Annotated in this window: 102 protein-coding genes and 1 riboswitch (2 of these 103 cut by a window edge); of the genes, 35 read left to right on the top strand and 67 right to left on the bottom strand. The window is 69.2% G+C overall.

The window, feature by feature from the left end:
• The 4 genes in view from hisH to hisD are tightly spaced (at most 5 nt apart) and all read right to left on the bottom strand, a layout consistent with a single transcriptional unit that may run on beyond the window.
• Positions 1-205 carry the 5' end (the start) of an imidazole glycerol phosphate synthase subunit HisH gene (gene hisH / locus MSZK_RS26400; RefSeq protein WP_099251484.1) on the bottom strand. Its footprint begins 416 nt before the window's first position, so only the first 205 of its 621 coding nucleotides appear in the window; the start codon lies at positions 203-205; its stop codon lies off the left edge, out of view.
• Positions 202-810, bottom strand: coding sequence for an imidazoleglycerol-phosphate dehydratase HisB (gene hisB / locus MSZK_RS26395; RefSeq protein WP_099251483.1), 609 nt, complete (start codon positions 808-810; stop codon positions 202-204). The genes hisH and hisB overlap by 4 nt, the downstream gene beginning before the upstream one ends.
• The gene (locus MSZK_RS26390) at positions 807-1,910 is read right to left on the bottom strand and encodes a histidinol-phosphate transaminase (RefSeq protein WP_233211525.1); all 1,104 of its coding nucleotides are present in this window, start codon (positions 1,908-1,910) and stop codon (positions 807-809) included. The genes hisB and MSZK_RS26390 overlap by 4 nt, the downstream gene beginning before the upstream one ends.
• Before the next feature lie 5 nt (positions 1,911-1,915).
• Positions 1,916-3,244, bottom strand: a complete 1,329-nt coding sequence (hisD, locus tag MSZK_RS26385; protein WP_099251482.1) for a histidinol dehydrogenase — start codon at positions 3,242-3,244, stop codon at positions 1,916-1,918.
• A 78-nt stretch (positions 3,245-3,322) separates the two neighbouring features.
• Between hisD and MSZK_RS26380 the strand changes: the two genes are divergently transcribed.
• Positions 3,323-3,958: a LysE family transporter gene (locus MSZK_RS26380; RefSeq protein WP_099251481.1), complete on the top strand. Its 636-nt coding sequence runs from the start codon at positions 3,323-3,325 to the stop codon at positions 3,956-3,958.
• 10 nt (positions 3,959-3,968) lie between these two features.
• A complete protein-coding gene (locus MSZK_RS26375) occupies positions 3,969-4,382 on the top strand; it encodes a nitroreductase family deazaflavin-dependent oxidoreductase (protein ID WP_099251480.1) in 414 nt (137 codons plus the stop codon).
• Positions 4,383-4,386: 4 nt separating this feature from the next.
• Here the strand turns inward: MSZK_RS26375 and nadC are convergent, their stop codons facing one another.
• From nadC to nadA, 3 genes are read right to left on the bottom strand one after another with little or no spacing between them, the layout of a single operon-like run.
• Positions 4,387-5,244, bottom strand: coding sequence for a carboxylating nicotinate-nucleotide diphosphorylase (gene nadC / locus MSZK_RS26370; RefSeq protein ID WP_099251479.1), 858 nt, complete (start codon positions 5,242-5,244; stop codon positions 4,387-4,389).
• Positions 5,241-6,806: an L-aspartate oxidase gene (locus MSZK_RS26365; protein WP_099251478.1), complete on the bottom strand. Its 1,566-nt coding sequence runs from the start codon at positions 6,804-6,806 to the stop codon at positions 5,241-5,243. The genes nadC and MSZK_RS26365 overlap by 4 nt, the downstream gene beginning before the upstream one ends.
• A complete protein-coding gene (gene nadA, locus MSZK_RS26360; RefSeq protein ID WP_099251477.1) occupies positions 6,803-7,828 on the bottom strand; it encodes a quinolinate synthase NadA in 1,026 nt (341 codons plus the stop codon). The genes MSZK_RS26365 and nadA overlap by 4 nt, the downstream gene beginning before the upstream one ends.
• A 48-nt stretch (positions 7,829-7,876) precedes the next feature.
• On the opposite strand from nadA, the gene MSZK_RS26355 reads away from it, so the two are divergent.
• Complete coding sequence (locus MSZK_RS26355) at positions 7,877-8,569, top strand: NUDIX domain-containing protein (RefSeq protein ID WP_099251476.1); 693 nt, start codon at positions 7,877-7,879, stop codon at positions 8,567-8,569.
• Between the two features lie 43 nt (positions 8,570-8,612).
• On the top strand, positions 8,613-9,947 hold the full coding sequence (locus MSZK_RS26350; RefSeq protein WP_099251475.1) for a lipase family protein: 1,335 nt from the start codon (positions 8,613-8,615) through the stop codon (positions 9,945-9,947).
• Here MSZK_RS26350 and MSZK_RS26345 read toward each other — a convergent pair.
• From MSZK_RS26345 to bioB, 3 genes are read right to left on the bottom strand one after another with little or no spacing between them, the layout of a single operon-like run.
• Entirely contained in the window at positions 9,944-10,495 is a 552-nt protein-coding gene (locus MSZK_RS26345; RefSeq protein ID WP_099251474.1) for a DUF2567 domain-containing protein, read from the bottom strand. The genes MSZK_RS26350 and MSZK_RS26345 overlap by 4 nt on opposite strands.
• Positions 10,492-10,719 (bottom strand): hypothetical protein, encoded by a 228-nt coding sequence (locus MSZK_RS26340; protein WP_199203504.1) that lies wholly within the window; start codon positions 10,717-10,719, stop codon positions 10,492-10,494. The genes MSZK_RS26345 and MSZK_RS26340 overlap by 4 nt, the downstream gene beginning before the upstream one ends.
• 5 nt (positions 10,720-10,724) lie before the next feature.
• Positions 10,725-11,732 (bottom strand): biotin synthase BioB, encoded by a 1,008-nt coding sequence (gene bioB, locus MSZK_RS26335; RefSeq protein ID WP_099251472.1) that lies wholly within the window; start codon positions 11,730-11,732, stop codon positions 10,725-10,727.
• Between the two features lie 56 nt (positions 11,733-11,788).
• Between bioB and MSZK_RS26330 the strand changes: the two genes are divergently transcribed.
• On the top strand, positions 11,789-12,367 hold the full coding sequence (locus MSZK_RS26330) for a TetR/AcrR family transcriptional regulator (protein ID WP_099251471.1): 579 nt from the start codon (positions 11,789-11,791) through the stop codon (positions 12,365-12,367).
• Positions 12,364-12,699 carry an MmcQ/YjbR family DNA-binding protein gene (locus MSZK_RS26325; protein WP_099251470.1) on the top strand — a complete coding sequence of 112 codons (336 nt, stop codon included), beginning with the start codon at positions 12,364-12,366 and terminating at the stop codon, positions 12,697-12,699. The genes MSZK_RS26330 and MSZK_RS26325 overlap by 4 nt, the downstream gene beginning before the upstream one ends.
• On the opposite strand, the gene MSZK_RS26320 is transcribed toward MSZK_RS26325, so the two are convergent.
• From MSZK_RS26320 to MSZK_RS26305, 4 genes are all read right to left on the bottom strand, one after another.
• Positions 12,692-13,213: a 2'-5' RNA ligase family protein gene (locus tag MSZK_RS26320; RefSeq protein WP_099251469.1), complete on the bottom strand. Its 522-nt coding sequence runs from the start codon at positions 13,211-13,213 to the stop codon at positions 12,692-12,694. The genes MSZK_RS26325 and MSZK_RS26320 overlap by 8 nt on opposite strands.
• 2 nt (positions 13,214-13,215) lie before the next feature.
• Positions 13,216-13,893 (bottom strand): dethiobiotin synthase, encoded by a 678-nt coding sequence (bioD, locus tag MSZK_RS26315; protein WP_099251468.1) that lies wholly within the window; start codon positions 13,891-13,893, stop codon positions 13,216-13,218.
• Entirely contained in the window at positions 13,890-15,035 is a 1,146-nt protein-coding gene (locus tag MSZK_RS26310; RefSeq protein ID WP_099251515.1) for an 8-amino-7-oxononanoate synthase, read from the bottom strand. The genes bioD and MSZK_RS26310 overlap by 4 nt, the downstream gene beginning before the upstream one ends.
• Positions 15,036-15,221: 186 nt before the next feature.
• Positions 15,222-16,514, bottom strand: coding sequence for an adenosylmethionine--8-amino-7-oxononanoate transaminase (locus tag MSZK_RS26305; RefSeq protein WP_099251467.1), 1,293 nt, complete (start codon positions 16,512-16,514; stop codon positions 15,222-15,224).
• Positions 16,515-16,641: 127 nt separating this feature from the next.
• Between MSZK_RS26305 and MSZK_RS26300 the strand changes: the two genes are divergently transcribed.
• The 4 genes from MSZK_RS26300 to treZ are packed head-to-tail and all read left to right on the top strand — an operon-like array spanning position 16,642 to position 25,034.
• Complete coding sequence (locus tag MSZK_RS26300) at positions 16,642-18,819, top strand: acyltransferase family protein (RefSeq protein WP_199203498.1); 2,178 nt, start codon at positions 16,642-16,644, stop codon at positions 18,817-18,819.
• A 41-nt stretch (positions 18,820-18,860) separates the two neighbouring features.
• On the top strand, positions 18,861-21,005 hold the full coding sequence (gene glgX / locus MSZK_RS26295) for a glycogen debranching protein GlgX (RefSeq protein WP_099251466.1): 2,145 nt from the start codon (positions 18,861-18,863) through the stop codon (positions 21,003-21,005).
• A 17-nt stretch (positions 21,006-21,022) separates the two neighbouring features.
• Positions 21,023-23,320: a malto-oligosyltrehalose synthase gene (treY, locus tag MSZK_RS26290; protein WP_099251465.1), complete on the top strand. Its 2,298-nt coding sequence runs from the start codon at positions 21,023-21,025 to the stop codon at positions 23,318-23,320.
• Positions 23,313-25,034, top strand: coding sequence for a malto-oligosyltrehalose trehalohydrolase (gene treZ, locus MSZK_RS26285; protein ID WP_099251464.1), 1,722 nt, complete (start codon positions 23,313-23,315; stop codon positions 25,032-25,034). The genes treY and treZ overlap by 8 nt, the downstream gene beginning before the upstream one ends.
• Here the strand turns inward: treZ and ilvA are convergent.
• The 8 genes from ilvA to MSZK_RS26245 all read right to left on the bottom strand — a co-directional run bounded on the left by ilvA (position 25,031) and on the right by MSZK_RS26245 (position 37,138).
• A complete protein-coding gene (gene ilvA / locus MSZK_RS26280; RefSeq protein WP_099251463.1) occupies positions 25,031-26,311 on the bottom strand; it encodes a threonine ammonia-lyase IlvA in 1,281 nt (426 codons plus the stop codon). The two genes, treZ and ilvA, sit on opposite strands and share 4 nt — an antisense overlap.
• Positions 26,259-26,993: a sirohydrochlorin chelatase gene (locus tag MSZK_RS26275; protein WP_099251462.1), complete on the bottom strand. Its 735-nt coding sequence runs from the start codon at positions 26,991-26,993 to the stop codon at positions 26,259-26,261. Before MSZK_RS26275 ends, ilvA begins: the two co-directional genes overlap by 53 nt.
• A complete protein-coding gene (locus MSZK_RS26270; protein WP_099251461.1) occupies positions 26,990-28,135 on the bottom strand; it encodes a uroporphyrinogen-III synthase in 1,146 nt (381 codons plus the stop codon). The genes MSZK_RS26275 and MSZK_RS26270 overlap by 4 nt, the downstream gene beginning before the upstream one ends.
• Complete coding sequence (nirD, locus tag MSZK_RS26265) at positions 28,107-28,472, bottom strand: nitrite reductase small subunit NirD (protein ID WP_099251460.1); 366 nt, start codon at positions 28,470-28,472, stop codon at positions 28,107-28,109. Before nirD ends, MSZK_RS26270 begins: the two co-directional genes overlap by 29 nt.
• A 49-nt stretch (positions 28,473-28,521) precedes the next feature.
• The gene (gene nirB / locus MSZK_RS26260; protein WP_099251459.1) at positions 28,522-31,044 is read right to left on the bottom strand and encodes a nitrite reductase large subunit NirB; all 2,523 of its coding nucleotides are present in this window, start codon (positions 31,042-31,044) and stop codon (positions 28,522-28,524) included.
• Positions 31,041-32,495 carry a NarK/NasA family nitrate transporter gene (locus MSZK_RS26255; protein ID WP_099251458.1) on the bottom strand — a complete coding sequence of 485 codons (1,455 nt, stop codon included), beginning with the start codon at positions 32,493-32,495 and terminating at the stop codon, positions 31,041-31,043. The genes nirB and MSZK_RS26255 overlap by 4 nt, the downstream gene beginning before the upstream one ends.
• A gap of 94 nt (positions 32,496-32,589) precedes the next feature.
• Positions 32,590-36,357: a bifunctional nitrate reductase/sulfite reductase flavoprotein subunit alpha gene (locus MSZK_RS33635; RefSeq protein ID WP_099251457.1), complete on the bottom strand. Its 3,768-nt coding sequence runs from the start codon at positions 36,355-36,357 to the stop codon at positions 32,590-32,592.
• A gap of 103 nt (positions 36,358-36,460) precedes the next feature.
• The gene (locus MSZK_RS26245) at positions 36,461-37,138 is read right to left on the bottom strand and encodes an energy-coupling factor ABC transporter permease (protein WP_099251456.1); all 678 of its coding nucleotides are present in this window, start codon (positions 37,136-37,138) and stop codon (positions 36,461-36,463) included.
• Positions 37,139-37,178: 40 nt separating this feature from the next.
• Positions 37,179-37,324: riboswitch (cobalamin riboswitch) on the bottom strand.
• Positions 37,325-37,330: 6 nt separating this feature from the next.
• Between MSZK_RS26245 and MSZK_RS26240 the strand changes: the two genes are divergently transcribed.
• From MSZK_RS26240 to MSZK_RS26230, 3 genes are all read left to right on the top strand, one after another.
• Positions 37,331-37,921, top strand: coding sequence for a TetR/AcrR family transcriptional regulator (locus tag MSZK_RS26240; protein ID WP_099251455.1), 591 nt, complete (start codon positions 37,331-37,333; stop codon positions 37,919-37,921).
• A 68-nt stretch (positions 37,922-37,989) separates the two neighbouring features.
• Positions 37,990-39,546 carry an MFS transporter gene (locus tag MSZK_RS26235; protein WP_099251454.1) on the top strand — a complete coding sequence of 519 codons (1,557 nt, stop codon included), beginning with the start codon at positions 37,990-37,992 and terminating at the stop codon, positions 39,544-39,546.
• 41 nt (positions 39,547-39,587) lie between these two features.
• Positions 39,588-39,776: a hypothetical protein gene (locus MSZK_RS26230; RefSeq protein ID WP_099251453.1), complete on the top strand. Its 189-nt coding sequence runs from the start codon at positions 39,588-39,590 to the stop codon at positions 39,774-39,776.
• Here MSZK_RS26230 and MSZK_RS26225 read toward each other — a convergent pair.
• Complete coding sequence (locus MSZK_RS26225; RefSeq protein WP_099251513.1) at positions 39,773-40,183, bottom strand: SRPBCC family protein; 411 nt, start codon at positions 40,181-40,183, stop codon at positions 39,773-39,775. The genes MSZK_RS26230 and MSZK_RS26225 overlap by 4 nt on opposite strands.
• Before the next feature lie 54 nt (positions 40,184-40,237).
• Between MSZK_RS26225 and MSZK_RS26220 the strand changes: the two genes are divergently transcribed.
• Positions 40,238-41,512 carry an MFS transporter gene (locus MSZK_RS26220; RefSeq protein WP_371411393.1) on the top strand — a complete coding sequence of 425 codons (1,275 nt, stop codon included), beginning with the start codon at positions 40,238-40,240 and terminating at the stop codon, positions 41,510-41,512.
• Here the strand turns inward: MSZK_RS26220 and MSZK_RS26215 are convergent.
• On the bottom strand, positions 41,509-41,898 hold the full coding sequence (locus MSZK_RS26215; RefSeq protein ID WP_099251452.1) for a MerR family transcriptional regulator: 390 nt from the start codon (positions 41,896-41,898) through the stop codon (positions 41,509-41,511). The genes MSZK_RS26220 and MSZK_RS26215 overlap by 4 nt on opposite strands.
• A 57-nt stretch (positions 41,899-41,955) precedes the next feature.
• Here MSZK_RS26215 and MSZK_RS26210 point away from each other — a divergent pair, with 57 nt between their 5' ends.
• Complete coding sequence (locus tag MSZK_RS26210) at positions 41,956-42,390, top strand: PPOX class F420-dependent oxidoreductase (RefSeq protein ID WP_099251451.1); 435 nt, start codon at positions 41,956-41,958, stop codon at positions 42,388-42,390.
• On the opposite strand, the gene dnaE is transcribed toward MSZK_RS26210, so the two are convergent.
• On the bottom strand, positions 42,379-45,936 hold the full coding sequence (dnaE, locus tag MSZK_RS26205; protein WP_099251450.1) for a DNA polymerase III subunit alpha: 3,558 nt from the start codon (positions 45,934-45,936) through the stop codon (positions 42,379-42,381). The genes MSZK_RS26210 and dnaE overlap by 12 nt on opposite strands.
• 118 nt (positions 45,937-46,054) lie before the next feature.
• Between dnaE and MSZK_RS26200 the strand changes: the two genes are divergently transcribed.
• On the top strand, positions 46,055-46,417 hold the full coding sequence (locus MSZK_RS26200) for a YidH family protein (RefSeq protein WP_233211518.1): 363 nt from the start codon (positions 46,055-46,057) through the stop codon (positions 46,415-46,417).
• A gap of 4 nt (positions 46,418-46,421) precedes the next feature.
• Positions 46,422-46,763 carry a DUF202 domain-containing protein gene (locus MSZK_RS26195; RefSeq protein ID WP_099251448.1) on the top strand — a complete coding sequence of 114 codons (342 nt, stop codon included), beginning with the start codon at positions 46,422-46,424 and terminating at the stop codon, positions 46,761-46,763.
• On the opposite strand, the gene MSZK_RS26190 is transcribed toward MSZK_RS26195, so the two are convergent.
• On the bottom strand, positions 46,760-47,359 hold the full coding sequence (locus MSZK_RS26190) for a hypothetical protein (RefSeq protein ID WP_099251447.1): 600 nt from the start codon (positions 47,357-47,359) through the stop codon (positions 46,760-46,762). The two genes, MSZK_RS26195 and MSZK_RS26190, sit on opposite strands and share 4 nt — an antisense overlap.
• 27 nt (positions 47,360-47,386) lie before the next feature.
• The gene (locus MSZK_RS26185) at positions 47,387-48,622 is read right to left on the bottom strand and encodes a hypothetical protein (protein WP_099251446.1); all 1,236 of its coding nucleotides are present in this window, start codon (positions 48,620-48,622) and stop codon (positions 47,387-47,389) included.
• Between the two features lie 24 nt (positions 48,623-48,646).
• On the opposite strand from MSZK_RS26185, the gene MSZK_RS26180 reads away from it, so the two are divergent.
• Positions 48,647-49,681: a polysaccharide pyruvyl transferase family protein gene (locus MSZK_RS26180; RefSeq protein WP_099251445.1), complete on the top strand. Its 1,035-nt coding sequence runs from the start codon at positions 48,647-48,649 to the stop codon at positions 49,679-49,681.
• On the opposite strand, the gene rarD is transcribed toward MSZK_RS26180, so the two are convergent.
• The 3 genes from rarD to lspA are packed head-to-tail and all read right to left on the bottom strand — an operon-like array spanning position 49,657 to position 52,078.
• Positions 49,657-50,562 carry an EamA family transporter RarD gene (rarD, locus tag MSZK_RS26175; RefSeq protein ID WP_371411392.1) on the bottom strand — a complete coding sequence of 302 codons (906 nt, stop codon included), beginning with the start codon at positions 50,560-50,562 and terminating at the stop codon, positions 49,657-49,659. The genes MSZK_RS26180 and rarD overlap by 25 nt on opposite strands.
• Positions 50,556-51,482, bottom strand: a complete 927-nt coding sequence (locus MSZK_RS26170; RefSeq protein ID WP_099251443.1) for an RluA family pseudouridine synthase — start codon at positions 51,480-51,482, stop codon at positions 50,556-50,558. Before MSZK_RS26170 ends, rarD begins: the two co-directional genes overlap by 7 nt.
• Positions 51,482-52,078: a signal peptidase II gene (gene lspA, locus MSZK_RS26165; RefSeq protein ID WP_233211517.1), complete on the bottom strand. Its 597-nt coding sequence runs from the start codon at positions 52,076-52,078 to the stop codon at positions 51,482-51,484. The genes MSZK_RS26170 and lspA overlap by 1 nt, the downstream gene beginning before the upstream one ends.
• Between lspA and MSZK_RS26160 the strand changes: the two genes are divergently transcribed.
• Positions 52,077-52,994: an asparaginase gene (locus MSZK_RS26160; protein ID WP_099251441.1), complete on the top strand. Its 918-nt coding sequence runs from the start codon at positions 52,077-52,079 to the stop codon at positions 52,992-52,994. The genes lspA and MSZK_RS26160 overlap by 2 nt on opposite strands.
• Here MSZK_RS26160 and MSZK_RS26155 read toward each other — a convergent pair.
• The 3 genes from MSZK_RS26155 to MSZK_RS26140 form a co-directional block, all read right to left on the bottom strand.
• Positions 52,959-54,311 (bottom strand): DNA polymerase IV, encoded by a 1,353-nt coding sequence (locus MSZK_RS26155; protein WP_233211523.1) that lies wholly within the window; start codon positions 54,309-54,311, stop codon positions 52,959-52,961. The two genes, MSZK_RS26160 and MSZK_RS26155, sit on opposite strands and share 36 nt — an antisense overlap.
• A gap of 53 nt (positions 54,312-54,364) precedes the next feature.
• Positions 54,365-57,481, bottom strand: a complete 3,117-nt coding sequence (gene ileS / locus MSZK_RS26150; protein ID WP_099251440.1) for an isoleucine--tRNA ligase — start codon at positions 57,479-57,481, stop codon at positions 54,365-54,367.
• Positions 57,482-57,712: 231 nt separating this feature from the next.
• Positions 57,713-58,297, bottom strand: a complete 585-nt coding sequence (locus MSZK_RS26140) for a hypothetical protein (protein ID WP_142390011.1) — start codon at positions 58,295-58,297, stop codon at positions 57,713-57,715.
• Between the two features lie 135 nt (positions 58,298-58,432).
• Here MSZK_RS26140 and MSZK_RS26135 point away from each other — a divergent pair, with 135 nt between their 5' ends.
• From MSZK_RS26135 to MSZK_RS26120, 4 genes are read left to right on the top strand one after another with little or no spacing between them, the layout of a single operon-like run.
• Positions 58,433-58,789, top strand: coding sequence for a transcriptional regulator (locus MSZK_RS26135; protein WP_099251437.1), 357 nt, complete (start codon positions 58,433-58,435; stop codon positions 58,787-58,789).
• 40 nt (positions 58,790-58,829) lie between these two features.
• The gene (locus MSZK_RS26130; protein ID WP_099251436.1) at positions 58,830-59,564 is read left to right on the top strand and encodes a hypothetical protein; all 735 of its coding nucleotides are present in this window, start codon (positions 58,830-58,832) and stop codon (positions 59,562-59,564) included.
• A gap of 40 nt (positions 59,565-59,604) precedes the next feature.
• The gene (locus MSZK_RS26125) at positions 59,605-60,873 is read left to right on the top strand and encodes a glycosyltransferase (protein ID WP_099251435.1); all 1,269 of its coding nucleotides are present in this window, start codon (positions 59,605-59,607) and stop codon (positions 60,871-60,873) included.
• Positions 60,874-60,927: 54 nt separating this feature from the next.
• Complete coding sequence (locus MSZK_RS26120; protein WP_199203496.1) at positions 60,928-61,650, top strand: GAP family protein; 723 nt, start codon at positions 60,928-60,930, stop codon at positions 61,648-61,650.
• Between the two features lie 6 nt (positions 61,651-61,656).
• Here MSZK_RS26120 and MSZK_RS26115 read toward each other — a convergent pair whose 3' ends face one another.
• From MSZK_RS26115 to pks2, 4 genes are read right to left on the bottom strand one after another with little or no spacing between them, the layout of a single operon-like run.
• A complete protein-coding gene (locus MSZK_RS26115; protein ID WP_099251433.1) occupies positions 61,657-63,015 on the bottom strand; it encodes a hypothetical protein in 1,359 nt (452 codons plus the stop codon).
• Positions 63,016-63,027: 12 nt separating this feature from the next.
• Complete coding sequence (locus tag MSZK_RS26110; RefSeq protein ID WP_233211516.1) at positions 63,028-64,389, bottom strand: hypothetical protein; 1,362 nt, start codon at positions 64,387-64,389, stop codon at positions 63,028-63,030.
• 5 nt (positions 64,390-64,394) lie between these two features.
• Positions 64,395-65,837 (bottom strand): condensation domain-containing protein, encoded by a 1,443-nt coding sequence (locus MSZK_RS26105; protein ID WP_099251432.1) that lies wholly within the window; start codon positions 65,835-65,837, stop codon positions 64,395-64,397.
• A gap of 29 nt (positions 65,838-65,866) precedes the next feature.
• On the bottom strand, positions 65,867-72,154 hold the full coding sequence (pks2, locus tag MSZK_RS26100; RefSeq protein ID WP_099251431.1) for a type I polyketide synthase: 6,288 nt from the start codon (positions 72,152-72,154) through the stop codon (positions 65,867-65,869).
• A gap of 368 nt (positions 72,155-72,522) precedes the next feature.
• On the opposite strand from pks2, the gene MSZK_RS32160 reads away from it, so the two are divergent.
• A complete protein-coding gene (locus tag MSZK_RS32160) occupies positions 72,523-72,702 on the top strand; it encodes a hypothetical protein (protein WP_142390010.1) in 180 nt (59 codons plus the stop codon).
• A 465-nt stretch (positions 72,703-73,167) separates the two neighbouring features.
• On the opposite strand, the gene MSZK_RS26095 is transcribed toward MSZK_RS32160, so the two are convergent.
• The 4 genes from MSZK_RS26095 to mutA form a co-directional block, all read right to left on the bottom strand.
• Positions 73,168-74,436, bottom strand: coding sequence for a serine hydrolase domain-containing protein (locus MSZK_RS26095; protein ID WP_199203495.1), 1,269 nt, complete (start codon positions 74,434-74,436; stop codon positions 73,168-73,170).
• A gap of 73 nt (positions 74,437-74,509) precedes the next feature.
• Positions 74,510-75,493, bottom strand: coding sequence for a methylmalonyl Co-A mutase-associated GTPase MeaB (gene meaB, locus MSZK_RS26090; protein WP_099251429.1), 984 nt, complete (start codon positions 75,491-75,493; stop codon positions 74,510-74,512).
• The gene (scpA, locus tag MSZK_RS26085) at positions 75,493-77,748 is read right to left on the bottom strand and encodes a methylmalonyl-CoA mutase (RefSeq protein WP_099251428.1); all 2,256 of its coding nucleotides are present in this window, start codon (positions 77,746-77,748) and stop codon (positions 75,493-75,495) included. The genes meaB and scpA overlap by 1 nt, the downstream gene beginning before the upstream one ends.
• A 1-nt stretch (position 77,749) precedes the next feature.
• Entirely contained in the window at positions 77,750-79,645 is a 1,896-nt protein-coding gene (gene mutA, locus MSZK_RS26080) for a methylmalonyl-CoA mutase small subunit (protein WP_099251427.1), read from the bottom strand.
• A gap of 144 nt (positions 79,646-79,789) precedes the next feature.
• On the opposite strand from mutA, the gene MSZK_RS26075 reads away from it, so the two are divergent.
• Positions 79,790-80,500: a TVP38/TMEM64 family protein gene (locus MSZK_RS26075; protein WP_199203494.1), complete on the top strand. Its 711-nt coding sequence runs from the start codon at positions 79,790-79,792 to the stop codon at positions 80,498-80,500.
• Here the strand turns inward: MSZK_RS26075 and MSZK_RS26070 are convergent.
• Positions 80,497-81,675 (bottom strand): SPFH domain-containing protein, encoded by a 1,179-nt coding sequence (locus MSZK_RS26070; protein ID WP_099251425.1) that lies wholly within the window; start codon positions 81,673-81,675, stop codon positions 80,497-80,499. The genes MSZK_RS26075 and MSZK_RS26070 overlap by 4 nt on opposite strands.
• Positions 81,676-81,687: 12 nt before the next feature.
• The gene (locus tag MSZK_RS26065) at positions 81,688-82,122 is read right to left on the bottom strand and encodes an NfeD family protein (protein ID WP_099251424.1); all 435 of its coding nucleotides are present in this window, start codon (positions 82,120-82,122) and stop codon (positions 81,688-81,690) included.
• A gap of 77 nt (positions 82,123-82,199) precedes the next feature.
• On the opposite strand from MSZK_RS26065, the gene MSZK_RS26060 reads away from it, so the two are divergent.
• The gene (locus MSZK_RS26060; RefSeq protein WP_099251423.1) at positions 82,200-83,060 is read left to right on the top strand and encodes a hypothetical protein; all 861 of its coding nucleotides are present in this window, start codon (positions 82,200-82,202) and stop codon (positions 83,058-83,060) included.
• On the opposite strand, the gene MSZK_RS26055 is transcribed toward MSZK_RS26060, so the two are convergent.
• The 9 genes from MSZK_RS26055 to MSZK_RS26015 form a co-directional block, all read right to left on the bottom strand.
• Entirely contained in the window at positions 83,029-84,093 is a 1,065-nt protein-coding gene (locus tag MSZK_RS26055; protein WP_099251422.1) for a ferrochelatase, read from the bottom strand. The genes MSZK_RS26060 and MSZK_RS26055 overlap by 32 nt on opposite strands.
• A 4-nt stretch (positions 84,094-84,097) precedes the next feature.
• On the bottom strand, positions 84,098-84,904 hold the full coding sequence (gene inhA, locus MSZK_RS26050; protein ID WP_099251421.1) for an NADH-dependent enoyl-ACP reductase InhA: 807 nt from the start codon (positions 84,902-84,904) through the stop codon (positions 84,098-84,100).
• A 35-nt stretch (positions 84,905-84,939) separates the two neighbouring features.
• Positions 84,940-85,680: a 3-oxoacyl-ACP reductase FabG1 gene (fabG1, locus tag MSZK_RS26045; RefSeq protein ID WP_099251420.1), complete on the bottom strand. Its 741-nt coding sequence runs from the start codon at positions 85,678-85,680 to the stop codon at positions 84,940-84,942.
• A gap of 65 nt (positions 85,681-85,745) precedes the next feature.
• Positions 85,746-86,753 carry a VWA domain-containing protein gene (locus MSZK_RS26040; RefSeq protein ID WP_099251419.1) on the bottom strand — a complete coding sequence of 336 codons (1,008 nt, stop codon included), beginning with the start codon at positions 86,751-86,753 and terminating at the stop codon, positions 85,746-85,748.
• Positions 86,750-87,694: a DUF58 domain-containing protein gene (locus MSZK_RS26035; RefSeq protein ID WP_099251418.1), complete on the bottom strand. Its 945-nt coding sequence runs from the start codon at positions 87,692-87,694 to the stop codon at positions 86,750-86,752. Before MSZK_RS26035 ends, MSZK_RS26040 begins: the two co-directional genes overlap by 4 nt.
• Positions 87,691-88,809, bottom strand: coding sequence for a MoxR family ATPase (locus tag MSZK_RS26030; RefSeq protein ID WP_099251417.1), 1,119 nt, complete (start codon positions 88,807-88,809; stop codon positions 87,691-87,693). The genes MSZK_RS26035 and MSZK_RS26030 overlap by 4 nt, the downstream gene beginning before the upstream one ends.
• Before the next feature lie 130 nt (positions 88,810-88,939).
• Positions 88,940-89,629, bottom strand: coding sequence for an NlpC/P60 family peptidoglycan endopeptidase RipB (ripB, locus tag MSZK_RS26025; RefSeq protein ID WP_099251416.1), 690 nt, complete (start codon positions 89,627-89,629; stop codon positions 88,940-88,942).
• Positions 89,630-89,655: 26 nt separating this feature from the next.
• Complete coding sequence (ripA, locus tag MSZK_RS26020; protein WP_099251415.1) at positions 89,656-91,122, bottom strand: NlpC/P60 family peptidoglycan endopeptidase RipA; 1,467 nt, start codon at positions 91,120-91,122, stop codon at positions 89,656-89,658.
• A 190-nt stretch (positions 91,123-91,312) separates the two neighbouring features.
• Positions 91,313-91,876, bottom strand: coding sequence for a DUF6676 family protein (locus MSZK_RS26015; protein ID WP_099251414.1), 564 nt, complete (start codon positions 91,874-91,876; stop codon positions 91,313-91,315).
• Positions 91,877-92,046: 170 nt separating this feature from the next.
• Between MSZK_RS26015 and MSZK_RS26010 the strand changes: the two genes are divergently transcribed.
• Positions 92,047-94,878 carry an aconitate hydratase gene (locus MSZK_RS26010; protein ID WP_099251413.1) on the top strand — a complete coding sequence of 944 codons (2,832 nt, stop codon included), beginning with the start codon at positions 92,047-92,049 and terminating at the stop codon, positions 94,876-94,878.
• 6 nt (positions 94,879-94,884) lie between these two features.
• Entirely contained in the window at positions 94,885-95,454 is a 570-nt protein-coding gene (locus MSZK_RS26005; RefSeq protein ID WP_099251412.1) for a TetR/AcrR family transcriptional regulator, read from the top strand.
• On the opposite strand, the gene MSZK_RS26000 is transcribed toward MSZK_RS26005, so the two are convergent.
• From MSZK_RS26000 to MSZK_RS25945, 12 genes are all read right to left on the bottom strand, one after another.
• Positions 95,441-95,629, bottom strand: a complete 189-nt coding sequence (locus tag MSZK_RS26000) for a helix-turn-helix domain-containing protein (RefSeq protein ID WP_099251509.1) — start codon at positions 95,627-95,629, stop codon at positions 95,441-95,443. The genes MSZK_RS26005 and MSZK_RS26000 overlap by 14 nt on opposite strands.
• Positions 95,630-95,719: 90 nt before the next feature.
• A complete protein-coding gene (locus MSZK_RS25995; protein ID WP_099251411.1) occupies positions 95,720-97,348 on the bottom strand; it encodes an ABC-F family ATP-binding cassette domain-containing protein in 1,629 nt (542 codons plus the stop codon).
• Positions 97,349-97,375: 27 nt separating this feature from the next.
• On the bottom strand, positions 97,376-98,197 hold the full coding sequence (locus tag MSZK_RS25990; protein WP_099251410.1) for an enoyl-CoA hydratase: 822 nt from the start codon (positions 98,195-98,197) through the stop codon (positions 97,376-97,378).
• Between the two features lie 25 nt (positions 98,198-98,222).
• Positions 98,223-98,582 carry a thioredoxin gene (gene trxA / locus MSZK_RS25985; RefSeq protein ID WP_099251409.1) on the bottom strand — a complete coding sequence of 120 codons (360 nt, stop codon included), beginning with the start codon at positions 98,580-98,582 and terminating at the stop codon, positions 98,223-98,225.
• Positions 98,583-98,627: 45 nt separating this feature from the next.
• Positions 98,628-99,728 (bottom strand): 12-oxophytodienoate reductase, encoded by a 1,101-nt coding sequence (locus MSZK_RS25980; protein WP_099251408.1) that lies wholly within the window; start codon positions 99,726-99,728, stop codon positions 98,628-98,630.
• 46 nt (positions 99,729-99,774) lie between these two features.
• Positions 99,775-100,116, bottom strand: a complete 342-nt coding sequence (locus MSZK_RS25975) for a metal-sulfur cluster assembly factor (protein ID WP_099251407.1) — start codon at positions 100,114-100,116, stop codon at positions 99,775-99,777.
• The gene (gene sufU, locus MSZK_RS25970; RefSeq protein WP_199203501.1) at positions 100,113-100,562 is read right to left on the bottom strand and encodes a Fe-S cluster assembly sulfur transfer protein SufU; all 450 of its coding nucleotides are present in this window, start codon (positions 100,560-100,562) and stop codon (positions 100,113-100,115) included. Before sufU ends, MSZK_RS25975 begins: the two co-directional genes overlap by 4 nt.
• 11 nt (positions 100,563-100,573) lie before the next feature.
• Entirely contained in the window at positions 100,574-101,818 is a 1,245-nt protein-coding gene (locus tag MSZK_RS25965) for a cysteine desulfurase (protein WP_099251405.1), read from the bottom strand.
• 1 nt (position 101,819) lies between these two features.
• Positions 101,820-102,587: a Fe-S cluster assembly ATPase SufC gene (gene sufC, locus MSZK_RS25960; RefSeq protein WP_099251404.1), complete on the bottom strand. Its 768-nt coding sequence runs from the start codon at positions 102,585-102,587 to the stop codon at positions 101,820-101,822.
• The gene (sufD, locus tag MSZK_RS25955; RefSeq protein WP_099251403.1) at positions 102,584-103,774 is read right to left on the bottom strand and encodes a Fe-S cluster assembly protein SufD; all 1,191 of its coding nucleotides are present in this window, start codon (positions 103,772-103,774) and stop codon (positions 102,584-102,586) included. Before sufD ends, sufC begins: the two co-directional genes overlap by 4 nt.
• On the bottom strand, positions 103,775-105,217 hold the full coding sequence (gene sufB, locus MSZK_RS25950; protein ID WP_099251402.1) for a Fe-S cluster assembly protein SufB: 1,443 nt from the start codon (positions 105,215-105,217) through the stop codon (positions 103,775-103,777).
• An 18-nt stretch (positions 105,218-105,235) separates the two neighbouring features.
• Positions 105,236-105,982, bottom strand: coding sequence for a metalloregulator ArsR/SmtB family transcription factor (locus tag MSZK_RS25945; RefSeq protein ID WP_099251508.1), 747 nt, complete (start codon positions 105,980-105,982; stop codon positions 105,236-105,238).
• Positions 105,983-106,018: 36 nt separating this feature from the next.
• Between MSZK_RS25945 and mptB the strand changes: the two genes are divergently transcribed.
• Genes mptB through MSZK_RS25930 form a run of 3 tightly spaced genes read left to right on the top strand, consistent with a single transcriptional unit; the run spans position 106,019 to position 109,424 of the window.
• Entirely contained in the window at positions 106,019-107,725 is a 1,707-nt protein-coding gene (gene mptB, locus MSZK_RS25940) for a polyprenol phosphomannose-dependent alpha 1,6 mannosyltransferase MptB (protein ID WP_199203493.1), read from the top strand.
• The gene (locus MSZK_RS25935; RefSeq protein ID WP_099251400.1) at positions 107,722-108,654 is read left to right on the top strand and encodes an ABC transporter ATP-binding protein; all 933 of its coding nucleotides are present in this window, start codon (positions 107,722-107,724) and stop codon (positions 108,652-108,654) included. The genes mptB and MSZK_RS25935 overlap by 4 nt, the downstream gene beginning before the upstream one ends.
• On the top strand, positions 108,651-109,424 hold the full coding sequence (locus MSZK_RS25930; RefSeq protein WP_099251399.1) for an ABC transporter permease: 774 nt from the start codon (positions 108,651-108,653) through the stop codon (positions 109,422-109,424). The genes MSZK_RS25935 and MSZK_RS25930 overlap by 4 nt, the downstream gene beginning before the upstream one ends.
• On the opposite strand, the gene MSZK_RS25925 is transcribed toward MSZK_RS25930, so the two are convergent.
• Positions 109,417-110,034, bottom strand: a complete 618-nt coding sequence (locus tag MSZK_RS25925) for a hypothetical protein (protein ID WP_233211515.1) — start codon at positions 110,032-110,034, stop codon at positions 109,417-109,419. The two genes, MSZK_RS25930 and MSZK_RS25925, sit on opposite strands and share 8 nt — an antisense overlap.
• 90 nt (positions 110,035-110,124) lie before the next feature.
• On the opposite strand from MSZK_RS25925, the gene MSZK_RS25920 reads away from it, so the two are divergent.
• Positions 110,125-110,691, top strand: a complete 567-nt coding sequence (locus MSZK_RS25920) for a TetR/AcrR family transcriptional regulator (protein ID WP_099251398.1) — start codon at positions 110,125-110,127, stop codon at positions 110,689-110,691.
• A gap of 69 nt (positions 110,692-110,760) precedes the next feature.
• A complete protein-coding gene (locus MSZK_RS25915) occupies positions 110,761-111,690 on the top strand; it encodes a heme A synthase (RefSeq protein WP_199203500.1) in 930 nt (309 codons plus the stop codon).
• On the opposite strand, the gene MSZK_RS25910 is transcribed toward MSZK_RS25915, so the two are convergent.
• Positions 111,640-112,590, bottom strand: a complete 951-nt coding sequence (locus MSZK_RS25910; protein WP_099251396.1) for a RimK family alpha-L-glutamate ligase — start codon at positions 112,588-112,590, stop codon at positions 111,640-111,642. The genes MSZK_RS25915 and MSZK_RS25910 overlap by 51 nt on opposite strands.
• Before the next feature lie 18 nt (positions 112,591-112,608).
• Between MSZK_RS25910 and MSZK_RS25905 the strand changes: the two genes are divergently transcribed.
• Positions 112,609-113,583 (top strand): quinone oxidoreductase, encoded by a 975-nt coding sequence (locus tag MSZK_RS25905; RefSeq protein WP_199203492.1) that lies wholly within the window; start codon positions 112,609-112,611, stop codon positions 113,581-113,583.
• On the opposite strand, the gene MSZK_RS25900 is transcribed toward MSZK_RS25905, so the two are convergent.
• A complete protein-coding gene (locus MSZK_RS25900; protein WP_099251394.1) occupies positions 113,580-114,506 on the bottom strand; it encodes a heme o synthase in 927 nt (308 codons plus the stop codon). The two genes, MSZK_RS25905 and MSZK_RS25900, sit on opposite strands and share 4 nt — an antisense overlap.
• A gap of 240 nt (positions 114,507-114,746) precedes the next feature.
• Between MSZK_RS25900 and tkt the strand changes: the two genes are divergently transcribed.
• Positions 114,747-115,343, top strand: partial view of a transketolase gene (gene tkt, locus MSZK_RS25895; RefSeq protein WP_099251393.1) — the 5' end (the start) only. It continues 1,497 nt past the right edge of the window; the window shows 597 of its 2,094 coding nt (coding positions 1-597); the start codon lies at positions 114,747-114,749; the stop codon falls past the right edge of the window.

Raw genomic sequence — 115,343 nt, 5'->3', positions numbered from 1 at the left:
TGATCCGCTCGCCGCCGATCCCCCGCAGCCCGGTCATGCAGGCCTCGAACGCGCCGACGCCGGGAACCACCAGGCCGTCGGCGTTCAGCGCCCGCTGCGGATCGGCGGTCACCTCGACATCGGCCCCGACCCGCTCCAACGCCCGCTGCGCCGAACGCAGGTTGCCCGAGCCGTAGTCCAGGACCACCACGGATCTAGCTGTCACAGCGAGCCTTTGGTGGACGGCACGCCCGAGACCCGGGGGTCGGGTTCGACGGCCTGACGGAGCGCACGGGCCACCGCCTTGTACTGCGCCTCGGTGATGTGATGCGGGTCGCGGCCGTAGAGGGTGCGCACATGCAGGGAGATGCGGGCGTTGAACGCCAGCGACTCGAACACGTGCCGATTGACCACCGTGTGGTACGGCACGCTGGAGCCGGCGATGGTGAAGTCCACCATGTAGTCGGGTTCGCCGGTGTGCACGAAGTACGGGCGGCCCGAGACGTCGACGGCGGCGTGCGCCAGGGTCTCGTCCATCGGGATGAAGGCGTCACCGAACCGGCGGATGCCCTTCTTGTCCCCGAGGGCCTGGCCCAGCGCGGTGCCGAGCACGATCGCGGTGTCCTCGATGGTGTGGTGGCCCTCGATGTCGACATCGCCCTGCGCCGAGATCGCCAGGTCGAAGCTGGCATGGGTGCCCAGCGAGGTGAGCATGTGGTCGAAAAACGGCACCCCGGTACGGACACTGACGTCACCGGTGCCGTCGAGATCGAGCTCGACGACGATGTCGGACTCGCGGGTCTTGCGCTCCACCTTCGCGGTGCGGCTCATTGTGCTCCTATTTTTGCGCTGGCGGCCAGGAAGGCGTCGTTCTCCTGCGCCAACCCGATGGTGGTGCGCAGGTATCCCTTGATACCGACGTCGCGGATCAGGATGCCGTCGTCGAGATAGCGCTGCCAGGCCGCCCCGGCATCGGCGAACTCACCGAACAGGACGAAATTGGCGTCACTGGGGATCACCCGGAACCCGAGTTCGGACAACGCGGAGCTGACCCGCTCCCGCTCGGCGATCAGGGTCGCGACGCTGGCCAGGGTGTCGTCGGCGTGGCGCAGCGCGGCGCGGGCGGCAGCCTGAGTGACCACCGACAGGTGGTAGGGCAACCGGACCAGCAGCACCGCGTCGACGATCGCCGGCGCGGCGACCAGATAGCCCAAACGGCCGCCGGCGAACGCGAAGGCCTTGCTCATCGTGCGGCTGACGATCAGCCGGGTCGGATACTCGTCGATCAGCGCGATCGCACTGGGCTGGCTGGAGAACTCGCCGTAGGCCTCGTCGACGATCAGGATGCCGTGCCCCATCGCATCGAGCAGCCGGCGCAGATCATCCAACGCGATGCTCTGTCCCGATGGATTGTTCGGGCTGGCGACGAACACGACGTCGGGATCACGGGCGGCGATCACGGTGGCCGCGGTGTCCGCGTCGAGGCTGAAGTCGGCCGCCCGCACCGACTCGATCCACTCGGTCTGAGTGCCGTTCGAGATGATCGGGTGCATCGAGTACGACGGCACGAAACCGATCGCGCTGCGACCCGGCCCACCGAACGCCTGCAGCAGCTGCTGCAGGATCTCGTTGGATCCGTTTGCCGCCCAGACGTTCTCGGTAGCGACCGAGACACCGGTCTGGGCCGTGAGGTAGGCAGCCAGGTCGCGGCGCAGCTCGACGGCATCCCGGTCGGGATAGCGGTGCAGATCGGCGGCGGCAGCCTGTACCGAGCGGGCCACGTCCTCGACCAGCGCCGCACTCGGCGGGTGCGGGTTCTCGTTGGTGTTCAGCCGCACCGGCACCTCGAGTTGCGGTGCACCGTAAGGAGATTTGCCGCGCAGATCGTCGCGCAACGGCAGATCCGCCAGGGTGACCCCGGCGCCCAGGATATCGCTCACCGTTCGAACCTCCGCCGGACCGCCTCGCCGTGAGCGGGCAGGTCTTCGGCCTTGGCCAGCGTGATCACATGGCCGGACACGTCTTTCAGCGCCGCCTCGGTGTAGTCGACGACGTGGATTCCGCGCAGGAAGGTCTGCACCGACAGGCCGCTGGAATGACGCGCGCAGCCTGCGGTGGGCAGCACATGGTTGGAGCCAGCGCAGTAGTCGCCGAGGCTGACCGGTGACCAGGGGCCGACGAAGATCGCCCCGGCCGCCCGGATGCGCCCGGCGACCTCGTTGGCATCGGCGGTCTGGATCTCCAGATGTTCTGCGGCATAAGCGTTGACCACCCGCACCCCGGTGTCGACATCGTCGACCAGGACGATGCCCGACTGCCGCCCGCGCAACGCCTCGGTGACCCGCTCGCGATGCTTGGTCGTGGTCAGCTGAACGGCCAGTTCGGTCTCGGTGGCCTGCGCCAGCTCCACGCTGTCGGTCACCAGCACGCTGGCCGCCATCACATCGTGCTCGGCCTGGCTGATCAGATCGGCCGCGACATGCACCGGGTCGGCGGTGTGGTCGGCGAGGATCGCGATCTCGGTAGGACCGGCCTCGGCGTCGATACCCACCTGCGAACGGCAGATCCGTTTGGCGGCGGTGACGTAGATGTTGCCCGGGCCGGTGATCATGTCGACCGGGGCCAGCTCGGCGCCGTCGGTGTCGGTGCCGCCGTAGGCGAGCAAAGCCACCGACTGCGCACCGCCGACCGCCCAGACCTCGTCGACGCCGAGCAAGGCGGCGGCCGCCAGGATGGTCGGATGCGGCAGGCCGCCAAAGGCGGCCTGCGGTGGGCTGGCGACCACCAGCGAGTCGACGCCGGCCGCCTGGGCGGGCACCACATTCATCACGACGCTCGACGGGTAGACCGCGTTGCCGCCCGGCACGTACAGGCCGACCCGCTCCACGGGCACCCAGCGTTCGGTCACCGAGGCACCGGAGTCGAACAGCGTGGTGATGTCGCTGCGCCGCTGATCGGCGTGCACCGCCCGGGTGCGATCGATCGCCACCTCCAGCGCGGCGCGGACGTCCGGATCGAGTTCGGCCAGCGCGTCGGCCAGGGCAGCGGCCGGCACCCGCACGGCGGCAGGCCGCACCCCGTCGAATTTCTCCCCGTACTCCAGCGCGGCCACCGCACCGCGGGCGGCCACGTCGTCGACGATCGGGCGGACCGTGGGCACCACGGCGTCGACGTCCACGCCGCCGCGCGGGAGCGCCGTGCGCAACTGGGCGGCGGTCAGCGTGCGGCCACGCAGGTCGATCCGGTTCATGGCGAAGCTGGTCATCGGTTCAATTGTCCCCGATCGGTGCACCCGAATAAAAATCGATTGAGCGCGGGCCGCGGCGGCCCGGATACTGCAGATATGCAATGGGAGCTCTGGCTGGCCTTCGTCGGCGCCGCGATCGCCATCAGCGTGTCGCCCGGCGCTGGTGCGATCCAGTCCATGGCGACCGGGTTGGCGTACGGTCTGCGCCGCGGATATTGGAGCATCACCGGGCTGGAGATCGGCCTGATGTTGCAGCTCGCGGCGGTGGCAGTCGGTCTGGGAGCCGCGGTTGCCCAGTCGGTGGTGGCGTTCACCGTGATCAAGTGGATCGGCGTCGTCTACCTCATCTATCTGGCCGTCCGGCAGTGGCGCAGCGCGCCGTTTGACCTCGACGAACAGGTCAGCGTGGACACCGGCGGCGGGCGGTGGTCCCTGCTGGTGCGCGGCACCCTGGTCAACGTGACCAACCCCAAGGGGCTCGTCTTCCTGCTGGCGGTGCTGCCGCAGTTCGTCGTGCCGACCGCCCCGCTGCTCCCCCAGTACCTGGCCATCGGGGCCACGATGGTCGTCGTCGACCTCGTGGTGATGGGTGCCTACACCGGGCTGGCGGCCCGGCTGCTGGGCTGGCTGCGCACCCCGCGCCAGCAGCGGGCGATGAACCGGACCTTCTCGGGTCTGTTCGCCACCGCAGCGGTGGTCCTCTCGCTGGTGCGCCGCGGTGCCGCGGCCTAATCTGGGCGCCATGGCCACCAAGGATCACCCGAACAACGCGCCCGGCGTGCCGATGAAGTTCCCGGTCTGGTTCGAGAACTTCCAGATCAAGTACTTCAACCCGGCGGTGAAGCCGCTGGCCAAGTTCATGCCGGGAATGTCGGTCATCTGCCACCGGGGCCGCACCTCGGGCAAGCAGTACGAAACCGTGGTCTCGGCCTTCCGCAAGGGTGACACCCTGGCGGTCATGCTCGGCCACGGAAAGACCAACTGGGTCAAGAACATCCTGGCCGCCGGCGAGGCCGACATTCGGCACGGTCGCCAGACCCTGCACCTGGTCAACCCGCGGGTGGTGCCGGCAGGCACTGACGATCCGTCCCTGCCGGGCGTCGCGCGCCGGGGCGTCAAGCGCGGCGTCGGCGCGTTCGTCGCCGACATCGCCTGACGCGCTACAGATCCAGGCCGACGTCGAGGACCCGCACCGAGTGGGTCAGCGCACCGACGGCCAGATAATCCACTCCGGTGCCGGCGTAGTCGGCCGCGCTGTCCAGGCTCAAGCCACCCGACGACTCCAGGAGCACGCCGGGGGCGTTGGCGTCGCGTCGCTGCACTGCGATCTGGGTCTGCCACACCGGGAAGTTGTCCAGCAGGATCAGCTGCACGTCCTCGGCGAGCACCTCGTCGAGCTGTTCGAGGGTGTCCACCTCGACCTCGCACGGCAGGTCGGGCGCGGCGGCCCGGACGGCCCGCAGCGCCGCCACCACCGAGCCGGCGGCCGCGACGTGGTTGTCCTTGATCAGCGCGGCGTCGCCCAGGCCCATTCGGTGGTTGACGCCGCCACCGAGCCGCACGGCGTACTTCTGCAGCGCGCGTAGCCCCGGCAGGGTCTTGCGGGTGTCCCGTATCCGGGCCTTGGTGCCCTCGACGGCGTCGACCCAGGCGGCGGTGGCGGTGGCGATTCCGGACAGGTGGCAGACCAGGTTGAGCAGGGTCCGTTCGGCGGTGAGCAGCCCACGGGTCGGGGCCTGCACCCGCAGCAGGGCCGCACCGGCGTCGAGGCGGGTGCCGTCGGCGACGCGGTCGACGACCTGGTAACCGTCCGCGCCGAGGACCTCGTCGAGCACCAGCAGCGCCACGTCGATGCCGGCGGCCACCCCCGGCTCGCGGGTGACCAGGCCCGCGACCGTGCGGGCGTCGGCGGGCACGGTGGCCAGCGTGGTGATGTCAGGGCCGTAGCGCAGGTCTTCCTCGAGGCCGCGCGCGATCGTGAGGTGAGCCTGTGCCAGCTCGTCGTCGGTGAGGGTCATCGCAGGCAGACCGCCGCGTGGTCGGCGTGCAGGGTGCGACTGAAGGCCTGCGCCGGATCGGTCTCCGGGTGGTCGCCGCGGTGGTGGCAACCCCGGGATTCGGTGCGGGCCAGCGCCGCGGCGGCCACCGCGCGGGCCGTCGCGGTGAGCGCGACGTCCTCGGCAGCCGCGCGGGTGGTCATCCGGGTGGGCGTGGCCGTCGCGAGCGTGTCGGCCAGCCGCTGCAGGCCTGCGGCGTCGCGGACCACCGAGGCGCCCTCGGTCATCGCGGCCTGCAGGACCCGGCGATCGAGCGCACTGTGTTGGCGCTCTTGCGCTTTCGCCATCGGGGCTGCGGCGGCACGGGCGTGCTCGGCGGCGCCGCGGCCGGCCCGGCCGCCGACGACGAGGCCCTCCAGCAGGCTGTTGGAGGCCAGCCGGTTGGCGCCGTGCATGCCGGTGCGGGCCACCTCGCCCGCGGCGAACAGCCCGGGCAGGTCGGTGCGGCCGCATACGTCGGTGGTGACGCCGCCACAGCTGTAGTGCGCGCCGGGGACGACGGGGATCGGTTGGCGGGCGGGATCGATGCCGGCGGCGCGGCAGGCCGCCGTGACCGTCGGGAAGCGCTCGGCGACGCGGTCGACCGCACGGGCATCGAGGAATACACACTCATCGCCGGTGGCGCGCAGCCGGGCCTCGATCGCCGCGGCGACCACGTCGCGCGGGGCGAGATCGCCCAACGGGTGCACCCCAACGGTCACCGAGTCGCCGCGGGCGTCGCGCAGCACGGCACCCTCGCCGCGCAACGCCTCGGTGATCAGCGGGCGACGGCCGGAACCGTTGCGCTCGAACAGCATCGTGGGGTGGAACTGCACGAATTCCAGATCGGTGACACCGACCCCGGCCCACAGCGCCAGGGCGATGCCGTCGCCGGTGGAACCGTCCGGGTTGGTGGTGGCGCGGTACAGGTGGCCCAGCCCGCCGGTGGCCAGGATGACCGACGGCGTGTGCACGATGCCGATGCCGTCGGCGTTGCGGACCAGCACCCCGGTGACCGCCGAGCCGTCGTGCAGGATCTGCAACGCCACGTGATTGCGACGGATGTCCAGGGTGGCCGCGGCGTGATCGAGGGCGCGCTGCACCTCGGCGCCGGTGGCGTCACCGCCGGCGTGGATGATGCGGCGCCGCGAATGTCCGCCTTCCCGGGTCAGTGCCCACTGCCCGGGGGCGCTCTCGTCGAACCGGGCGCCGTCGTCGACCAGATCGGCCACCGCGCGGTAGCCGTCGGCGACGATCGAGCGCACCGCGTCCGGGTCACACAGGCCGGCGCCGGCCGCGACGGTGTCCCGGACGTGGGCGTCCACCGAGTCGTCGGTGTGCGGCAACACCACTGCGATGCCGCCCTGGGCGTAGAACGTCGCGGTGTCCGGCGCCTTGCTCAACACGACCGTGCGGCTGCCGTGTCGGTGCGCGGCGAGCGCGGCGGCCAATCCGGCCACTCCGGTGCCGATCACCACGACGTCGGCACGCTGTTGCCAGTCCACGCCCGCGCTGTTGGCACCGCAGGCCGCGGCGCGGGTCATTCCCCGCCGCCGGGCTGACCGATCTCGATCATCCGCTGCACGCTGGCGCGGGCCAGTCGGGCGGTCTCGGGGTCGACGTCGACCTCGTCGGCGCCCTCGAGCAAGCAGCGCAGCAGCGCGGCGGGCGTGATCATCTTCATGTACTTGCACGAGGCGCGGTCATTGACGGCCAGGAAGTCGATACCCGGTGCGGCACGGCGCAATTGGTGCAGCATGCCAACCTCGGTGGCGACCAGCACCTGCTTGGCGCGTGAGGCCTTCGCGGCGTCCAGCATGCCGCCGGTGGACAGGATCTTGACCCGGTCCGCGGGCACGGCGCCCTCGCCGGCGAGGTACAACGCCGATGTGGCGCAACCACATTCGGGATGCACGAACAGCTCGGCGTCAGGATGACTGCGAGCCTGGTCGGCCAGCTCGTCGCCGTTGATGCCGGCGTGCACGTGGCACTCTCCGGCCCACACGTGCAGGTTGGTCCGGCCGGTCATCCGCCGCACGTGCGCCCCGAGGAACTGGTCGGGGCAGAACAGCACCTCGCGGTCGGCGGGGATGGAGGCCACCACTTCGACGGCGTTGGACGAGGTGCAGCAGATGTCGGTGAGCGCCTTCACCGCGGCGGTGGTGTTGACGTAGGACACGACGACGGCGTCCGGGTGCTCGTCTTTCCAGGCCCGCAGTTCGTCGGCGGTGATCGAGTCGGCCAGCGAGCAGCCGGCCCGCTGATCGGGGATCAGCACGGTCTTGCCGGGGCTGAGGATCTTGGCGGTCTCGGCCATGAAGTGCACGCCGCAGAACACGATGGTGCCCTCGGCGGCTTCGGCCGCGATCCGGGACAGCGCCAGCGAGTCGCCGACGTGGTCGGCCACATCCTGGATCGCCGGCAGCTGGTAGTTGTGCGCCAGGATGGTCGCATTGCGCAGGCCGGCCAGGCGGCGCACCTCGGCCGCCCATTCCGCGTCGCCGTCGACTCCGGTGTAGCCACCGGGGCCGTCGGTGATGCGGTCTCCCAGATCCAGGACGGTCATGTCCCACTCCTGTCTTGCCTTCGAGGTTTTCGACTTATAATCGAAAACATGGCTCATACTAGCACTGAACATGAAGTGCTCGCCGTCGTATTCCAGGTTGGTGACGTCAGCTCCCGGAAACCCAGCCTTAACGTGCTGTTATGGCAGCGCGCACTGGAGCCCGAACGGGGCAAGTGGTCACTGCCGGGCGGCCGGCTGCGGGCCGACGAGGACCTGACCAGTTCGGTCCGCCGCCAGCTCGCCGAGAAGGTCGACGTGCGTGAGATCGCCCACCTTGAGCAACTCGCCGTCTTCTCCGACCCGGGCCGGGTACCGGGCGTGCGCACGATCGCCTCGACCTTCCTCGGCCTGGTGCCGTCGGTTGCCACCCCAGAACTGCCACCCGACACCCGCTGGCATCCGGTCAGCGCACTACCGGAGATGGCCTTCGACCACGCCCCGATGGTGGAATACGCCAGAACCCGGCTGGTTGCCAAGTTGTCCTACACCAACATCGGATTTGCCTTGGCGCCAACCGAATTCGCGCTCTCGACGCTGCGCGACATCTACGGCGCCGCGCTGGGATACCAGGTCGACGCCACGAATCTGCAGCGGGTGCTGGCCCGCCGCGGGGTCATCACGCCGACTGGAACGACCGCCCATCCGGGCCGCACCGGGGGCCGACCGGCCGCCCTCTACCGCTTCACCGATTCGCAGATCCGGGTGACCGACGAGTTTGCCGCGTTGCGCCCGCCCGGGTGAGTCGACTGGATTCTTAGACCCTTCTTAAGGTAAGAAGGTCAGGATGTATCCGGTTGGTGCCGGGGCCCCGAGCCCCGAATGGACCGGCCGCGCCCCGCACGAGGAGCTCGAGCGCGGCGCGCATCCCCTGCTGCCGACCGAGGACCCGTTCTATCACCCGCCCCAGGGCTTCGAGCATGCCGAACCGGGCACCGTGCTGCGTTCGCGCGACGTCGAGCTGGGCTTTCTCGGGCTGATCCCGCAACGGGTGCGCGCCACCCAGCTGCTGTACCGCACCACCGACCACGACGGACTGCCCCAGGCCACCGTCACCACGGTGCTCGTCCCCACCGGCCACACCCCCGACCAGGTCCGCAACGTGGTGTCCTACCAATGCGCGATCGACGCGGTGGCCTCGCGATGCTTCCCGTCCTACGCGATGCGCCGGCGCGCCAAGGCCGTCGGATCCCTCCCCCAGCTGGAATACCTGCTGGTCGCGGCCGCGCTGGCCGAGGGCTGGGTGGTGTCGGTGCCCGACCACGAGGGTCCGCGCGGGATCTGGGGCGCCCCCTACGAACCCGGCTATGCCGTGCTCGACGGGTTGCGGGCCGCACTCGGCTTCGAGCGTTTCGGCCTCGCCGCGGACAGCCAGATCGGGCTGTGGGGCTACTCCGGTGGCGGCCTGGCAAGCGCGTGGGCGGCCGAGGTGCACGAGGACTACGCGCCCGAACTCAACATCGTCGGCGCCGTGCTCGGTTCACCGGTCGGCGATCTGGGCCACACGTTCCGCAGGCTCAACGGCTCCTATCTGGCCGCGCTGCCCGCACTGGTGGTGTCCGCGCTGGCCAAGACCTACCCCGACCTCAACCGCGTCATCGAGCAGAACGCCACCGAGGACGGCTTGGCCCTGCTGCGCCGGCTCGAGAGCATGACGACGGCCGAAGCGGTCATCCGGATGTTCCGCACCGACATGGACGACCTGGTACACCCGCCGCTGGAGGAGATCCTGGCCTCCGCCGAGGTGCAGTACGTCTTCGACAACATCAAGCTCGGCAAGGCGGTGCCCGACCTGCCGGTGCTGATCGTGCAGGCGGTGCACGACTCCGTGATCGCCGTCGACGACATCGACGATCTGGTGCACACGTACTCGGCGGGCGGGGCGCAGGTGACCTACCACCGCGACATGTTCAGTGAGCACATGCTGCTGCACCCGATGTCGGCGCCGATGACGTTGCGGTGGCTGACCGATCGCTTCAACGGCCGCCCGATCGACGAGCACATCGTGCGCACGAAGTGGCCGACGCTGCTCAATCCGATGACCTACGCCGGCATGTGGCGCCTCGGCGGAATCGTCGCCCGGGTGATGTCCGGCGGCCGGGTGCCGTTCCGGCCGCTCTAGGCCGTCGCGGCCGTCACACCGAGATCGTCACGCGGTGTGGCCACCGCCATCAGCGCGTAAGTCAGCGCGGCGACCGCGGCCGGGAACAACAACGTGGTCGCCACCTGCCAGGTGCCGTGGGCGAAGAACACCGGCGGCGCCTCGGAGTAATAGAAGACCCGGTTCTCCGGGGTCACCGGCGCCGTGTCGAACGGCACCGGACCGTAATGCCAACTCACCAGTGCCGCACCGACTCCCGCCGCCGCGGCGGTGGCGGCCACCAGACCCACCCACAGCGCGGTCGCCATCAGCGGTCCACGGCGCGACCGCCACTGCCACACCAGCACGGCCGCCACGATCGCCATCGACGTGAGCAACCCGATCAGCATCGCCGCCGCCACGAACAGGTGGTCGGACTCGCTACCGAGGTAGGTCTGTACCCGCTGGCCGGACCGGGTCAGTGCGATCACCCCGTGCGCGGGCGGCGCAATCCACGACCACAGCACGCCGACCAGCGCACCCGCCAGCGTGAGGCCGACGACCACCACGGCCGCCGGGCGTGCGCTCATCGCTGCGCCTCGAGGTCGTGGGAGTCCACCCGGCCGTGCCGCGCGCATTTGGCCCACCAGCCGTCCGGCCGCACCTGAACCACCATCCGCCGTCCGCATTCGGCGCAGTACCGCGGCGGCTCCAACCCGAGCTGGGCCGCGGTGGGCACCACACTGCCGGCCGGGCCGCCGGTGTAGACGTTGTAGACCCCGGCCCCGACCGGCGCGGGCAGCTGTTCGACCACCACGATTACAGGCTGGCGTTCAGGGCCTTGATCGGCATCTGCAGATCCTCCAGCAGCTCCAGGTCCGCCTCGGCCGGCCGACCCAGCGTGGTCAGGTAGTTGCCGACGATCACGGCGTTGATGCCACCCAGGATGCCCTGCTTGGCGCCCAGGTCGCCGAGAGTGATCTCGCGACCCCCGGCGAACCGCAGCATCGTGCGCGGCAGCGCCAGCCGGAACGCGGCGACGGCCTTGAGCGCCTCGGCGGCCGGCAGCACCTCCAGATCGCCGAACGGCGTGCCCGGCCGCGGGTTCAGGAAGTTCAGCGGCACCTCATGCGGATCGAGTTCGGCCAGGTTGGCGGCGAATTCGGCGCGCTGCTCGAGCGTCTCCCCCATGCCGAGGATGCCGCCACAGCACACCTCCATGCCGGCCTTGCGCACCATCTCCAGCGTTTCCCAACGCTCCTCCCAGGTGTGGGTGGTCACCACGTTCGGGAAGAACGACTGCGCGGTCTCGAGGTTGTGGTTGTAGCGGTGGACGCCCATCTCGGCCAGGCGGTCCACCTGGTCCTGGGTGAGCATGCCCAGCGAGCAGGCGATGTGGATCTCGACCTCGTTGCGGATGGCCTCGATACCGGCGGCCACCTGAGCCAGCAGCCGCTCGTCGGGTCCGCGCACCGCGGCCACGATGCAGAACTCGGTGGCGCCGGACTTGGCGGTCTGCTTGGCCGCCTCGACCAGACTCGGGATGTCCAGCCAGGCGCTGCGTACCGGGGAGGCGAACAGGCCCGACTGCGAGCAGAAGTGGCAATCCTCCGGGCAGCCACCGGTTTTCAGGCTGATGATGCCCTCGACCTCGACCTCGGGACCACACCAGCGCATCCGGACGTCGTGAGCGAGCGCCAGCAGCTCTTCGAGCCGCTCGTCGGGCAGCTGCAGGACTTCGAGCACCTGATCGCGGGACAACCCCTCGCCGCGCTCGAGCACCTGCTCACGCGCCAGTGCCAACACATCCACCGCTGCCTGCGTCACCTGGTTCGTCCTCCTGCGTTCGCCAACTTGAACAGTGTTCAGGCTAGGCTACCGGGGTGCAGCTCCACAAACGGGACGTGGTCGCCAAGGCGGCCGCAATCCTGGACGACCACGGGATCGCCGATCTGACCATGCGCCGGCTGGCCCGCGAGCTCGCCGTCACACCCGGCGCGCTGTACTGGCACTTCGCCAGCAAGCAGGAGCTACTCGGCGCGGTCACCGACCAGATCCTGGCCTCGGTCGGCGACCTGTCCGCCCCGTGGCGGGTGCGCACGGCCACGATCTGCGGACGGCTTCGCGACGCTCTGCTGTCGCACACCGACGGTGCGGAACTGGCGTCGGCCAGTTTCGCCGCCGGTCAGTCCGAGGCGATGGCCCGGATCCTGGACTGGTTGACCGATGCCGCCGCCACCGCGGGGGTCGGCGGCGAACACGCCGCGATCGCGGCGCGCACCGTCCTCTATTACGTGCTGGGCTTCACCGCCGACGAGCAATCCCGGATGCAGTGGGACGCGGCCGGCGCCGAACTGCCCGACGCGCAGTCGGCGCTCGGCGCCGATCCCAGCCGCCGGTTCGACTTCGGGGTCCAGCTGCTGCTGGACGGGATCGCCGCGCAGCAGGCCGCGCCGGTGTGATCACCGTCGAGCAGGTGCGGCCGATCGCGCTGGCGTTGCCGCGGGCTTACGAGACGGTCGTGCGTGACCGCATCACGTTTCGCGCCGGCCGGCTGGTGTTTTTGGCGTTCTCCCGCGACGAGACGGTGATGGGGGTCGGGTTTCCCAAGGAGGAGCGCGACGCGATGGTGGCCGCCGAGCCCGAGAAATTCGCGCTGCCGCGCACATCCGACCTGCGCTACAACTGGATTCATGTCCGCCTGGACGCCGTCGATCTCGACGAAGTCCGCGAATTGGTGATCGACGGCTGGAAGATGTGTGTGCCGAAAAGCGTTGCGGCGCAGATTAACTGATTCGGTACTCGCGCTTGGCGTCACCGTCCCAGCGGCGCAGCCCGACGATGCTCGCCCCGATGTCGGCGGCAAGCCCGTGCACCGATCCGACCGCATCGCCCACCTGGGTCTCGGTGAACCGGCGGCCGAGCGTGACGTGCGGCGTCCAGTGACCGGGCCGGCTGTGCGGGAACAGCCCTGAGACGAACGGTCCGCAGGTCTCGTAAACCCGGCGGTGCAGGGCCAACAGTGCGTCCGACGGGACCACCAGCCTGGCCATTATGAGCCGGGTGCCGCCGAACAGCAGCGGCGCCCCCAGCGTGGCAGGCAGCGGGAAGAGCCCGGCCAACTCCGCGAGGCCGGCGTCCACCTCCTCGGCGATCCGCTCGGCGGCGATCAGTGTGACGTGCGGACGGTTGGTCGCCGAGGCGACGTTCTGTTGGCTCGGCAGACCGGCCTCGGCCAGCGCCTGCCAGAGCTCGCGGACGGCAGTGTCGGCGCGTTCGTCGAGCAGCAACTCGATCGAGTGCGCCATGCTCAGACCAGTCCAGCGACCCAGTCCGGGTCGAACGCGCGAGCACTCAACAAGGCGAAGTCCTTCGGCGACACCGCGGCCACCCCGGTGGGCAGCGCCGCGCGGACCGGGGCCAGCCTGGCCAGCGCGTCGCGGTTGGACTTCTCCGCCGCGCCGGGCTGCGCCGGCCACGACCCGATGACCAGGCCGGCACACGAAAGCCCCTTGGCGGCAAGGCCTTCCAGGGTCAGCGCGGTGTGGTTGAGAGTCCCCAGACCGGGCTCGACGACGACCAGCACGGGCGCGGACAGCTCCACCGCCAGATCGCGCAGCGTCGCTCCCCCGGCGGCCAGTTCCACCAACAGCCCGCCCGCCCCTTCGACCAGGGTGAGCCGGCCGGGCCGGTCCACCGCGCGGATGGCGCTCAGCAGCTCGTCGGCGGTGGGCAGCGGCAGCCCGGCCTGCTCGGCGGCGGCCACCGGCGCCAGCGGCTCGGGGTAGCGGGCCACTCCGACCAGTTCGGTGACCCCCGAGAGCCGGCCGACCTCGGCGAGATCGTCGTCGCCGCCCGCGGTGCCGGTCTGTACCGGTTTGCAGACCGCGACATCACGCTCGGCGACCCTGGCGTGGCAGGCCAGCGCCGCGGTCGCGACGGTCTTTCCGACACCGGTTCCGGTTCCGGTGATGACCAGGACGCTCATCGCCGCGCACCCAGGACCGTGGTCAGCACGCCTCGGGCGGTGTCCATCTCGTCGTCGGTCAGCGACGCCCGCGCGGTCAGCCGCAGCCGGGAAGTGCCCGCGGGCACGGTCGGGGGCCGGAAACAACCCACCCGCACACCGGCGTCCAGGCAGGCGGCCGCGGCGGCCACCGCGATCTCGGGATCGCCGAGGATGACCGACACCACCGCCGATTCCGGCTGTTCGGGAACGTCGCAGATCGCGGCGAGCTGGCGGGCCCGCTCGATGACGGCGCCCGCGCGGCCCGGCTCGGCCGCCAGCACCCGCAGCGCGGCCAGGGCGGCACCGACCGGCGCAGGCGCCAGGCCGGTGTCGAAGATCATCGTGCGGGCGGCGTCGATCAGGTGGTCGCGCACGGCGGCCGGGCCGAGCACCGCACCACCCTGGCTGCCCAGCGACTTGGACATCGTGGTCGTCATGATCACGTCCGGGGCGCCGGCCAGGCCGGCCTCGTGGATCAGGCCACGGCCACCGACGCCGCGCACCCCGAGCCCGTGCGCCTCGTCGACCAGCAGCAGCGCGCCGTGGCGGCGGCACACCTCGTGCAACCGGCGCAGCGGCGCCAGCGCGCCGTCGGTGCTGAACACCGACTCGGTGATCACCAGCGCGCGGTCCTCGGTGCGGTCGGCCAGCGCGGCCTCCACCGCGTCGACGTCGCAGTGCGGCGTCACCACAACGCGGGCCCGCGACAGTCGGCAGGCGTCGACCAGCGAGGCGTGCGAAAGCGCGTCGGAGACCACCAGCGAGCCAGGCCCGGACAGCGCGACCGTCGCGCCGATGTTGGCGGTGTAGCCGGAGGAGAACACCAAAGCGGCGTCGGCGCCGACGAATTCGGCCAGCGCTGTCTCGAATTCCTCGTGCAGTTCGGTGTTGCCGGTGACCAGCCGGGAGCCGGTGGAGCCCGCCCCCCAGGTGCGCAGCGCGGCCACTCCGCCGTCGATGACCGCGGGATGCTGGGACAGGCCCAGGTAGTCGTTGGACGCCAGGTCGAGCTCGGTGGCCACCGCCGGGCGGGTGCGCAGCGAGCGGCGCAGACCGGCCCGCGTGCGCTGCTGCTCGACGGTGTCGAGCCAGGCCAGCGGTGAAAGACCTACCCGGGTCATGCGCTCCTCCTGGTAATTGAACACCGTTCAGGTTAGCGCGACGACGATCCCCGAGGAACGAGGGGTGGCCAGGCGCGCCATCAGCACAGCGCGACGACGATCCCCGAGGAACGAGGGGTGAGGAGTTGCGCCATCAGCACAGCGCGACGACGATCCCCGAGGAACGAGGGGTGAGGAGTCGCGCCATCAGGACAGCGCGTGGGCGACGGCGACCATCGCGGAGGTGATCTGGGCGATCTCCTCGGGCGTGCAGACGAACGGCGGCATCGCATAGATCAGGTTGCGGAACGGCCGCAGCCAGACGCCGTGGTCCAGGGCCACCGGGGTGGCCACCGCCAGGTCGACGGGCTCGTCCATCTCGATCACGCCGATCGCGCCGCACACCCGCACGTCGGCGACGCCGGGCAGCGCCAGCGCCGGCTGCAATCCGCCGGCCAGCCCGGCGCCGATCTCGGCGACCCGGCCGCGCCAGTCCTGCCCGAGCAGCAGTTCCACCGAGGCCACCGACACCGCGCAGGCCAGGGCGTTGGCCATGAAGGTCGGGCCGTGCATGAGCGCGCCGGCGTCGCTGCCGCTGATCGTGCGGGCGATCTCCAGGGTGCACAACGTCGCCGCGAGCGTCACGTAACCGCCGGTCAGCGCCTTGCCCACACACATGATGTCCGGGCTGACCCCGGCGTGGTCGGCGGCGAACAGCTCGCCGGTGCGGCCGAATCCGGTGGCGATCTCGTCGAAGATCAGCAGCACGTCGGCGCGGTCGCACATCGCCCGCAGATCGCTCAGATAGCGCGGGTCGTGGAAGCGCATACCGCCGGCGCCCTGTACCACCGGTTCGACGATCACCGCCGCCAGCTCGTCGGCATGCTCGCGCAGCTGGGCCTCGAACGCCGCCACATAGGCCGGGTCGTAGTGGGTGGGCACAGGCGGCGCGAAGACCTGAGGGAACAGCACGTCGGTCCACAGCGAGTGCATGCCGCCGTCGGGATCGCACACGCTCATCGGGGTGAAGGTGTCGCCGTGATATCCGCCACGCCAGGTCATCAGCCGCCGCTTCCCGAACCGGCCGGTGCTGCGCCAGTACTGCAGCGCCATCTTCGCCGCGACCTCGACGGCCACCGAACCCGAATCCGAGAAGAACACGGTGTCCAGCCCCTGCGGGGTGATGTCGACCAGCAGCTGCGCCAGCCGGGCGGCCGGTTCATGGGTCAGCCCGCCGAACATGACGTGGTTGAGCACCGACAGCTGCCGGTTGATCGCCGCGTCGAGCACCGGGTGTCCGTGCCCGTGCACGGCCGTCCACCAGGACGCCATCGCGTCCAGGGCGCGGACCTGCACGCCGTCCCGGACCAGGGTCAGCCACGCGCCGTCGGCGCCGACCGCGACGACCGGGGGCAGCGCCTCGGCGCCGATGGTGCTGTACGGATGCCAGATGTGCGCGGCGTCGATCGCGCTGATCTGGTCGGGGGTCAACGCCGACACGCTGTGTGAGCCTAGTCTGCGTCGGTACGCGCGCCGGCAGGCATTTGCTCCACACCGACACCTGGTCCGACGCGCGGTTCGCTGGAGATGAGAGACATACCCGGGTTGGGTAGATTGAGCCTCGATCATGTTGACCCTCACCCCGACCCCGGCGCCGGCAGCGACGGACGCGGGTCCCTCCCAGCGCGCGGCGACGGAGTCGCGGAAATCGGCGGCGTATCGCCACGACCTGGACGGTCTGCGTGGTGTCGCGATCGCACTGGTGGCGGTGTTCCACGTGTGGTTCGGCCGGGTCTCGGGTGGCGTCGACGTCTTTCTGGTGCTGTCCGGATTCTTCTTCGGCGGGTCACTGTTGCGGACCGCGCTGAATCCGGCTGCGCCGCTGTCACCCTGGCCAGAGATCACCCGACTGATCCGACGACTGCTGCCTGCCCTCGTCGTGGTGCTTGCCGCCGGCGCTGTACTGACTGTCGTGGTGCAGCCGCAGACCCGCTGGGAGACGTTTGCTGACCAGAGCCTGGCCAGCCTGGGTTACTTCCAGAACTGGGAATTGTCGGCCACCGCCTCGGATTACCTCCGCGCCGGTGAGGCCGTCAGTCCGCTGCAACACATCTGGTCGATGTCCGTTCAGGGCCAGTTTTACCTGGCGTTCCTCATCCTTATCTTCGGGTTTGCCTCGCTGTTCCGGCGGCGGCTGGGCAAGCGGCTGCGTGTGACAATTGTGACTTTGCTGGTCGCGCTCACGATCGCGTCCTTCAGCTTTGCCGCCGCGCTGCACGTGTCCGATCAGACCGCCGCCTACTACAACAGCTTCGCGCGCGCCTGGGAGTTGCTGCTCGGCACCCTGGTGGGCGCGGTGGTGCCCTACGTCCGGTGGCCGATGTGGCTGCGCACGGTCGCCGCCGCGGCCGGGCTGGCGGCGATCCTCACGTGCGGGGCGTTCATCGACGGGGTGCACGAGTTCCCCGGCCCGTGGGCGCTGGTCCCGGTCGGCGCGACCGTGCTGATGATCCTCGCGGCGGCCAACCGCCAGGGGTCGGCGGCCACCCGCGACCGGCTGCCGCTGCCCAACCGGCTGCTGTCGGCCGCGCCGCTGGTGACCCTCGGCGCGATGGCCTACTCGCTGTACCTGTGGCACTGGCCGCTGCTGATCTTCTGGCTGGCCTACACCGACGGAAGCCGGGCCGGCTTCGTCGACGGAGCCGTGATCCTGGCCATCTCGGGTGTGCTGGCGTACGCGACGATGCGGTTCGTCGAAGAGCCGCTGCGCGCCCGGGGCCGGCTGGCCCCGGCGGCGGTGCCCCAGGCAGCCGCCATCCCGTGGCGCATCCGGCTACGCCGGCCGACGATCCTGCTGGGCACCACCGTCGGGCTGCTCGGTGTGGCGCTGACCGCCACCTCGTTCACCTGGCGCGAGCACGTCACCGTGCAGCGAGCCAACGGCAAGGAACTGATGACGCTGTCGACCAGCGGCTATCCGGGGGCACGGGCGCTGACCGAACACGCCCGGGTGCCCAAGCTGCCGATGCGCCCCACCGTGCTGGAGGCCCAGAACGACCTGCCCGAGTCCACCAACGACGGCTGTATCAGCGACTTCGACAACGCCGGGGTGATCAACTGCACCTATGGCGACCTGTCGGCGACCAGGACGATCGCGCTGGCCGGCGGATCGCACGCCGAGCACTGGATCACCGCGCTCGACGCGCTGGGCAAGATGCACCACTTCAAGATCGTCACCTACCTGAAGATGGGTTGCCCGCTGACCACCGAAGAAAAGCCGCTGGTGATGGGCGACAACCGCCCCTATCCCAACTGTCATCTGTGGAACCAGCGGGTGATGGCCAAACTGATCAGCGACCACCCGGATTTCGTGTTCACCACCTCCACCCGGCCGTGGAACATCAAGCCCGGCGACGTGATGCCGGCCACCTACATCGGGATCTGGCAGACGTTGTCGGACAACAAGATTCCGGTCCTGGCGATGCGTGACACGCCCTGGCTGGTCCGCAACGGCGCCCCGTTCTTCCCGGCCGACTGCCTGGCCAAGGGCGGCGATGCGGTGTCCTGCGGAATCAAGCGCTCCGAGGTGCTTTCCGACCGCAACCAGACCCTGGATTTCCTTGGCCAGTTCCCGCTGATGCGGGTCCTCGACATGAGCGACGCGGTGTGCCGCGCCGACGTGTGCCGTGCGGTCGAGGGAAATGTGCTGGTTTACCACGATTCTCATCACATTTCGGCCACCTACATGCGCACGTTGATCCCGGAGCTGGGCAGGCAGATGGGCGCGGCCACCGCGTGGTGGTGACATCCTGCGCATCCTGCGCGCCACGTCGATAAGGTCGAGGGATGTCGTCGAGCGAACCCGCGCTGACCACGGTGTGGCCCGGTACCGCCTACCCGCTGGGCGCCACCTATGACGGCGCGGGCACCAATTTCTCGGTGTTCTCCGAAGTCGCCGACCGTGTCGAGTTGTGCCTGATCGCCAAGGACGGCACCGAGACCAGGATCGAACTCGACGAGGTCGACGGCTTCGTCTGGCACGCCTACCTGCCGACCGTCACACCCGGACAGCGGTACGGCTTCCGGGTGCACGGCCCGTGGGACCCGGCGGCCGGGCACCGCTGCGACCCCAGCAAGCTGCTGCTCGACCCGTACGGCAAGTCGTTCCACGGCGACTTCCAGTTCGGCCAGGCGCTGTACTCCTATGACCTCGGCGCCGACGACCTGGCCTCCGGCGGCACCCCGCCGATGATCGACTCGCTCGGGCACACCATGACCAGCGTGGTGATCAACCCGTTCTTCCACTGGGGCTCCGACCACGCTCCCCGGACGCCCTACCACGAGACGATCATCTACGAGGCACATGTCAAGGGCATGACCCAGAACCATCCGGGCATCCCCGAAGAACTGCGCGGCACCTACGCCGGACTGGGCCACCCGGCGGTGATCGACCACCTCAAGGCCCTCAACGTCACCGCGATCGAACTGATGCCGGTGCACCAGTTCATGCACGACCACCGGCTGCTCGATCTCGGGCTGCGAAACTACTGGGGCTACAACACTTTCGGCTTCCTGGCCCCGCACTACCAGTACGCGGCCACCCAGCATGCCGGTGGCGCGGTGGCCGAATTCAAGACCATGGTGCGCTCGTTCCACGAGGCCGGCATCGAGGTGATCCTCGACGTGGTCTACAACCACACCGCCGAAGGCAACCACCTCGGGCCCACGATCAACTTCCGCGGCATCGACAACGCCGCCTACTACCGGCTGCTCGACGACGACAAGCGCCTCTACAAGGATTTCACCGGCACCGGCAACAGCCTCAACGCCCGCCACCCGCACACGTTGCAGTTGATCATGGATTCGCTGCGCTACTGGGTGCTGGAGATGCACGTCGACGGCTTCCGGTTCGACCTGGCCTCCACCCTGGCCCGGGAGTTCTACGACGTCGACCGATTGAGCGCGTTCTTCGACCTGGTCCAGCAGGATCCGGTGATCAGCCAGGTGAAGCTGATCGCCGAGCCGTGGGACGTCGGCGAGGGCGGCTATCAGGTGGGCAACTTCCCCGGGCTGTGGACCGAGTGGAACGGGAAGTACCGCGACACCGTGCGCGACTACTGGCGCGGCGAGCCCGCCACGCTGGGCGAGTTCGCGTCCCGGCTGACCGGCTCCTCGGATCTGTACGAGGCCACCGGCCGCCGGCCGAGTGCCAGCATCAATTTCGTCACCTGCCACGACGGTTTCACCCTGGCCGACCTGGTGTCCTACAACGAGAAACACAACGAGGCCAACGGCGAGGACAACCGCGACGGCGAGAGCCACAACCGGTCGTGGAACTGCGGCGTCGAGGGCCCGACCGATGACCCGGAGATCCTGGCGCTGCGTCATCAGCAGATGCGCAACATCCTGGCCACCCTGATGCTGTCCCAGGGCACCCCGATGATCGCCCACGGCGACGAGATCGGCCGCACCCAGCAGGGCAACAACAACGTCTACTGCCAGGACTCGCCGCTGTCGTGGATGGACTGGGATCTGCGCGAGACCAACGCCGATCTGCTCGAGTTCACCAAGAAGGTGACCGCACTTCGCAAGGCGCACCCCGTCTTTCGGCGGCGGCGGTTCTTCGACGGGGAACCGATCCGCACCGGCGACCAGGTGCGCGACATCGCCTGGCTGACCCCCGCAGGCCAGGAGATGACCCACGACGGCTGGGGTTCGGGCTTCAAGTTCGTCGGGGTGTTCCTCAACGGTGAGGCCATCCCCGAGCCCAACCTCCGGGGCGAACGCGTGGTCGACGACTCGTTCCTGTTGTGCTTCAACGCCCACAGCAAGCCGGTGGACTTCGTCACACCCGACGGCGAGTACGCCGAACAGTGGACCGCTGTGCTGGACACCTCCGAGGCCACCGGCAGCTCCGACGTGGTGGTGAAGGCGGGCGAGAAAATCACCGTGCCGTCTCGATCGGTTCTGGTGCTTCAAAAGACCGGCTAGCGGGAACAGGCACAGCTATGGCCTACCCGGTGCTGTCCACCTATCGTCTCCAGCTGCGCGGCGCCGCGGCCGGTGACGCGTTCACCTTCGCCGATGCCGAAAAGCTTCTCGACTACCTGGACGGCCTCGGCGTCAGCCACCTCTACCTGTCCCCCATCCTGACCGCGGCGCCGGGCTCCACCCACGGCTACGACGTCATCGATCCCACCACGGTGTCCGAGGAGCTCGGCGGCGCGCAGGGCCTGGCCCGGCTGTCCGAAGCGGCCAAGGCGCGCGGTCTGGGATTGATCGTGGACATCGTGCCCAACCACGTCGGGGTGGAGGCACCCGAGCGCAACGCGTGGTGGTGGGACGTGTTGCGCCACGGCCGCGAATCGCCCTACGCCACCTTCTTCGACATCGACTGGTCGGTCGACCCTGAGGGCCGAATCCTGTTGCCTGTCTTGGGTTCCGACGACGATGTCGCGGATCTGACCGTTGACGGCGACCGATTGCGACTCGGCGACCTCGCGTTCCCGGTGGCACCGGGAACCGGTGCGGGCACCGGCCCGCAGGTCCACGACCGCCAGCACTACAAACTCGTCGGCTGGCGCGGCGGAGTGTGCGGCTATCGACGGTTCTTCTCGATCACCTCGCTGGCCGGCCTGCGCCAGGAGGATCCGGCGGTCTTCGAGACCTCACATGCCGAGGTGGCCCGCTGGTTCACCGAGGGGTTGGTGGACGGGGTGCGCATCGACCACCCGGACGGCCTGACCGACCCGACCGATTACCTGCGGCGGCTGCGCGCGCTGATCGGGCCCGGCGCCTGGATCGTGATCGAGAAGATCCTCAGCGCCGGCGAGCCACTGGATCCCAGCCTGCCGATCGAGGGCACCACCGGTTACGACGTGCTGCGCGAGGTCGGCGGTGTGTTCGTCGATCCCACGGGCGCCGAGGCGCTCACCGAGTTGGTCGATGCGAACGGCTTCGACTACGAGGGCGCGCCGGAGTTGGTGCGCCAGTTGAAGATCGGCACGACCACCAGCACGCTGGCCAGCGAGCTGGCCCGGCTGTGCCGTTCGATCGTGACCGCCACCGGGGCCGACCATCCGCTGTTGGCCGACGCGGTGGCCGCACTGCTGGCAGGCGTCGGGGTGTATCGAAGCGACTACCTGAACCTGTCGGCGTTGCTCTCGGCGGCGATCGCACACACCGTCGCCGAAGCGCCGGCGTTGGCCGCGCCACTGGACCTGGTGTCGGCCGCCCTGGTCCACCCGGAACCGGCCGCCCGGCTGCAGCAACTGTGCGGGGCGATGACCGCGAAGTCGGTCGAGGACTGCTACTTCTACCGCGACGCTCGGCTGGTGTCGCTCAACGAGGTCGGCGGTGAACCCGCACACTTCGGGGTCAGCACCGCCGAATTCCACCGCAGCGCCGACGTGCGCGCACGGCTGTGGCCGCAGTCGATGACCACGCTGACCACCCACGACACCAAGCGCGGCGAGGATGTGCGGGCCCGCATCGGCGTGCTCTCCCAGGTCCCCTCGCTGTGGGCCGAATTCGTGGCCAGCTGGCAGACGACCACCCCGGCACCCGACGCCGCGACCGCACTGTTCTTGCTGCAGAACATCTTCGGAGTGTGGCCGGCCGACGGGCTCATCACCCCGCAGTTGCGCGCGCGCCTGCACGCCTACACCGAGAAGGCGATCCGCGAAGCCGCGTGGCACACCTCGTGGAACGACCCGGACGCCGGGTTCGAGGACGCGATGCACACCTGGCTGGACGCGATTCTCGACGGCCCGGTCGCCGTCGAGCTCACCGGACTGGTGGTTCAGCTCGAACCGCACGCGCACAGCGACGCATTGGGCCAGAAACTGCTGGCTCTCACGGTGCCCGGCATTCCGGATGTCTACCAGGGCACCGAGCTGTGGGAGGACAGTCTCGTCGACCCGGACAACCGCAGGCCGGTCGACTACTCGGTGCGCGCCGCGGAGCTGGAACGCTTGTCGCACGACAAGATTCGGGTGGTCCGCGCGGCATTGCACGCCCGCCGCGACCGCCCGGATACGTTCCTGTCCGGCGACCACCGTCCGGTGCTGGCCACCGGTGTCGCCGCACCGCACGTCGTGGCCTTCCAGCGCGGTGTCGACGTGTTGGTCGCCGTCAGCCGCTGGACCGTGCGGCTGCACCACGACGGCTGGGGTGACACGATGGTGCCGGTGCCCGAAGGAATCTGGACCGATCGACTGACCGGTGCCCGCTTCAGTGGCCCCACACCGGCCGGTGAGCTGTTCGCCGAGTTGCCCGTCATACTCCTGGAGAGATCCGATGCCTGAATTCGCGGTGTGGGCGCCGCTGCCCAAACAGGTGCGCCTCGACGTCGAGGGGCAGCACTACGACATGACGCCCGACGCCGACGGGTGGTGGCGCGCCGAGGTCGACTGCGCGCCGGACGCCCGCTACGGCTTCGTCCTGGACGACGATCCGGCGGTGCTGCCCGATCCGCGGTCGGCCCGGCAGCCCGACGGTGTGCACGAACGGTCCCAGCGCTGGGATGCCTCGGCGGTGCGGTGGTCCGATGACCACTGGGCCGGCCGCTCGATCGAGGGCGCGGTGATCTACGAACTGCACACCGGCACCTTCACCATCGAGGGCACCTTCGACGCCGCCATCGACAAGCTGGACCATCTGGTGGATCTCGGCGTCGACTTCGTCGAACTGATGCCTGTCAACGCGTTCAACGGCACCCACGGCTGGGGTTACGACGGAGTGTTGTGGTACGCCGTGCACGAACCCTACGGCGGCCCGGACGGTTTGGTGCGGCTGGTGGCTGCCTGCCACGCCCGCGGACTCGGCGTGCTGATCGACGCGGTGTTCAACCACCTCGGCCCGTCGGGCAATTACCTGCCCAAGTTCGGGCCCTACCTGTCCTCGGTGAGCAACCCGTGGGGCGAGGGCGTCAACCTGGCCGGCCCCGACGCCGACGAGGTCCGCCGCTACATCATCGAGTGCGCGCTGCGCTGGATGCGCGACTTCCACGTCGACGGACTGCGACTGGACGCCGTGCACGCCCTGGTCGACAACACCGCGATCCACATCCTCGAGGAACTGTCCGCTGAAACCGATGCGCTGTCGGCGGTGGTCGGCCGGCCGCTGTCGCTGATCGCCGAGAGCGACCTCAACGACCCCCGGTTGATCACCCCCCGCGACCGCGGCGGCTACGGCCTGACCGCCCAGTGGGACGACGACATCCACCACGCCATCCACACCGCCGTATCCGGCGAACGGCAGGGCTATTACGCCGATTTCGGCTCGATGGCCACCCTGGCCACCACGCTGCAGAACGGATATTTCCACGCCGGCACCTATTCGTCGTTCCGGCACCGCAGGCACGGCAGGCCGCTGGACCGCTCGCTGATCCCGGCCACCCGGCTGATGGCCTACACCACCACCCACGACCAGGTCGGCAACCGGGCGCTCGGAGACCGGCCGTCGCAAAACCTGGACTTCGGGCAGCTCGCCGTCAAGGCCGCATTGGCGCTCGGATCTCCTTACACGGCCATGCTTTTCATGGGTGAGGAGTGGGGATCGTCACGCCCGTTCCAGTTCTTCAGCTCGCACCCCGAGCCCGAACTGGCCATCGCCACCGCCGAAGGGCGCAAGGCGGAGTTCGCCGACCACGGCTGGGACGCCGACGACGTACCCGACCCGCAGGACCCGCAGACCTTTCTGCGCTCGAAACTGGACTGGGACGAGGTCGGCGACGGTGAGCACGGCCGGCTGCTGGAGTTCTATCGCGGCCTGATCACCCTGCGCGACACCGAACCCGACATGGCCGACCCGTGGCTGACCCACCTGGTGGTCGACTACGACGAGGAGGAGCGCTGGATCGTGTTGCGGCGCGGCAGCATTGCGATCGGCTGCAATCTCGGCGAAGACGAGGTGAGCGTGCCAGTCACCGGCGACGTGCTGCTGGTGTGGGGCGAGCCCGAGGTCGGTGCGCACGGCACGCAGCTGCCGGGGCACTCGGTGGTGGTGACGCGTTCCTAGGTGAGGTAACGGTAGGCCGGTGAGCCCGGCTCCAGCGGCTCGACGTGCAGGCCGGACGCGTCCATCCGCGAGAGCAGCCCGTCGAGGCCGGTGGCCGCGCCGAGTTCCACACCCACCAGAGCGGCACCGGTCTCCCGGTTGTTGCGCTTGACGTATTCGAACAGCGTGATGTCGTCGTTGGGGCCGAGCACCTCGTCGAGGAACCGGCGCAGCGCGCCGGGCTCCTGCGGGAAGTCGACCAGGAAGTAGTGCTTGAGGCCCAGGTGCACCAGCGACCGCTCGAGCACCTCGCCGTAGCGCGAGACGTCGTTGTTGCCGCCGGAGATCAGGCACACCACCGTCGCGCCCGGTTCGACGCCGGCCTCGAGCAGTCCGGCCACCGACAGTGCCCCAGCGGGTTCGGCGATGATCCCCTCGTTCTGGTACAGGTCCAGCATCGCCGTGCACACCGCGCCCTCGTCGACGGTGGTGACCGAGACCATGTCGCCGGCCGCGGCCAGCGCCTGATAGGTCAAGGTGCCGACCTGCTTGACGGCCGCGCCGTCGACGAACTGGTCGACCTGATCCAGTTCGACCGGGCCGCCGGCGGCCAGTGCGGCGATCATCGACGCGGCACCGGCGGGTTCCACCCCGAGCACCGCGGTGTTCGTCGTCCGCTCGGCCAGGTAGGTGGTGATCCCGGCGATACACCCGCCGCCACCGACCGGCACGACCACCAAGTCGGGTTCGCCGTCGAGCTGGTCGAGGATCTCCACCGCGATGGTGCCCTGCCCGGCCATCGTGCGCGGATCGTCAAACGGCGGGACCAAGGTGGCTCCGGTGCGGGCGACGTCCTCGAGCGCGGCGGCGGCGGCCAGGTCGTACGAGGCGCCGCCGACGATCAGCTCGATGAACTCGCCGCCGTGGTAGCGGATGCGGTCACGCTTCTGCTTCGGGGTCTTGCCCGGCACGTAGACCCGGCCGTGCACCCCCATCGAGCGGCAGGCCAGCGCGAACCCCTGCGCGTGGTTGCCGGCCGAGGAGCACACCACCCCGGCCGCCAGCTCGGCGGCGGAGAGCTGCTTGAGCAGGTTGTAGGCGCCGCGCACCTTGTAGGACCGCACGCTCTGCAGGTCCTCCCGCTTGAGGTAGACCTGCGCGCCGGTGGCCTGCGAGAGCCGGTCGCTGTACTGCAGCGGGCTGCGGCTGACCACGCTGGAAATTCGCCGGGCAGCCTCATCGACGTCAGCCGCGGACAGCGGCGCTGACAATCGGTGCTGGCTCAGTTCGGCGGACACCGATCAATGGTGCCACCATCGGGGGCTGATCAGTGAATCGGCGGGCCAGCAGCGCCACCAGGTCGGGGTGGGCGCCCAGCGGTGCGGTGACCGCGTGCGCGCCGCAGCTGCCGAGCTTGGTGTGGAACACCCCTGGTGCCAGCAGGTAGGAGGCGATGAAGACCCGCCGGCCGGACCGGCGCAGCTCGGTGACCACATCGGCGACGGTGGGCGTGCCGGTGGCGACGAATCCGAGCTGGACCTCCCCCACCCGTTCGGCCAGCAGGGCGGCCGCGTGCGCCAGGTCGCGCCGCGCCGCCGGATCCGAGGATCCGGCCGCCGCCATCACCACGGCGTCGCCGGGTGTCCACCCGACGTCGCGCAGGCGACACCGCATGATCTCGGCCAGCACCGGGTCCGGGCCCAGCGCGGCGGTGATCGTGACGTCGGGATGTCCGCTCTCGGCCACCCGGGCCGGCAGGTCGGCGTTGACGTGGTAGCCGGAGGCCAGGAAAGCGGGGACGACGATCGCCGCACGGTCCGAGGCGGCCAGCACTTCGGCCGGGTTGGGCCCCAGCACGTCGACGAACGCGGTGCGCACCGTGCCGACCCGCTCGGCGACGGCCGACGCGATCTCGGTGACGGTGGCCAGCCCGTGCGGATTGCGGGTGCCGTGGGCGACCAGGATCAGTTGACGCGTCATGTCGTGGCGGCGTCGGTTGCCAGCCGGTAACCGCGCTTGACCACGGTCTGGACGATGCGGGGGGCGGCCAGGGCCGCGCGCAGCCGGGCCATCGCGGTTTCGACCGCATGGGTGTCGTCACCGCCGCCGGGCAGCTGCGCCAGCAGCTCTTCCCGCGACACCACCAAGCCGGGGGTCACCAGCAGGCGGCGCAGCAACGCCATCGCGGCCGGGGGCAGCACCTTCAGTTCACCGTCGACCTCGACGCTGGCGCTGCGGACACTGATGTCGTGCCCGCCCGCGCGGTACTGCCTGGCCAGCCCGGGCAGTTCGTCGGTGATCAGCCGCGCCAGCGCGCCCAACCGATAGCGCTGCGGGTAGCGGGCGTCGATGCCGAGCCGGGCCAACGGGGTGGCCGTCACGGGGCCGACGCAGAACACCGCCACGCTGGTGCGCAGCGCACCCACGACACAGTCCAGTGCGCCAACGGCTTTCGCGCGTTCCAGCAGGGCCGCGACGGCGGGGGCGCTGGTGAAGCTGATGGCGTCGATGTCGGCGTCGATGATCGCCGTGATCAGCGCGTCGATGCGCCGGGAGTCCTCGGGCGGCTCCCACCGGTACACCGGCACCTTGACCACGTTGGCACCCGCCCGGGTGAGCGCATCGCAGATGTCGGTGTCGGGCTCCCATTCGCTGGCTGCACCGTGCAACTGGACCGCGATCCGCAGCTGGTCGACGCCCTCGGACAACAGCCGCTCCAGCACCTCGACCGAGGATTCCGACTCCGGGCTCCACTCCTCGCACAGCCCGGCCTGGCGCACCGCGCCACGCGCCTTGGGCCCGCGGGCCAGGATCCTGGTCGACTCCAGGGCGGCGCTCAGCTCGTCGGAGACGTCCCAGCCGTGGGCGGCCTCGATCCAGCCTCGGAAGCCGATCCCGGTGGTCACCACGACCAGATCCGGCGGCTGCTCGATGAGCTGGGTGGTCACCCGGCGCAGCTCGACATCATCGACCAGGGGCACGATCCGGATGGCCGGCGCATGCACGACGGTGGCGCCCCGGCGCTCCAAGAGCGTGATGAGCTCCTCGGCCCGGCGCGCGGCGGTCACCCCGACGGTGAAACCGGCCAGCGGGTCAGCGTTGTCTGATCTCGACGAATCCATCGACCACCCTGACGTCGTAGACCGGCAGTGCGTGTGACTCGTCGTCGAGGCACCGACCGTCGACAAGGGAGAAGACCTGCTTTCCCAGCGGCGAGGCCACGGTCGGCACGCCGCCCCGGTCCCCGACGATGCCGCGCGACATCACCGCGGCCCGCCCGACCGGATCGATGTTGCCGACCGCGGCCAGAGTGCGATCTGCCAGCAGGAACAGCGCGGCCTGTGTGCCGTCGGGCAGCAGCACCGCCACCCCGCGGCCGACGAGCAGCGTGCGCAGCGGGCACGCGGACGTCCAGGTTTCCAGGTCGAGCCCGGCGCGGGTATCCGCGAGAAGTGTCATGGTTTCAAGCCTCCAAAGCCCTTGATAGAGGGGTCGTGTTTCGCAGCTGTTACGGCCGGCTTTCGGTGGCGTTGACGCTGCCCGGCATGCCCAGCAGCAGCGGCACCTTGCGGGGTCCGCTCTCGTCGAACGCCACCGTCGGGTCCGGCTCGTCCGGCGCGTTCACGAACGACACGAAGCGGGCCAGCTTGTCCGGGTTGTCGAGCACACCGGCCCACTCGTCGGCGTAGCCCTCGACGTGGCGCGCCATGGCCTCGTCGAGATCGGCGGCGATGCCCAGCGAGTCCGCGCACACCACGTCCCTGATGTGATCGAGCCCACCTTCGATGGTCTCTTGCCAGACCGCGGTGCGCTGCAACCGGTCGGCGGTGCGGATGTAGAACATCAGGTAGCGGTCGATGTAGCGGACCAGAGTCTCGGTGTCGAGGTCGCCGGCCAATAGTTGCGCGTGTTTGGGGGTGGCGCCGCCGTTGCCGCCTACATAAAGGTTCCAGCCCTTCTCGGTGGCGATCACGCCGACGTCCTTGCCGCGCGCCTCGGCGCATTCACGTTGACAGCCCGACACGCCCATCTTGATCTTGTGCGGGGAACGCAGTCCGCGATAGCGCAATTCGAGGTCGACGGCCATCGCCACCGAGTCCTGCACCCCGTAGCGGCACCAGCTCGAGCCCACGCAGCTCTTCACGGTCCGCAACGACTTGCCGTAGGCGTGGCCGGATTCCATCCCGGCGTCGACCAGTCGCTTCCAGATGAGCGGCAACTGCTCGACGCGGGCGCCGAACAGGTCGATGCGCTGGCCACCAGTGATCTTGGTGTACAGACCGAAATCGCGGGCCACCTCGGCGATCACCATCAGCTTTTCCGGCGTCACTTCACCGCCGGGCAGCCGCGGCACCACCGAATACGTGCCGTTGCGCTGGATATTGGCCAGGAAGTGGTCGTTGGTGTCCTGCAGCCCGGCGGTGTCGTCGTCGAGGATGTGCGCACTTGACGTGGACGCCAGGATCGAAGCGATCGTGGGCTTGCAGATGTCGCAGCCGGCACCGGTGCCGTACTGGCCGATCAGGGCCGAGAAGGTGCGGATGCCGGTGGTCGCGACGATCTGGAACAGTTCGGCGCGAGTCTGCGTGAAGTGCTCGCACAGGGCTTTGGACATCGCCACGCCCTGCGCCTCGAGCAGCCGCTTGAGCATCGGAATGCAACTGCCGCAGGAGGTTCCGGCCGCGGTCGCGCACTTGATCGACGGGACGTCGTGCGCGCCTTGTCCAATAGCCCCGCAGATCGCTGCTTTGGACACCGCGTTACACGAGCAGATCTGCGCCTCGTCGGGCAGGGCGCCCACCCCGACCTCGGCACCGGCCGGCGAGATCAGCGATGCGGGGTCGGCCGGCAGCGGCCGGCCGACCAGGGGACGCAGGGTGGCGTATGCGGTCGCGTCGCCGACCAGGACGCCACCCAGCAGTGTCGACACATCGTCGGAGACAACGAGCTTGGCGTAGGTCTGGTTGACCGCGTCGTTGAGCACGACCTCCAGTGCGCCGGGCGTGCTGGCGTGGGCGTCGCCGAAGCTGGCGACGTCGACGCCGAGCAGCTTGAGCTTGGTGGACTCCTCGGCACCCGGGAACTCTGCGGTGCCGCCGAGCAGCCGGTCGGCCACCACCTCGGCCATCGTGTAGCCCGGCGCGACCAGGCCGTAGCAGCGGCCGTCGATCGCGGCGACCTCGCCGATCGCGAACACCCGAGGATCGGCTGTGGCACAACTGATGTCGGTCAGCACCCCGCCGCGTTCGGCGATCGGTAGGCCGCACTCGCGGGCCAGCTCGTCGCGCGGGCGCACCCCGGCGGAGAACACCAGCACCGCGGCGTCCAGCCGCTCGTCGTTGGACAGCGACACCGTGATGCCCTCACCGGTGTCGGTGATCTCGGTGGACGCCACATCGGTGTGCACGGTGATCCCGAGGTCGGTGATCAGCCGGTTCAGCAGCGCGCCACCGCCGTCGTCGACCTGAATCGGCATCAGCCGCGGCGAGCGTTCCAGCACATGGGGATTCAGACCGAGCAGCCGTAGCGCGTTGGCCGCCTCCAGACCGAGCAGCCCGCCGCCGACGACGATCCCGGCCGAGCCGGCTGGGGCCGCCGCGGCGACTGCCCGGATGGCGTCGAGGTCCTCGAAGGTGCGGTAGACGAAGCAGCGATCCAGATCGCTGCCGGGGATCGGCGGGACGAACGGGTACGAGCCGGTCGCCAGCACCACGGCGTCGTAGCCGATCCGGTCCCCCGTCGATGTGATGACGTGACGACTTTCTCGGTCGATCGCGGCGGCCGGTTCGCCGACCCGCAGTTCGACCAGATCGTCACCGTCGTACTCGTTTCCGGGCAGCGCCAGCGTCGCGCGATCCCACGAGTCGATGTAGGAGGACAGTCCCACCCGGTCGTAGGCGGCGGTCGACTCCTCGCACAGCACCACCACCCGCCAGGAGCCGTCGCGGTCGCGGTCGCGCAGCGCCTCGACGAAGCGGTGACCGACCATCCCGTGGCCGACGACCACGACCGTGCGCGCCGGCGCGGTCATGCGACGGCGGCGGCGCTGTCGACCGCGGGGCTGTCGGCGGCCACGACGGTGGCCGTCTTGGGGGTCCGGACGTAGGCCACCCAGGTGATGACCGCGCAGAGTACGTAGAAGCCGAGGAACACCCAGAAGGCCATGGTGGCCGATTTGGCGGGCGACAGGTAGGAGGCCCGCAGGGCGACGTTGACGCCGACCCCGCCCAGTGCCCCGATCGCGCCGGCGATCCCGATCAGCGCGCCCGACATCCGCAACGACCAGGCGCTACGCTCCGGGGCACTGAGGTGGTCCATGCTCTTGGACTTGGCTTCGAAGATCGACGGGATCATCTTGTAGGTCGAGCCATTTCCCATGCCGGACAACACGAACAGTGCGATGAACCCGGCGATGAAGGCAGCCATGGTGGCACTCGACGCGGGTCCGGCGGCGGCATCGTCGATCTCACCGGCCGCGACCAGCCACGCCGCGGCGGCGATCATCGCGGCGAAGGTGTAGAGGGTGACCTTGCCGCCGCCGAAGCGGTCCGACAGCCAGCCGCCGAGCGGGCGGGACAGCGAGCCGAGCACCGGGCCGAGGAACGCGATCTGGGCGGCATGCAAGGAGGCCTGCGCAGTCATCGCCGCGGTCACGGGTCCACCGTGCGACAGTCCGGCCAGAAAGTTGATCTGCAATACCTGCCCGAAGGCGAAGCCGAACCCGATGAACGAGCCGAACGTGCCGATGTAGAGCAGCGAGATCAGCCACGAATCACGGTGTGCGAGAACCTCGACCAGCGATCGGGCGTCGCTGCGCTGGTTGGTGAGGTTGTTCATGCGCAACGACGCGCCGACAGCGGCCAACGCGATCAGCACCAGGTAGACGGCACAGACCAGGTGCGGCGACCGATTGCCGACGGTCGCGATGACCAGCAGGCCGACCAGCTGGATCACGGCGACGCCGATGTTTCCGCCGCCGGCGTTGAGGCCCAGCGCCCAGCCCTTGTATCGCTGCGGATAGAAGGCATTGATGTTGGTCATCGACGAGGCGAAGTTTCCGCCGCCGAGGCCCGCGAAAGCAGCCACGATCAGGAACGTCGTGTAGGACGTCCCCGGGTGTGCCATGAAGTAGAGCGTCAGCGCGGTCGGGACCAGGAGCGCCAGGGCCGAGAAGATCGTCCAGTTGCGGCCACCGAAGTGGGCGGTGGCGAAGGTGTACGGAATGCGCAACACGGCGCCCACGAGGGTCGGGACGGCGACGAGGAAGAACTTTCCGGCGGCGTCGATGTGGTAGACGTTCTGCGGCATGAACAGCACCATCACCGACCAGATGGACCACACCGAGAAGCCGACGTGCTCGGCGAAGATCGACCAGATCAGGTTGCGGCGTGCGATTTTCGAGCCGCCGTTGTTCCACGCCTCGACGTCTTCGGCATCCCAGTCGTCGATGTCGTAGCCACTGCGAGTGGTTGAAGTCTGCATACGCCCACGGTAGGAATTCTTTGTTGCGCCTTCGCTGCACGCCGTGATCGATGTGTCACAACCTTCTCACTCCGGCGCGAGCGCCGCGGTGAGGTCAATACACGTCGCGCAGATACCGCTTGGTGGCGACCAGTTCGCGCTTGTAGTCGCGGGCGGCTTCGGTACTGAGCCGGCCGTGGGTAGCGATGATCGCGCTCAGCGCGCTGTCGACACCGGCGGCCATCGCCGCGGCGTCGCCGCAGACATACAGGTGCGCGCCGTCCTGTAACCAGCGCCACAGCTGCGCGCCGGCCTCGATCATCTTGTTCTGCACATAGATTCGCTTGGCCTGGTCGCGGGAGAAGGCGAGGTCGAGCCGGTTCAGGAACCCGTCGGTGACCATGTCGGTCAGATCGTCACGGTAGTAGAAGTTCTCGGCACGGTGCCGGTCGCCGAAGAACAGCCAGTTGCGGCCGGTGTGCCCCAGCGCCCGGCGTTCCTGCAGAAAGCCCCGGAACGGCGCGATCCCGGTTCCTGCGCCGATCATCACCACCGGCGCGTCGCGGTCTCGCGGCGGGCGGAAGTGCGGCGAGCGTTGCAGGAAGATCGGGGTGGTCGTCGCGCCGGCCCGGTCGGCCAGGTAGCTCGAACACACTCCCCCGCGCGGTGCGCCGCCCGGCCCCCGATAGCGCACCACCGACACGGTCAGCTGCACCTCGTGCGGGCTGACCAGCGGGCTCGACGAGATCGAATAGAACCGCGGGGTCAGCCGGATCAGTGCGTCCTGCCATTGCTCGAGCTCGGCCCGCACCCCGAAAGCGCGGATCACGTCGATTCCGTTGCGCCCCAACCGCCAGACGTCCAGGTCGGCCAGCGCGGCCCGCAGGTGGCGGGCGGTCGCCTTGTCGGGGGCTGCGTCGGCCAGGAACGTGAGCAGGTTCGGGGTCAGCCGGCAGATGTCGTAGCGGGTGGTCAGAGCTTCGCGCAGCGTGCAGTGCGTGCCGTCGATCTCGACGATCTGCTCTCCGGACAATCCCGTGGCGGACAGCCAGTCGGCGACGTCCGCGGCGCTGTTGGTGGGCAGCACACCCAGCGAGTCGCCGACCGCGTAACCGAGGTCGTGCTCGGAGATGTCGAAGCCGAACTGGCGCACCTCCTTGGCCGCCGAGGCCGGGGTGAGCGCGATGTTGCGGCTGAGCCTGGCGGCGACCGGATTGGCCCGGGTGAACGGTTGAGCCGTGGTGGCCGGCTGGGTACTGATCTGTGCTGCAGCGGGATTGACCAGACGCATGATGCGCTGGATCCAGCCCGCAATGGCGCCGTCGTCGTGGATCTCGCATTCGCCGCGCTCGAGTAGACGGGCACCGCCGAGGTCGGCCAGCCGGGCGTCCAGTGCTTGGGCGTGGCCGCAGAACTGACCGTAGGAGCGGTCACCGATCCCCAGCACCGCGAACCGCAGCCCAGGCAGGGCGGTTGCGTCGGGCGCGCGCAGCCGGTCCCAGAACTCGATGCCGTTGTCCGGCGGCCCACCGTCACCGAACGTGCTGGTCACCACGAGCAGGTGCCCGACATCGGTCAGCGCAGCGGGATCGACGTCGGCCATGGCGGCCAGCTCGGCGTGGATGCCCTGGGCGGCAAAGTGATTCACGATCCCGGTGGCGAGGTCCTCGGCGTTGCCGGTCTGCGATGCCCACAGCACCACCGGCGCGCCCGTCGGCAGCGGCGCCGATCGCCGCGGTGGCCTGGGGGTCGGGACCGGGCCGACGGGCGCCAGCCGCACCGCGCAGACCTTGAGTTCTGGCTGCAGCGAATCCGGATCGACGGCGTCGGTGGTGACCGCGTTGACGGTCACATTCTCCCCGTGCACGTCGTTCCAGTGGAACGGCGCAAAGCAACTGCCCGGCTGGACCCGGTCGGTCACGACTGCGGGCAGGACGGCACGGCCCCGCCGCGACACCAGTTCGACGGCCTGACCGTCGGTGATGGCCAGGGCAGCGGCGTCACCGGGGTGGATTTCGACGAAGGGGTTGCCGGTCAATGCGGTGAGCAGGCCCACCCGGCCGGTCTTGGTCATGGTGTGCCACTGATGCGGCAGCCGGCCGGTGTTCAGCACGAACGGATAGTCGTCGTCGGGCAGTTCCCGCGCCGGCAGGTGGGGGCACGGATGGAACACCGCTCGACCCGAGGGCGTGGGGAACACCAGCCGCGGACCGGGCCCGGGGTTGAGATAGCGGATCGGATGGCGGTTTTCGGTGTCACCGGGCGGACACGGCCACTGCACCGGCGCTCGGCGCAATCGTCGATAGCTGATACCGCGGATGTCGTAGCCGGTGCGGGGGTTCGCGAACCGGCGGATCTCGTCGAAGATCTGCTCGCTGGACTGGTAGTCGAAGTGCTCCCCGAAGCCCATTTCTCGGGCGACACCGCAGATCAGCTGCCAGTCCGGCCGGGCCTGACCCGCGGGCGAAACACACTGGCGGACAAGGGTCATGGTGCGCTCGGAGTTGACCATCACCCCGTCTGCTTCGGCCCACAACGCGGCGGGCAGCACGATGTCGGCGTACCGGTTCGTCGCGGTGTCGGCGTAGGCGTCCTGGGTGACCACAAGTTCGGCGGCCTGCAGACCGGCGACCACGGTGGCCCGGTTGGGCACGCTGGCCACCGGATTGGTGCAGATGATCCAGCAGGCCTTGATGTCGCCGGCAGCCATCTGCTCGAACATGTCGATGGTTCCGCGGTTGGTTTCGCTGCGGATCGTGCCGGGCCTGCGCCCCCACACCGACTCGACGAACGCCCGGTCCTCGGCCGAGGCGACCGAGCGCTGCCCCGGCAGTCCCGGCCCCAGATAACCCATTTCCCGCCCGCCCATCGCGTTGGGTTGACCGGTCAGCGACAGCGGGCCACTGCCGGGCCGGCAGATCGCCCCGGTGGCCAGGTGCAGATTGCACACGGCGCTGGTGTTGTCGGTGCCATGGGCGCTCTGGTTGAGGCCCATGGTCCATAGCGTCATCCACTGGCCCGCAGCGGCGATCATCGTTGCCGCGGCGCGGATATCGGCTTCACGCAGCCCGGTCAGTTCGGCCACCCGGGCCGGCGGATAGTCGGCGAGGAATTCCGGCATCGCGGCCCAGCCCTCGGTGTGCTCGGCGATGAAGTCGGTGTCGATGTCACCGCCCGCCACCAGCAGATGCAGGAGCCCGTTCAGCAGCGCCAGGTCGGTGCCCGGACGGATCTGCAGGAACAGGTCGGCGTCGGCCGCGGTGGCGGTGCGCCGCGGGTCGACGACGATCAGCTTGGCTCCCGCCCGCAGCCGGTCGGCCATCCGCAGGTACAGGATCGGATGGCAGTCGGCCATGTTGGCGCCGATCACGAAAAACAGATCGGCACAGTCGATGTCGGCATAGGAACCGGGCGGCCCGTCGGCCCCCAGCGACCGCTTGTATCCGGTCGCCGCGCTGGCCATGCACAGCCGCGAGTTGGACTCGAGGTTGACCGTGCGCAGGAAGCCCTTGGCCAGCTTGGTGGCCAGGTACTGCGCCTCGATCGACATCTGGCCGGACACGTAGAGCGCGACCGAGTCCGGGCCGTGCCGGTCGGCGATTTCGCGCAGCCGGGAACCGACCGCCGCGACGGCGTCGGCGACCGGCGCCTCGACGAATTCCGCACCGCGGGCGGGCCGGATCAGGGCACTGACGGCGCGCCCCTGCGTGTCACCCATCAACTCGGCATGGGTGGCACCCTTCGTGCACAGCCGGCCCAGGTTGGTCGGGTGAAGCCGGTCACCGACGACACTGGCGATGACCGGACCATCCGGGCCGGGGGTGGTGCGCACGTCGATGCCGCATCCGACACCGCAGTACGAGCACGCGGTACTGATGGCCACGGCGCCAGCGTGCCCTGCCGAGGTTACGGGCGGCGCCCCCGGCGTTAGCGCGACGCTAAACCGCGCTCACATCTGCCGGGGCGCCGGTGTGAGGACGCCGCCGTCAGGCGGGATTGAACAGCCGGCGTTCCAGCAGCAGCGAGTCCTTGGCCCGGTGCAGAGCCTTCGCGGCGGCCAGCACCCCGAGGTCGGCCAGCGGCTCGACGATGATCACCGTCAGATACGCGGCGCCGAAGGTCGCGATGTCGGCGACCGTCTGGCCGGCGAAACCCTCACCGTAGAGCGCCCAGAACGCCACCCAGGACACGATGCCGGCCTGGTAGGTCGTCGAAAGCGCAAGCGCCTGACGGTATTTGAGCTGCACGTAGGGCGTCTGCGGGGCGATCACCCGATGCGCGACGAATTGCAGTGCGAACAACGGCACCAACAGCGTGGTGACGTTCATGCCGTACTGCGGCAGGTCGAACGGGGCGAAGAACAGCCCCTGGAGCAGCAGGCCGCCGGCCAGACCGATCGCGGCCGGCGCCGCGCCGAAGAGCAGGAACAGGGTGGACCCGAGGATCAGGTGCACCTCGGAGATGCCGACCGGGTAGTGCGGGAACACCTGGAAGAACACGAACACCAGCGCGATCGTTGCGACGCTGCGTAACAGGAGGGCGGCGATGCCGCGATCCTTGACCGCCTGCCACGCCGTGTGCAGGCCGTAGAGGCCAGCCCCACCCGCGGTGACGTAACTCAAGATGATCTTGGGACCTTCGACGATCCCGGGTTCGATGTGCATGGCAATTCCCCAATCCACGAGGTGAGCAACCGCCGGGCGCGGCGCACCCGGCACAGTCGGCAGGTACTCGGACTGGCAGGAGGGCCCTGCACACCGTTGCGGGACAGTTCCGGATTCGCACCGGATTCCCCTGTCGACTGCGGGGTGGACATTACCCGGGTGCGGGCCGCCGGTGATGTAACACTTGTCAACATGGCGACCGCGTCCTACCACCACGGCAATCTGCGGCAGGCTCTGCTCGAGCACGCAGTGGGGTTGGCCCGCATCGGCGGCCCCGACGCCGTGGTGTTACGCGATGTCCAGCGGCTGGCCGGGGTGAGCAATTCGGCCGCCTACCGCCATTACGCCGATCGCCATGCGCTGCTGGCCGCGGTGAAAGCCGACGTGATGGGACAGCTCGGTGCGGCGATGCTGGCTGCCGTCGAGGAGGCACCGGACCAGGCGCTGGACCGGTTCCGGGCCACCGGTCAGGCCTACATCGACTTCGCCGTGGCCGAGCCGGGCCTGTTCCGCACCGCGTTCGCCCCGGACGGTCAGCCGGACGAGGCCGCGGTGCCCGCCGACCGCCATCCGTTCCAGATCCTGCGCGGGTGCGTCGACGGGCTGGTCGCCGCCGGGTTGCTGTCCGCCGACCGCAGGGATGGCTTCGACGAGGCAGCCTGGGCGGCGGTGCACGGCGCGGCGACGCTGTTCCTGGACGGTCCGCTGGGGATGGCGGGCACCGCTCGCCGGCAGTTGATCACCGATCGCCTGCTCGACGCCATCGGAGCGGGCCTGCGCTAGATGTTGACAGCGTTAACTTCCATTGGCATGCTCGCGGATGTTAACGCTGTCAACATGGAGGTGCCCCGATGCCCGTCGCCGCGCAACCGCTCACCGCGCCACCGCAGGGCTCCCGCCGCGGCAGGCCCGTCGCCATCCTCGTCGTCGTCCTGGTGGCGGCGCTGGCCATCAACGTCGAGACGACGATCGTCAATGTGGCTCTGCCCACGCTGAATTCGTCGCTGGGCGCCTCCACCCGGGCCTTGCAGTGGATCGTCGACGCCTACAACCTGGCCTTCGCCGCACTGGTCTTGGCCGGCGGCACCGTCGGCGACCGGTTCGGCCGGCGGGGCACCCTGATCGCCGGCCTGACCCTGTTCGCGCTCGGCAGCATCGGAGCCGCCCTGTGCACCTCCACCGGACCGCTGATCGGCATGCGCCTGGTGATGGGTGTCGCCTCGGCGCTGATCTTCCCCACCACGCTGGCGATCATCACCGACACCTTCCGCGACCCCCGCCGGCGGGCTGCGGCGATCGGGGCGTGGGGTGCGGTCACCGGGCTGGGAGTGGCCATCGGCCCCATCCTGGGCGGCGCACTGCTGGAGGTGTTCTGGTGGGGCAGCCTGTTTCTCGCGCTGGCGCCCATCGCGCTGGCCGCGGCGCTGGCCGCCCCGATCGTCATTCCGGCCACCACACGGGCCCCGCACAGCCGCCTCGACGGCGGCGGCATCGTGCTGTCGGTGGCCATGCTGGGGGCACTGGTGTACACGATCATCGAAGCGCCCGAGCGCGGGTGGGCGAGCCCGCCGACGCTGGCCGGGTTCGCCGCCGCGTTGCTGGCCGCGGTGGGCTTCGCCTGGTGGGAACGCCGCCGCAGCGATCCCCTCATCGACGTCAGCCTGTTCGCCAACCTGCGATTCAGCGCCGCCAGCGGCGCGGTGACCGTCGCTTTCTTCGCCCTGTTCGGCTTCATCTTTCTGATCACCCAGTTCATGCAGCTGGTGCAGGGCAACAGCGCGCTGGAAACCGGGGTGCGCATCCTGCCGGTGGCGCTGTCCATCGCCGTCGGCTCGATCGTCGGGACCCGCTTGGCGGTGACCAGGATCGGCACCAAAGTCGTTGTCTTCGTGGGCCTTCTGCTGTTGACCACATCGTTCGGGTGGATCGCGGCCAGCGACCTGGACATCGCCTACCCGACGATGGCCGCGCAGATGGTGCTGCTGGGCGGCGGGCTGGGGCTCACCACGGCACCGGCGACCGACTCGATCATGGGCGTGGTGCGCCCCGAACAGGCCGGCGCCGGCTCCGCCGTCAACGACGCCACCCGGCAGGTCGGCGGGACCCTCGGCGTCGCGGTCATCGGCAGCATCTTCTCCACCCTTTACATCCGCCACCTCGCCGACAGCCCGGTGCTGGCCGCCCTGCCGTCCTCCGCGCAAACCCTCGCCGGTGAGGGCCTGGCCCAGGGCCTGGCGGTGTCGGCCCAGGCGCCCCCGCCGGTCGCAGGGGCGGTGCGCAACGCCGTCGACACCGCGTTCCTGGCCGGCCTGCAGGCCGGATGTCTGACCGCGGCCGCGGTCTGCCTGGCCGGTGCACTGTTCGTGCTGGCGGTGCTGCCCGCACACCCCGCTACACGGATAGCCTGATCCAGGGTTTCGGGCAGCCGAAACCACGGTATAGTCAGACCATGACCAGCATGGATCTGATCCCGATCGCGGGGGTGCCGTGGCCCCGGTACAAGCTGGTCGCGCTGGCCCTGGGGCTGCTCGTGTTCGCCGTGGTCGGCGTTGTCACCTTCGACCCCGCGCCGGCCGTCTTGCTCGGCGCCGCTACCGCCACCGTGGTGTGGCTGGCGTTCGGCCTGCGCCGCCGCTAACGCTCCAGAATGCGTTTGAGGCTGGCCAGATCGGCCGCCACCGCCGCCCCGTCGGCGGCATAGTCCTCATCGGACATCCAGGCCCGCCGTCGCAACGTGAACACCACCTCACACCACTGCTCGCCGGCCGGGACCACCCGCAGCGGATTGAACACCGGCTCACCGGACGGCATCGTGACGACGTGGTCGAGCACGCCGAGGTCGTTGGCGGGGGTGAACTCGATGGTGATCTCCCCCATCGGCGACTGTGCCACCCAGGTGTCACCGACCCGGGTCAGCTCACCGCGCGCCAGGCCGGCCGCCCACTGCGGCAGATGCGCCGGATCAGCGGCATAGCGATACACATCGACCGCCGAGCGGTTGATCCACGCACTGATGTGCCGCGACTCGTTCGAAGTGTCTGTCATGGCTTCATCATCCTCCGGTCGTGGTGGACAAATACCCATCTGCGTCACGAGAATCTGCCGGTGAACACTGGGGAGCCACGCGCGCTGCGCCAGGTCGCGCTCGCGAGCTACGTCGGCTCGGCCATCGAGTTCTACGACTTCTTCATCTACGGCACCGCCGCGGCACTGGTGTTTCCCACCGTCTTCTTCCCACACCTGGGCCACGTCATGGCGACCGTCGCCTCGTTGGGGACGTTTGCGGCGGCGTTCGTCTCTCGCCCGATCGGGGCGGTGGTGTTCGGGCATTTCGGTGACCGGATCGGCCGCCAACGAACCCTGGTCGTCACGCTGCTGCTGATGGGCGTCGCCACCGTGGGCGTGGGGCTCCTGCCGAGCGCCGCGACGATCGGGGTCGCCGCACCGCTGCTGCTGACCGGGCTGCGGATTCTGCAGGGCTTCGCCGTCGGTGGCGAGTGGGCGGGTTCGGCACTACTCAGCGCCGAGCATGCTCCCCCGAACCAGCGGGGCCGCTATGGGATGTTCACCCAGATGGGCTACGGCACAGCGCTGGTCCTGGCGAACTTGGTGTTCCTGATCGTCTACCTCACCTGCGGGCCGACCAGCGCGGCGTTCGTCGAGTGGGCGTGGCGAATTCCGTTCCTGCTCAGCGTGGTCCTGATCGTCACGGCACTCGCGGTGCGGATGAGCGTCGACGAAACTCCGGCATTCGCCGGCGCTACCGCCCACAGCGAGGTTCCGCTGGCCGCGCTCGTCCGCGATCAGGGCCGCCAGCTGCTGCTCGCCGCGGGGGCGGTGATCGGGGTGCTTGCGCTGGTGTACGAGACCGGCACCTTCTTCACCCACTACGCCACCGAACACCTGTCGTACTCCACGGACTTCGTGCTGCTCGTCGGCGTACTCGGCGGGCTGTGCACGGTGGCGTTCGTCATCGCATCGGCCATCCTCAGCGACACTCACGGCAGACGGCTGCCGCTGACGGTCGGCTATCTGCTGGCCGTGCCGTGGTCGCTGATCGTCTTCCCGCTGATCGAAACCCGCAACCACATCCTGTTCGCGGTGGCCATCATCGTCACCTACGCGATCATCGGCATCGTGATGGGACCGCTGGCGTCGTTCGTCCCGGAGACCTTCGCGCTCGCGTACCGCTACACCGGAGCCGGATTGGCACACAACATCGGCGGGATCCTCGGCGGCGGCATCCCCCCGGTCATCTCCGAGTACCTGCTCGACCGTTATGGCAGCTGGTCGATCGCGGCGCTGCTCGCGGGCCTGACCCTGGTCAGCCTGATCAGTGTCCGGATGTTGAAAGAGACTGCCGCACTTCGTTAGTCGGCAGCCCCGATGGGACAGTGAATCCCGCACGTACAGGCGTCGATCGAGGGACAGGTGCACGCCATCGCCCACTCGATGATGCCGCGGGCCCGCGCCAGCGTCGCGATCTGGCGGTCGATGTCGGCCAGTTTGGCCTCGGCCAGAGCTCGGCTGGCCGGCCGACCCGGCGCGTCGTCGTGCAGCAGCACCGAGATCTCGTCGAGCGTGAACCCGGCGGACTTGCACAAGCCGATCACCTCGATACGGGTCAGCACGGCGTCGTCGTAGCGGCGCTGTCCGCCGGTGCGCAACGGCGCCGACAGGAGCCCGATCCTCTCGTAGTACCGCAGCGTGGTGGCGGCGATGTCGGCACGGCGCGCCACCTCGCCGATGGTCAGGGTCATGGTGGCCTTTCGTGCTCGACTTGACTTGGAGTCAACTCTAAGTTCTTGACTGTCCCCATGAACCCCCTGACCGCCAGCCGATACGCCCTGCTGCGCACCTACCGCCGCGACGGCACCGGTGTCGACACCCCGATCTGGTTCCACCTGGACGGCAGCACACTGGTGTTCCGCACCAAACTCGGACCCAAGACCACCCGCATCGGCCGCGACCCGAGAGTGCAGCTGCGGGCCTGCGACCACCGCGGCCGGGTGCCGGACTCCGCGCCGGTGCTCACCGGCGCAGCCGCGCTGATCTCGGGGCCCGAGGCCGAGCAGGCCAACCGGCAGCTGCACGCCAGGTACGGCTGGCAGTACAACCTGGTCCCCCTGCTGCCGCTGCCCGGGATCACCAACGTCGACGCCGCACTGCCGTGGCGGGAGAAGTGGCACCGGATGCGCAACCCGAACCTCTGGCCGGGCAGCGCGATCGTGCGGGTGGAGCTAACCCCCTAGGCAGCCCGGACCCAGCAGCGCCTTCAGGTCCCCCATCAGCGCCGAGGACGGCGTCACCCGCAGCGACTGATCGAGCTCGAGGGTGGTGATCCGATCGCCGCTGATCAACCGCAGGTGCACCTGCGACGTGCCCGGATGGCGGGCCAGCACCTGCTTGAGCGCGGTGACCTTGTCGATGGTGCACTGCCGGGTGGGCAGGCTCACCGCCACCGGCCGGTCCACCTGGGCGTTCGAAAAGTCCGGCACCACAAGCTCGTTGGCGATCAGCGAAATCCGGTCGTCCTGGATGCGGACCTTGCCGCCGACCAGCACCACCGCGTCGTCGGCGATCTCGGCACCGAACAGCGAGTAGGTCTGCGGGAAGAACATCACCTCGATACCGCCGGTGAGATCCTCCAACTGCGCTGAGGCCCAGGGCATCCCGTTCTTGTTGACCCGCCGGTTGACCCCGGCCAGGATCCCGCCGACCCGCACCTGGGTGTCGTTGGCGACATCGCCGCCGAGGATGGCCGGGATCTGGGTGTCGACCTGGGCGTTCAGCAGGTGCGCCACACCGTTGAGCGGGTGCCCGGAAACGTAGAGTCCCAGCATCTCCCGCTCGAGGGCGAGCTTGTGCTTGTCATCCCACTCCTCGTCGGGCACCCGGATGGTGAACGCCGAGTCAGCGCCGTCAGCCTCACCCCCATCGCCGCCACCGAACAGGTCGAACTGACCGATCGCCTCGGCCTTCTTCGTGCCGAGCACCGAGTCGACGGCGTCGGTGTGAATCAGGAACAGGCCCTTGCGGGGATGCTTGAGCGAGTCGAAAGCCCCTGCCTTGATCAGGGATTCGGTGACCTTCTTGTTGCACGCCGCGATGTCGATCTTGTTGAGGTAGTCGGAGAAGTCGGTGAACTTCCCCTTCTCGGCGCGGGTGGTCACCAGCGAGCTCACCACATTGGCGCCGACATTGCGGATGGCGCCCAGGCCGAACCGGATGTCGTCGCCCACCGAGGCGAAGTTCTGCACCGACTCGTTGACGTCGGGCGGCAGCACCGTGATGCCCAGCCGGCGGCAGTCCGCCAAATAGACGGCGGCCTTGTCCTTGTCGTCACCGACCGAGGTAAGCAGCCCGGCCATGTATTCGGCCGGGTAGTTGGCCTTGAGGTAGGCGGTCCAGTAGGACACCAGCCCGTAGCCCGCGGCGTGCGATTTGTTGAACGCGTAACCGGCGAACGGCAGGATCGTATCCCACAGCGCCTTGACCGCCTTCTCGGAGAAACCGTTGGCGGTCATGCCCTCCTTGAAGCCCTGGTATTCGGCTTCGAGGACCTCGAGCTTCTTCTTGCCCATGGCTTTTCGCAGCGCATCGGCCTTACCCATCGAGTAGGAGGCCACCTTCTGCGCGATGAACATGATCTGCTCTTGGTAGACGATCAGGCCATAGGTCTCGGACAAGATCTCCTTGAGCGGCTCCTCCAGCTCCGGGTGGATCGGCTTGATCGCCTGCCGGTTGTTCTTGCGATCGGCGTAGTCGTTGTGCGCGTTCATGCCCATCGGGCCCGGCCGGTACAGCGCCAGCACGGCGACGATGTCGTTGAACTCGGTGGGCTGCATGCGCCGCAGCAGGTCACGCATCGGGCCGCCGTCGAGCTGGAACACGCCCAAGGTGTCCCCGCGGCCCAGCAGCTCGTAGGCCTTGGGGTCGTCGAACGGCAGCGTGTCCAGGTCCAGGTCGATACCCCGGTTGGCCTTGATGTTCTCGATGCAGTCGCCGATGATCGTCAGGTTCCGCAGCCCGAGGAAGTCCATCTTCAGCAGGCCGATGGCCTCACACGACGGGTAATCCCATCCGGTGATGATCGCGCCGTCCTGCGGCCGCTTCCACAGCGGGATGGCCTCGATGAGCGGCTGCGAGCTCATGATCACCGCGCACGCGTGTACCCCGGCGTTGCGGACCAGACCCTCCAGGCCGCGAGCGGTCTCGTAGATGGTGCGCACGTCGGGATCGGTGTCGATCAGGCCGCGCACCTCGGCGGCCTCCTTGTACCGCTCGTGGTTCGGGTCGGTGATGCCCGAGAGCGGGATGTCCTTGGCCATGATCGGCGGCGGCAGCGCCTTGGTGATCCGGTCGGCGATCGCGAAACCCGGCTGGCCGTAGTGGACGCGAGCCGAATCCTTCAGTGCCGCTTTGGTCTTGATGGTGCCAAAGGTGATGACCTGGGCGACCCGATCGCTTCCCCACTTCTCGGCCGCGTAGCGCACCATCTCACCGCGGCGACGGTCGTCGAAGTCGATGTCGATATCGGGTGCCGACGGCCGCTCGGGGTTGAGGAAGCGTTCGAACAGCAGGCCGTGCGGGATCGGGTCGATGTTGGTGATGCCCAGCGCGTAGGCCACCAGCGAGCCGGCCGCCGAGCCGCGGCCGGGCCCGACCCGGATGTCGATGGAGCGCGCGTAGTTGATCAGGTCGGCGACGATCAGGAAGTACGACGGGAAACCCTTGCCGCAGATGACGTCGATCTCGTAGCCGGCACGCTCGGTGTACTCCGGCGGCACGCCGTCCGGAAACCGCCGCCGCAGACCGGCTTCCACCTCATGTCGCAGCCAACTGCCCTGGTCGTAGCCGTCCGGCACCGGGAAGATCGGCATCCGGTCGGTCGGCGTCCACACGTCGGCGTAGGACTGCACCCGCTCGGCGATCAGCAACGTCGAGTCGCAGGCCTCGGGAACTTCCGCGTCCCACAGCGCGCGCATCTCGGCCGCCGACTTCAGGAAGTAGCCGTCACCGTCGAACTTGAACCGATTCGGGTCCGACAGCGTCTTGCCGGTCTGGATGCACAGCAGCGCCTCGTGGTTGTGCGAGGCGTCGCGGGTCACGTAGTGGCAGTCGTTGGTCGCCAGGGCCGGGATGCCCAGCTTGCGGCCGACCTCCAGCAGCCCCTCGCGGACCCGGCGCTCGATCGAGAGCCCGTGGTCCATCAACTCCAGGAAGTAGTTGTCCGGGCCGAAGATCTCTCGCCACTTGGCGGCGGCCTCCAGCGCTTCCTTCTCATGACCCAGCCGCAGCCGGGTCTGCACCTCACCGGACGGGCAGCCGGTGGTGGCGATGATGCCGGCGGCGTGCTCGGCGATGATCTCGGCATCCATCCGCGACCACTTGCCGAGCTGACCCTCGAACGAGGCGAGCGTGGACAGCTTGAACAGGTTGCGCAGTCCGGTGGCGTTCTCGGCGACCATCGTCATGTGCGTGTAGGAGCCGCTACCGGAGACATCGTCGCTCTTCTGGCCCGGATCACCCCACAGGATGCGGCGGGTGTCAAAACGAGAACCGGGCGCGATGTACGCCTCCACCCCGATGATCGGCTTGATGCCGACCTTGGTGGCCGCGTTGTAGAACTCGCTGGCCCCGAACATGTTTCCGTGGTCGGTCATGCCGATCGCGGGCATCTCGAGGCGCTGCGCCTCGGCGAGCATGGGCGTGATCTTCGCGGCGCCGTCGAGCATCGAGTACTCGGTGTGGTTGTGCAGATGCACAAAAGAGCCGGCAGAAGTTCCAGTACCCATAGGCCCGTCAGTCTAGGGCCGCCGACCGACACCTTCGGCGTGTCGGTCGAACGTGTCTGGAGGGCACTGCGAGATTCTTTGTCGAACCCGCCGGCTCGGCTGATAGGCAGGATCCATGATGGCCCGCAAGCCCCCGCTGCGCAGTGTGGGCACCGACCCCGACTATCGGTTCACCCTGGCCAACGAGCGGACCTTTCTGGCCTGGTTGCGCACCGGGCTGGCGCTGCTGGCCGGGGCGGTCGCGCTGGCCAGCCTGGTCCACGACTTCGGGCCCCGACCGTTCCGGATCGTGATCACCGCGATGCTGCTGGCGTTGTCGCTGACCGTCACCCTCGGTGCCTATGTGCGCTGGGATCGCACCGAGCGCGCGCTGCGCGAACAGCGTCCGCTGCCCCAGGACCCGCTGCCCCGGATCATCGTGTCGGGCGTCGCGATCATCGTCGTCGCCGCCGCCGTGCTGGTGTACCTGGCCGAGTTCTGAGCCGATGGACGATCCCGATTCCGGACTCCTGGACGCCCAGGGCGTCGCCGAGCGCACCGCGCTGGCCTGGCAGCGCACCGTCATCGGGGTGCTCGCCGTCGGCGCACTGGTGGTCCGGTGGAGCATCACCGAGCGGTTCCCGCCGTGGCCGGGCGTCGCGCTGACCGCGGTGGCCGCGCTGGCCGCGCTCGTCCTGGTCCGGCAGCGGTATCAGCGGGTGCGCGACACCGTCGGCGCCGGACAGACCCCGCTGTCGCGCTACCTCGTCCCGGGCGCCACGCTGTTCATGGTCGTGGTCGTGGTCGGAATCGGCGCAGGGATGCTGCTCGAGTACAGCCGGCTCTAGGCTTCGTCCTTGAGCATCCGGGCGATCTCGCCGGCCTGCTCGGCCGTGACCTCGCCGGAGAGCTGAAGCACCTCGCCGTCGATCTTCTCGGTGATCTTCGGCGCCCACACCACGACACCGGCCCGCACGAACGCGACCTGCTGGTCGATGTGGGAGGCGGTGTAGTCGGCGAACGCGCGCGCCGATTCCGGGGTCATCGTGACCTGCACGGTCTGCTTGCCGGTCAACGGGTTCAGGAACGAGTCGACGTCGACCAACTGCAGGGTCAGCACCTCCGGCCCCAGGTCGAACACCGCGGATTTGAGAATGTCGCAGATCCGCAGCGGCGCCTCCGGCGGGGTCGGCGGCGGCGGGTCGCAATCCCCTGGCCGCACCACGTAGGCCCCGTTGACCGAACGCAACGCCAGCGGCTTGATGGTCAGCGGCGGCGGCGTCGTGGTGGTCGTGGTGAGTGCGTTGTCGAATTGCTCTTGCTTGTGCTGGTTGAACAGCGGCGAGAGCATCACTCCGAGAACCGGCACCACGATCGCCGCCGCGGCCAGTGCCGCCACGATGGCGATCAGGACCTTACGGTTACGTGGGGAGTAGTCGGGCATGTGCTCCTCGATCTGTTTCTCGTTGCCTCACATCGGGACCGGCGCGCCGAAGCCGGGGATGATGCCGATCGGGATCACCGCCAACAGGATCGCCCCGACCGCGAAGACCACCAGCGTGCGCCGGGTCGGCGGCTGGTCGACCTCGGGCTGGCGCCCGGTGTACAGCAGGAACACGATGCCGAGGTCGAAGGCGATGACGACCCACCACCGAACCCAGTCCACCCCGGTGGCGAACACCGGCAGGATCAGCACCAGCCCGATCGCCACCGCCCACGGCCGCCCGCGCAGGATCGCCCCGAACCGCCGGACCGGCACCCCCGAAACGTGCCCGATCGCCAGCATGCTGACCACCAGCGTCACCACGCCGTAGACGGTCGACCCGGCCAGCGCCACCACCCCGATGCTGCCGACGAAGCGCAACCCCTCGGCGAAACTCATGTCGAACAACGGCAGGAACGCCCGGCAGAACCAGTCGTGATAGTCCACGTAATAGTGGAAGCCGCGCAGCAGCTGGCCGAGGGTGGGTTTGCCGGCCAGCGGATGGTTCATCGGCCCGTGCTGCACCAGCTGGCACAGTTGCGGCGACACCTTCTGCCTGCCGAACAGCGCCAGCGCCACGGCAACGCCGAGGGCGGGGCCCAGCGCGAGCACGACGCCGGCCCGAAACCCTCTGTCGCACAGCCCGTCCGCCAGCACGGTGAGCGCTGCCAGCACACCGAGGCCGAACAGGAACGGGGTGGCTTCGTGGATCAGGGTCAGCACGGCCAGCACCGAACCGTAGACGGCACTGGCAGTCAGGATCGCGCGGGTGGTGGTGACCCTGGTCAGCACCACCGCGAAGGCGGCCAGCGCAGCGCCGCCCAGCAGGTCGGTGCGGGCGGAGAACAGGCCGAACGCGAATCCGAACGGCAGCACCGGAATCAGCATCGCCAGCAGCAGCCTGCGCTGCGAGCGACCCGTCCGGACCGCCACCGACCAGGCCACCGCGGCCAGGCCGAGGACGAACAGGCCCGTCGGGATCCAGCGCAGCACGGCCAGCCCGCCGAAGTAGTGCTGCGGCCCGAACAATCCCAGGATCTCGCCGGCCAGGCCGCGCCGGATGAAGCCCACCGAGTAGTCGATGGCGAAATAGGAATACCAGTACCCGTCCGGGACCACGGTCACCGCGATCGTCAGCAGCACCGCCGCCCACACCGCCAGCAGCACCGTGAACGTGACGAAGAAGCCGCGCCTGCTCCCGGTGTCGACCGCGGTGCTCGGCATCGGATGAGTATAGGGTCGGTTCACGTGAGCCAAGACGCGACGGTCGCCTACTTGGGCTTCCACGAGAAGGACAATCTCGGCGACGACGCGATCTACGACGCGGTCCGCTCACAGCTGCCCGGTGTGGTCTTCCACGACATCCCCCGCCTGCCGCACGAGTTCGTCTTCCCGCCCGCCGCCGCGATCGAACGGGCCCGCCGGCCCAGCACCCTGGTGATGGGCGGCGGAACACTGGTCGGGGTGCGGTACTTCCGGCTGCTGGCCAGGATCGGCCTGGCGGTCACCAAGAACAACGGCAAATACGCGATCGGCGTCGGGGTCCAGGATCCCGGCTACACCGGCCGCGGCAGCGGGTCGCAGCGCGGAGAGCTGTCCAAATGGGCGCCGATCCTGGCCGACTTCGACTCGGTGTCGGTGCGCGGGCCCCGCAGCGTCGAACTGCTCGCCGACATCGGGTTGACCGCCCAGGTCACCGGCGATCCGGCGCTGATCCTGCCTCGCCCCGAGGTGCCGGTCTCCGACGGCCTGATCGGGGTGAACCTCGGTTACGGCGACGATCTGTGGGGGCACGACCCGGCCGGGGTCGCCGAGCAGGTCGCCGGCGCGGTGCGGGAACTGGCGGGCCGGGGTCACCGGTTCGTCGGCATCCTGATGAACCCCGGCGACCGAAAATGGGTGGAGGTGGCGTTGCGCGACGTGCCCGCCGACATCCTGCTGCCCGCCGACGCCGCAGCGGCCGCACGGGAGTTCGCGCAGTGTTCGGCGGCCATCGTCTGCCGCCTGCATGCCGGGATCCTGGCGGCCCTGTCCGACACCCCGGTGGTGTCGCTGGAGTACCAACCGAAGTGCCGCGATTTCGCGCTGTCCATCGACGACGAGCGATCGCTGATCCGCACCGATGCGGTCACCGGAACCAAGGTCGTCGACCGGGTGCTGGAGCTGCTCGCCGATGCCGCCGCGATCCGGGCCTCCAAGCGCGCCGCCGTCGACCGGCTGCGCAGCCAGCTGGACTCCGAGTACGCGGCGCTGCGCCGTCAGCTCGGGGTGGGCGCAGGCTGACGTGCCCGCCGCAGCGCGTCGCCGCTGAACACCAACAGGGCCAGCCAGATCAGCTCGAAACCGACCCAGCGGGCCGGCGGCATCGGCTCGTGGGCCACCACCACGCCCCAGGTCATCTGCATGGCCGGGGTCAGATACATCAGCAGTCCGAGGGTCACCAACGGCAGCCGCTGGGCGGCCGCGGCGAACAGCAGCAGCGGGATCGCGGTGATCGGGCCGGACAGCACCATCAACACGATGTGGCCCACCCCGTTGGTGGTGAACTGGCCATGCCCGGACAGTTGCAGCACCACGATGTACACGATCGCGAACGGCGCCGCGATCGCCGCCTCCAGGCCGACGCTGAGCCGCGGATCGGTGGGCACCACCTTCTTGACCGCGCCGTAGAGGCCGAAGGTGAAGGCCAGCCCCAGCGCGATGAACGGTGGGCCGCCGACCTCGATGCCCAGCAACACCACCGCCGCCAGCGCGATCAGCAGCGCCACCAGCTGAGCCCGGTTGAGCCGCTCGGAGAAGATCAGCACCCCGAGTAGCACGCTGACCAAGGGATTGATGAAGTAGCCCAGCGCGGCGTCGACCACGTGACCGTTGTTCACGGCGTAGACGTAGATGACCCAGTTGCCCGAGACCAACGCCGACGCGCAGACCAGCAGCAACCAGGTGCGCCCGGTGATCGCGCGCAGCTCCGGCAGCTTGCGCATGGCCACCACCACCCCGGCCATCAGGACCAGTGTCCAGACGATGCGGTGAGCCAGCACCTCCAGCGCGCCGGCGGGTTTCAGCAACGGGAAGAACGCCGGGAACAAGCCCCAGGATCCGTAGGCGCCGATGCCGTAGAGCAGGCCGCCGTTCTTGGTGACGGGTTTGGCGTCCGTCACGATTCGGTGCGCAGCACGTCCAGGGCGTGCTGCAGGTCAGCCGGGTACGGCGCGGTGACCTCGAAGTGCCTACCGTCGGCAGGGTGCGCGAAGGACAGCGACCGGGCGTGCAACCACTGTCGCTGCAGCCCGAGCCGTTTGGCCAGCACCGGATCCGCACCATAGGTCAGATCCCCCGCACACGGATGGTGCAGCGCGGCGAAGTGCACCCGGATCTGATGGGTCCGGCCCGTCTCCAGATGGATGTCGAGAAGGCTTGCCGCCCTGAACATCTCCAGGGTGTCGTAGTGGGTGATGCTGTGCCGTCCGGTCTCGGTGACGGCGAATTTCCAGTCGTGACCGCGGTGGCGGCCGATCGGTGCGTCGATCGTGCCGCTGGACGGATCCGGATGGCCTTGCACCACAGCGTGATAGCGCTTGTCGACGGTGCGCTGCTTGAACGCCCTTTTGAGCAGGGTGTAGGCCCGCTCGGACAGCGCGACCACCATGACACCAGAGGTGCCGACATCGAGACGGTGCACGATGCCCTGGCGTTCGTGGATGCCGGAGGTGCTGATCCGGAAACCCGCCGCGGCCAGCCCGCCCAGCACGGTCGGCCCGTGCCAGCCGACCGTCGCGTGCGCGGCCACCCCCGGCGGTTTGTCGATCGCGACGATGTCGGCATCGGAGTACAGGATCGTCATGCCCTCGATCTCGACGGGCGTGTTCTCCGGCGGCGGCGCCTCTTCGGGGATGCGCACATGCAGCCAGGCGCCGGCTTCCAGCCGATCGGACTTGCCGGCCGGGGCACCGTCGAGTTCGACGCCGCCGTCCTCGGCGATCGCGGCCGCCGCGGTGCGCGACAAGCCCAGCAGCCGCGCCAGACCCGCGTCGACACGCATACCGGCCAACCCCTCGGGTACCGGCATCGACCGCTCCGCCATCAGGCCGTCTCGGCCCTGTCGTCGGTCGTGTCCGGCTGGTCGGCTTTCGCACCGGTCCGCCGGCCCGTGCTGTCGAAGTCGTAGCCGAACAGCGACAGGCCGACCAGCAGGATGGCGCCGCCGACGACCGCCGGGTCGGCCACGTTGAACACCGGCCACCAGCCGATGGACAGGAAGTCGACGACGTGCCCGCGCAGCGGGCCGGGTGAGCGGAAGAACCGGTCGACCAGGTTGCCCAGCGCGCCGCCGAGGATCATCCCCAGGCCCAGCGCCCACCACGGCGACACCAGCCGCCGGCCCATCCAGATGATGCCCACCACCACGCCGGTCGCGACCAGCGTCAGCACCCAGGTGTAGCCGGTGGCCATCGAGAACGCGGCGCCGGAGTTGCGGACCAGCGTCCAGGTGACCGTGTCGCCGATGATCGACACCGGTTGCCCGGGCGTCAGCCACCGCACCGCGAGCACTTTGGTGATCACGTCGAGGGCCAGCACCACGCCCGCCACCGACAACAACAGCCGCAGCCGCCGCGGCGACTCGGTTGTGGGCCTGGTTTCGTCGGTCACCCCCCCATCATTCCCTAGTCTCTTGGGCATGCCTCGACTTGCCGTCGTCACCACCGGCGGGACGATCTCTACCAGCGCCGACAGCGAGGGTGTGCTGCGGCCCGTGCACGGCGGCGCCGAACTGGCCGCCGGGCTCGACGTGCGGGTCATCGACCTGTTCACCCTGGACAGTTCCCAGCTCACCCCGGCCGAATGGCTGCGCATCGGCGCCGCGGTCACCGACGCCGCCCTGGCGGCCGACGGCGTCGTGGTCACCCACGGCACCGACACGCTGGAAGAGACCGCGCTCTGGCTGGAACTCACCTACGGCGGGACGGCACCGGTGGTGGTGACCGGGGCGGCACGCCCGGCCGACGCGCCGGACGCCGACGGGCCGGGCAATCTGCGCGACGCGCTGGCGGTGGCGGCCGGCCCGCTCGCCCGGGACCTCGGCGTGCTGATCTGTTTCGCCGGGTGGGTGCGGGCGCCGCTGGGCACGACCAAGGTGGGCGAGGCCGACCTGTTCGGCGGGCCCCCGCCGGTGGGCCGCGTCGAGGACGGCGTGGTCAGCCTGACCGGGGACAAGCCGCGGGCGTACCTGGGCGCGGCCACGCAGACCCCCAGGGTGGACATCGTGGCGGCCTACCCCGGCGCGGACGGGACCGCGATCGACGCCCTCGTCGACGCCGGGGCGGCCGGGCTGGTCGTCGAGGCGGCGGGAGCGGGCAATGCCGGCGCCCCGGTGGTCGAGGCGGTGCGGCGGGCGTCGGCTCGCGGGGTGGCCGTCGCGGTGACCACCCGGGTGCCGTGGGGACGCACCGCCGCGCTGTACGGGCCGGGCCACGACCTGGTCGGCGCGGGGGCGGTGCTGGTGCCGCAGCTGCGCAGCAGTCAGGCCCGGGTGCTGTTGATGGCGGCGCTGAGCCTGCGGTTACCCGTGGCCGACGTCATCGCCCGCTGGGGCTGAGCGGGCCAGATTCTCGACGTAGTCCGGCCAGTCCAGGCTGTCCACCGGGTTCGCGCGGACCAGCTCGGGGTCGTCGGCGGACAAGGTGCGCATCACCCCGGGGCCGCTGCCGCGGGTCTCGAACCGCACACTGACCACCCCGTGGCCGGCGCCCTGCACCCAGCCGTGGCCGAGGGCGGGGTGGCGGACGTCGTCGCCGATGCGCCACCCGCCGGCGTCGTGCGCGGGTTCGGGCACCGGCAGGTGGGTGTCCACCGTGTCGGCCTCGGGGCCGAGTTGGTCCAGATCGGGGAACAGCGACTCCTGGCGGACATCGGACAGGCCCGAAAAGCCAACGCCGAGAAGGCGAATCGGCCCGACTTCGCGGGGATCGAGCAGCAGCCGGTGCGCGGTGGCGGTCAGCGTGCCGACGTTGCCGGTGGCGTACGGCAGCGTCGCCGAGCGGGTCAGGGTGGTCATGTCGGATTTCTTGAGTTTGACGGTGACCGTGCGGGCGCCGCGGCCGTCGCGTTCCAGCCTGCGGTGGGCGTGCTCGGCGATCGGACCGATGGCGTCGCGTAGCGCCTCGATCGTGGTGAGATCGGCGGGGAACGTCGACTCGGCGCTGATCTGCTTGGCCTCCGCGCGTTCGGCCACCGGGCGGTCGTCGATACCGCGGGCCAGCCGGTGCAGGGCGGGGCCCACGGTGGCGCCCAGGATGCTGGCCGCCTCGGCGTCCGAGAGCGCGGCCAGCTGCCCGATGGTCTCGATGCCGAGCCGGTGTAGCTTGTCCTCGGCCACCGGTCCGATCCCCCACAGCCGGCGCACCGGAAGGCCGTCCAGCAGTGGGCGTTCCTCGTCGCGGCGGATCACCCGCAAGCCGTCGGGTTTGGCCAATTCCGAGGCGATCTTGGCGATCTGCTTGCCCGAGCCTGCGCCGACCGAGGCCACCAGACCGGTCTCCTGCTTGACCCGCAGGCGCAGCCGCACCGCGAACGCCTCGACCTCCTCGGCGCCGGCCCCGACCAGTTCGGCCGGCTCGCCGAAGGCCTCGTCGAACGACAGCTGTTCGAGCACCGGCACCATGGTGCGCACGGTGTCCAGCACGCGGCGGCTGGCCATGCCGTAGACCACCCCGCGCGGCGGCAGCACCACCGCCCCGGCGCCGACCATGCGGCGGGCCTGATGCATCGGCATCGCCGAGCGGGCGCCGAACACCCGCGCCTCGTAGCTGGCGCCGGCCACCACGCCGCGGCCGCCGAGACCGCCGACCAGGACCGGACGGCCGCGCAGCGTCGGGCGGGTCAGCTGCTCGACGGACGCGAAGAACGCATCCATGTCGAAATGCAGGACCCAACGCTCCACGCGCTCGATCGTATTGCCCGACCGGGTCAAGCCTTGGCGATCGCCACCCGCACGCCGTCGCCGATCTCGGTGCCGTCGACCGGCTCACCGAACTCGAAGCTGGTGGCCAGGATCTCGCCGGCGATCAGGTCGCTGTGCGTGCGAGCCCAGTCGGCGTGGGCGGCGGGCACCGACATCACCACGCGGATGCGGTCGCTGACCTCCAGGCCGGTCGACTTGCGCAGGTCCTGCAGCTCGCGGATGCGATCCTTGGCCCAGCCCTCGGCCTCCAACTCCGGGGTGACGGTGCCGTCGAGCACCACCAGGCCGGCCCCTTCGGGCAGCGCGGCTGTCCACTCCGGGTCGGCGGCGACCAGCCGCGAGCTGTACTCCTCGCTGGTCAGCACCACGTCACCGGCGGTCAGGGTGCCGTCGCTGTTGAGCACGCCCTGTCCCGCCTTGACCACCTTGATGGCCTCCTGCACGGCCTTGCCCAGCCGCGGGCCTGCGGCGCGGGCGTTGACCGTCAGCTCGAAGCGGCCGTAGGCGGCGATATCGTCGGTCAGCTCCACGGACTTGACGTTCAGTTCGTCGGCGATCAGATCCGTGAACGGCGCCAGCGCCGACGGATTGTCCACCGCAACAGTGAGTTTCAGCAGCGGCAGCCGCACCCGCAGCTTGTTGGCCTTGCGCAGCGAGGAACCCGTCGAGCACACATCCCGCACCTGGTCCATCGCTGCCACCAAGGCGGGATCGGCCGGGACGACCCCCGGCTGCGGCCAGTCGGTCAGGTGCACCGAGCGCTCACCGGTCAGCCCACGCCAGATCACCTCGGTGGCCATCGGCAGCAGCGGGGCGGCCAGCCGGGTGGTCACCTCGAGCACCGTGTGCAGCGTGTCGATGGCGTCGGCGTTCTCCTCCCAGAACCGCGAACGGGACCGGCGCACATACCAGTTCGTCAACGCCTCGGTGAACTGGCGTAGCTGCTCGCAGGCACCGGAGATGTCGCACACGTCCATGGCCGCGGTCAGCCCGTCGCGCAACTCGGCGAGCTTGGCCAGGATGTAGCGGTCCAGCACATGCGGCGAATCCGTGCGCCAGGTCCCGACTTTCGGGGCGTACAGCGCCAGGAAGCTGTAGGCGTTCCACAGCGGCAGCAGTACCTGGCGCACTCCTTCGCGGATGCCCTGTTCGGTGACCACCAGGTTGCCGCCGCGCAGGATCGGCGAGGCCATCAGGAACCACCGCATGGCGTCGGAGCCGTCGCGGTCGAACACCTCGTTGACGTCGGGGTAGTTGCGCAGCGACTTGCTCATCTTCGCACCGTCGTTGCCGAGCACGATTCCATGCGAGACACAGGTTTTGAACGCCGGGCGATCGAACAGCGCGGTCGCCAGGACGTGCAGCGTGTAGAACCAGCCGCGGGTTTGTCCGATGTATTCGACGATGAAGTCGCCGGGGAAGTGGGTCTGGAACCAGTCCTGATTCTCGAACGGGTAATGCACCTGGGCGTACGGCATCGACCCGGAGTCGAACCACACGTCGAAAACGTCCTCGATGCGGCGCATCGTCGAGTTGCCGCTCGGGTCATCGGGATTGGGCCGGGTCAGCTCATCGATATACGGCCGGTGCAGGTTGTCAGGGCGCACGCCGAAATCGCGTTCCAGCTCGTCGAGGCTGCCGTAGACGTCGATCCGCGGATACGCCGGATCGTCGGAGACCCACACGGGAATCGGGGTGCCCCAGTAGCGGTTTCGCGAGATCGACCAGTCCCGCGCACCGGAGAGCCACTTGCCGAACTGGCCGTCCTTGACGTGTTCGGGATACCACGTGATCTGCTGGTTGAGTTCGACCATCCGGTCCCGGAACTCGGTCACCTTGACGAACCACGACGACACCGCCCGGTAGATCAGCGGGTTGCGGCAGCGCCAGCAGTGCGGATAGGAGTGCTCGTAGGTCTCGTGCCGGATCAGCACCGGGGCGTTGGCCGCGGCCGACCCGGTGCCGTTCTTGAGGTCGCGGATGATCTGCGGGTTGGCATCGAACACGTGCTGGCCCTGGTAGTCCGGGACCGTCACGTCGAACCGGCCCTTGGAGTCCACCGGGGTGACCGGCACGATGCCGACGGTGTCGGTGGTGGCCTTGTCGTCCTCGCCGTACGCCGGGGCCATGTGCACGATCCCGGTGCCGTCCTCGGTGGTGACGAAGTCACCGCGTAGCACCTGGAAGGAGTGCGCGGCGTCGGCGAAGTACGGGAACGGCGGCAGGTAGCGCAGCCCGAGCAGCTGCTCGCCGGTGACAGTGGCCAGCACCTCGGGCCGCTCGCCCAGCTCCCTGGCATAGGCGGCCAGCCGGGGCTGGGCCAGCACCAGGCGCCGGTCCTCCACGCGCACAACGACATACGTGACATCGGGGTTGACCGCGACCGCCTGGTTGGACGGCAGCGTCCACGGGGTGGTGGTCCAGATCAGCAGGTAGGCGCCATCAAGGTCGTTGCCCGGTGCGGTCACCTGGAAGCCCACGGTGATCGCCGGGTCCTGGCGGCTCTGGTAGACGTCGTCGTCCATCCGCAGTTCGTGACTGGACAACGGGGTCTCGTCGTTCCAGCAGTACGGCAGCACCCGAACGCCCTCATACGCCAGGCCCTTGTCCCAGAGCTGCTTGAACGCCCAGATCACCGACTCCATGAACGACAGGTCCAGCGTCTTGTAGTCGTTGTCGAAGTCCACCCAGCGCGCCTGGCGGGTGACGTAGTCGCGCCACTCGGCGGTGTACTTGAGCACCGAGGCGCGGCAGGCATCGTTGAACTTCTCGATACCCATCTCCTCGATCTGGGCCTTGTCGGTGATGCCGAGCTGACGCTGCACCTCGAGCTCGGCGGGCAGCCCGTGGGTGTCCCAGCCGAAGCGGCGGTCCACCTTGTAGCCGCGCATCGTGCGGTAGCGCGGCACGATGTCCTTGACGTAGCCGGTCAGCAGGTGGCCGTAGTGCGGCAGGCCGTTGGCGAACGGCGGGCCGTCGTAGAAGACGTACTCCTGCGCGTCGTCGCGGTTGGCGATGCTGGCGCGGAAGGTGTCATCGGCGGCCCAGTAGTCCAGGACCTCGCGTTCGAGGGTCGGGAAATGCGGCGAACCGCCGACCTTCGGGTAGCCGTTCTCGGTCACGATGTGCGCTCGTCTCCTGTGCCGGATCGTCAGGCACGGGGACGACGACGCGCAGGTGCGCGAGCGCCGCGGTACCACCCCGCTTACGCACAGCTGCGTGCGTCGCTCGTTGAAGGCTGTGACGGGCCCGCCCGTTCGGTTCTACTCGGCCGGTACGCGCGCCGCGCGTGACCTTTCTTCCGAAGGCTCCCCGGTGATGGCCGGATCGATGCCGCTGGAAGGATTCTAGCCTCAGGCCGGGACGGCCTCCGACGTCAGGCCGATCAGGCCCAGCCGGAACTGGGTGGTCAGTTCGTCGACGGTGCAGTGGTCCAGCCGGCGCCCGTCGTACCACCAATCCATCTGCAGTTCGCCGTCCGCCCGGTAGGCGAGCACGCCCAGCGCGGGGCCGTCGGCGAGCTGCAGCGGTCCCAGCGCGGGATCGGGCGGCAGTCCCAGGAATGAGAACACCACGTCGGCGGGCGCGTGCCCGAGCTGGCGCGCCGGCGTCAGCGCCTCGCGGACGTCGGCGAGCAGGGCGTTGGCGTCCACCCCGCGTTCGTCGGCGCAGCACAGCCGGATCGGGGCCACCGTGGTCAGACCGCTGACGGTGACGACGCCGACACCTATGGTGCGGGCGATCGCCCGGCCCAGTGCGGCCAACAGGATTTCTTCGATATCGAATCCGGCGAACGCGACGGCACCGTCGAGGTCATCGGTCAATTCGGAGGGCAATGATGCCGACAGTCGAACCAGGTCTTCGGGTCGAGGCCGGCCGGGAATCTCATCGTCAACTACCCGCACATTGCTAGACGGGTAGGTCACAGGAGCAACCATGCCCCTCACCGTAGCGGCCGTGTCCCATTTATGGGAGAGTAATCCCACAATCGTGACGACCATGTCAATAAATTCAAAAGTTTCCTGAATACGGTTGCCGATACCCATTACCGGGAGTTCGGGTTATTGTGAAGCGTGCCCCGCACCGACGAAAATGGCCGTCAACTAAAAGTCCTGCTGGACTACCTGCTGGACGGCGACATCGACGCCAAGGACATCTACGACGCGCTCGGCACCTCCAGCAGCACGTATTACCGGCGGGTCAAGGAGCGCGACTACCCGAATGCCGAAGAGCTGCGTTTGGTCGCAACGCGATTCGGCCTGAGCTATCCAGACCTGCAGGTCCGGTTCGGGCTGATGACCCGCGAAGAACTCCGGGAATATGTCGAATCCGCCCCATTTACGGTTGCGACAATTAATACCGTCGCCACCGCACATATTCCGCAGAAACTCTCAGAATTGAAGCCTCGCCTCGACGCGCCCCCGCTGTAGTATTTGCTGAAGTTATTCGGGGGCGTAAGGCGACGACGGCATGGGTCTGGGTGTACTGATCACGGTCACACTGGCCTGCCTGGCGTGGAGCCTGTGGATCCGGCGGGTCACCTGGAGCTGCCGATGGGAGATCGCGGCCACCCTCAACATCGCTCTGCAGGGTGCCGCCGTGCTGTTGATGTCCCCGCTGGCGTCCGAAACCGTCGGCCACTGGCTCTACGCGCTGACCGGGGTGTGGAACCTCGAGGACTACCTCGGCCACGACTGTTACGTGGTGGCCGCCTCGGCGATCGTCTACAACGCGATGGGCCGACTCCAGGACGACGGCGCCACCCAGCTCGCCTTCAAGCAGTACGTGGAGCGACCCGCGACACTGTGCATCCCGCTGTTGCTGGCCACCTTCTCGCTGGGGACCGGAGCCACGATCTACCGTCCCGACTTCTTCACGGTGCCCACCGACTTCTGGCTGTCCGCCTACTGGCTGGTGCTCTGCGGCACCTTGATCTACCTGCTCGGTTACGGCTGCCGGGCGCTGCTCATCCTGCGCCGCGATCCCCGGTCGCGGCGGATCGCCAACGTGTACCTGATCGCCTCGGCCAGTGGCATCGTGGCCTGCACGATCCGCATCATCACCGCCTACGTGCCGCCGCTGCAGGAGGTGGAGGGCGGCCGGCTGGTCTGGCTGTTCGCCTGTGGCTGCGCGGCCGGCTTCGCCCTGGCCTCGGCGCACTCGTGGCGGATCAAGACCCGGTGGTTCACCCACGCGGCCAGCTGACGGCGCACCCGGCTGCGCGCATCGCCGATAATGGCGGGCGATGAAATTCGCGGTGAGCATCCACGGCACTCGTGGCGACGTCGAACCCTGCGCGGCCGTCGGCCTCGAACTGCAGCGCCGGGGCCACGACGTGCAACTGGCGGTACCCCCCAACCTGGTCGGCTTCGTCGAGTCCGCCGGCCTGGCGGCCACCATCGCCTACGGTCCCGACTCGCAGCAACAGCTGGCCGGCGACGTGTTCGAGAGACCGGACGCGCTGACCGCGGCCGGCCCGGCGGACTGGATGCGACTGGGCAATCCGCTGCTTGCCCTGCGCAAGGCCCGGCAGGCCGCCACCCGCGGGTGGGCCGAGATGAGCGACATCCTGCTGGAGATGACCGACGGCGCCGACCTGCTGCTGACCGGCACCGCCTACCAGGAGATCGCGGCCAATGTCGCCGAGGCCCGCGGTGTTCCGCTGGCCGAGGTGCACTACTTCCCGGTCCGGGCCAACACCCAGGTGCTGCCGGCGCGGTTGCCGGCGGCGGCGGTCGACGCCGCCTACGCGACCGGCGAATGGTTGCACTGGCGGCTGCTGAAACCGGCCGAGTCCGAGCAGCGGCGCGCCCTCGGCCTGCCGGTTGCGCGTCGGCGCCCGGTGGCCCGCATCGTCGCCGCCGGCACGCTGGAAATCCAGGCCTACGATCCGGTGTTCTTCCCCGGACTGGTCGACGAATGGGGCCCGCAGCGCCCGCTGGTCGGATCCATGACACTGCAACTGCCCACCGAGGTCGACGCCGACGTGACGTCCTGGATCGCGGCGGGCAGCCCGCCCATCTACTTCGGCTTCGGCAGCATGCCGCTCGACTCCCCCGCTGAGACCGTGCGTCTGATCAGTGACGTGTGCGCCGAACTCGGTGAGCGCGCGCTGATCTGCGCCGGTTTCTCCGACCTGGACGCGACCGCCGCCGAGCACGTGAAGGTGGTGGCCGCGGTCAACCACGCGACCGTGTTCCCGCACTGCCGGGCCGTCGTGCACCACGGCGGCGCCGGCACCACGACGGCGGGACTGCGCGCCGGCGCACCCACCCTGGTGCTGTGGGTGGCGGCCGAACAGCCGCTCTGGGGCAAACAGGTCAGCCGGCTGGGCGTCGGCACCTCGCGGCGCTTCTCGGCTTCCACCCGCGATTCGCTGCTGGCCGACCTGAGGAGGGTGCTGGCTCCGCAAACAGCGGTGCGGGCCCGTTTGCTCGCCGCCCGGATGACTCCGGCGCCGGACAGTGTGACAGCGGCGGCGGACCTGCTGGAGAAGGCCGCCCGCAACCGCTGACCTGGGTCACGCCGGCCCTGCTCGCGAACGGGTTGCAAGGTAGGATTTCGCTTCGTGTGGACAACCGTGGTGCTGCTCGGACTCGCGGTGAGTATCGAGCCCGCACGCATCGGATTGATCGCCCTGCTGCTCACCCGGCCCCGCCCCGCGCGGCATCTCGCGGTGTTCCTCGCCACCGGTCTGGCGGTCAGCCTCTCCGTCGGGTTCACGGTGTTGTTCGTGTTCCACCACACGTTCCTGAGCAAGACGAACTTCAACCCGGCGCTGATCCAGATCGGCATCGGCGTCGTCGCCGTGCTGCTGGGTGCGCTGCTGGCGTCCAGCATCCCGCTGCGCACCTTCGCCCGGCGCGAGATGGCCGAAGTGCCCGCCGTGGCGGTGGACAGTCCGGTCGTGGTGCAGGATCAGCCGCCGGGTCGGTTCAAGCGGATGACCACCCGGATGCGGGGTTTCGTGCAGGGTGAATCGTCGCTGTTCTCCGGCTCCATCGGGGCGGCGCTGGCGATGCCGAGCGTCGACTACATGGCCTTGCTGGCCTTGATCATCGCGTCCAAGACCCCACCGCTCGAGCAGGCGGTGGCCCTGGTCACCTTCCTGCTGCTGGCCAGTTGGGCCGCGGTGATCCCACTGCTGAGCTTCCTGGTGGCGCCCGCCAAGACCCGAATCTGGGTGCAGCGGTTCAACGAATGGATTCGCACGCGCACCCGCAAGCACGCCGGTGCGTTCGTGGCGATCGTCGGGATCATCCTGATCGGGGTCGGCCTGCACGGCCTGTGACGCCGGTCAGTCGATCACACCGGTGAGCCCGAACTCGGTGAGCGTCTGAGCGGCGATCTCACGCAGCCGCGCCTTGGAGTTCTCCCCGCCGTCCTGATAGGCCTCGACCGAAATCGTGATCTTGCCGTTGATCCGGCCGGACACCACGACCAGCTGCCCATGTGACCGCTTCATCTCGCGTTTCGTCACGTTCTGGTCCAGGGCGCGGATGAACACGTACTCGGCGTCCGTGCCGTCCAGCTGCCCGAGCTGCGGCGGCAGATCGCCGAGGTTCGAGCACGACACCGGCAGGTCGTCGGAGTAGGAGAACAGCAACTCGGCGACGACCTTGACCGCGCTCTTGGGCAGCCACGGGATCAGCGAGAGTAGCTCCATCGTGGGGTCGGTCTGGGCCTTGGCCGCCTCCCTGGCCACCTTGACCGCCGCCCGCGCCTCGGCCAGATCCACCGTCACCTTGGTCGGGTCGACCGTGGCGTTGGCGAACGCCATGGCCAGCGCCCGGTCGTCGTCGAGGCTCTCCCGCAGGTTGATCGCGATCACCAGGGTGACCGCACCGTCGCTGGCGCGCCGCCGGTCCAGGTGTTCGGCCAGCTTCGCCGCATACCCGGCGACCAATGAATAACTGTTTCCACCAAGGCTTTCCGCGCGGGCGTCCCACTCTTCTGCGTCGACGTAGACCGCCACCGAGGGCACCGTGACGGTCTGGTCGAGATCGGGCGCGGTCTCGGCCGCCCTGGTCGCCCGCGACCGGGCCAGATCCTTACGCTTGCCGCGATACAGCTTGGCGGCCTTGACCAGGGTGCGGCCCGCCTCGGGCAGGTCGCGCACCGCCTGGCGCAGATCGGCTTTGATGGCGTTGCCGCGGGTGCGCGTGCCCGGCACGTCGTAGCCCATGTTGCGGACATTGCCGGTGATCGCCTCGAAGATCGCCAGCAGGGCGCCCACCCCGTCGCCGATGCAGTGCGAGCCGAACATGCTGATCGCGGTCGCGCCGTCGTCCAGCGGCTGCACCACCAGATACCAGCCGGGGCCGTGCTCGGGATCGATGTGCAGGGTGGCCAGCTCGTCAGCCCAGTCCATCAATTCCGAACGGGGACGCGACTTCTCGGCGAACCGGATCGGCGGCGGCGGGCCCACCGGGGCGACCCAGCGGGGGCGGCCGAACGGCAGCGGCGACGGCTCGATCAGCCGGCTGCCCAGCGAGGCGGTGAAGTTCTGGTTGAACCGGTTGAGCCCGTCGATGTCCACCGGATGCTCGTAGACCCAGACGCATTGCATGAGCTGGCTGCGGCCGGTCACCCGCATCAACTCGAACGCGGTCTGGTCGAGGTACTCGAGCCGATGCTCACGCGCCTCAGTGGTCACTGATCACACACCTCACTCGATCACGCCGGACAGGTCGAACTCGGCCAGGGTCTGGGTGATCACCTCACGTAACCGCGCGCGCGAGTTGTCGGCACCGGGCTGGCCGCTCATCACCGGCAGGATGACCTTTCCACCGAGCCGCATCGACGCCACGGTCATCAGCCCACCACGCTTCTCGAGCACCTCGCTGCTGAGATTACGGTCCACGCCGCGGAAGTAGAAACGCTCGGCCACCGTGCCGTCGACGCGCAGCAGATCGTCGGGCACGTCGCCGAGGTTCGAACACGACACCGGCACGTCGGCGGTGAAACCGAACGCCATGTCGGCGATCCGGCCCATCGCCGACTTGGGCAGGAACGGGATCAGCGGCAACAACTCGACCACCTCGTCGGGTGTCTGCCGCGCGGTGGTCAGCCCCTGCTTGATCGCCGCCCGAGCCCCGGACAGGTCGCTGGCCACCGGGTCCGGATCGAAGGTGACGTTGGCGATCGTCACCACGTTGCCGCCGGTGTCAGATGCATCCTCGCGCTCGCTGACCGGGATCATCAACGTCACCGCACCGTCACTCGCGCGGGTCCGGCCGACGTTCTGCGCCAGCTTGCCGGCGAATCCGGCGACCAGGGAGAAGTGATTGCCGCCGAGCTCTTCGGCCCGGCTGTCCCACTGCTCGATGTCGATGAGCGCCGTGGTGAACGCCGTCGTGACGTAGTCGCCGCTTCGGGCCGGCGCTGGCGCGGGCGCACCGGGACGGACCAGTTCGTCCTTGCGCCGCAGCGCGACCTTGACCGCTTTGACCAGCGTCCGCCCGATCTCGGGCAGGTCGGCGATCAGCTGGCGCAGATCCTCCAGGACGGCGCGGGTGCGGGAGCGGGAGCGCCGGGGCGGATAGTCCAGATCCTTGCCGTTGCCGTGCACCGCCGCGGCCACGGTGGCCACCGCGCCGGCGCCGTCGATCACGGTGTGGGACAACACCAGGCTGACGGCGCTGGTGCCGTCGGTGAACGACTGGACGCCCATCCGCCAGCACGGCCCGAACTCCGGATCGAGCGGCAGCTCCACCTGGTCGTGCGCCCAGTCGTAGAGCTCCTCACGCGGCCGGGGCCGTTCGGCGATGTCCAGCGGGGCCTGCGGGCCCGGCGCCGACACCCACCGGTGCCGACCGAACGGCAGCGGCGAGCGCTCGATCAGCCGCCCGATCAGCCCATGGCCGAAGTTCTGGTGGAAACGGCGGACACCGTCGAGATCCAGCGGATGCTCGTAGATCCACAAAACCTGCATGACGGCCTCTTGACCGGCACCGCGCAGTGCCAACAGCAACGCCTGGTCGGCGTAGGGCACCACATTGGCGGGTGCGGGGTGGCGATCCTCCCCCACCGCGGTCAGGCCGTCGTGACGGGCAAGCGCGACGACGAGACCAGTTCGGAGCGACCGTCGGCCACCCGCAGGTAGATGCACTTCATCAGTTCGACGAACTCGGCCACCGACTCGCGGGCGATCGGGTTGTCCGGGTACGCGACGGTGATGAACGTGCCGGTGCTGCGCCGGTTCACCCACATACCGACCTGATTGGCCGCCCCCAGATCGGTGTAGATGTGCCCGTTGAGCGCATACCACTGCGACATGATCACCGGGTTCAGCGGCGGCAGGCCCACGTCGAGGTAGGACAGCATCGGCACGCCGGGACCGGCAGGCCGGATGCGCGGCGTCTCCTCGGTCTGCGCCAGCTCGTAGACCCGCTCGATCGGCACGTTGGCCAGTGGCATCCCCGAGTCGAACGACTCTTGGGCGGCACGGGCGACCTCGGCGAAGTTGCGGGCGGCCACCGGCACCGACAGCGGAACCACACCGGTGAACCAGCCGGTCGTCATGAACTCCGCCGGGGTGCTGCGCGTGGTCGTCGGGGTGATCACGTAGTAGTTGTCGTCCCCGGTCAGCTGCCGGTGCGCGATCGCCGCGGCGGCGAACACGCCGCCGATGAAGCGGACACCAGCCGCGGTGCAGGCCGACTCGAAGCGGTCCGCCTCGTGGTCGTCCATCAGCTGCACGGTGAGCAGGTCGCCGGCGCAGTGCACCGACGGATCGCCCAGCGGCAGCGGGAACGTCGGCATGGTGCCGCCGTTGTTGTCGAGGAAGTCCAGCCAACCGCGCACATCGGCCGACTCCATGGTCAGCTGCTCGGTGTACTCGTGCTGACGCACGCAGTAGTCCTGGTAGCTGCCGGCATCCGGCAGCCGCAGCGGTGCACCACCGCCGGCCAGCGCCTCGTAGTTCATGTGCATCTCCACGAACAGCGCCATCATCAGCATCGCGTCGGCGTGCAGGTGGTCGACGCTGACGTAGAACGTGAAGTGGTCGGCACGCTGGATCACACCGAACCGGAAGCAATCCCATTCCAGCGGGCTCGGGGTGTCGAGCACATGCTTCTTCCACTGCGCCGAGTTCATCTCACCGTGCTTGGTGGCGACGAACTGGATGTCGTTCGGGTTCTCGACGGTGTGCCGGACGATCTGGTCGGCGTCATCGAACTCGAACCAGCTGTGGTAGGTGTCGTGCCGGCGCAGGTAGGCGTTGATGACGTAGGTCATCGCCCGGACGTCGCACTTGCCCGGCATGTTCCACGCCGGGATCAGCAGCCGCGCCATCTCCAGCCCGTTGGCGGTGTGGTTGCGGTAACTGCGGATGTGCTGACCCTGCTGATAGCTCGCAGGCACCTCGCTGGCCGGCGCGTCCTGAACCTTCTTCAGGCATGCCGGCGACGGGCTCCAGGACACGACCGAACCCGGCGCGTCAACCCAGTCATGGATTGCTGTGAGTGCAACCACCGTCAAATTCCCCTATCGACCCTAAATAATCAGCGCGCTGACGTGATGACGCCGGACAACGTTTCGCACAAGCTCTCGGCCAGCGACCGGACAGTCGTTATGTCCATCGATCGGACGCGTATTCCCGTTTCAGTTTCGATACGGGTTCGCAGCTCGAGATTCCCCAACGAGTCCAAACCGTACTCCGAAATCGGCCGGTCCGGATCGATGGAACGACGCAGGATGAGGCTGAGCTGCTCCGATACCAGCCGGCGCACCCGCGTCGGCCACTCGTCCCGCGGCAGGTCATGCAGCTCCGCGCGGAAGCTGCTGGTGTCGGCCTGGCGGTCGCCGCTGGCCTGGAACGCCTCGGCGAACGGGCTGCGGGCGGCCAGATCGGTCAGCCACGGCGTCCCGATGACCGGCGCGTACCCCGAATAGGCGCGATCGTGGCGCAGCAGCGCCTCGAACGCGTGCGCGCCCTCGTCCGGGCTGATCATCGCCGTGTCGCCCGCGGCGGCCAGGTGCTTGCCCGCACCGATCTCGTCCCACGCCGCCCAGGCGATCGCCGTGGCGGGCAGGCCCTGCGACCGGCGCCAGTGGGTGAATCCGTCCAGCCAGCTGTTGGCGGCGGCGTAGGCGCCCTGGCCCGGCGAGCCCATCAGGGCTGCCGCCGAGCTGAACGAGCAGAACCAGTCCAGCGGCTGTGCCGTGGTGGCCCGGTGCAGGTGCCAGGCGCCGTAGACCTTCGGAGCCCAGTCCCGGTCGATCAGCTCATCGCTGATGTTGGTCAGGATGGCGTCCTCGACGACGGCGGCGGCATGCAGCACGCCGCGCACGGCCAGGCCGGTCGCGGTGGCCGCGGCCACCAGCCGATCGACGGTCTCCGACAGCGCGATATCGCCGCTGACGACCTCGACCTCGGTGCCGGCCGCCCGCATCCGGGCGATCTCCGCCAGCGCCTCGGCCTTCGGCTCCGAGCGTGAGTTCAGCACGATCCGGCCGCAGCCGGCCGCGGACATCTTCGAGGCCAGGAACAAACCGAGCCCGCCCAGGCCACCGGTGATGATGTAGGAGCCGTCGCGGCGGAACACCTTGGCCTGCTGCGGCGGCACCACCACATTGCTGTGGCCCACCTTGGGCACCGAGAGCAGCAGCTTGCCGGTGTGCTCGGCGGCACCCATCACCCGGATCGCGGTGGCCGCGTCGGCCAGCGGGTAGTGCGTGGTCTCCGGTTGCGGCAGCACACCGTCGGCGGTCAGCCGGTACACCGTGTTCAGCAGTTCGCGGATGTGCTCGGGGTGGGTGGTCGCCATCAGGGCCAGGTCGACACCGTAGAAGGACAGGTTCTTGCGGAACGGGAACAACCCGAGGCGGGTGTCGCCATAGATGTCCTTCTTGCCGATCTCGACGAAGCGTCCGCCGAAGGCCAGGATGTCGACGCCGGCCCGCTGCGACGCCCCGGTCAGCGAGTTCAGCACGATGTCCACGCCGTAGCCGTCGGTGTCGCGCCGGATCTCCTCGGCGAACGCAGCGCTGCGCGAGTCGTAGACATGCGTGATGCCCATGCCGCGCAGGATGTCGCGGCGCTCCTCGGTGCCTGCGGTCGCGAAGATCTCCGCGCCGACGTGGCGGGCGATCGCAATCGCCGCCTGGCCCACGCCACCGGTGGCGGAATGGATCAGCACCTTGTCGCCGGCCTTGATCTTGGCCAGGTCGACCAGGCTGTGCCAGGCGGTCGCCGAGGCGGTGGACACCGCCGCGGCCTGGTCGTCGCGCAGGCCGGACGGCAGAGTCACGGCCACGTCGGCGTCACAGGTCACGAACGTGCCCCAGCAGCCGTTGGGCGACATGCCGCCCACGTGGTCGCCCACCCGGTGCGAGGTGACGTCGGGGCCGACCGCGGTGACCACACCGGCGAAGTCGATGCCCAGCTGCGGGTTCAGGCCCTCGAAGCTCGGGTAGCGACCGAACGCCAGCAGCACGTCGGCGAAGTTCAGGCTCGACGCGGTGACCGCGACCTCGATCTGACCGGGGCCCGGCGGGATGCGGTCGAACGCCGCCAGTTCCAGGGTCTGCATGTCGCCCGGGGTGCGGATCTCCAGGCGCATGCCGTCGCGGGAGTGGTCGACGACCGTGGTGTAGCGCTCGTCGGGCCGCAGCGGGCTCGGGTAGAGATGCGCGGTGTACCACTCCCCGTGCCGGAACGCGGTCTCGTCCTCTTCCGCGCCGTTGAGCAGCACGCGCGCCACCAGCTTGGGATCGACGTTGTCGTCGACGTCGATCTGGGTGGGCCGCAGCTGCGGGTATTCGGCGCCGACCACGCGCAGCAGGCCGCGCAGACCGGCCTGCTCGAGGTTGGGCCGGTCGTCGGCGAGGACCGTCTGCGCGTTGCGGGTGATCACGTACAGCCGCGGCGGGTCGCCGGCGACGTCGGCCAGCTCGCGCGCGACGCGCACCAGGTGGCGAACGTGCTCTCCCCCGCGATGCGGCAGCTGCTCCTCGGGGCAGCCGGTGCGGGCCGCGCTGATCACGACGACGTTGTCGAAGCCGCCCCCGGCGAAGTAGGACGCGAGCCGCTCGGCGTTGCCGGCGTGGTCGGCCTGCTGCGGCCACGACATCGTGGTCACGTCGGCGTCGTTGAGCTTCAACGAGTCGGTCAGCGCCGAGGACAGCAGGTCCGCGGCGTCCGAGGTGCTGACCACCAGCCAAGTCGCCGGGTTGGTGTGGGCGATCTCGGCGACGTCGTGCTGGCGCCACTCGATGCCGAGCAGCCGCTCGTTGAGCACCCGGTCACCCTCGTGGTCTTCGGACATGCCGCTGCCCATCCGCAGACCCGCCACGGTGAACAGCACGGTGCCGTAGTCGTCGAGCAGGTCGATGTCGGCCTGGACCGAGGAGCCGTCGAGCGAAGTGATCCGGGTCAGGCAGTAGCGGGCGTTGCGGGTCGGGCCGTGCACCCGCAGGCGGTCCACGCCGAGCGGCAACAGCAGGCCGCCGGTGCCGGAGGCCTGGACTCCCGGATGCGCGGCGACCGACTGGAAGCAGGCGTCCAGCAGCGCCGGGTGGACGCCGTAGGAGGTCTGCTGGTTGCGGATCGAGGTGGGCAGGCCGATCTCGGCGAGCACGGTGTCGGCGTCCTCGTCGGCGGCGTTGACCGCCTGCAGCGCGGTGAAGGCCGGGCCGAACTGCACGCCGCGGCCGTCGAACCACTGCCGGACCCCGTCACCGTCGGCGCGGTTCGGGTGGGCGTCGCGCAGCGCGTCCATGTCGTAGGCGGGCCGCTGCTCGGCGGGCTCACCCGCGCGCAGCACCGCGCTGGCGCGCTGCTCACGCTCACCGTCGGTGTCGGTCTCCACCACGAACTGCAGCACCCCGGGCGCTTCGGCGGCCGCAACCGCGCTGACCGGGGTCAGATCCTTGAGCAGCAGCATCGCGTCGAAGGTGACGTCGCGGACCTCGGCGTCGTCGCCGAATACGGTGCGCGCCGCGGCCAGCGCCATCTCGCAATAAGCCGCACCGGGCAGCGCGGCGACGTTGTTGATCTGGTGGTCGACCAGCCACGGATGCGCGGCGGTGCCGACCTCGGCCGCCCAGGCGTGCCGCTCGGGTTCCTCCAGCAGCCGCACATGCGAGCCCAGCAGGGGGTGGGCGGCGACCAGGTGCGTGCCGCGCGCCTGCTGGTCGATTCCGTCGGCGATCAGGATCAGGTCGCGGTGGGTCCAGGTGGGCAGCGGCGCATCGACCAGCCGGCCGACCGGGTACAGCACCGAGAAGTCCACCTCTGCGCCTGCGGCGTACAGATCGCCGAGGAAATCGCCGAGGCCGTTGGGGACCTCCTGGCCGCGCCGCATGCCGGCCAGCGCCGCGACGGAGATGTCCAGGGTGCCCGCGGTCTGGTCGACGGCGCGGGTCAGCAGCGGGTGCGGGGACAGTTCGCCGAACACCCGGAAGCCGTCCTCGAGCGCGGTCTGCACAGCGGCCGCGAACCGGACGGTGTGGCGCAGGTTGTCCACCCAGTAGTCGGCATCGCAGTACGGCTGCTCACGGGGGTCGAAGGAGGTCGCCGAGTAGTACGGCACCTCGGGGGCCAGCGGGCTCAGGTCGGACAGCATCTCGGCGAGTTCGTCGAGGATCGGGTCGACCTGCGGCGAGTGCGACGCGACGTCGACGTTGACCTCGCGGGCCATGATCTCGCGCTGCTCCCAGCCGGCGACGATCGCGCGGACGGTGTCGGTGGCGCCGCCGATCACGGTCGACTTGGGCGAGGCCACGACGGCGACGACGACGTCTTCGATGCCGTGGCGCTCGAGTTCTTCGCGCACCTGCTGGGCCGGCATCTCGACCGACGCCATCGCGCCACCGCCGGCCAGGCGCAGGCACAGCAGCGAGCGGCGGCAGATGACCTTGACACCGTCTTCGAGCGACAGCGCCCCGGAGACCACGGCGGCGGCGACCTCGCCGAGCGAGTGGCCGATGACCGCACCCGGCTTGACGCCGTACGACATCATCGTGGCGGCCATCGCCACCTGGACGGCGAAGATGGCCGGCTGAACCTTGTGGATGCCCTCGACGGTCTCCGCGGCGGTGATCGCCTCGGTGACCGAGAAGTCGGATTCGGCCATGATCAGCGGCTCGATCTCGGCGATCTTGGCGGCGAAGACCGGTTCGGTGGCCAGCAGGCCGGTGCCCATGGAGGCCCACTGCGAGCCCTGCCCGGAGAAGATCCACACCGGGCCGCGGTCGTCGTGGCCGACGGCCGGCTGGAACGGCTCGTCGCCGTCGGCGACCTCGCGCAGCCGCTCGATCAGTGCGTCGCGGTCCTGCGCGATCACCGAAGTGCGCACCGGGCGGTGCCCGCGCCTGCGGGTCAGCGTGTAGCCCAGGTCCGGCAACGACAGCTCGTCACCGGCATCCTGGACCCAGTCGGCCAGGCGGGCCGCGGTGCGGCGCAGTTCCTCGACGGAGGTGGAGCACACCGGGAACAGCTGCAGATCCGTGGCCGCGGCGCCGGCCTTGTCGGCGTCGACGACCACGGGCGCTTCGGGAGCCTGCTCGAGGATGGCGTGGACGTTGGTGCCCGACATGCCGTAGGAGGAGACGCCCGCACGCCGCGGCGTGCCGTCTTCGCGGGCCGGCCACGGGGTGTTCTCGGTCGGGATGAACATCCCGGTCTTGACCTTGGCCAGTTTCTCCGGCAGCCGGTTGAAGTGCAGGTTCTGCGGGATCACACCGTGGTGGACGGCGAGCACGGCCTTCATCAGGCCCAGCACGCCCGCCGCGGATTCGGCGTGGCCGAAGTTGCTCTTGACCGACGTCAGCGCGGTGGGGCCGGCGTGGCCGTAGACGGTGGAGATGCTGTTGAACTCGATGCCGTCGCCCACCGGGGTGCCGGTGCCGTGCGCTTCGACCATGCCGACCGTGTCGGCGTCGACGCCGGCGGCGGCGAGCGCGGCCTGGAACACCGACACCTGGGCGTGCCGCGACGGGGTGAGGATGTTCTCGGTGCGGCCGTCCTGGTTGGACGCGGTGCTCTTGATGACGGCCAGGACCCGGTCACCGTCGCGCTGGGCGTCGTCGAGCCGCTTGAGCACCACGATGCCGCAGCCCTCGGCACGGACGAAGCCGTCGGCGGCGACGTCGAAGGAGTGGCAGCGTCCGGTCGGCGAGAGCATGCCCTGCCCCGACGACGACGCGTACAGCCGCTGGTCGAGCATCAGCATCACACCGCCGGCCAGCGCCATGTCGCTTTCGCCCTCGTGCAGGCTGCGGCAGGCCTGGTGCACCGCGACCAGGCTCGAGGAGCAGGCCGTGTCGGTGGTCAGCGCGGGGCCGTGCAGGCCGAGCGCGTGCGAGATGCGACCCGAGGCCATCGAGAACGGGTTGCCGGTGAAGGCGTAGGCCTGGTCGAAGGCCCCGGCGTCGCTGGTGACCATCGCATAGTCGTCGTGGGACATCCCGATGAAGACCCCGGTCGAGGTGCCCGACAGCGAGGACGGGGTGAAGCCGGCCTGCTCGGTGGCCTCCCAGCAGGTCTCCAGCAGCACGCGGTGCTGCGGGTCCATCGCGGTGGCCTCGCGCTCGTTGATGCCGAAGAAGTCGGGGTCGAAGCCGGTCGCGTCGTCGATGAAGGCGCCCCACTTCGACACCGAGCGGCCGGGCACGCCGGGCTCGGGGTCGTAGAGGTCGTCGGCGTCCCACCGGTCGGCGGGAACCTCGGTGACCAGATCGGCGCCCTCGAGCAATGCCGCCCACAGCTTGTGCGGCGAGTCGATGCCACCGGGCAACCGGCAGGCCATGCCGACAACTGCGATGGGGGTGACAGATGTCTGACGCACGTCCGCTCACACCTCACTTCTTGACACTGGACAAGGCAACCCGTCCCGGTAATGCGGCTGAAGCCACCGAGTCGAAGTTGCCAATGTGCTCGGTAGCCTAGCTGTTTTTCGCTAAGACCGCGAGAAATGTCGCATGTTTTTGATTAGGGATTGGGCAATACGACGGTACCGGGCAGCGTTCTCGCCGGTCGGCCGCTTATCCGATAGCTGGGGACCGCTCCGAAGTTCCCGTTGAGATCGTCGCCGCGCCGCGGTCGCACCACACAGAAATCGCCTTGAACAGGATCAATGTGGACACGTCTGCTCCAACACGGCGACCCGGATGGCTTCCGACGCCCGGCGAGTCGAGGCCGAGCGGGAGTTGCAGGGTGTTTACCATCGCGGTTCCAACACAAATTGGTATCGATGTCGTTATAGCAAATTATGAAATCGGACGCCTTCATTATTTCGCGCTCCCCGCCGAAAATGGGTTTATCACCACTTTGAAATACCGCTCGATCGCACCGCAACCGCGCCGCGAGAGGTTCCTGGCGGCTCAATCATCCTGAGAGTTTCCGCAACCATCTTTTAGGGTCTGGCAAGCCGATAGCCTGCAGTTATCCCCGGCGCACACAGGAGATGGCTACTAACCTGAGAGTAGGCTGAGATTTAATTGCCCGAACAGCCTCAAACGTGATCCAAACCACATTCCCGGCGTCATGCAGACGCTGATTACCCGTTCCCTGATATTTCACGCGCCGAGTCAGCAAACGCGACAGGATAAATGACCGGCTATTAGCCGATAATTGGCGAACTTTCCCCGGAAAGGGAACTCCCGGACGGTTCAGCGTCGCCTCGGTGACATTTGTCACCCCTTTACCGGCGCCTTGTGAACTCCCTGTGAAAGTTTGCTGGAGGCCCGAAACGGCGCATCTGGCCAGGTCGGCGGCGGTACCCGACGACACCGCGACCAGGCATGATGCCGACAGACGGGTATGCGGGCAAGGTTTCGGCCCGGGTGGTCGGAAGGGCAGCTACCCCGCGACGACCCCGGGCCGCTGATGGCCGAACCGCGCGCCGAATTCGGCGACCGGGACGAAGCCGTGTCGGCGGGCCGAGGCGGCGCCGCGCCGGATCAGCGCCGCGGTGGTGACGAAACCGGCCTGATCGGCGACCACGAACGGGGTCAGCAACCGGTTGTGGACGAACGAGAACGACAAGCCGGCCTCCGGGATCGCCCAGCCGAGCGAACCGCCGAGCCCGACATGGCCGAACCCGGGCAGCACCCCGGGGATGGGCAGCGCGTGATAGCCGAGGTGGAAGCCCAGCGGCAGGATCAGGTTGCGGTCCGGGGTCAGGTTGCGCCGGCCGGTGAGGCCCGCGACCAGCTCCGACGACAGGTAGCGCCGTCCGTCGATCTCGCCACCGTTGGCAATGGCCCCATACATCCGGGCCAGGCTGCGCGCCGTCGCCACCCCGTTGGCCGCGGGCAGCTCGCTGTCCAGCAGCGGCATGGCGCCCTGGACCGTGGAGCGCATACCGGGGAAGTACATGGAACCGAAGATCGCCGACATCTCCAGCGCCGCGATCCGCGGCGCGATGGTGTTGAAGACGGGATTCGGGAGGTTGCGCTGCGGCCCGATGATGCTGGCGGCGCGGGTCGGCGCGCCGGCCGGCGGCCGGCCCAGATGGATCCCGTCCGTGTCGAGCGGCTCGGCCACTTCGGTGCGAATCAGTTCCCGCATCCCGGTACCGGTGACCGCGCGGGCCAGGCCGGACAGCAGCCAGCCGTAGGTCAGCGCGTGATAGGCGGGCTTACCGAAGTACCGGCCGACCGGAGCTGCGGCGATACGGTCCTCCATGACCAGGTGGTCGAGGAGGTCTCGGCTGCGGACCCCGCGCAGGTGTGCGAGCCCCGCGCGGTGCTGCATCACCTCGCGAACGGTGATGTTCGCCTTACCGTTGGCACCGAACTCCGGCCAGTACTCCGCCACCGGGGCGTCGTAGTCGATCAGGCCGCGGTCGACGAGGCGGTGGATGACCGTGGAGGCGACGCCCTTGGTCGCCGAGAACACCATGGCGCCGGTGTCGGCCGACCAGTGTTGCCGTCCGCGCCGGTCCGACCACCCGGTCCACACATCGACCACCGGCTGACCGTCGAGATACACGGCGAGCGCTCCGCCGCCGAAGCGCGGGTGCGGGAACATCGCCGCGAAGTTGCGCAACGCGAGCGCGAAGTTCGGGTCGGCGGCGCCCTGCAGCCCATGGGGCAGGGTGTCGCGTCGGCGCGTCGCCTGAGTCACAGAGAGGAATTTAACGGGTCTAAGCACATCTGCAGCAAATTGTTGCCAAACCGTTAACTTGATTGTCGGACTGTCAGGTTGACTGCTCGGCCACGGCCAGGATTCGCTGCGCGGCCAGCGCCGGGGTGAGCTCGCCGTCGCGGACCGCGCGCTCGATCTCGGCCCGCTCGGCGCGCACGGCCGGATGGCTCAGCACCCGGTCGAGGACGGCGTCGCGCACCATCGACCATGTCCAGTCCACCTGCTGCCTGCGCCTGCGGGCGTCGAACTCGCCGGCTTCCGACAGCACGTTGCGGTGCGCCAGCACCGTGTCCCACAGCTCCCGTAAGCCGGTACCCTCAAGCGCGCTCATGGTCAAAACTGGTGGACGCCAAAGTGTTTCGCGTGGATAGATCAGCCTGATCGCGGCCGACAGCTCGCGCGCGGCGGCCTTGGCCTCGATGGCGTGGGCGCCGTCGGCCTTGTTGACCACGACGATGTCGGCGAGCTCGAGGACACCCTTCTTGATGCCCTGCAGCTGGTCGCCGGTGCGGGCCAGCGTGAGGAAGACGAAGGTGTCCACCATGTTGGCGACTGCCACCTCGGACTGTCCTACCCCGACCGTTTCCACCAGGATCACGTCGAATCCGGCGGCCTCGGCCAGCACGATCGACTCCCGGGTCGCCTTTGCCACGCCGCCGAGGGTTCCCGACGTCGGCGAGGGGCGGATGTACGCGTCCGGGTGCACGGCAAGCTTCGCCATCCGGGTTTTGTCCCCCAGGATCGACCCACCTGTGCGGGTGGACGACGGGTCGACGGCGAGCACGGCCACCCGGTGGCCGGCCTCGATGAGGAACATGCCCAGTGCCTCGATGGTGGTCGACTTCCCCACCCCGGGCACGCCGGTGATACCGACGTGCAGGGCCCGGCCCGCGTCTGGCATCAACTCCAGCAGCAACTGCTGAGCCTGATCGCGGTGGTCGGCGCGGGTCGATTCCACCAGGGTGATGGCCCGCGACAGCGCCGCACGATCGCCGCCTCGGATCGCCTCGGCCAGTGCGGTGACGTCGGCGGGCATCAGGTGAGGTCGTACCCGAGCCGCTCGGCGAGCTTGTGCAGCAGATCCACCGCCGCGTCGGCGATGACCGTGCCCGGCGGGAAGATCGCGGTGGCACCGGCGGCGTAGAGCTCGTCGAAGTCGCCGGGCGGGATCACCCCGCCGACGACCACCATGATGTCGGGACGGCCCACCTCGGCGAGCGCGTCGCGCAGCGCCGGAACCAAAGTCAGGTGCCCGGCGGCCAGCGACGACACCCCCACGACGTGGACGTCGTTGTCGGCAGCCTGGCGGGCGACCTCCTCCGGCGTGGAGAACAACGAACCCACGTCGACGTCGAAGCCGATGTCGGCGAACGCGGTGGCGATCACCTTCTGTCCCCGGTCGTGACCGTCCTGGCCCATCTTGGCCACCAGGATGCGCGGCCGCCGACCGTCGGCTTCGGCGAACTTCTCCACCAATTCGGTTGCGGCACTCACGTTCTGGGCCTTTCCGACCTCGTCGCGGTACACCCCGGCGATGGTGCGGATCTCGGCCTGATGCCTGCCGTACACCGCCTCGAGGGCGTCGGAGATCTCCCCGAGGGTGGCCTTGGCCCGCGCGGCGTTGATGGCCAGCGCCAGCAGGTTGTTGCCCAGTCCGTCCTCCCCCGCCGTGCCGGTGACGCCGGCGGCGCGGGACAGTTCGGCGAGTGCGGATTGGCAGGCGGCCTCGTCACGCTCGGCGCGGAGTTGCTTCAATTTGGCCAGCTGCTCGGCGCGGACCCGGCTGTTCTCGACCTTGAGGACCTCGATGTCCTGATCCTCGGCCACCTGGTACTTGTTCACCCCGATCAACGGCTGGGCGCCGGAGTCGATGCGCGCCTGCGTGCGTGCGGCCGCCTCTTCGATGCGCAGCTTCGGAATGCCGTCGCTGATCGCCTGTGCCATGCCGCCGTGCGCGCCCACCTCGGCGATGTGCGCGCGGGCCTTCTCGGCGAGCTGATGGGTCAGCCACTCCACGTAGTAGGAGCCGCCCCAGGGATCGATCGGACGGGTGGTGCCCGACTCCTGCTGCAACAGCAGCTGCGTGTTGCGGGCGATGCGCGCCGAGAAATCGGTGGGCAGCGCCAGCGCCTCGTCGAGGGCGTTGGTGTGCAGCGACTGGGTGTGGCCCTGCGTGGCCGCCATCGCCTCCACGCAGGTCCTGGCGACGTTGTTGAACACATCCTGAGCGGTCAGCGACCAGCCGGAGGTCTGCGAATGCGTGCGCAGGGACAGCGATTTGGGATTCTTGGCACCGAACTCGGCGACCAGTTCACTCCACAGCAGCCGGCCGGCCCGCAGCTTGGCGACCTCCATGAAAAAGTTCATCCCGATGCCCCAGAAGAACGACAGCCGCGGGGCGAACGTGTCGACGTCCAGGCCGGCGTCCCGGCCGGCCTTGAGGTACTCCACCCCGTCGGCCAGCGTGTAGGCGAGCTCGAGATCGGCTGTGGCACCGGCTTCCTGGATGTGGTAGCCGGAGATCGAGATCGAGTTGAACTTCGGCATCTTGGCGCTGGTGTAGCCGAAGATGTCGGAGATGATCCGCATCGACGGCTTCGGCGGATAGATGTAGGTGTTGCGGACCATGAACTCTTTGAGGATGTCGTTCTGGATGGTCCCGGCCAGCTTCTCCGGCGGCACACCCTGCTCCTCGGCCGCCACCACGTACAGCGCCAGGATCGGCAGCACAGCCCCGTTCATGGTCATCGAGACACTCACGGTGGACAGATCGATGCCGTCGAAGAGCTGGCGCATGTCCAGGATCGAGTCGATGGCCACGCCCGCCATGCCGACGTCACCGGCGACCCGGGGATGGTCGGAGTCGTAGCCGCGGTGGGTGGCCAGATCGAAGGCCACCGACAGGCCCTTCTGGCCGGCCGCGAGGTTGCGCCGGTAGAAGGCATTGGATTCGGCGGCGGTGGAGAACCCGGCGTACTGCCGGATGGTCCACGGCTGGTTGACATACATCGTCGGGTAGGGCCCACGGATGAACGGCGGCTCGCCGGGGAAGCTGTCCAGCGGATAGCCGGCGGCGACGACGGCGTCACGGTCGGCACCGGTATAGACCGGCTTGACGGCGATGCCCTCGGGGGTCTGCCAGTCCAGCTGCTCGGCGGTGTAGCCGTGTGCGGCCGCGGCGGCGGCGACCCGCTCGGCGACGGCCGCCTCGGTGGGCGGGGCCACCGGACGCTGCCCACGCAGCGGGACGTCGGCAAAGCTGGGCACGAGTGCGACATCGGACTGAGTCATATCAGGCCCCCAATCGGGTGAGCAGGGACGAAAGAGCTTCGACCGCATCGATTTTCGCGGTCAGATAACCGTCCGGCCGGCCATCCGCCGGGACGTCGGCGACGGCTTTCTCCGGACCGGCGAGCAGGATCTGGTCCAGCCCGGCGGCCCGGGCGGCCGCCACCACCGCGGCGGCGTCGGTGCCGTAGCGGGCGTCGGTGCCACAGATCACCGCCACCGACGCCCCGGCATCGGCGATCGCGGCGGCTGTTCCGGCGGCGTCGACGGTGCCCGGATTGACCGCCTCGATGCCGCCGGAGGCCAGCAGGTTGGCCGCGAACGTCGCCCGGATGTTGTTCTCGGCCAGCGGTCCCAGCGGCAGCAGCAGGACGACCGGGCGGGACCCGGTGCGCTCCAGATAGGCATCCGAGCGGTCCCGCAGCGCCTCGAAACCGGCGGCGTAGCGGCGCACGGTGTCCGACGAGTCATAGTGCGGCAGCGGGGGTTCGGTCAGGTTGGGGAACTCATTGACGCCTGTCACCGCGGTGCGGCGGTGGGCGATGTCCTCGGCGCGTTGTGCCCGCACCTGCTCGATCTGCTCGGCGACATGCTCGCGTGCCGCGGTGAAACCGCCGCGGGCTTCGATGTCCTGGAAGTGCGACCAGGCCTGGGCGGCAAGGCGATCGGTGAGATCCTCGACGTACCAGGAACCGCCCGCGGGGTCCAGCACCCGGCCGATGTGGGACTCCTCGAGCAGCAGCAGCTGGGTGTTGCGTGCGATGCGGCGGGCGAAACCCGGGCTGATGCCGGGGAACCCGCTCGGGATCGCCACGTCGAACGGCTGCACCGCCACGGTGTCCGCTCCCCCGACGCCGGCGCCGAACGCGGCCAGCGTGGTGCGCAGCATGTTCACCCAGGGGTCGCGCTGCGTCATCATCGGCAGCGAGGTGACTGCGTGCACCGTCGCGGCCCCGGCCTCGGGCTGTCCGAGCACGTCGGCGACCCGGGCCCAGAGTTGGCGGGCTGCGCGGAATTTCGCGATCGTCATGAACTGGTCGTCGTCGGCCACCAGCCGGAAGCTGATCTGGCGCACCGCGTCGGCCACCTCGATACCGGCGTCGACCAGGGCGCGCACATAGTCGACGGCGGCGCCCAGCGCCCCGGCCAGCTCCCATGCGGCGTTGGCGCCGCGGTTGTGGAACGCCGGGCCGTCGACGGTGATCGCGCGTACCCCGGCGGTGCCGGCCAGACCCGTCGCGACGCGGGTCAGCTCGTCGAGTTCCGGTGCGGCGAAGCCGCTGAGCGGTGCGGTGAGCGGGTCGGCACCAAGATCGATCGACAGTCCAGTTTCCCGGGTCGCTTCGCTCCTGCCCGCCGATATCGCGCGCTGGGCGTCGTCGGCGCCGGCGACCAGGGCCAGCACCGCCTCGGCGGCGGCGGCAAAGCGCGCCCCGGCATCGAGGATCACCGGTGCGAGCTCGAGGTAGACCCCCTCCAGCAGCCGGTCCAGGTCCGCGGCGGGCACCCCGGACTCGCCGACGCGCAGCACCAGCGCGCTGACCCCGTCGGCGAGGGCGGCCAGCACGGCGGCATTGCCGTCGGCCACCGCGCCGCCGGGAGCCGGGAACACCTCGGCGACCTTCCAGCCGGCCAGCACGTCGCGGTGCGCATCGGCGCCGCGGACAAACGGCCAGTCGCCGGGCAGCGGCGGTTCGGGCAGCGCGTCGAGTCCGGTGTAGAGCGGCCGGATCGGGAAGCCCTCGTAGGTGGGCGATTCCAGCAGTGTCTCGGGCTCAGCGGGCAGATCCGCCGGATCTTTCCGGCTGCTCTTGGCCAGCACGCCGGCCACCGCCGTGCGCCAGCGGGCGCGGCTTGCCTCGATCTCTACTGACACCGGCAACTCCTGTTGTCGCAGCATTGGGGCAGCCGGTACCGGGACCAGCCATCAGACCATCAGGCTAAATGATCACGTCAGGCGTGACGTGGCCGACTACGGCTACCCGCCGGTAACCCGCGTCGCACTCGGCAACCCGTCGCATCGCGGGCCGTAACCTTGGTGAACGTGACATCGAAGGCCCGCAGCACGTGGCGCAGTGTGCGTAGCGCGGTGATCTCCACCGCGCGCCAGGTATCTCGGACGCGCCTGATCGTCACCGCGGTCGCCTCTGTGATTCTCGTCGCAGTCGTGGTGCTGGTGCCGTTGCCCACCGCGGTGCAGCTGCGGGATTGGGCGACGTCGTTGGGCGCCTGGTTCCCGTTGGCGTTCCTCGGCGCCCACATCGTGGTGACCGTGTTCCCGTTCCCGCGCACCGCATTCACGCTGGCCGCCGGTCTGTTGTTCGGGCCCGGCCTGGGCGTGGTGATCGCGGTGGCCGCCAGCACGGTGAGCGCGCTGATCGCGCTACTGCTGGTGCGGGCGCTGGGTTGGCAGTTCAGCAAGCTGGTCAGCCATCCGGCTCTGGAGTCGGTGGACGCGCGGCTGCGGGCCCGCGGCTGGCAGGCGATCTTCTCGCTGCGGATGATCCCGGCCGTGCCGTTCTCGGTGCTCAACTACGCCGCCGGCGCGTCCGCGGTGCGGGCGCTGCCGTACCTCGGCGCGACGCTGGCCGGACTGATCCCCGGCACCGCGGCGGTGGTCTTCCTCGGTGACGCGCTGACCGGCAACATCAGCCCGCTGCTGGTGCTGGTGTCGGTGTGTACCGCCGCCGTCGGCGTGGCCGGGCTGGTCTACGAGGTGCGCACGCACCGGCGTAAGCCCGCCGCCGACAACTAGGGGGCCCGGTGGGACCCCGGCGGCGCGATGGCATCCTGCGGCGGGATGACCGGCGCCGCGCCGACCACCGGCACCGACGCGCGGGCTTCGGCCTCGGCCCGGGCCACCGCCTGAGCGATCGCCGGGTCGGTCTTGGTGTCGAACCAGTCGGCGACCTCGTCGGCGTCGTCGTCGGCCTTGGCTGCGGTCTCGTCGACCGGTGAGGGCGTGTACCGGAACACCCCGTCCTCGCCGGGCGCGCCGAGCAGCTTGGTGAATCCCTGCAGCGCCGAACCGAAGTCGCTGGGCACCAGCCACACCTTGTTGGCTTCACCCTTGGCCATCTGCGGCAGCGTCTGCAGGTACTGGTAGGCCAACATCTCCGGGGTGGGCCGACCGGCCTTGATCGCGGCGAAGGTCTTCTCGATCGCCTTGGCCTGGCCCTGGGCCTGCAGGTAGGAGGCGGCTCGCTCGCCCTGGGCGCGCAGGATCCGGGACTGCCGGTCGGCCTCGGCCGCCAGGATCGCGGCCTGCTTGGCACCCTCGGCGGCCAGGATCTGGGCTTGCTTCTGCCCCTCGGCCTGCTTGATCGACGCCTCCCGGTTGCCCTCGGCGGTGAGGATCATCGCGCGCTTCTCGCGGTCGGCGCGCATCTGCTTTTCCATCGAGTCCTGGATGGACGGCGGCGGGTCGATGCTGCGCAGCTCCACCCGCGCCACCCGCAGCCCCCAGCGGCCGGTGGCCTCGTCGAGGACGCCGCGTAGCTGCCCGTTGATCTGGTCGCGGCTGGTCAGGGTCTGCTCCAGGGTCATGCCGCCGACCACGTTGCGCAGGGTGGTGGTGGTCAGTTGCTCGACACCGACGATGTAGTTGCTGATCTGGTACACCGCCGCCTGCGGGTTGGTGACCTGGAAATACACCACGGTGTCGATGTTGACGGTCAGGTTGTCCTCGGTGATCACCGGCTGCGGCGGGAACGACACCACCCGCTCGCGCAGGTCCACCCGGGCGCGGATCTTGTCGACGAACGGGACCAGCAGGGTCAGCTGCCCGGAGACCGTCTTGCTGTAGCGGCCCAGCCGCTCGATGACCGCCGCCTCGGCCTGCGGGATCAGCGCGATGGACTTGGCGACGACGATGATGGCGAACACCACCAGCACCGCGAGCAGGACCAGACCGGCGATGGCACCGTCCATGAAGGGTTCTCCTTACCCGTTTTTCCAGACGACCGCGGTGGCTCCGTCGATGTGCATGACGGTGACGTGGTCGCCCGGCTCGTAGACATCGTTGTCGTTGTAGGGGCGGGCCGTCCAGACCTCGCCGTCGAGCTTGACCTGGCCTTCGTGCTGCGCGACCCGATCGAGCACCAGCGCGCTGCGGCCCTCCAGCGCCTTGACCGGTTCGGGCAGGCCCTTGCCCGCGGTGAACTTACGTCGCAGCGCCGGGCGTACCAGCGCCACGAGCAGGACCGACACCACCAGGAAGACCAGCCCGTCGGCCCACACCGGTAGGTCGAGCAGCCAGCTCGAGCCGGCGGCGGCCAGGGCTCCGCCGGACAGCATCAGCAGGAACATGTCGCCCGTCAGTGCCTCGGCCCCGGCAAGGCCCAAGGCGAACACGAGCCAGATCAGCGCCGCGGGCATGTTCCCAGGGTACGCGGCAGACGGCGCCGCGGACGCGGAAAGCCGGTTCGGGGACGAACCACTACACTGCGAGCATCATGTGGTGCCCAAGCGTTTCACTGTCCCTGTGGGCCAATGCGTGGCTCGCCGGCCAAGCCGCGCCCGATGACGTCCTCGACGCGTTATCCGCCTGGGCGCCAACACATTCGGTGACCGCCTACGATTCCGTCGCGGCCGGCCATACCGGCCTGCCCTGGCCGGATGTGGACGACGCCGGCGCGGTGTCGTTGCTGCAGACGTTGCGCACCGTGGCCGGCCGCTCGACCGGTGACCGACCGCCGGCGATCAGCGTTGCACTGCCGGTACCCGGCGACGTGCGCGGCCTGGCGGCGGGTACCCAGTTCCAGCGGGACGCACTGAGTGCCGGCGAGGCGATCATCGTGACCAGTCCGGCCGGGGACACCATCGGCCTGGTCCCCGATTTCGAGTACGACGACACCGACGACGAACTGCCCGACGGCGACCGGGTGCCGGAACTGTGCGCGCTGTCGTGGACGGTGTACTCGCTGCCCGCCGCCCCGGTGCCGGATCACCTCGACCTCGGCGAGGCGGAGTACACGCTGCGGTCGGCGGTCCGCTCAGCGGCCGAGGCGCTGGGCGCCTTGCAGCTCGGGGCCGCGGGCGGGGTGGACGATCCGCGCGGGCTCGTCGAGCAGATCCTGGAATCCGGCCGGCATCACCGCGCGCCCGATCACGCTCCGACCAGGGCGCTTCGGGTGCTGGAGAACGCCGCCCATGTCGATGCGATCATCTCGGTCAGCTCGGGGTTGATGCCGATCGGCACGCAGAGCGCCTCGGAGGCGCAGATCGCCAACGACGCGCTGCGGCCGCTGGCCTCTGTGGTCCGCTCGGCCCGGCTCGCCGCGGTCAGCGCGATCCTGCACTCGGCCTGGCACTAGCGCCCGCCGCACACTGCGGCGTGCAGAACCGGCCGTCGACGCTGGCCCCGTAACCCGGAACGGGCTGGGACCCAACCACTCTCGACGGCTCCCGGCCGTCGCGCACCTCGTCGAGGAGGTCGAGCACCAACCGGGCGAAGCGGGGCTGGGCATTGGGTGTCGTCGCCCGCGCCAGCGCGATTCCCAAATCGTCGGCCTGTTCCCGCAATTCGTTGTCCAAGTCCCACACCACTTCGATGTGGTCGGCGACGAACCCCACCGGACAGATCAGCACCGCGGTGGTGCCCGATTCGGCCAGCGCGCAGAGATGGTCCCCGACATCGGGTTCCAGCCACGGCACCTGGGGTGGACCGGACCGGGACTGCCACACCACGTCGTAGTCGGCGTAGCCGGCGGCCGCCGCCACCAGCGCGGCGGTGTAATGCACCTGGCGGGCATACAGATCCGGCCCGCACCGGTCGGCGGCGCGCAGGGGTATCGAATGCGCGGTAAACACCAGCCGGGCGTCGGGGCGCACCGAGTCGGGCAGTGTCGCAGCGGCATCGGCGATCGCGTCGGCGAACATCGCCACCAGCAGCGGATGGTCGAAGTACTGGCGCAGCTTGACCAGTTCCGGCGCACCGTCGCCGACCGCGGCACGAGCGCGGACGATGTCCTCCTGGTACTGGGCGCATCCGGAGTAGCCACCCCACGCGGAGGTGGCGAACACCGCGGCACGCCGGACACCGTCGGACGTCATCGCGGCGACGGTGTCTTCGACCATCGGGTGCCAGTTGCGGTTGCCGAAGTACACCGGCAGCTGCTCACCGCGCTCGGCGAGCTCGGCGCGGATCGCCTCGATCAGCGCGCGGTTGATGCCGTTGATCGGCGAGACACCACCGAAGTGCAGGTAGTGCTCGGCGACGGCGGCCAGCCGCTCGGGCGGGATACCCCGGCCGCGAGTCACGTTCTCCAGGAACGGCATCACCTGTTCGGGGCCCTCCGGGCCGCCGAACGACAGCACGAGCAGCGCGTCAAACGCCGGCGCGGACATCGGCCTAGAGCAGCTGGGTGCTGGCGCCACCGTCGGCGAAGATGATGCCGCCGGTGGTGGCGGGCAGCCAGTCCGAGAGCAGGGCGCACACCGTCTTGGCGACCGGCGTCGGGTCCTTCATGTTCCAGCCCAGCGGGGCACGCTGATCCCAGCCCTCTTCGAGCAGCTTCATCTGTGCGCCGGCCTCTTCACCCAGCGCACCGCCGACGATCGCACTCATCGCCAGGGTCCGGATCGGGCCCGCGGCAACCAGATTGGACCGCACCCCGACCTTGCCGGCTTCGCGCGCAACGAACCGGTTGACCGACTCCAGCGCGCTCTTGGCGACCGTCATCCAGTTGTAGGCCGGCATCGCCCGGGTGGGGTCGAAGTCCATGCCGACGATGCCGCCGCCGGGATTCATCACCGGCAGCACGGCCTTGGCCAGGGAGGCATAGGAATACGCCGAGATGTGGATGCCCTTGGCGACATCCTCGTACGGGGCGTCGAAGAACGGGTTGATGCCCATCCCGGTCTGCGGCATGAAGCCGATGGAGTGCACCACGCCGTCGAGCTTGTTGCCCTCGCCGATCTCGGCGGTGATCCGGTCGGCCAGCGTCGACAGGTGCTCCTCATTCTGCACGTCGAGTTCGATCAGCGGCGCCGGGTTGGGCAGCCGGTCGGCGATCCGGCGGATCAGTTTCATCCGGTCGAAGCCGGTGAGCACCAGCTCTGCGCCGGCCTCCTGTGCGACCTTGGCGATGTAGAACGCGATCGAGCTGTCGGTGATGATTCCCGTGACGAGGATGCGCTTGCCTTGCAAAAGAGTCATGTGAAGCCCTTCAGTTCGTGTCTCTTCGTACCGACTCAGTGGCCCATGCCCATACCGCCGTCGACCGGGATCACCGCACCGGCGATGTAACTGGCGTCCTCGGATGCCAGGAAGCTGACCGCCCCGGCGACCTCCTGCGCCGTCCCGACCCGTTTGGCCGGGATGAAGTCCAACGCACCCTCCTGGATGCGCTCGTCGAGCGCACGGGTCATCTCGGTGTCGATGTAGCCGGGTGCGACGACGTTGGCGGTGACGCCGGCCTTGGACAGTTCGCGCGAGATCGAGCGGGCCATGCCGATCAGGCCGGCCTTGGCGGCCGCATAGTTCGCCTGGTTGCCGATGCCCCACATCCCCGACACCGAGCCGATGAAGATGATCCGGCCGAAACGCTTGCGCTGCATGCTGCGTGACGCACGCTGGGCCACCCGGAACGCCCCGGTGAGGTTGGCGTCGATCACGTCGGTGAACCGGTCTTCGGTCATCCGGATCAGGAAGGCGTCCTTGGAGATGCCTGCGTTGGACACCAGCACCTCGACAGGGCCCTGATGTTCCTCGACCTCGGTGAACGCGCGGTCCACCGCCGCACTGTCGGTGACGTCGCACTCCACCCCGAACAGTCCTTCGGGTGCGCCGGAACCGCGATGGGTGACCGCGACCTTGTGGCCGTCGGCGGCCAGTCGCTGCGCGATCGCCAGGCCGATGCCCCGGTTTCCACCGGTGACGAGCACCGAACGGGAGACGAATGCGGGTTTTGCTCCCACAGCGTTGTCGGTCATGGGAGTCAACTTAGTGCCTCGGCTCGCTTTCCTTGAAATTGGCGACGCGCCGAAAACGCGTGGTGTCAGCCCGGCAGACGGCGGTTGATCAGCAACGCGGACAGGGCGGCGACGGCCAGCACCAGCGCCCCGAGCCGCAGCCAGCCGGTGGAGGCCTCACCCCGGATGGTCTCGTAGCCGATCTGGTCCTGCAGCGAGGTGAAGACCTCTTTGAGCTGCTGCAGGCTCGACGCGGTGTAGGCGTTGCCGCCGGAGAGCTCGGCGATCTTCTTGAGCATGTCGTCGTCCACCGGAACCGGCTGGCGCTGGTCGTTGATCTCGACATAGCCGTACGGGGTACCGAACGACACCGTGGAGATCGGCACACCCTGATCCTTGGCCGTGCGGGCGGCGGTGAACGCACCCTTGGGGTTGTCCGGGTTGGACGGCACGGTCTCCTTGCCGTCCGACATCAGCACGATGCGGGCCGGCGGCGGGGTGTCACCACCACCGATCACCGCGCCGACCGTCGCGATGGCCTGCAGCGAGGTGAAGATCGCCTCGCCGGTGGCGGTGCGGTCGGCCAGTTGCAGCTTGTCGATCGCCTGTTTGGTGGCCTCGCGGTTGGTCGTCGGCGACACCAGAACGGTGGCCGTGCCGGCATAGGCGATCAGCCCCAGGTTGATGCCCGGGGTGAGCTGATCGGCGAACTGCTTGGCGGCTTCCTGCGCGGCGGCCAGCCGGCTGGGCTCGACGTCGGTGGCGCGCATCGACTGCGAGACGTCGATGGTCAGCATCACCACCGCGCGGTTGCGCGGGATGCGCACATCGTGGGTGGGCCCGGCCATCGCGATGGTCAGCAGTACCAGCGAGGCGATCAACAGGATCGCGGGCAGGTGCCGCCATGTGTTGGGGCGTTTGGGCGCAACGCTTTCCAGCAGTTCCATGTTGGCGAAGCGCAGGAAACGCTTCTGCCGGGCGTACTGCACCACGACGTAGAGCCCGACCAGTCCCGCGATGACGAGCAGGAACAGGAAGAACCACGGGTGTTCGAACCCGGACAGCGTCATCGGCCCGAGCAACGGCAAGGTCATTGGCTACCTGCCAGGGCGCCGCGCCGGCGGGAGGCGACGAACCGCACGATGTCGGCGATCCAGTCGCGGTCGGTGCGCAGCGTCATCAGCGGTGCGCCGCAGCGGCGCAGGGTGCGCGCCACCTCTTCGCGGTGCACCGCGGCGGCGCGGGCGAAATCGTCGCGCAACTGCTCGTCGATGGTGAATTCGCGGGTGGCGCCGGACTCGGTGTCCTGCAGGATCACGTCGCCGACCGGCGGCAGTTCGACGTCGCGCGGGTCGAGCACCTCGATGCCGAGCACCTCGTGGCGGGCGGCGATGGCGCGCAGCGGCCGCATCCAGTTGATCGGGCCCAGGAAGTCACTGATCACCACCGCCATCCCGCGGCGACGTTCGGGCCTGCGCAGGGCGTCGATCGCGGCGGCCAGGTCACCCCGAACCCCCAGTGGCGCGCGCGGCGCCGTGGCGATCGCTCGCAGCAGGCTCTGCTCGTGCTGGCGTCCGGAGCGGGCCGGTACCCGCACGATCGAGTCGCCGTTGGCGACCAACGCGCCGATGCGGTTGCCGCCGCCGCTGTTGAGATAGGTGATGGCGGCCGCCGCGGCGACGGCCAGGTCGCGCTTCTCGCAGCCGGTGGTGCCGAAGTCCAGGCTGGCCGACATGTCGACCACCAGCCACGTCTCCAACTCGCGGTCGGCGATCATCTGCCGCACGTGCGGGTGGGTGGTGCGGGCGGTGACCGACCAGTCCATCCGGCGTACGTCGTCACCGGGCTGGTAGAGCCGCGACTCCCCCGGCTCCGAGCCCGGGCCGGGGATCAGGCCGAGGTGGTTGCCGTGCAGCACCCCGTCGAGCTTGCGCTTGACCGTGAGCTCGAGGGTGCGCAGTGCGGCCGAGAGCTTGGCGTCACCGATCTCACCGCGCTGGAACGACGGCGGGTGGATGGTTTCCGATTCGCTCACCGACCGTTGGCACCCGCCCCGGCGGGAACCCCCGGAGGCGCCGAATGTCCTTGCTGCGGAACGGCGTTCACCTGAGGCAGCGCAACGGTCTGCAGGATCCGGTTGATCACGGTCTCGGCCTTGACGTCGTCGGCCAGCGCGTCGTAGGTCAGCACCAGGCGGTGGCGCAGCACGTCGGGGATCACGTCGATGACGTCCTGCGGGATCACGTAGTCGCGGCCGCGCACCAGCGCGAGCGCGCGGGCGGCGGCGATGATGCCCAGCGACGCGCGCGGCGAGGCGCCGAACGCCACCCAGGACTTGACGTCGTTCATGCCGAACTGCTCGGGCCGCCGGGTCGCGGTGACGACGCGCACCACGTAGTCCACCAGCGCGTGGTGGACGAAGTTGTTCGCGGCGACCTCCTGCAGCCGCTGCAGATCACCGGTGTTGAGGATCTGCTTGGGCTCCGGCGGGGCGACCCCCATCCGGTAGATGATCTCGCGTTCTTCCTCCGGCGAGGGATAGTCCACGTTGATCTTGAACAGGAAGCGGTCCCGCTGCGCTTCGGGCAGCGGGTAGACGCCCTCGTTCTCGATCGGGTTCTGGGTGGCCATCACCAGGAACGGCTTGGGCAGCGGGTAGTCCTTGCCGCCGATGGAGATCTTGCGCTCGGCCATGACCTCCAGCAGCGCCGACTGCACCTTTGCCGGAGCGCGGTTGATCTCGTCGGCCAGCAGGAAGTTGCACATGACAGGGCCGAACTCGGTGTCGAATTCCTCGCGGCCCTGGCGGTAGATGCGGGTACCGATGATGTCGGTGGGCACCAGGTCGGGGGTGAACTGGATGCGGGCGAAGGTGCCGCCGACCACCTTCGCGAAGGTCTCGACCGCCAGCGTCTTGGCGACACCGGGGACACCTTCGAGCAGCACGTGCCCCTTGGCCAGCAGCCCGACCAGGATGCGCTCGACGAGCTGGTCCTGGCCCACGATGATGCGCTTGACCTCGAAGATCGCCCGTTCCAGGGTGTGCACCTCGCCGGCCAGACCGTTACCGCCGGACGGCGGCGCGGCCGGTGCTCCGGTCGGCCCGGCAAACCCTCCGGGGCCTGCGGGCGACCCACCTGGTGACGTCATCGACTTCCTCCACAGCTGTTGGTTTCCTCGGGCACCTCGGCACCCGCACACAACTATTCCAGGCGTTCTGAGATCCGTCGACGTGCCCCGTTCGCTGGCGCGTCGGGCAACGGGGTTGGCCGGGCCGCGCTCAGGTCTCGATGATGCGCGTCAGGTACGGCGTCATGCCCGCGGTGCGGACCGGGCTGACGGTGACCTGACCGGCCGCCGACGAAGCCTCCAGCATCTGGCCGTTGCCCAGATAGAGCGCGACGTGCTGGGTGCCGTTCGGTCCGTAGAAGATCAGGTCGCCGCGCTTTGCCTGTGACGGCGGGATGTGCCGGCCCGCGTTGTACTGGTCGCCGGAGTACTTGGGGATCTGCACCCCCACCCCGGCGAAGGCGTAGCGGGTGAAGCCCGAGCAGTCGTAGCCGACCTTGCCGGCGTCCTCTTCCACCCCGGCGCTGGGGCCGTTGATCGCGCCGCCGCCCCACGAGTAGGGCACGCCGCGCTGGGAGGCGCCGCGGGCGATCACGTATTCGATGGCCTGCGGGCCCCGGACCCGGCCACCGGGCAGCGCCGAGGGCGAGCCGCCGATGCCGAGCCCGGCCAGGAACCTGCGGCCCAGGTCCATGGTGGCCTGGGCAGCCTGCTGGGTGACCTGCAGCGAGGCGTTGGCCACGGCCAGCGGATCGCCGGGGGCGCCGGCACTGAGGATCTTGGGCAGCGTCGGGTCCCACTCGCCCGGATCGGCATTCGCCGGGGCGGCAATGCCCAGCCCCAGAGTCAGTGCCGTCAGGATCGTCCCGACGAACAGCCGCCGAGAACTGGTGCGAGACATAGGGAAAACTCCTGTACAGCTGAAAGTCAGTATTCGATGTAGCGGACGACGAACGGTGTCATGCCGCTGGTGCGTACCGGCGAGATCTTCACGTTGGAGCCGGTGTAGGGAGCTTCGAGCATTTGGCCCTGGCCCAGGTAGAGCGTCACGTGCTGGCTGCCGCCGGGGCCGTAGAAGATCACGTCACCGCGGCGCATCTGCGACGACGGGATCTTGCGGCCCATGTTGTACTGCGACCCCGAGTAGTGCGGCAGCTTGATGCCGACACCGGCGAACGCATAGAGGATCAGCCCGGAGCAGTCGAAGCCGACGGTGCCTGCGCCGCTGTCGATTCCGTTGCTGGGGCCGGTGGCGGTCCCGCCGCCCCACGAGTACGGCACGCCCATCTGGGACATGGCTCGTTTGATCACGTACTCGGAGGCCTGCGCGCCGTACACGTAGGGAATCGCACCGTTGGTGATGCCGGTGTCGTCGGGCTTGAGGATGCCCAGCTTCTGCAGGAAGGTCTTGCCCATCTGCTTGGTCGCGTTCAGCGAGGACGACGAGATCTGCAACACCGCGTTGATGATCTGGATCGGATCGCCGGAGACGAACGCGCTGGGCACCATCGGCAGGGTGGTGTCCCATTCCGAGGCGCTGCCGTACGGCGGGACGACGCCGGCGTTGGGCGCTTTGGGTGAACCAGGCGCGGCCGGATCCCAGCGATCCCCCGGGGTCGCCGGGCCGGTCGCGGCCGACTGGGGCACCGCGGCAGGCGAATCCGCCGGCGTCGACCGCTGAACCGAGAGGCGGGCGGCGTCGAGCTTCTCCTGGGCGGCCTTGCGTTCGGCGGCCAGCCGGTTGATCTCGGCCTGCTGATCGGCGAACGTCTTCTGTGCGGCGGTGAGCGCGCTGACCGCGGACTGCTGGCTGGCTTCGGCGTCGACGACGGCCTGGTCGGCCTTCTCCTTGGCCAGCCGGGCCGCGGACTCCTTGTTGACCTGCTCGGTGCGGGCGCGCTGCAGGTCGGTCATCACCTGCTGGGAGCTGACGGCCAGGGTCTGCCCCGCCGACGTGCTGGCGATGATGTCTTCGGGGTTGGTGGCCATCACCAGTGCGGCCGAGGGCCCGTTGATGTAGGTCGCCGCAGCGAAGGTGTCGAAACGCTTCTGGGCATCGGCGATGGCGGCGTTGGCGGCGGAGACCGCCTGCGCGCTCTCCTCGACCTGCGCACTGGCGGCGGTCGCCGCGTCGCGAGCGGTCTGCACGTCGACAATCGCCTTGTTGACACTCTCCTGCTCGGCCTGCACCTTGGCACCGATGTCCTGCAGCCGCTGGTTGGCGTCGGCGACGTCGGCGATCAGCCCGGCGATCGTGTTCGGGCCGCCGGCGGGCTCGGCCTGGGCCAGCCCCGGCACCGTCAGCGTCATGGCGACGGACAGGGCCAACGGGCACACCGGCTTGGCGATGCGGATGGCCGGCCGGAAAAGAGAGCCGCGATGGGAACGTCTCATTCGACTCTGGTCTCCTCTGCTCCACGTGCAGTCACGCCAGTAACAGATGTCACATGAGTCACATCATTAACAATGGCGACAGTTGCACCGTACGTCACATTTGTCGCAGAGGAAACTTCCGGCAAGAATTACATGTTTGTCATTTACGGGATGTTGCCGAAAAGTAATCTTATTGATTTGCCAGATAAGGCTATTTTGCCTGCTCAGCAGCGGTTGTGGCATTTTGCGAGCGGCGGGCTCGACGCTGCAGAACTCGGGTCAAAACAGCCGCCCCGGCCACCCCGATCACGAGCGTGATCGTTAATCCCATCCAGGGAAAGTCCGGGGTGTCCAACTGGTCGACAAATGCCTGTGTGCCGACCACGGGATTGGGCGCCGTCTTGGCCACATCCTGGCCCGCTTCCAGCGTGACGCGGTCATAGGTGGTGCTGTAGGTCCCGGCCCAGCCCGGGCTCAGCACCAAGACCGTGGCACCGGGATCGGTGCTGCCGATCTCGGTGGCGATATCGCGCAACGGGGTGTCGATGGCCGGGCTGTTCTCCAGCACGACGACCTTGAGGTCGATGCCCTTCTCGCGTGCGCCGGCCACCACCTGCCGCAGGCCGTCGGCGTCGGCGGCAGGCGCGGCGACACCGTCGGCGTCCACGTCGGCCTTGACCGCGGCCAGGCACTGCTCGACCGGGGTCGACGGGGCCAGCCCCACGCTGCTGCACACCTCCACGGGAATGTAGGTCGGCGCGTGCAGATTCGTCACGATCCGAAACCGTACCCCCGCGCGCGACCCCGGGGTGGCACCACGCGCCGAGGAAGACAAGACTGGCGGGAGTGCTTGGTGGCCGCGCCCGGTCACCGGTCCGCCTGCTTAGCAGGACAAGCGTACTGTTAGTATTCGAGCCGGATGCCGACACAGCCCGTCGGCACCGAATGACAACGCCGGGAGTTGATGTGAGCGATTCAGTGAATTCGTTTGGAGCGCGCGACAATCTGAAGGTCGGCGACAACAGCTACCAGATCTACCGCCTCGACGCGGTGCCCGGGACCGAGAAACTTCCCTACAGCCTCAAGGTGCTCGCCGAGAACCTGCTGCGCACCGAGGACGGTGCCAACATCACCAAGGAGCACATCGAAGCGATCGCCAACTGGGATCCCTCGGCCGAGCCGAGCATCGAGATCCAGTTCACGCCGGCGCGCGTGCTGATGCAGGACTTCACCGGCGTCCCCTGCATCGTCGACCTGGCCACCATGCGGGAGGCCGTCGCCGCGCTGGGCGGTGACCCGGACAAGGTCAACCCGCTCTCGCCCGCCGAGATGGTGATCGACCACTCGGTGATCCTGGACGTGTTCGGCACCGCCGACGCCTTCGAGCGCAACGTCGAACTCGAATACGAACGCAACGGCGAGCGCTACCAGTTCCTGCGCTGGGGTCAGGGCGCCTTCGACGACTTCAAGGTCGTCCCGCCCGGCACCGGCATCGTGCACCAGGTCAACATCGAGTACCTGGCCCGCGTGGTGATGACCCGCGATGGTGTCGCCTATCCGGACACCTGTGTGGGCACCGACAGCCACACCACCATGGAAAACGGCCTGGGCGTGCTCGGCTGGGGCGTCGGCGGTATCGAGGCCGAGGCCGCCATGCTGGGCCAGCCGGTGTCGATGCTCATCCCCCGTGTGGTCGGCTTCAAACTGACCGGCGAGATCAAGCCGGGCGTGACCGCGACCGACGTCGTGCTGACCGTGACCGACATGCTGCGCAAGCACGGCGTGGTGGGCAAGTTCGTCGAGTTCTACGGCGACGGGGTGGCCGAGGTGCCGCTGGCCAACCGCGCCACGCTGGGCAACATGAGCCCCGAGTTCGGTTCCACCGCAGCGATGTTCCCGATCGATGAGGAGACCATCAGCTATCTGCGGCTGACCGGGCGCACCGACGAGCAGCTGGCTCTGGTCGAGGCCTACGCCAAGGCGCAGGGCATGTGGCACGACCCGGCGAAGGAGCCCGTCTTCTCCGAGTACCTGGAACTGGATCTGTCCACCGTCGTGCCGTCGATCTCCGGCCCGAAGCGCCCGCAGGACCGCATCGAGCTGTCCGACGCGAAGAACGCGTTCCGCAAGGACATCCACAACTACGTCGAAGAGAACCATCCGGCACCGGAGACCAAGCTCGACGAGGCTGTCGAGGAGTCGTTCCCGGCCAGCGACCCGGTGTCGCTCTCGTTCGCCGACGACGGCGCGGTCGACGCCCGCCCGTCTGCGGCCAACGGGGCCGCGGGCCGGCCGAGCAAGCCGGTGACCGTCACATCTGCCGACCGCGGCGAATTCGTGCTCGACCACGGCGCTGTCGTGGTCGCCGGTATCACCTCGTGTACCAACACCTCCAACCCGTCGGTGATGCTCGGCGCCGCGCTGCTGGCCAAGAAGGCCGTGGAGAAGGGGCTGACCTCCAAGCCGTGGGTCAAGACCAACATGGCGCCCGGTTCCCAGGTGGTCACCGACTACTACAACAAGGCGGGCCTGTGGCCCTACCTGGAGAAGCTGGGCTACTACCTGGGCGGCTACGGCTGCACCACGTGCATCGGCAACACCGGGCCGCTGCCCGACGAGATCAGCAAGGCCATCAACGACAACGATCTGTCGGTCACCGCGGTGCTCTCGGGCAACCGCAACTTCGAAGGCCGCATCTCCCCCGACGTCAAGATGAACTACCTGGCGTCCCCGCCGCTGGTGATCGCCTACGGCATCGCGGGCACCATGGACTTCGACTTCGAGACCGATCCGCTGGGCCAGGACACCGACGGCAACGACGTCTATTTGAAGGACATCTGGCCCACGACTGCCGAGATCCAAGAGACCATCGCGTCCTCGATCAGCCGGGATATGTTCACCGCCAGCTACGCCGACGTCTTCAAAGGTGACGAGCGCTGGCGGTCGTTGCCCACCCCGGAGGGCAGCACCTTCGAATGGGACGAAGCCTCGACCTACGTCCGCAAGGCGCCGTACTTCGACGGCATGCCCGCCGAGCCGGAACCGGTCAAGGACATCACCGGCGCCAGGGTTCTTGCGCTGCTGGGCGATTCGGTGACCACCGACCACATCTCGCCGGCCGGCAGCATCAAGAAGGGCACGCCGGCCGCCCAGTACCTCGAAGCCAACGGCGTCGAGCCCAAGGACTTCAACTCGCTGGGGTCGCGCCGCGGCAACCACGAGGTGATGATCCGCGGGACGTTCGCCAACATCCGCCTGAAGAACCAGCTGCTCGACGACGTCTCCGGTGGCTACACCCGCGACTTCACCCAGGACGGCGGACCGCAAGCGTTCATCTACGACGCCTCGCAGAATTACCAGGCCGCCGGCATTCCCCTGGTTGTGTTGGGCGGCAAGGAATACGGATCGGGCTCGTCGCGGGACTGGGCAGCAAAGGGCACCACGCTGCTGGGTGTGCGCGCGGTGATCACCGAGTCCTTCGAGCGCATCCACCGGTCCAACCTGATCGGCATGGGCGTGATCCCGCTGCAGTTCCCGGCGGGCGAATCCGCGGCCAGCCTCAAGCTGGACGGCACCGAGGTGTTCGACATCACCGGCATCGAGGAGCTGAACAACGGCAAGACGCCGAAGACCGTTCACGTCAAGGCCACGAAAGAGGACGGCAGCGCCGTCGAATTCGACGCCGTGGTGCGCATCGACACGCCCGGCGAGGCCGACTACTACCGCAACGGCGGCATCCTGCAGTACGTGCTCCGCAACATGCTGACGTCCGGCTAGCCGGACGTGCCCCGGGTCAGCGAGGACCATCTGGCGGCCCGCCGCCGCCAGATCCTCGACGGCGCACGGCGCTGCTTTGCCGAGTACGGCTACGACAAAGCAACCGTGCGCCGCCTGGAGCAGACCATCGGTCTGTCTCGTGGTGCGATCTTTCACCACTTCCGCGACAAGGACACCCTGTTCTTCGCGCTGGCACGCGAAGACGCCGCCCGGATGGCGGAGGTCGCCTCGAGCCAGGGTCTCATCCAGGTGATGCGGGACATGCTGGCCGCACCCGATCAATTCGATTGGCTGGCAACCCGATTGGAGATCGCCCGCAAGCTGCGCAATGACCCGGTGTTCCAGCGCGGCTGGGCGGAGCGCTCAGCCGAACTGTCGGCGGCCACCAGCGACCGGCTACGCAGGCAGAAGCAGGCCGGCCGGTTGCGCGAGGACGTGGCGCCCGACGTGCTGCAGTGCTATCTGGACCTGGTGCTCGACGGACTGGTGGCGCGGCTGGCGGCCGGTGAAGACCCCCAGCGCCTGTCCGCCGTGCTGGATCTGGTGGAAGATTCGGTGCGCGCTACCGACGCGTGACGTGGTTGGGCCCGCCGCGACTGCGCATCGTGGTCCCCGACTCGCGCAACAACGCGTGGATCGAGCCGTACGAGCGGCCGGTCGAGGCCACCAGGGTACGGATACTCGCGCCCCCCTCGTACGCGTTGCGCAGGCTGTCCAACAACTGATCTCGGGCTTCGTTCGGCTTCCTCATGATCACCCTCCCCGGTCGATCGGCGCCAATAGCCCACAGCGTAGGAGCGCATCTGCGCGGCGTGGCCGAAATGACCGAAATGGTGCGGGCTCAGGCGAGCTCGATGAGGTCCCGATATTCGTCGGACCAGAAATCCTCGGTGCCGTCCGGAAGCAGGACCACCCGCTGCGGGTCGAGCGCCTCGGCGGCGCCGGGGTCGTGGGTGACCAGCACGACCGCGCCGGTGTAGCTGCGCAGCGCGTCGAGAACCTGCTCGCGCGAGGCGGGATCGAGGTTGTTGGTCGGCTCGTCGAGCAGCAGCACGTTGGCCGTCGAGGCCACCAGGCCGGCCAGGGCCAAACGGGTCTTCTCACCGCCGGACAGGGTGCCGGCCGGCTGCTCGAGTTGCGCACCGCTGAACATGAACGCGCCGAGCAGCCCGCGCAGGTCCTGTTCGCCGGTGTCGGGGGCGGCGTGACGGATGTTCTCCCACACGGTCGCGTTGTTGTCGAGCGTGTCGTGTTCCTGTGCGAAATAACCGATCTTGAGCCCGTGCCCGGGTTCCAGGCCGCCGGAGTCCGGAGTCTCGGTGCCGGCGATCAGCCGCAGCAGCGTGGTCTTACCCGCGCCGTTGAGGCCCAGCACCACCACGCGCGAGCCACGGTCGATCGCCAGGTCGACTCCGGTGAACACCTCGAGTGAGCCGTAATTCTTGGTCAGGCCCTTGACCACCAGCGGTGTCTTGCCGCACGGCGCCGGCGTCGGGAACTTGATCCTGGCCACCTTGTCGGCCACCCGCTCGGCATCCAACTCGGCCATCATCCGCTCGGCGCGGCGCAACATGTTCTGGGCGGCAACGGCTTTGGTGGCCTTGGCGCCCATCTTGGCGGCCTGGGTGCGCAGCGCACTAGCCTTCTTCTCGGCGTTGGCCCGTTCCCGGCGCCTGCGCTGCTCGTCGGTGGCGCGGGCGTCGAGGTACTTCTGCCAGCCCATGTTGTAGACGTCGGCCTCGCCGCGCACGGCGTCGAGGAACCACACCCGGTTGACCACGTCGGCGAGCAGGTCGACGTCGTGGCTGATCACGACGAGCCCGCCGCTGTGGTTCTGCAGAAACCCGCGTAGCCAGCCGATCGAGTCGGCGTCGAGGTGGTTGGTGGGCTCGTCGAGTAGCAGTGTGGTGGCCGAACCGGAGCCGGTATCACTGGCGGCGAACAGGATCCGGGCCAGTTCGACGCGCCTGCGCTGGCCGCCGGACAGGGTACGCAGCGGCTGGGTGAGAACCCGCTCGGGCAGACCCAGGCTCGCGCAGATGCGGCCGGCTTCGCTCTCGGCGGCGTATCCGCCGAGCGCGGCGAAGCGTTCCTCGAGCTGGCCGTAGCGCCGCACCGCCTTGTCGCGGGCGGCCTCGTCGACCACCTCGGCCATCAGCACCTGCTGCTTCTCCAGGTCGGCCAGCAGGGTGTCCAGGCCACGCGCCGAGAGGACCCGGTCGCGGGCCAGCACGTCGAGGTCGCCCTCCCGGGGATCCTGCGGCAGATACCCGATGTCGCCGCTGCGCACGATGGTGCCTGCGTACGGTTCGCCCTCCCCTGCCAGGATCCGCATCGTGGTGGTCTTGCCGGCGCCGTTGCGCCCGACCAGGCCGATGCGGTCACCCGGCTGCACCCGCAGCGCGGGGCCTTCGGCGAGCAGCAGCGTGCGCGCCCCGGCGCGGACCTCGAGGTCCGTTGCGGTGATCACGGGTGCTGCTCCTTGCTGACTTCTGGGCTACTTCTCGTCGGTGAAGACCGGGGCCCGGTTCTCGGCGCGCGCAGCAACCGCCTCTTCGAAGTTGGCGGTGAGCAGGCGCACATAGAGCTGCCCGAGGCCCTCGGCCTGCATATGCCCTTCCAGGCTACCGGCGTCCAGTCCACTCCATAGCGTCCGCTTGGTCAACTCGGTTCCCGGGCGGGAGAACGCGGCGATGCGGCCGGCGATCTCGAAGCAGGCCGGCAGCAGTTCCTCGTCGGGCACCTGGCGCGACACCAGCCCGATCCGTTCGGCTTCCTGCGCGTCGACGTCACGACCGGTCAGCATGATCTCGAACGCCCGCGACGACCCGATCGCCCGTGGCAGCAGGTAGCTCAGCCCCAGCTCACTGGCGGTCAGGCCGTTGTTGATCCCGGCGGCGCGGAAGTAGGCGCCGCTGGCGGCCACCCTGATGTCGGCGGCCAGCGCCAGGCACAGCCCGCCACCGATCGCCGCGCCGTTGACCGCGGCGATGATCGGCTGGTGCAGCTTGCGCATGGCGAGGATCACATCGTCGAGCACCGCCATCGAGCGCAGGCCGAAGGACGGCCGGGTCAGCCCGGCGACATGCGGCACCGAGCCCGCGGACTTGTGGTCGGCGCCCGAGGAGAAGCCCCGCCCGGCGCCGGTCAGCACGACGACTCGCACAGAGTTGTCGTAGTTCAGCTCGCGCAGGACGTCCCGCAGCGGCACCATGACGTCGAACGCCATCGAGTTCATCCGCTCGGGACGGTTGAGGGTTACCAGAGCCACACCTGGCTGCGGCTTGTCGACGAGGACGAAACCAGAGTCACGAATCACCGTTGCACGGTAACTCGTGCGCCGCTCAGTCGGATTGCGACTGGGACGCGATCGCCGCGTCGACGTCGAACTCCTTGACCTGGCGGATGAGGTCCTCCAGGGCCGCGGGCGGCAGGGCGCCGGCCTGGTTGAAGATCAGCTTGCCCTTCTTGAACGCCATCAGCGTCGGGATCGAGCGGATCTCGGCGGCGGCCGCGAGTTCCTGCTCGGCCTCGGTGTCGACCTTGCCGTAGACCACATCGGGATGCTTCTCCGACGACGCGGTGAAGGTCGGGGCGAAGGCCCGACACGGCCCGCACCACGACGCCCAGAAGTCGACCAGCACGATGTCGTTGCCGGTGATGGTGTCGTTGAAGTTCTGTGCGGTCAGGTCTTGGGTAGCCACGTCAGTCCTAACGTCGGGTAGTCGCTGTGTGTTCCCTGTCGGGTTTCAATACAAACGGCCCAGCGCGACGGCCGCATCGAATCCGCCGAACTCGCTGAGCTTGCCGTCGCGCACCCGGTTCACCCAGCCGGGGTCGGCCAGCAGGGCGCGGCCCACGGCGACCATGTCGAATTCACCGGCCTCGAACTGATCGAGGAGCCGGTCCAGCGACGACGGCCGGATCGGGCCGCCGGGCGCACCGGGATTGAACTCGGTTTCCAGGCCGACCGAACCGACCGCGATGACCGGCAGCCCGGTCACCTTCTTGGTCCAGCCGGCCAGGCTCAACCGCGGGTCCTCGTCGGCGAACGCGGGCAGGTAGTGCCTCCGGGTGGACGGGTGCAGCACGTCCACGCCGGCGTCGACCAGCGGGGCGAGCAGCTCTTCGAGCTCACCGGAGGTGGTGGCCAGCGCGGCGTCGTAGTTGTCGGTTTTCCACTGCGAGAACCGGTAGATGATCGGGAAGCCGGGGCCGACCGCCGCCCGCACGGCCGCCACGACCTCCGCCGGGAATCGGGTGCATGCCGCCGGCGAGCCGCCGTAACCGTCGGTGCGGTGATTGGTTCGCTCCCAGAGGAATTGGTCCAGCAGGTAGCCGTGCGCGCCGTGCAGCTCGACGGCGTCGAAGCCAACTGCGCGGGCGTTGGCGGCGGCCAGCGCGTACGCCTGTGCCAGCGCGGGCAACTCGTCGATGCCCAGCGCCCGGCCGGCCGGCTCACCACTGAGGGCGACACCCGACGGGCTGACCGGCGCCTGGTCGGGCCGGTCGCCGTCGTGGACGCCGCGGGCCACCCCCTGATGCCATAGCTGGGCGGCGATCGCCCCGCCCTCGGCGTGCACGGCGTCGGTGACCGCACGCCAGCCGGTGAGCGCCTCGTCCCCGTCGAGGGTGGGGATGCGATCCGGCCAGCCCGCCGCCGGATGCGGGATGCGCACCCCCTCGGTGATGATCAGGGCGGTGCGCCCGGCGGCGCGGCGGCCGTAGTAGGCGGCGACGTCGGGGCCCGGGACTCCGTTCGGCGAGGCGGCCCGGGTCATCGGCGCCATCGCGAACCGGTTGCGCACGGTCAACGATCCGATCGTCAGCGGTGTGAACAACTCCTGCACACCGGTGTCCTTCCCCGAGTCGCTACGCTGCTGCCCGCCGATCGAATCAGACAGTGAAGCCCAGGGCGCGAAGCTGTTCGCGGCCGTCTTCGGTGATCTTGTCGGGCCCCCACGGCGGGTTCCACACCCAGTTGATCTTGGCCTCGTTGACCAGGCCGGCACCGACCAGCGCGGTCATCGTCTGGTCCTCGATCACATCGGTCAGCGGGCAGGCCGCCGAGGTCAGCGTCATGTCGATCTGCGCCACCGTGCCGGTGTCGGCCTTCTCGACGTTGAGCCCGTACACCAAGCCGAGGTCGACGACGTTGATGCCGAGTTCGGGATCGACCACGTCGCGCATGGCCTCCTCGATGTCGGCCAACAGCTCCTCACTCGCCACGTCGCTCATTGCTTCTCCTCCAAGTCTTTTCGCTGTGTTGCCTGCGCCACCGCGTCTTTGAATGCCATCCAGCCCAGCAGCGCGCACTTCACCCGCGCCGGATACTTCGCCACGCCGGCAAAAGCGACGCCGTCGCCGAGCACGTCTTCGTCGCCCTCGACGGTGCCCCGCGACGACACCATCTCGGTGAACGCCGCCACCGTCTTCAGCGCGTCGCCGACCGTCTGCCCGATCACCTGGTCGGTGAGCACCGAGGTGGCGGCCTGGCTGATCGAGCACCCCTGACCGTCGTAGGAGATGTCGGCGACGTGCTCGCCGTCCGGCGACAACGCCACCCGCAGCGTCACCTCGTCCCCGCAGGTCGGGTTGACGTGGTGCACTTGCGCGCCGAACGGCTCCCGCAGACCGCGATGGTGCGGGTGCTTGTAGTGATCCAGGATCACTTCCTGGTACATCTGCTCGAGCTTCACGAGAAGAACTCCACGGCTCGTCGGACTCCGGTCACCAGCCGATCGACCTCGTCGAGGGTGTTGTAGACCGCGAACGACGCCCGCACCGTCGCCGCCACGCCGAACCGGCGGTGCAGCGGGGCCGCGCAATGGTGCCCGACCCGAACGGCCACGCCGTCGTCGTCGAGCACCTGACCGACGTCGTGGGCGTGCACGCCGTCGACGACGAAGGCCACCGGAGAGCGGCGCACCGCCGGATCCGTCGGCCCGATGATCCGAACCTGCGGGATCGCGGTCAGCCCCTCGATCGCGGCGGCGACCAGGCGGTGCTCGTGGGCGGCCACCGCGTCCATCCCGATGTCGCCGAGATAGCGTGCCGCGGCGGCCAACCCGACCACCTGGGAGATCATCTGGGTGCCGGCCTCGAACCGCTGCGGCGGCGCCATGTAGGTGGCGCTCTCCATCGAGACGGTCTCGATCATCGACCCGCCGGTCAGGAACGGCGGCAGCGCATCGAGCAGCTCGGCGCGGCCGTACAGCGCACCGATCCCGGTGGGGCCCAGCATCTTGTGCCCGGAAAACGCCGCGAAGTCCACGCCGAGGGCCCGGAGGTCGACCGGCTGGTGCGGCACCGACTGGCAGGCGTCCAGCACCGTCAGCGCGCCGACGGCCTTGGCCCGGCCGACCATCTCGGCCACTGCGGGCGCGGTGCCGGTGACATTCGAATGATGGGTGAAAGCAACGACTTTGACCCGCTCGTCGAGCTTGAGCGAATCCAGGTCGACGTGGCCGTCATCGGTGAGGCCATACCAGCGCAGGGTGGCACCGGTGCGCCGGGCCAGCTCCTGCCAGGGAATGAGGTTGGCGTGGTGCTCCAGCTCGGTGGTGACGATGACATCGCCCGGGCCGACCGCACCGGCGAAACGGTCGTCGCCCAGCACGTAGGAGACCAGGTTGAGCGCCTCGGTGGCGTTCTTGGTGAAGGCCAGCTCATCGGTCCCGGCGCCGACGAAGGCCGCGATGTCGGCCCGGCCCTGCTCGTAGGCGTCGGTGGACTCCTCCATCAGCTGATGGGCACCGCGGTGCACGGCCCCGTAATGGTTGAGGAGGAACTCCCGCTCGGCGTCGAGCACTTGCAGCGGCTTCTGCGCGGTCGCCCCGGAATCCAGGTAGGCCAGCCGATGTCCGCCCCGCATCACCCGTTCCAGGATCGGGAAGTCCGCCCGGACCTTGGTGACGTCCAGATCGACCGAGGCGGTCATGTCAGGCGCCCGCCGCCGCCTGGGTGAACCGCACGTACCCGTTCTCCTCCAGCTCGTCGGCCAGTTCCGGCCCGCCGGACTCGACGATCCGACCGTCGACGAAGACGTGCACGAACTGCGGGCGGATGTAGCGCAGGATCCGGGTGTAGTGGGTGATCAGCAGGACGCCGGCGTGCTCGGCCTCGGCGAAGCGGTTGACCCCTTCGGAGACCACGCGCAGCGCGTCGACGTCCAGACCGGAGTCGGTCTCGTCGAGGATCGCGATCTTCGGCTTGAGCAGACCCAGCTGCAGGATCTCGTGGCGCTTCTTCTCGCCACCGGAAAAGCCTTCGTTGACACTGCGTTCGGCGAACTGCGGGTCGATCTCGAGGTCGGCCATCGCGGCCTTGACCTCTTTGACCCAGTGCCGCAGCTTGGGTGCCTCGCCGCGGACCGCGGTCGCCGCGGTGCGCAGGAAGTTCGACATCGACACCCCGGGCACCTCGACCGGGTACTGCATGGCCAGGAACAGGCCGGCGCGGGCGCGTTCGTCGACGCTCATCGCCAGCACGTCCTGCCCGTCGAGAGTGATCGACCCCGACGTGACCTGGTACTTGGGGTGACCGGCGATCGAGTAGGACAGCGTCGACTTGCCGGAGCCGTTGGGGCCCATGACCGCATGGGTCTCCCCCGACTTCACGGTCAGGTTGACGCCCTTGAGGATCTCCTTCTCGCTGCCGTCCTCTCCGGCGACGGCGACGTGGAGGTCCTTGATGTCCAGAGTGCTCATGGCTGTGCGGTTCTCTCTTCGGTGATGGCGAGTTCGTTCTCGATGGCGTCGGTCAGGCGGTCGCGGACATCCGGGACGGCGATCTTCGAGATGATCTCGCCGAAGAAGCCCCGCACCACCAGACGGCGGGCCGCTTCTTCCGGGATGCCGCGGGCCTGCAGGTAGAACAGCTGCTCGTCGTCGAACCGGCCGGTGGCGCTGGCATGGCCGGCGCCGACGATCTCGCCGGTCTCGATCTCCAGGTTCGGCACCGAGTCGGCGCGCGCGCCGTCGGTGAGCACCAGGTTGCGGTTGACCTCGAAGGTGTCGGTGCCGGTGGCCTCGGCGCGGATCAGCACGTCGCCGACCCAGACGGTGTGCGCGTCGGGCCCGGTGGAATCCGGATCACCTTGCAGCGCACCCTTGTAGAGGACGTTGGATGTGCAGTTGGGCTGGGCGTGGTCGACCAGCAGCCGGGATTCGAAGTGCTGGCCGGCGTCGGCGAAGTACAGGCCCAGCAGTTCGGCGTCACCGCCCGGGGCGTCGTAGCGCACGGTCGCCGAATTGCGCACCACGTCGCCGCCGAGGGTGACCGCGACGTGCCGCAGCACGGCGTCCTTGCCCAGCCGCGCGTGCTGCGCGCTGACATGTACGACGTCGTCAGCCCAGTCGGCGATCCACACCACGGTCAGCCGGGCGGCATCGGCCACCACGAACTCCAGGTTGTCGGCGTAGGTTCCGCTGCCCCGAAGGTCGATCACCACGACCGCCTCGGCGAGCTCCTCGACCCGCAGCTGCAGATGCCCGTAGGCGGTGGCTCCGGCGCCGGGCCCGGTGACGACTATCTCGATCGGGGTCTCGGTGTGCGCATTGCGGGCCACGGTAACGACGGTGGCCGAATTGAACGACGAGAACGCCTGTGCGGCAACCCGATCGGCCGGGACGCCACCTTGACCGAGGCGCTCATCACCGCGACCGACGGTCTCCACGGTCACGCCGGGCTGCTCGGTCACGCTGATCTGGGCGGCGCCGGTGGCCGGGGCGGTGCCGTCGTGCAGGCCGCGCAGCCGCTTGAGCGGGGTGAACCGCCAGATCTCGTCGCGGCCACCGGGCACCTCGAAGGCGTCGACGTCGAACGAGCTGAACTGCTCGCCCTTGTTGATGGCGGCGAGTCGCGAACCCTCGACCGCCTGACTCAGATTGCTCACTTAACCGACCGCGCCTTCCATCTGCAGCTCGATCAACCGATTGAGCTCCAGGGCGTACTCCATCGGCAGTTCCTTGGCGATCGGCTCGACGAAGCCGCGCACCACCATCGCCATCGCTTCGTCCTCGGTCATGCCGCGGCTCATCAGATAGAACAGCTGATCGGCGCTGACCTTGGACACGGTGGCCTCGTGCCCCATCGTCACGTCGTCCTCGCGGATGTCGACGTAGGGGTAGGTGTCGCTGCGGCTGACCGTATCGACAAGCAGCGCATCGCATTTCACGCTTGACCGCGATCCGTGCGCACCCTTGTTGACCTGCACCAGGCCGCGGTAGGACGCCCGGCCGCCGCCGCGGGCCACCGACTTCGACACGATGTTGCTCGACGTGTTGGGGGCCAGGTGCAGCATCTTGGCGCCGGTGTCCTGATGCTGTCCCTCGCCGGCGAACGCCACCGAGAGCACCTCGCCCTTGGCGTGCTCACCGGTCATCCACACGGCCGGGTACTTCATCGTGACCTTCGAGCCGATGTTGCCGTCGACCCACTCCATGGTGGCGCCTGCCTCGGCGCGGGCCCGCTTGGTCACCAGGTTGAACACGTTGTTCGACCAGTTCTGGATGGTCGTGTACCGAACGCGCGCGCCGGGTTTGACGATGATCTCCACCACCGCCGAGTGCAGCGAGTCGCTCTTGTAGATCGGCGCGGTGCAGCCCTCGACGTAGTGCACGTAGGAGCCTTCGTCGGCGATGATCAGGGTTCGCTCGAACTGGCCCATGTTCTCGGTGTTGATCCGGAAGTAGGCCTGCAGCGGGATGTCGACGTGCACACCCTTCGGCACGTAGATGAACGAACCACCCGACCACACCGCGGTGTTCAGCGCGGAAAACTTGTTGTCACCGGCGGGGATCACCGTGCCGAAGTACTGCTTGAAGATCTCCGGGTGCTCCCGCAGGCCCGAGTCGGTGTCCAGGAAGATCACCCCCTGCGCCTCGAGGTCCTCGCGGATCTGGTGGTAGACGACCTCGGATTCGTACTGCGCCGCGACACCGGCGACCAGGCGCTGCTTCTCCGCCTCCGGGATGCCGAGGCGGTCATAGGTGTTGCGGATGTCCTTGGGCAGGTCCTCCCACGAGGCGGCCTGCTTCTCGGTGGACCGGACGAAGTACTTGATGTTGTCGAAGTCGATGCCCTCGAGGTTCGAGCCCCAGTTCGGCATCGGCTTCTTCTCGAAGGTGCGCAGCGCCTTCAGTCGGACGTCGAGCATCCACTCCGGCTCGCTCTTCTTGGCCGAGATGTCACGCACCACCGCTTCGGAGAGGCCGCGCTGTGCGCTGGCCCCCGCCACGTCGGAATCCGACCAGCCGTAGCCGTAAGTGCCCAGCGAGGCGATCGTCTCGTCCTGGGTCAACGGCTGGGCCGGCTTGGCCTCCGGGGTGAGTGTCATGGCGACGCTCCTTCTGGTCTAGGGATGTGCCGGGGTGAGCGGCACGTGGGTGGTGCAGGCACAGTCGCCATTGGCGATCGTCGCCAGGCGCTGCACGTGGGTACCGAGGACCTCCGACATGGCCTGCTGCTCGGCCTCGCAGAGCTCCGGAAACTCCTCGGCGACATGCGACACCGGGCAGTGGTGCTGGCAGATCTCGATGCCCGGCAGCGGGCCCCGCACCCGCGTCGTCGTGGCCGCGTAACCGGCCTTGGTCAACGCATCGGCTACCCGCTCGGCGGTGGATTCAACGTCGTCGGGACCCGGCTTTACTCCCGCCAGGATCGCGTCGATCCGGCGCCGGGCGAAGGTCTCCACCGCTTCCTCGCCGCCGATCTCGCGCAGCTGACGGATCGCGGCCGACGCCAGGTCGTCATAGGTGTGCTCGAGCTTGGCGCGCCCGGCGGCGGTCAGCCGGTACCGCTTGGCGGGCCTGCCCCGGCCGGCCTGCTGCCACGCCGCCGCGGCATTGGCCTGGGCGTCCCCGGCCTCGATGAGCGCATCGAGGTGCCGGCGCACCCCGGCGGCGGACAGCTCCAGCCGGCGACCGATCTCGGCGGCGGTGATCGATCCCGACTCGACCAGCAACTGCACAATGGCGCGGCGGGTCTGTCCGTCATGCACAGCAGCGCCCAGCACGGGAGCCGGTTCTGTACCGGACGGGATTTTCACAACACCAGTGTTACGCAATTCCTCGGACCGGTCTAGCAAGGGCACCCTTAGCAGGTCGGAGCGTCCCGGTCCGGCGGTTAGAGTGCTGTGGTGGCAGCCCGCCAACGCTCTCTGAGTTCGTCGATCGCCCGCTTGCACGGCGATGAACGCACCGTGGGCTCGCCGCTCAACGACGCCGAACTGCGCGCGATGCGCCGGACCCGGCTGTTCGGCGCCACCGGAACGGTCCTGATGGCAATCGGCGCGCTCGGCGCCGGCGCCCGGCCCGTCGTCCAAGATCCCACCTTCGGGGTGCGCCTGCTCAACCTGCCCTCCCGCATCCAAACCGTCTCGCTGACCATGACCACCACCGGTGCGGTGATGATGGCGCTGGCCTGGCTGATGCTGGGCCGCTTCACGCTCGGCCCGCGCCGGCTCTCGCGCAGCCAGCTCGACCACACCCTGATGCTGTGGATGGTGCCGCTGCTGATCGCCCCGCCGATGTACAGCAAGGACGTCTACTCCTACCTGGCGCAGAGCCAGATCTCGGCCGACGGCCTGAACCCCTACAAGGTCGGTCCGGCGCCCGGCCTCGGCCTCGACCACGTGTTCACCTTGTCGGTGCCCAGCCTGTGGCGGGAAACCCCGGCGCCCTACGGACCGCTGTTCCTGTGGGTCGGGCGCGGCATCTCGGCGCTCACCGGCGAGAACATCGTCGCGGCCGTGCTCAGTCACCGGGTGGTGGTGCTGCTCGGGGTCGGGATGATCGTGTGGGCGGTACCGCGGCTGGCGCGGCGCTGCGGGGTGGCCGAGGTGAGCGCGCTGTGGCTGGGTGCGGCCAACCCGTTGCTGCTCATGCATCTGGTGGCCGGCATCCACAACGAGGCGCTGATGATGGGCCTGATGCTGACCGGCACCGAGTTCGCCCTGCGCGGGGTGGACGCCGCCGGATCGCTGGTGCCACGGCCGTTGCACTGGCCGCGGACCCGCGACCAGTGGGCGGCATGGACGCCGCTGGCCATGTTGATCGCCGGCGCCGTGCTGATCACGATGTCGTCGCAGGTCAAGCTGCCGGGACTGCTGGCCCTGGGCTTCGTGGGGATGGCGCTGGCCTATCGCTGGGGTGCCACGGTCACCGCGTTCCTGAAGGCCACCGCGCTGATGACCAGCCTGTCGCTGGCGGTGATGGCGATCGTCGGCTGGGCCAGCGGGCTGGGCTTCGGCTGGATCTTCACGCTCGGCACCGCCAACGTGGTGCGCAGCTGGATGTCGCCGCCGACCCTGCTGGCGCTGGGCACCGGCCAGGTCGGCATCCTGCTCGGCCTCGGCGATCACACCACCGCGGTGCTGTCGCTGACCCGCGCCATGGGCGTGCTGATCATCATGATCACCGTCACCTGGCTGCTGCTGGCCGTGTTCCGGGGCCGGCTGCACCCGGTCGGCGGCCTCGGGGTGGCACTCGGCGCGACCGTGCTGCTGTTCCCGGTGGTGCAACCGTGGTACCTGCTGTGGGCCATCATTCCGCTGGCGGCCTGGGCCACCCGCCCGGGATTCCGCATCGCCACCATCGCGGTGACCCTCGTCGTCGGCATTTTCGGGCCGACCGCCAACGGCGACCGGTTCGCGCTGTTCCAGATCGTCGACGCCACCGTGGCCAGCACGGTGATCGTGCTGCTGCTCATCGCTGTCACGTTCAACCGGCTGCCGTGGCGCCGGGTGCCCGGCACCAGCGAGGCGTTCAGCGGTCAGGAACCCGACCCACTAGACGAGCCACCGGCGCCACGCCCGGCGCCCGGCGCATACGCTGAGTCCCCGTGAGTTCCGGCCGCGACATCCCCGTGCGACTGCGCGGGGTCTACAAGCGCTATGGCACGACGACGGCAGTGTCCGGCCTTGACCTCGAGGTGCACGCCGCCGAGGTGCTGGCGCTGCTGGGCCCCAACGGCGCAGGCAAGACCACCACGGTCGAGATGTGCGAGGGGTTCGTGCGGCCCGACGAGGGCACCATCGAGGTACTGGGCCTGGACCCGGTCGCGGACAACGCGCGGGTGCGGGAGCGGATCGGCGTGATGCTGCAGGGCGGCGGTGGCTATCCGGCGGCGCGGGCCGGCGAAATGCTGCGCCTGGTCGCCTCGTACGCCGCCCATCCCCTCGATCCAGACTGGCTGCTGAACACGCTGGGGCTCACCGACGCCGCCCGCACCACCTACCGCCGGCTCTCCGGCGGCCAGCAGCAGCGGCTGGCGCTGGCCTGCGCCCTGGTCGGCAGGCCCGAGCTGGTGTTCCTCGACGAGCCCACCGCAGGCATGGACGCGCACGCCCGGCTGGTGGTGTGGGAGCTGATCGAGGCGTTGCGCCGCGACGGCGTGACGGTGGTGCTGACCACCCATCAGCTCAAGGAAGCCGAGGAACTCGCCGACCGCATCGTGATCATCGATCACGGTTCGGCGGTCGCCGCAGGCACGCCGACCGAGCTGATGCGCGGTGGCGCCGAAGGCCAGCTGCGCTTCCGGGCGCCCCGCAAGCTGGACCTGACGCTGCTGATCGCCGCACTGCCCGAAGGCTATGTGGCCCGCGAGCATTCACCGGGCGAATACCTGGTCGAGGGCCAGATCGACCCGCAGGTGCTGGCGACGGTGACCGCGTGGTGCGCCCGCCTGGACGTGCTGGCCACCGACGTACGCGTGGAGCAGCGCAGCCTCGAAGACGTGTTCCTGGAGCTCACCGGCAAGGAGCTGAGGTCATGAGTGAGCTGTTCCCGGCGGGCACCTTCACCCCGGACCCGCGGCCCAGCACGGTCGCACGGATGCTGGCCGCACAGTACGGTCTGGAGCTGAAGCTGTTGCTGCGCAACGGCGAACAGCTGCTGTTGACCATGTTCATCCCGATCACCCTGCTGATCGGGCTCACCCTGCTGCCGCTGGGGGCGTTCGGGCCGCACCGCGTGGCGGTGTTCGTCCCCGCGATCATGGCGTTGGCGGTGATCTCCACGGCGTTTACCGGTCAGGCCATCGCGGTGGCGTTCGACCGCCGCTACGGGGCCCTGAAACGCTTGGGCGCCACCGCACTTCCGGTGTGGGGCATCATCGCAGGCAAGTCGCTCGCGGTGGTGACCGTGGTGTTCCTGCAGGCGCTGCTGCTCGGCGGGATCGGCCTGGCGCTGGGCTGGCGACCGCACCCGGCCGGCCTGCTACTGGGCGCCGTCGTGATCGCGCTGGGCACCGCCGGGTTCGCGGCGATGGGCCTGCTGCTGGGCGGGACCCTGCGCGCCGAGATCGTGCTGGCCGTCGCCAACCTGGCGTGGTTCGTGTTCGCCGGACTCGGCGCGCTGACCCTGGAGACCGAGGCGATCCCGCGCGGGGTCGCGTGGGTGGCGCGACTGACCCCGTCGGGTGCGCTCACCGAAACCCTGACCCAGGCGATGTCGCTGTCGGTGGACTGGTTCGGCGTCGCCGTGCTGGCGGTGTGGGGCGGGGTGTCGGCGCTGGCCGCGTTGCGCTGGTTCCGGTTCACCTGAGCTCGGGCAGCAGGTGCTCGAGCTGGCCGACCTCCTCGATGTTGTGCCGGACCCAGGCCTGCAGCATGTCGTCGGGAAATCGTCGGGTGAGCAGTCGGTTCACCGGGGCCAGTAGCGGGCTGCGGGCGCCTACGTCGAGCACGCTGACGTAGTGCGCGCCGTCGGAGCCCGGCGACCAGGTGTGTTCGAGGGAGAAGATCACGGCCCCGGCCAGCCGTTGCACCAGCCGAATGCCGGTCTCGTCGAGTTTCTCGACCCGGTCGACGACGTCCACGTGATACTCCGGGCGTCCGCCGAATCGCTCGACGATGCGGAATCGGGCACCCTCGGCGGCGCCCCCTTTCGGCGCGGGCCGGGCGAGTTCCCAGCGGATGTGATCGAGCGGATGCCAGGCCAGGTAGCGGTCGATGACGACGCCGCCGTAGCTCATCGTCCCGCCGAGGCCGGTGAACCAGCCCAGCAACATCGCCGGCGTCACCCCGGCGAGCGGACGATGCACGATCGTCACCCGCCGCCGGTGATGCGGTGCGCTGGTGTAGCGGACCGTCGCGGTGTCGACGGTCCGCATTGGGTAAAGGACCGGGCGCACGGCGGGTGTCAGCGTTTTCATCTCGACCTTCATTAGATACGTTGTCGTTTCTTGTCTAGACGGTATGCTGACCCGATTAGATACGCAAGCGTTTCTTCTATGAGGAGGGCAATGCGGCGCCGGCGCGGTACCGAGCTCGAGGCGGCGATCCACGCCGCCGTGTGGGAACTGCTGGTCACCGGGGGTGCGAGTGCGGTGACCATGGAGGCCGTGGCGACAGCTGCGGGCACCAGCAAACCGGTTCTCTATCGGCGCTGGCCAGACCGCTCCGCACTACTGCGGGCCACTCTGCTGCAGACCGCCACGACGGCGATCCCACACGAAGACACCGGAAGTTATCGCACCGACATGCTGGCCATCCTGCGTGGCTGGGCGGCGTTGTTCAGCGGCCGGGGCGCCACCGCGATGCGCGCCATCGTCGCGGCGATGGCCGACGATGCCGAATTGGCCGGCGCATTCCGCGACGACGTCATCGGCTGGCGCAAACAGGAGATGGCGGCTCTGCTGGCGCGGGGCGTCGCGCGCGGCGACGTCCGCGCCGACGTTCCGGTGGACATCGCCCGCGAGCTGGGCCAGAGCGTGCTGTGGCATCGGTTGTTGATCACCGGTGACCCGATCGACGACGACCTCGTGGTGCGGCTCGTCGACGAGGTGCTGGTTCCCTTCGTCGGACCGTAGCCCTACTACGGGACGTAGTTAGTCGTCCTCTACGATCAGGCCGTGCCCGTCGGACGGTTTTTCCTGCGGCTGGTGGATCTCCTCCCGCTGCCGAGCCTGCGCGCCCAGCGCATCATCGCCGCCGCGGTCCTCCTCACCCAAGGCGGTATCGCGGTCACCGGAGCGATCGTCCGGGTGACCGCGAGTGGGCTGGGCTGTCCGACCTGGCCGCAGTGCTTCCCGGGCAGTTTCGTGCCCGTCGCGCACGCCGAGGTGCCCCGCATCCATCAGGCCGTCGAATTCGGCAACCGGATGATCACCTTCCTGGTGGTGATCACCGCGATCCTGGCCGTGCTGGCCGTGACCCGGGCGCGGCGCCGCCGTGAAGTGCTGGTCTACGCCTGGCTCATGCCGGCCTCCACCGTGCTGCAGGCAGTACTCGGCGGCATCACGGTGCTGACCGGGCTGGCCTGGTGGACGGTCGCCATCCACCTGCTGGTGTCGATGGCGATGGTGTGGCTGGCGACCCTGCTCTACGTCAAGATCGGCGAACCCGACGACGGCCTGCCCACCGCCCTGGTGCCCAAGCCGCTGCGGCACCTGACCGCGCTCGGCGCGCTGACGCTGGCTGCGGTCCTGGTCACCGGAACGCTGGTGACCGGCGCCGGGCCGCACGCCGGCGACAAGAGCCCGCAACGCACCGTGCCCCGGCTCGAGGTGGAGATCCTCACGCTGGTGCACATGCACTCCACCCTGCTGATCGCCTACCTCGCCCTGCTGGTCGGCCTGGCCGCCGGGCTGCAGGCGGTCTTCGCCCCGCGGCTGATCATGCGGCGGCTCGCCGTGCTGGTCCTGATCGTGGTGGCTCAGGGGCTGGTCGGCGCGGTCCAGTTCTTCACCGGTGTGCCTGCCGCTCTGGTCGCCATTCACGTCGCGGGCGCGGCGGCCTCCACCGCGGCCACCGCCGCGCTATGGGCGTCGATGCGACAGCGGACCGAGCCCAAGACGCTCGCAGGCTGACTCGACCTCGAGGGCGAACGCACGCTGCTGCAGCCCGCGGGCCTCTTCGCCGAGCTGGCGCCAGCCCAGGGACGGCTCGATCAGCTCCAGTTCCAGCAGCATCGGGTCGTCGGCGCCGCCGATGAGGTCGACACGGGCGTAGAGCAGCTCGCTGGTGGCGATGCCCAGGTGCGCGCCCGCGGCCGCCAGCGCGGCCGCCCCCACCTCCCACAGGGCGACGTCGGGGTCGGCGGGCCGCAGCTTCTCGGAAGCGAACGTGCCGGACTCGTCCAACTGCGGCTGCTCCCCTTCCGGCGGCAGCATCGGGCCCTTGATGAAGGCGTGCGACTGCTTACCGCCGAGGAAGACCAGCGCGGTCTCGCCCTGCTCGACGCGGGCGTCGTACGGCTGCACCAGTGCGGTCCGCCCGGTCTGCTGCAGCGCCGCGACATGCGCGCGGGCGGCGCCGGGGTCGACGAACCGCCCGGTGTCGATCGAACCCGCCCCGATCGCGGGCTTCACCACGACTTCGCCCTTGGGCAGCTTCACCTTCTGCCCTGGCTCGAAGAAGTACGACCGCAGGGTCGGCACGCCCGCGGCCGCAAGATCCTGCAGGTAGCGCTTGTCGCTGTTCCACGCCACCACCGGTGGCGCGTTGAGCAGATGCCGCACCCGGGTGGTCCAGGCGAGGAACTCCTCACGCCGTTCGGCGTAGTCCCACGCCGCGCGCAGGATCACCAGGTCGGCACGCTCGGTCTGGGGGTCGTCCCAGGACAGCCACCGCGCATGCAACCCCCGGCGGCCCAAGGCCTCGAGCACGCCGTCGTCGTCGCCGTCACCGGAAATCAGCTGCGGGCATCCGGCCAGCACGATGCTCGGGTGGAAAACGTCCGGGCGGGCCAACTTCGGGGGTGGGGTCACAGCGGGGATGATAGTGACATGCACGCAATCGAAGTCGCCGAGACGGGCGGCCCCGAGGTCCTGAACTACGTCGAGAAGCCGAAACCCACGCCCGGCGCCGGTGAGGTGCTCATCGAGGCGGACGCGATCGGGGTCAACTACATCGACACTTACTTCCGTTCCGGCATGTACCCGCGGGAGCTGCCCTTCGTGCTGGGCACCGAGGTGTGCGGGACGATCGCCGCGGTCGGCGACGACGTCGCCGCGATCAAGCCGGGCGACCGGGTGGTGACCGCTGCCGCGTCCGGAGCGTACGCCGAATTCTGCACCGCACCAGCCGATTTCGTGGCATACGTGCCGGATTCGGTGGCGTCCGACGCGGTCGCGTCGGCGTTGCTCAAAGGGATGACCGCGCACTACCTCATCAAGTCGGTGTATCCGGTGGCGGCCCGTGACTTCGTGCTCGTGCACGCCGGGGCCGGTGGTGTCGGGCTGATCCTGACCCAGTGGGCCACCAGCCTGGGCGCGCGGGTGATCACCACCGCCTCCAGCCCGGAGAAGGCCGAGCTGTCCCGGCAGGCCGGCGCCGTCGAGGTGCTCGACTACCCCGACGACCCCAGTGAATTTGCCGCCACGATCCGCGAGCTCACCAACGGCCACGGGGTCGCCGCGGCCTACGACGGAGTCGGCAAGACCACCTTCGACGCCAGCCTGGCCAGCCTGGCGATCCGCGGCACGCTGGCCCTGTTCGGCGCGTCCAGCGGGCCCGTGCCGCCGGTCGACCCGCAGCGGCTCAACGCCGCCGGATCGGTTTTCTTGACCCGGCCCAACCTCGCCCACTTCACCCGCACCCCGGATGAGTTCGCGTGGCGGGCCGGCGAATTACTGGATGCGATCGCCGACGGTTCGATCACGATCACCGTCGGTGGCCACTACCCGCTGGCGCAGGCCGCGCAGGCGCACCGCGACCTGCAGGGCCGCAAGACGACCGGTTCGATCGTGCTGCTGCCCTAGAAGAGGGTGGGCAGCGCCAGCACCGAGTCGACGGCCAACGCGACGAACACCACGGCCAGGTAGTTGTTGGACTGCAGGAACAGCCGCAACGGCTTGACCGGGTTGCCGCGGCGGACGCCGGCGTGCAGGCGGTGCGCCATGATCAGGAACCAGGCCCCGGCCAGTGCGGCCACCGAGCCGTAGAGCCAGCCGGCGGCGGGTGCCAGCGCCAGCGTGGCGATCACGGTCAGCCAGGTGTAGATCAGGATCTGCTTGGTGACCTGGACTTCGGTGGCCACCACGGGCAGCATCGGCACGCCGGCGGCCGCGTAATCGTCCTTGTACTTCATCGCCAGCGCCCAGGTGTGCGGCGGCGTCCAGAAGAAGATGATCGCGAACATGACCAGCGCCTGCCAGCCGATCGTGTCGGTCACCGCCGACCAGCCGATCATCACCGGCATGCAGCCGGCGGCGCCGCCCCACACGACGTTCTGCGAGGTGCGGCGCTTGAGCAGCAGGGTGTAGACCAGCACGTAGAACGCGATGGTGGCGGCGGCCAGGTGCGCCGAGAGCAGGTTGGTGGTCCACCACAGCCAGAAGAACGACCCGACCGACAGCGTCAGGCCGAACACCAGCGCGTGGCTGCGCGGCACCGTGGCCCGGGCCAGCGGCCGCCGCTCGGTGCGCTTCATCACCTTGTCGATGTCGGCGTCGGCCACGCAGTTCAGCGTGTTCGCCCCGGCCGCGGCCAGCAGGCCACCGAACAGGGTGTTGAAGATCAGGGGCAGATCGACGGTGCCGCGGCCGGCCAGCAGCATGGCGGGGATCGTGGTGACGAGCAGCAGTTCGATGACGCGCGGCTTGGTCAGCGCGAGGTAGCCGAGCAGCCGGTCGCGGAATCGGATCGGCGCCCCGTCCACGAGGTGCACTTCACGAACTCTCACGCAACCGACTCCTAGCGATCCCGACGATCTACTACAAGCGATGGTAGACGGCGCGGTGCCGACTTCTGCACTGAAGGGTCGATTCACGGCGACGACACCGTGATGACACAGTTCCAGGTGTAGAGCTTCACCGGCGGGTAACGCTGGTAGCGGCACTATGCAGCACCGACCCAACCAGCACTAGGGTGAAGAAGACCACCCCAGCTTGCCAGCCCATCTGACGATGCCAGGAGCGAGTTCGTGACAACTGTCGAAGAGATTGCCGCGCTGACCCAGCCGCACCACCCCGAGGACTGGACGGACGTCGACTCCCGGGCGGTCGACACCGTGCGGGTGCTCGCCGCCGATGCAGTGCAGAAGGTCGGCAACGGGCACCCCGGCACCGCGATGAGCCTGGCGCCGTTGGCGTACACGCTGTTCCAGCGGGTGATGCGGCACGATCCGAGCGACACGCACTGGCTGGGCCGCGACCGGTTCATCCTGTCCTGCGGGCACAGCAGTCTGACCCTGTATCTGCAGCTGTACCTGGGCGGGTTCGGCCTGGAGCTCTCCGACATCGAGGCGCTGCGCACCTGGGGCTCCAAGACACCGGGCCACCCGGAGTTCCGGCACACCAAGGGCGTGGAGATCACCACCGGCCCGCTGGGCCAGGGCCTGGCCTCGGCGGTCGGCATGGCGATGGCCGCCCGCTACGAGCGCGGCCTGTTCGACCCGGACGCCGCCCCCGGTGAGAGCCCGTTCGACCACTACATCTACGTCGTCGCCTCCGACGGGGACATCGAGGAGGGCGTGACCAGCGAGGCCTCGTCGCTGGCCGGCACCCAGCAGCTGGGCAAC

The organism is Mycobacterium sp. shizuoka-1 (assembly GCF_002723835.1).
In the GTDB taxonomy this organism is placed as follows: domain Bacteria; phylum Actinomycetota; class Actinomycetes; order Mycobacteriales; family Mycobacteriaceae; genus Mycobacterium.
This window is presented reverse-complemented; position numbering and strand designations above follow the sequence as displayed.

Excerpts from the sequence above, each read along its gene's own strand:
- hisB (WP_099251483.1), bottom strand. The coding sequence starts at position 810 with ATGAGCCGCACCGCGAAGGTGGAGCGCAAGACCCGCGAGTCCGACATC.
- hisD (WP_099251482.1), bottom strand. The coding sequence starts at position 3,244 with ATGACCAGCTTCGCCATGAACCGGATCGACCTGCGTGGCCGCACGCTG.
- MSZK_RS26380 (WP_099251481.1), top strand. The coding sequence starts at position 3,323 with ATGCAATGGGAGCTCTGGCTGGCCTTCGTCGGCGCCGCGATCGCCATC.
- MSZK_RS26375 (WP_099251480.1), top strand. The coding sequence starts at position 3,969 with ATGGCCACCAAGGATCACCCGAACAACGCGCCCGGCGTGCCGATGAAG.
- nadC (WP_099251479.1), bottom strand. The coding sequence starts at position 5,244 with ATGACCCTCACCGACGACGAGCTGGCACAGGCTCACCTCACGATCGCG.
- MSZK_RS26365 (WP_099251478.1), bottom strand. The coding sequence starts at position 6,806 with ATGACCCGCGCCGCGGCCTGCGGTGCCAACAGCGCGGGCGTGGACTGG.
- nadA (WP_099251477.1), bottom strand. The coding sequence starts at position 7,828 with ATGACCGTCCTGGATCTGGGAGACCGCATCACCGACGGCCCCGGTGGC.
- MSZK_RS26355 (WP_099251476.1), top strand. The coding sequence starts at position 7,877 with ATGGCTCATACTAGCACTGAACATGAAGTGCTCGCCGTCGTATTCCAG.
- MSZK_RS26350 (WP_099251475.1), top strand. The coding sequence starts at position 8,613 with ATGTATCCGGTTGGTGCCGGGGCCCCGAGCCCCGAATGGACCGGCCGC.
- MSZK_RS26345 (WP_099251474.1), bottom strand. The coding sequence starts at position 10,495 with ATGAGCGCACGCCCGGCGGCCGTGGTGGTCGTCGGCCTCACGCTGGCG.
- MSZK_RS26320 (WP_099251469.1), bottom strand. The coding sequence starts at position 13,213 with ATGGCGCACTCGATCGAGTTGCTGCTCGACGAACGCGCCGACACTGCC.
- bioD (WP_099251468.1), bottom strand. The coding sequence starts at position 13,893 with ATGAGCGTCCTGGTCATCACCGGAACCGGAACCGGTGTCGGAAAGACC.
- MSZK_RS26310 (WP_099251515.1), bottom strand. The coding sequence starts at position 15,035 with ATGACCCGGGTAGGTCTTTCACCGCTGGCCTGGCTCGACACCGTCGAG.
- MSZK_RS26300 (WP_199203498.1), top strand. The coding sequence starts at position 16,642 with ATGTTGACCCTCACCCCGACCCCGGCGCCGGCAGCGACGGACGCGGGT.
- glgX (WP_099251466.1), top strand. The coding sequence starts at position 18,861 with ATGTCGTCGAGCGAACCCGCGCTGACCACGGTGTGGCCCGGTACCGCC.
- treY (WP_099251465.1), top strand. The coding sequence starts at position 21,023 with ATGGCCTACCCGGTGCTGTCCACCTATCGTCTCCAGCTGCGCGGCGCC.
- treZ (WP_099251464.1), top strand. The coding sequence starts at position 23,313 with ATGCCTGAATTCGCGGTGTGGGCGCCGCTGCCCAAACAGGTGCGCCTC.
- MSZK_RS26275 (WP_099251462.1), bottom strand. The coding sequence starts at position 26,993 with ATGACGCGTCAACTGATCCTGGTCGCCCACGGCACCCGCAATCCGCAC.
- MSZK_RS26270 (WP_099251461.1), bottom strand. The coding sequence starts at position 28,135 with ATGGATTCGTCGAGATCAGACAACGCTGACCCGCTGGCCGGTTTCACC.
- nirD (WP_099251460.1), bottom strand. The coding sequence starts at position 28,472 with ATGACACTTCTCGCGGATACCCGCGCCGGGCTCGACCTGGAAACCTGG.
- nirB (WP_099251459.1), bottom strand. The coding sequence starts at position 31,044 with ATGACCGCGCCGGCGCGCACGGTCGTGGTCGTCGGCCACGGGATGGTC.
- MSZK_RS26255 (WP_099251458.1), bottom strand. The coding sequence starts at position 32,495 with ATGCAGACTTCAACCACTCGCAGTGGCTACGACATCGACGACTGGGAT.
- MSZK_RS26245 (WP_099251456.1), bottom strand. The coding sequence starts at position 37,138 with ATGCACATCGAACCCGGGATCGTCGAAGGTCCCAAGATCATCTTGAGT.
- MSZK_RS26240 (WP_099251455.1), top strand. The coding sequence starts at position 37,331 with ATGGCGACCGCGTCCTACCACCACGGCAATCTGCGGCAGGCTCTGCTC.
- MSZK_RS26235 (WP_099251454.1), top strand. The coding sequence starts at position 37,990 with ATGCCCGTCGCCGCGCAACCGCTCACCGCGCCACCGCAGGGCTCCCGC.
- MSZK_RS26230 (WP_099251453.1), top strand. The coding sequence starts at position 39,588 with ATGACCAGCATGGATCTGATCCCGATCGCGGGGGTGCCGTGGCCCCGG.
- MSZK_RS26225 (WP_099251513.1), bottom strand. The coding sequence starts at position 40,183 with ATGACAGACACTTCGAACGAGTCGCGGCACATCAGTGCGTGGATCAAC.
- MSZK_RS26215 (WP_099251452.1), bottom strand. The coding sequence starts at position 41,898 with ATGACCCTGACCATCGGCGAGGTGGCGCGCCGTGCCGACATCGCCGCC.
- MSZK_RS26210 (WP_099251451.1), top strand. The coding sequence starts at position 41,956 with ATGAACCCCCTGACCGCCAGCCGATACGCCCTGCTGCGCACCTACCGC.
- dnaE (WP_099251450.1), bottom strand. The coding sequence starts at position 45,936 with ATGGGTACTGGAACTTCTGCCGGCTCTTTTGTGCATCTGCACAACCAC.
- MSZK_RS26200 (WP_233211518.1), top strand. The coding sequence starts at position 46,055 with ATGGCCCGCAAGCCCCCGCTGCGCAGTGTGGGCACCGACCCCGACTAT.
- MSZK_RS26195 (WP_099251448.1), top strand. The coding sequence starts at position 46,422 with ATGGACGATCCCGATTCCGGACTCCTGGACGCCCAGGGCGTCGCCGAG.
- MSZK_RS26190 (WP_099251447.1), bottom strand. The coding sequence starts at position 47,359 with ATGCCCGACTACTCCCCACGTAACCGTAAGGTCCTGATCGCCATCGTG.
- MSZK_RS26185 (WP_099251446.1), bottom strand. The coding sequence starts at position 48,622 with ATGCCGAGCACCGCGGTCGACACCGGGAGCAGGCGCGGCTTCTTCGTC.
- MSZK_RS26170 (WP_099251443.1), bottom strand. The coding sequence starts at position 51,482 with ATGGCGGAGCGGTCGATGCCGGTACCCGAGGGGTTGGCCGGTATGCGT.
- MSZK_RS26160 (WP_099251441.1), top strand. The coding sequence starts at position 52,077 with ATGCCTCGACTTGCCGTCGTCACCACCGGCGGGACGATCTCTACCAGC.
- lspA (WP_233211517.1), bottom strand. The coding sequence starts at position 52,078 with ATGCCCAAGAGACTAGGGAATGATGGGGGGGTGACCGACGAAACCAGG.
- MSZK_RS26155 (WP_233211523.1), bottom strand. The coding sequence starts at position 54,311 with ATGGATGCGTTCTTCGCGTCCGTCGAGCAGCTGACCCGCCCGACGCTG.
- MSZK_RS26140 (WP_142390011.1), bottom strand. The coding sequence starts at position 58,297 with ATGGTTGCTCCTGTGACCTACCCGTCTAGCAATGTGCGGGTAGTTGAC.
- MSZK_RS26130 (WP_099251436.1), top strand. The coding sequence starts at position 58,830 with ATGGGTCTGGGTGTACTGATCACGGTCACACTGGCCTGCCTGGCGTGG.
- MSZK_RS26125 (WP_099251435.1), top strand. The coding sequence starts at position 59,605 with ATGAAATTCGCGGTGAGCATCCACGGCACTCGTGGCGACGTCGAACCC.
- meaB (WP_099251429.1), bottom strand. The coding sequence starts at position 75,493 with ATGCCCGCCGACGTCACCGCACTGGCCGAGGCGATCCGAGGCGGCGAT.
- scpA (WP_099251428.1), bottom strand. The coding sequence starts at position 77,748 with ATGACTCAGTCCGATGTCGCACTCGTGCCCAGCTTTGCCGACGTCCCG.
- mutA (WP_099251427.1), bottom strand. The coding sequence starts at position 79,645 with ATGCTGCGACAACAGGAGTTGCCGGTGTCAGTAGAGATCGAGGCAAGC.
- MSZK_RS26070 (WP_099251425.1), bottom strand. The coding sequence starts at position 81,675 with ATGGACGGTGCCATCGCCGGTCTGGTCCTGCTCGCGGTGCTGGTGGTG.
- MSZK_RS26065 (WP_099251424.1), bottom strand. The coding sequence starts at position 82,122 with ATGCCCGCGGCGCTGATCTGGCTCGTGTTCGCCTTGGGCCTTGCCGGG.
- MSZK_RS26060 (WP_099251423.1), top strand. The coding sequence starts at position 82,200 with ATGTGGTGCCCAAGCGTTTCACTGTCCCTGTGGGCCAATGCGTGGCTC.
- MSZK_RS26055 (WP_099251422.1), bottom strand. The coding sequence starts at position 84,093 with ATGTCCGCGCCGGCGTTTGACGCGCTGCTCGTGCTGTCGTTCGGCGGC.
- inhA (WP_099251421.1), bottom strand. The coding sequence starts at position 84,904 with ATGACTCTTTTGCAAGGCAAGCGCATCCTCGTCACGGGAATCATCACC.
- fabG1 (WP_099251420.1), bottom strand. The coding sequence starts at position 85,680 with ATGACCGACAACGCTGTGGGAGCAAAACCCGCATTCGTCTCCCGTTCG.
- MSZK_RS26040 (WP_099251419.1), bottom strand. The coding sequence starts at position 86,753 with ATGACCTTGCCGTTGCTCGGGCCGATGACGCTGTCCGGGTTCGAACAC.
- MSZK_RS26030 (WP_099251417.1), bottom strand. The coding sequence starts at position 88,809 with ATGACGTCACCAGGTGGGTCGCCCGCAGGCCCCGGAGGGTTTGCCGGG.
- ripB (WP_099251416.1), bottom strand. The coding sequence starts at position 89,629 with ATGTCTCGCACCAGTTCTCGGCGGCTGTTCGTCGGGACGATCCTGACG.
- ripA (WP_099251415.1), bottom strand. The coding sequence starts at position 91,122 with ATGAGACGTTCCCATCGCGGCTCTCTTTTCCGGCCGGCCATCCGCATC.
- MSZK_RS26010 (WP_099251413.1), top strand. The coding sequence starts at position 92,047 with ATGACAACGCCGGGAGTTGATGTGAGCGATTCAGTGAATTCGTTTGGA.
- MSZK_RS26000 (WP_099251509.1), bottom strand. The coding sequence starts at position 95,629 with ATGAGGAAGCCGAACGAAGCCCGAGATCAGTTGTTGGACAGCCTGCGC.
- MSZK_RS25975 (WP_099251407.1), bottom strand. The coding sequence starts at position 100,116 with ATGAGCGACGTGGCGAGTGAGGAGCTGTTGGCCGACATCGAGGAGGCC.
- sufU (WP_199203501.1), bottom strand. The coding sequence starts at position 100,562 with ATGTACCAGGAAGTGATCCTGGATCACTACAAGCACCCGCACCATCGC.
- MSZK_RS25965 (WP_099251405.1), bottom strand. The coding sequence starts at position 101,818 with ATGACCGCCTCGGTCGATCTGGACGTCACCAAGGTCCGGGCGGACTTC.
- sufC (WP_099251404.1), bottom strand. The coding sequence starts at position 102,587 with ATGAGCACTCTGGACATCAAGGACCTCCACGTCGCCGTCGCCGGAGAG.
- sufB (WP_099251402.1), bottom strand. The coding sequence starts at position 105,217 with ATGACACTCACCCCGGAGGCCAAGCCGGCCCAGCCGTTGACCCAGGAC.
- MSZK_RS25930 (WP_099251399.1), top strand. The coding sequence starts at position 108,651 with ATGAGTGAGCTGTTCCCGGCGGGCACCTTCACCCCGGACCCGCGGCCC.
- MSZK_RS25925 (WP_233211515.1), bottom strand. The coding sequence starts at position 110,034 with ATGAAAACGCTGACACCCGCCGTGCGCCCGGTCCTTTACCCAATGCGG.
- MSZK_RS25920 (WP_099251398.1), top strand. The coding sequence starts at position 110,125 with ATGCGGCGCCGGCGCGGTACCGAGCTCGAGGCGGCGATCCACGCCGCC.
- MSZK_RS25905 (WP_199203492.1), top strand. The coding sequence starts at position 112,609 with ATGCACGCAATCGAAGTCGCCGAGACGGGCGGCCCCGAGGTCCTGAAC.